This window comes from Pseudomonas sp. PAMC 25886, from assembly GCF_000242655.1.
In the GTDB taxonomy this organism is placed as follows: Bacteria; Pseudomonadota; Gammaproteobacteria; order Pseudomonadales; family Pseudomonadaceae; genus Aquipseudomonas.
In genome coordinates this window covers 337,021-450,103 of sequence record NZ_AHHC01000050.1, presented here as the reverse complement: position 1 = coordinate 450,103, position 113,083 = coordinate 337,021, and the positions used below count along the sequence as shown (strand labels likewise).

Below are 113,083 nucleotides of genomic sequence, written 5' to 3'. Positions count from 1 at the left end.
TTGGTGCGGTCGTTGAGCACCGTGGCGCAGGCGGCGATGCCGATGGCGCCGCCGAGGTTGCGCATCAGGTTGAACAGGCCCGAGGCGAGTTTCAGCCGATCGGGGGCCAGTGCGCCGAGGGTCAGGGTGACCACGGGCGGCACTGCCATTTGTTGGGCAAAGCCGCGTATGGCCTGGGGCAGCAGCAGCTCCTTGGCACCCCAGTCGTGGGTGATGGGGGAGAAGTCCCACATCGACAGGGCGAACAGCGATAACCCAAACATCAGGATCCAGCGCAGGTCGAAGCGATTGGCCAGTAGCGCGTACACCGGGATCGCCAGCAACTGGAACACCCCCGTGGAAAACACCGCCAGGCCGATATCCAGCGAGCCGTACCCGCGCACCCGGCCGAGAAACAGCGGCGTGAGGTAGATGGTGGCGAAAATGCCGATGCCGGTGATGAATGAAAACAGGCAGCCCAGGGCGAAGTTTCTGTCCCGCAAGGCGCGTAAATCGACAATCGGCTCCTTGATTTCCAGGCAGCGCCAGATAAACAGCCCGCCGCTGACGGCGGCGATCCAGGCGGTGGTGGAGATGGTGCTGTCACTGAACCAGTTCCAGCGCGGGCCTTCTTCGAGGGTGTACTCCAGGCAGCCGAGAAACACCGCCATCAACGCCATGCCGATATAGTCGGCGCCCTTGAGCAATGACGGGTTGGGGCGGTCGACCTTGACCAGCATCGGCACTGCAAAGGTCACAAACAGGCCGGGCACCAGGTTGATGTAGAACAGCCAGTGCCAGGAGGAAATATCGGTAATCCAGCCGCCCACGGCGGGGCCCAGCGTGGGGGCCAGGGACGCGATGGCGCCGATGGTGGACGCGGCGATCACCCGCTGCTTGCCGTTGAAATACATGAACGCGGTGGTGAACACCAGCGGGATCATCGAGCCCCCCAGAAACCCCTGCAAGGCGCGAAACGCGATCATGCTCTGGATGTTCCAGGCCATCGCGCACAGCAGGCTGGTCAAGGTAAACCCGGCCGCCGAGGCGGCGAACAGCCAGCGCGTGCTCATCACCCGCGAGAGCCAGCCCGACATGGGGATCACGATGATTTCCGCGATCAGGTAGGCGGTCTGTACCCACGCCGTGTCGTCCGCGCCGGCTGACAGCCCGCCGCCGATGTCCTTGAGCGAGGCGGACACGATCTGGATATCGATCAACGCGATGAACATGCCCACGCACATGGTGGCGAAGGCTGCGACCTTTTGCGCCGTACTGAGGGCGGGCAACGGGCTGTTCATAGCTGGGCCTTGAGTGCGCCGGCCTGGTCGTCGAACGCTTCCTGGGTGTTGACCTTGGCCATGACCGACAAGCCCGGGCGCAGGGCGCCAAAGTCGGCGTCATTGCTGTCCAGGCGCACGCGTACCGGCACGCGCTGCACGATCTTGGTGAAGTTGCCGGTGGCGTTTTCCGGTGGCAACACACTGAACTGCGCGCCGGTGGCAGGGGCCAGGCTCTCGATGTGCCCGTGGAATTCGCGGCCGGGGAGGATATCGGCGCGGATGCTCACGCTTTGCCCAACCTGCAGGCGGCCCAACTGGTCTTCCTTGAAGTTGGCGTCCACCCACAGCCCCTTCGCCGGCACCACCGAGATCAGTTGGCTGCCGGCCGCGGCGTAGGCACCGACCCTGGCGCGGCGGTTGCCCACATAGCCGTCCACCGGGGCCCGCAGGTCGGTGTAGCTGAGGTTCAACTGCGCCTGGTCGCGTTCGGCCTGCGCCTGTTGCAGTGCGGCGCGTGCCTGGCCGCGCTGGGTTTCAATCACGTCGATTTGCCGGCGTGCCGCCATCAACCCGGCTTGCGCCCGGGAGTGATCGGCGCGGGCGGTCTTCCACACGGCGTTGACCCGTTGCGCGCTTTCGACCGACACGGCCTGGCTGCGCACCAGGTTCTGGTAACGCGTCTGATCGTCGCCGGCCCGTTGCGCCTCGGCGTCGGTGGCGTCGATCTGCGCCCTGGCCTGGTTGATCACCGCCAGTTGCAGCTGTTCGGTGGCGTCCAGGTTGGCGAGCGCGGCCTGTTGCGCAGCCACGGCGCCGTCAGCTTTGGCCAGGGCGGTGCGGTAGTCGCGCACATCGATGCGCGCCAGCACGTCGCCGGCGTGCACGAACTGGTTGTCCTGCACGGCCACTTCGCTGATATAGCCGGGCACTTTGGCGCTGATGACGGTCACATCCGCCCCCACGTAGGCGTCGTCGGTGTCTTCAACAAACCGGCTGACCAGCCACCAGTGGCTGGCGTACCAGACGCCGCCCGCCACGCCCAGGGTCAGCAGCCCCAGGCGCAGCACCTGTTTGCGCCGGGATGTTTTGGTGGGTTCGGGCACAGCGCTGACTTGAGCGTCCATGGCGAAATGACCTCATTGAGTATTAGTGGGGGAAGGGGCTGACCAGTTGGTCTTTTTCGGCGTAGGCCCGGCCGGTTCGCGCGCGCCACAGGGTCAAGGGTTCGGCGTCGGCGGCGACATGCACCCGGTGGCCCTCGCGGGTGATGGGCTTGCCGGTGTTGGCGTCCATCAACGCGAGTTTCACGGGGCGCCCGGTGGCTTCATCGGCCAGAAACACCTTGGTCGAGCCTTCGGTATGCCGTGCGCCCCAGGCCATCAGCGTGAGAATGACCTGGCGCAGCTCCCGACCGGCTTCGGTGAGGTGGTACTCGTGGCGCGGCGGGTTGTCCTGGTAGGGGCGCCGCTCCAGCAAACCGTGGGTCACCAGGGCGTTCAGGCGGCGGGTCAGGGTGTTCGAGGCGATCCCGAGGCTCTGGAGGAACTCATCGAAACGGCGCAGCCCGTAGAACGCATCCCGCAGGATCAACAGGCTCCAGCCATCACCAATGTGCTCCAGGGCACGGGCGACCGGGCAGGGCATGGGTTGGAAACTGGCTTTTTTCACGATGATCTCCGGGATCTGTTGCTAAATATTACGAGAGTAATATTGCACAGTGGATTTCATAATGAAAGTCACCAGGAGAAAAATTATTGCACGCACAAAAAAGCCCTGGCGGGCAGGGCTTTTCAAAGAAGATGCCAGCGGATTTTCAGTTTCAAGACACCGTTAATGCTTCCCCAGCGGTGGCCTTGGTCCGCGTTGCGCGCAGCGCCATCACCAGGGCCAACACCGGTGCCAGGGTAAACAGGGCGAACAGCCAACGCGCCGCATTGGCGACGCCGGCAGTGCTTGCCACGTCATTGATGCCCGCCATGTTCGAGATCACTCCCGCCAAGGCCGCGCCCATGGCCATGGCGAACAGTTGCAGGGTGGTGATCGACGACGCCGCCGTGTCCTTATCCTGCTCCGACGCCACTTGCAGAATGCGCGTCAGCAGGTGCGGCCAGCCCAGGCCGATGCCGAAACCCACCAGGAACAGCGCCAGGCAAATAGGTGCCAGCAGCATCCAGTCCCCGTGACCGGCGATGGGTGTGGTGATCGCCAGAATCACCAGGCCCGCCACGATAAACAGCGGCCCGGCGAGGATGGCGCGGTGTGGACCACGGCCGGTCCAGCCGGAGCTGAGGATTTCCGCGACGGTCCAGCCGGCCGCCATCAGCGCCGCCATGTAGCCGGCAATCAACGGTGACTGGCCATGCAGGTGCTGCAGAAAGTACGGCATGAAAATCTCGCTGCTCATGCCGATCACCAGCAAGCAGGTGGTCGCATACAGCGCGCAGAGCGGGGTGCTGAACTTCAATGCATCCCTGGGCAACAGGCGGACCGTGGCGTTGGACTCCTTGCGGATCAGCAGCCACACTAGCACGGCACAGATCGCGATGCCCAGCAGGTTCCAGCTCGGCAGCGACGAGACGCTGCCCGCACACACCGCCAACACCGCGCCGGCCAACAGCACCAGTTGCGGTACCGGCAAACGGGCGGTAGCCGTCGCTGCAGTATCGCGTGGGGGCAGGGCGCGACTGGTGAGCACCATGTACGCCAGGCTCACCGGCACCATCGCGCCGAAGGCCAGGCGCCAGGCGTCCATCTCGGCAAACACGCCGCCCACCGCCGGCCCGACCAGCGTCGCCACGCCCCACATGCCCGACACCAGCGCCATTGCCCGCGGCCACAAACGCTCTTCGAATACCAACTGGATCATCGAATAACACAAGGCCAACAAGACCCCGCCGCCCAAGCCCTGGATGAAACGCCCCGCGAGCATCACCGGCATGCTCGGCGCCAGCGCGCAGATCAACACGCCCACCATGAACACCAGCGTCGCCACGGCATACGCCAGCCTCGGGCCGGTGCGTTGCAGCAATTTGGAGGTGAGTGCGGAACCGAGGATCGAGGCCACCACGTACAGCGTGGTACTCCAGGCGTACAGCTCCAGGCCGCCGATTTCGGCGACCACTGACGGCAGGATGGTGGTGGCGATGTAGGTGTTGGTGGCATAGAGCGCTATGCCACCTGAGAGGGCGATGGAACGGGTGGCGTTCTTGCCGCGGAGCAACTCGCCCCAACTGCTGTCTTGGGTGTGCATCAACGATTCCTTGTAATGCATTCGCGGCGCAAGCCGGCGAAGGGCATAAGCATCAGGCTTGGCTTAATTAACCAAGTTTGTGCTTGGAATATTGAAGCGAGGCTGATTATTTTGCAAGCGATGACTTGGCGTTTCGTGGAAACCCATCCTTCACGCCTGCGCCACCTCCCGACCCGTACGTGAACCCGCACGTCGCGAGCGCCAGCCGAGAACCAGCACCATCAGCAAGCCCAGGCCCGCCATGATTGCGCCAGCCAGGGAAATCGCCGGGTAGCCCAATCCCGCGCTGAGCACCGCCCCACCCAGCGCCGCGCCGATGGCATTGCCGAAGTTGAACGCGCCGATGTTCATGGCGGATGCCAGGTTCGGTGCATCCTTGGCCGCTTCCATCACGCGCATCTGCAACGGTGGCACCAGCGCAAAGCTGGCTGCGCCCCACAACAGGATCGACAAGGCGGCAGGCAGCGGCCATTGCATGAGTACCGAGAACGCCAGCAGCACGGCAATCAGCACCACGAGGGATGTGATCAAGGTGCGGTCCACCGAACGGTCCGCCGATTTGCCGCCCCAGACGTTGCCAAGGGTCAGGCCGATGCCGAACAGCACAAGCATCCCGGTGACGAAGTTGGTCGAGGCATGGGTGACATCCCGCAGAATCGGCGCGATGTAGGTGAACACCGTGAACATCGCACTGGAGCCCACAACGGTCAGAGCCAGCGCGGCAAGCACCGGCCCACGGCCCAGCACGCGGATCTCGGCCATCAGGCTGCCGCCTTTGGGAGCCGGCGCATTCGGCAGCGCCCACCACAGGGCGGCCATGACCATCGCGCCGAGCCCGCTGATGCCCCAGAACGCGGTACGCCAGCCGAAGTTCTCACCGAACCAGGTGGCCAGGGGCACGCCGCCAATGGTTGCCAGGGTCAGCCCCAGGAACATCGCCGCGACGGCCCCCGCGCGTTTGTCTGGCGCCACCACGCTCGCGGCCACGATCGAGCCGATGCCGAAGAATGCACCGTGGTTCAACGAGGTCACTAGCCGCGCCATCATCAGGGTCTGATAGTCGGGCGCCAACGCCGACAGCAGGTTACCCAGGGTGAAGATCGCCATCAGGCCGATCAGCAGGTAACGGCGTGGAACCCTGGCGGTCGCGAGGGTCATGATCGGTGCGCCGATCAGCACGCCCATGGCGTAGGCGCTCACCAGCAACCCGGCGGCGGGAATGGACACATCAAGATCGCTGGCGATCCCGGGCAACATGCCCATGGGGGCAAACTCCGTGACACCGATGCCGAAGGCGCCGATGGACAGTGCTAAAAGCGGTGGGTTGATACGCATGGGTGACTCCTCATCTGTGTGCCAAATGCTACAATCCTGCCTTTTCCAGCAGTAGCCCCAAGTGGGCCACGACAGCTTTGCGTGGAGCGCACAAATGGACATAGGCGGGCGGTCAGGGGAGATGGCGGTATTTGCCATGGTGGCGGAGCAGGGCAGCCTGTCGGGCGCGGCGCGTGCCTTGAGCCTCACGCCGTCGTCGGTCAGCCGGATCATCGCGCGCATCGAGCGGCGAATCGGTACCCGGCTGCTGCTGCGCACCACCCGGGCGATCACGCTCACCGCCGAGGGCGAGGCCTACCTGCGCGGTGCTCGGCGCATCCTGGCAGACATGGCGGAAATCGAAGATGCAATCACCGACCAGGGCGTGCCCCGGGGGCGCTTGAGAGTCAGCGCGGCGCTGGCCCACGGGCGGCTGTCGATCGTGCCGCTGATTGCCGCATTCAGCGCGCGCTACCCGGCCATCGTGGTGGATCTGCTGCTGGGGGATGAAGTCGTGGATATCCTGGGTGGGCAAGCGGACGTGGCGATTCGCTTTGGCCTGTTGGCCGACAGCCCGTTGACCGCGCGCCTGATCGGGTCCACCGGGCAGCTCATCGTGGCCTCGCCGGACTATCTGCTGCGCAACGGCACACCGCTGGTGCCCCAAGACTTACTCGACCACAACTGCCTGCGTTTCAACTTTCGCCGGGCAGCACCCGATTGGCCATTTCGCCAGGACGGGCGCGATTTTTCGCTGAAAGTCGCCGGCACGATCGAGGGCAACAGTGGGGAAGCATTGTCCCAGTTGGCGAGGCTGGGCGCAGGCATCGCGCGCATTGGCGCATTCAGCGTGGCCGACGATGTGAGAAGCGGCCACCTGGTGCCGCTGCTTGAAGCCTATAACCCGGGAGACCGCGAGCCGATTCACGCGGTGTTCGTCGGCGGCGCGGCGATGCCGGCGCGGGTGAGGGCGTTTGTCGATTTTTTGGTGGAGCATCATCAGACGTGACCGGGCACTTCACACCGTCAGTTTCCGACTGAACTTGGTCTCCATCACGATGTGGGAAGCCGTGTGCGCCACCCCCTTGATCATGTTGATCCGGGTGAGCTCGGCGTTGAGTTCACTCAGGGTCGTAGTGGCCAGGTGAATGATGAAGTCGGACTCACCCGAGACCGCATACACGGCCTGCACCGCTTCCATCTTGCGCAGCGAGGTCATGACGTCGGTGTAGCTCTTGTTGGTGCAGGAGGTCATGGTGAAGCAATTGATCGTCTGCTGAAGCCGGTCCTGGTCGATGCGCACGCTGTAGCCGGTGATCACCCCGGCCTTTTCCAGGCGGGTGATCCGCTCCTGCACTGAAGAGCGCGACACCCCAAGCTTGCGGGCCAATGACGCGGTAGGTTCGCGTGCGTTGGCCTGCAGCAGGCCAAGCAACTGCCGGTCCTTGTCGGTGAGGTTAAACAGTGGACCGGGATTCTGCGTTTCCATGGACACGTCCTTGACCTCGCTCGGGTTCAGTTCTTGTGAGTTGCCCTGTGTTGCGAACGCCTTTCCTGAAACATGTCCATCATCTTCAGGCCCGCGTACACCGTTTGTGCGGCCGCCGGGCCGAGGGGGCCGCCGTTCCATTCCAGGCCGTAGGCATCAAACAGACGGTAGCGATCGGTTTCGCCGCAAATCGCCTCGGCGATGACGCGTGCGCCGATCGGCGCGGTGTTCATACCATGGCCACCAAATGATGTACATGTCCACAAGCCTTTCCCGAGCGGGCCAATGTGCGGCATTTTATGCCGCGCATAGCCCATCAACCCGGACCAGGCTTTTTCGATCTGGAGGCCGCGCAACTGTGGGTAAACGTCGAGGATGTCTTGCGTCAGCAACTGCCCCAGGCGTTTTTCATCTTGCAGGTTGCGGGTGGTGATGCGGCCGCCCCACAGCAGGCGGTCACCCTCGACGATTCGGTAATAGTCCGAGGCCCGACGGTTATCGCCCACTGCATCGCTGGTACAGACGGCCTCCGCCAGGCGATCGCCCAGATGCTCGGTCAGCACCGCATAGGTAGCGATGGGCAGGAAGGCGCGGCGCAGTTTGCCGAACTCCGGCCCGCCGTAGCCGCCGCAGCAGTACACCACCTGGGCACAATCGACGCTGCCCTGATCGGTGACGACCCGGTGTCGTCCGTTGCGGCTTTCGACGCGGGTCATGGGCGAGCGTTCATGGATTTTTCCGCCGCTGGCTTCGATAAGCCGGGCCAGGCCGAGGCAGTAATTCAAGGGGTGGAAGTGAAAGCCATGGTTGTCTCGCAGTGCCTGGAAATACCGCTCGGTCTTGAGCTTTTCGCGCACCGCCTGGCGGTCCAGGTAGTCGAGGTGAAAGTCGAAATCCGCGGCCATTTTGTCGCGCATGCGCTGCAGATTCTCGCCATCCTCGTAGCGAACCACGCTCAGTTTTCCAGGGGTGGGTGTACAGCCCGGAAATTGATGAGCGGCGAGCATGCCCCGAACAATATCGACCCCTTCAAGCGACAGTTTGAACAGCGCGGCGGCTGTCGGTTTGCCGCAGCGCCGTTCGATGGACGACAACCCTTCAGACCAGCCTTGAAGCACAAAACCGCCATTGCGCCCCGACGCTCCCCAGGCCACACGGCCCGCGTCGAGCAGCACCACGGACTGCCCGCGCGAAACCAGCTCCCACGCGGTACTCAACCCCGCCAGCCCGGCGCCGATGACGCACACATCGGCCTGGACATTGCCTGACAGCGCCGCACGCTCAGTCGTCTCGTGCATCGTGGCGGTGTAGTAATTGTTGTTGTAGGTGTACATGAAGTCCGTCGTCCTTTTTTCGCGGCGCAGGCATACAGCGCGCCGCGTCGAGGACGGGCGCCTGTATGGCCTGTGGGATTTTTATTGCACTTGGGTGAGGTCGGCGCCGTACCATTTTTCAGACAGCTGCTTGAGCGTGCCGTCGGCTTTCATGTCGGCGACGATCTTGGTCAGCGCGCTGTTGAAGGCTTCGTCACCCTTGTCCACGGCTATGGCCAGGGGCTCGTAGTAGGCCGGCTTGCCTTCGACCCTGACGATTGGATAGCCATTCTTGATGGCCGCGACGATGGTTGGAAGCGCGGACAGGGTAGCGTCCAAGCGGACCCCGTTACCCATGCGCAGGTCATCCAGCGGGCCCATGCTGTCGCCGTACGTGCGAACCTCGCCGGGTGTGACGTCATAGGTAAACGGCGGCACATCGGCGGCGTCGATCTTGAGGCGACGATTGATGTAGTCCTCCGAAGTCGTACCGGCCTCGACGCCGATAATCTTGCCGTTCAGGTCCGCCAATTTGGCTGCGGCAGCGTCCTTGTGCACCGCAAATACATACGGCGTGTAGTAGTAGATCGCGGGAAAGTCGAGCACCCGGGTGCGCTCGGTGGTGGGGGTCATGGAGCCCACCGACAAGTCCCAGCGGTTCGACCAGCGGCCAGCGGTGATGATCCCGTACTCGGGCGTCACGAAGTCGACTTTACTGCCCAGGCGTTTGCCGATTTCGCTGGCGACGTCGATATCAAACCCTTGCAGTTTATTGTCCGGCCCCAGGAACGATTGCGGTGGCCAGTTGGCGGAGGTGGCCACTTTGATCACCTTGGTTTCATGGATACGGTCAAGGGTCGAGCCCGCCCAGGCGGTGCCGGTGAGGCCGGCGAGGGCGGAGGCGACAGTGGCTGCGGCGACGAAGCGGGTGAGCGAGATCATGGGTAAGCCTCCAGATATCGTGAGTACGGATTTTTGTTGTTTTGGTCGATGTCCGACGATGCTTCTCAGTGGCTGAGAATCTGCGACAGGAATTCCCGGGCACGCTCGTGCTGCGGGTTGTCAAAAAACTCGGTGGGCTTGGCCTGCTCGATGATGCAGCCCTGGTCCATGAAGATGATTCGGTCGGCAACCCTTCGCGCGAACCCCATCTCGTGGGTGACGCAGACCATGGTGATGCCGTCCTGGGCCAGTTCGCCCATCACGTCCAGCACTTCCTTGACCATCTCGGGGTCAAGGGCGGAAGTGGGTTCATCGAACAGCATGATGCGCGGGCGCATGCACAGGGCGCGGGCAATGGCCACGCGCTGCTGCTGGCCGCCCGAGAGCTGGCCGGGGTATTTGTCGGCCTGGTTCCCGATGCGCACCCGGTCAAGGTATTCATAGGCCAGTTCCCGCGCCTGCTGCTCGCTGAGTTTGCTCACCAGGCGCGGCCCTACCATGAGGTTTTCCAGCACCGTCATGTGCGGGAACAGGTTGAATTGCTGGAACACCATGCCCACCTGGCGCCGTATGCCCGCCACGCAGGCGGCATCACGGGTCAACTCGGTGCCTTCGATAAATACGTGGCCTTTCTGGAAGTCTTCCAGCAGGTTCAGGCAGCGAATCAAGGTGGACTTGCCGGAACCCGACGGCCCGCACACCACCACGATTTCACCGCTGGCAATGTGCAGGTCGATGCCCTTGAGCACATAAAAATCGCCATACCATTTGTGCATGTCTTGAATCGAGATGGCGGGATACGGAGCAGGGGCTACTGAAGGCTGATTCATCGTCATGCTCCTGGTTCAGCGATGGGCGCGGTTGAAGTGTTTTTCCAGGCGGGCCTGAACTGTTTCCAGCACGATCGACAGCAGCCAATACAGCACGGCGGCAGTGATGAGCATCTCCAGGTGGCGGAACTCGGCGCGTCCCTGGGTTCGCGCGAGGAACATCAGCTCCCAGACCCCGATCACCGACACCAGCGAACTGTCCTTGAGCATCGAGATGAACTGGTTGCCTGTTGGCGGAATGATCAGCCGCATGGACTGCGGAAGAATCACCCGGGTCATGGTCTGGAAAGGATTCAGGCCAATCGCCCGCGACGCCTCCCACTGGCCCCGCGAGATACTGCTGATACCGGCACGGAAGATCTCCGTCATGTAGGCGCCATAACACAGCGAGAGCGCCAGGATGCCTGCCGGCACCGCCCCGACGACATAACCAAGTTGAGGAATGCCCAGGTAAATCAGATAGATCTGGATGAGCAGCGGAACGCCGCGGAAAAACGAGGTGTAGAAGCTGGCAATCGCAATTGCGAAGCCGTTGGAAGACAAGCGTGCGGTGGCGCCCAGCAACGCCAGGACGAACGCAATCGCAATCGAAATCGCCGACACATAGACGGTGGTGAACACCCCTTGGGTGATCATGAAACCGATTTTGGTCGCGATAAAACTATAGGAAAGGTTGAAGGTGTCGAAGAACAACAGGAACAGTACCAACAACTCGCACCACACCGTGATGATCTGCGCGCGCAAGGGAAAGCGGCCGAGGATGAACAGGTTCAGCACCACCGTCAGGGTGAACGTGCCGCCCACCGCAATGTCACGCGCCAGCGGTGCCTTGAGGTCGAGAACGATGGGCCCCATCAAGTGGGCAAGGCGGCCTTCGCCCACGCCGCACGCCAGCGTGATGATGAAAATCACCACGGCGACTGCGCCCATGAATACGGCGCTGTCCGTCATGCGGGTCTTGACGATATGGTCTTTGTACATGGCTTACGCGCCCCGGGGTGAGCCCCTTTATTGTTGTCGGTCCATTATGGGTTGGCGAAATGCCGGGCGGCACCCTGCGGATTGTTGGGATTGGCGGTTTTTTTTTGCGTATGTGGGGAGGGGAGCCATACATCTGATGGCTGGAGTCATCAGGTTTTGCCAGCATTCATTTCGCGCCAGACTCATGCGCATTCATCGCGGGGAGAAAATAGGGGTGCAGACCACCTTCAGGTGATGGTGGTCTGCCCCCCATTCTCACTTGATGAGGTCAGGCCGAGTGGACTTGAGCATCGCTGCGCTGACCGTGCCTTGAACCGAGCAGGTGACCATACCTTTGCTGGTCTTGGTCACGTCTTGCGGCGCAGGTTCTACCATCAATATCCGTTCTGCCGTATCGGTGACCAGCTTGCCTGCATTGTCATCGCCGTTTTCCGGTACCCAGGCTGACTGCTTGTGCGACCAGATTTGCGCGCGGGCGTAAATCCCGTTGGCGCTCTCCAGGTTGCTGCCGGGTACTTTATTCAACTGGGCGTAAAGCTCATCGGGTGCCTGCTGGGTGTAGAAGCCCCAGCCAATGATGCGTGAGCCCATCAGGTCCTGATCTTCCACAAAAAAGCCGGTCAGCGCGACACCACTCAGGGTGACCGGCGTGTCGAATACCCACCGCTGCCCCATGTCTGTTTTGGTTCCGCCACTGAACGTCATCTTGCCGTTGGCCAGCGCACTGGGAATGCGTTCCTTGAGACCCGGCTGATTGACCACGGCCAGAGAGTTTTCGTCACAGGCGAGAAACGTTTGCAGTGGAGGCGTGGCGGCGAAGCTGCTGGCGCAAGTCACCAGCGCGGCGAAAGGGAAGAGCAGTTGATGCCATTTCATTGAGTGACTCCTGGGGTAGAAATGAAGACTTTCTATGCGACACCTCAGGAACACGCGAGTCCTGGTGAGTGGGTGGGACTGCGTGTAGCCGAGGATGGCGGGAGTGTTTGTTCTCTGTTAAACGGCCAGCAATTGCAGGCATCGGCCGTTGAGAGTTCCCGTCATCGCCAGTGTGTCGGCAAGGGAGGTGAAGACATGAGTCAGGGTTGTTCAAACCGACTGCCCCAGTAGATTCGTAAAATTGGGTCGCGAGGCGACCCCGGAAAATGGGACTGCTGCGCAGTCCAGCGCGAGCAAGCTCGCTCACCACAACAAGCTCGCTCACCACAATAAGCGCGCTACCCACAGGGATCGCATTCCGCCGAAGAATAGCTCCTATGCTTTCAGGCTCTCTACTACCGCACCCTGCAAACAGCAATGCTGGTCTGGCGATCAAATCCGGGCGGTCAACCGCCCCAATGCCAGGAACCGAACATGACTCTTCAAGCAAAACTCGATGCCTTCAACGCGGACTTCGTCGCCGGCAAACCACCCTACAATGCGCCGCCCCAGGTGCACGTGGTGATGAAGCGCGCCACCGACGAACTGATCGCCACCGGCCACGCCGAACGCGCGCTGAAGGTCGGCGACAAAGCCCCGGCCTTCAAGCTCAACGACCCCGACGGCAATCCTGTTTCCTCGGTGGAGTTGTTGGCCAAGGGCCCGCTGGTGATTACCTTCTACCGTGGTGTGTGGTGCCCGTACTGCAACATGGAGCTGCAAGCGCTGGAGGAGGCCTTGCCGGTGTTCCGTGAGCTGGGTGCAAGCCTGGTGGCGATTTCCCCGCAGAACAACGTAAACAGCCGCAAGTCGGTGCGCGAGAACAAGCTGAGCTTCCCGATTCTGTCCGACACCCTGAGCGACGTGGCCGATGCCTTTGGCCTGCGTTTCAAATTGCCCGACTATCTGGTGGACTTGTACAAGTCTTTCGGCAACGACCTGCCGGCCTTCAACAACAACCCGGATTGGGTGTTGCCCATGCCGGCGCGTTTCGTGATCGGCCAGGACGGCGTGATCACTTACGCTGAAGTTAACCCGGACTACACCCGTCGCCCGGACCCTTCCGAGTTGCTGCCCGCGTTGCAGGGTTAACGGTTTTCCATCAAGTGTTCGACAAAGTCGACAAACGCGCGGGCCTTGGCGCTTGCCATGCGCCCGGTGGGGAAGATCGCCCACAGGTCCAGCTCCGGCAGCGCCCAGTCTCCAAGCACCGCCACCACCTCGCCACTCGCCAGCTCAGGGGTGAACATCCATTCTGACGAGATGGTGAGGCTGTAGCCCGACAACACCGCCGTGCGCACACCCTCGGCCGCGCTCACCCGTATACGGCCGGCGAGGGTGGCGGGTTGCTCGGTGCCGTCTTTCTTGAAGACCCATGAGGTGCCACCACCGCCCAGCGTATAGATCACGGCCTCGTGATCGGCCAGGTCGGCGGGGGATTGGGGCACGCCGCAGCGTTGGAAATACGCCGGCGTCGCCATCACCAACCGCCGGCACTGGGCGATTTTTCTCGCCGTCAGATTCGAATCGCTGAGGTTGCCCATGCGCAACGCCACGTCGATCCCTTCTTCAATCAGGTTCATCGAGCGGTCGTCCAGGCGCACGTCGACATCCAGCTGCGGGTGCTGCTCCAGGAACGCGCCAAGGTGGGGAAGAATGTGCAACCGGGCGAAGGTGGTCGCCGCTGAAATCCGCAAGGTGCCGGTCAACCCGGCCGCCGACCCACGTGCGGCGAGTTCGGCTTCATCTGCGCCTTCGATGACCTTTTTGGCGTGCTCGAAAAACAGCGTGCCGGCCTCGGTCGGCGTCAACCCGCGCGTCGAGCGGATCAGCAGGCGCACGCCCAGGTGGTCTTCAAGCTGTGCGATGGTTTTTGAAATGGCGGGTTGCCCGACGTCCAGGCGCCTGGCCGCCGCAGAAAACGAACCGGTCTCTACCACGTAGACATAGGTTTCCATCGCCGCCAGCCGATCCATCCTGTTGTTCCCCGCCATGCTTCGTTGCGGGCAGTCTGACGGGATTGCCTGGGCCGCGCCAGTGCCTCACGGCTTGCGATAGGCCTTGTAGTCGTTCTGCAAGACGATATGGTCCGCCACGTACTTCGCATCGTGCCAAACCCCGTAGATGAACGAAGACGCGCGGTTCACCAGGTTCGGTAAACCCAGGAAGTAAATCCCGCTCTCCGCCGAGATCCCGCGCTTATGGAAAGGCTCGCCTTTCTCGTCAAACGCATTCACCTTCAGCCAGCTGAAATCGAAACTGAAACCGGTGGCCCACAGGATCGTGGTCACGCCGGCCTCGGCCAGGTCCAGGCTGAGGATCGGGTTCACCAGGCATGGCGGGTCAGCCAGCAGTTCCCACGCTTCAGGCTCCGGCGCAAACTCCAGGCCGTTCTGCTCGATATAGGCGTCGGCATCGCGCAGCACATCAAAGTAGGCACGATCACCTTCGGCCACGTTGGCCGCCAGGCCCGGCTCAAACTCCATCACGCCTTCATTCCACGCCCGGGTTACGCCCACCAGCGTAATGCCCATGTGCGCCAGGCGGCGGAAGTCGACCGTCTTGCCGCCTTCGTAGCCACTGACGGCGAAGGCCACATGTTTTTTCTTCGGCTGGATTTTGACCTCGTCCCACAAGCCCAGCGCGCCCAGCCACCAGCAGTAATCGCGGCCACGGTAAGCGCGAGGAGGGCGGTAGTGTTCGCCCACCGAGAGGTACACCGTCTTGCCGGCCTTTTGCAGTTCTTCGGCAATCTGCGAGCCCGATGCTCCAGCGCCCACCACCAACACGGCACCTTCAGACAGTTGGCCGGGATTCTTGTAGGCAGAGGAATGAAGCTGCTGCACCCTGGCGTGTTCCGGCACCAGTTTCGGGATGGACGGCCGTTGGAAAGGCCCCGTCGCGGCAACCACGTTGGTGGCCTCGATCACACCGGCCGAGGTGGTCACCTTGAACCCGGGCCGCCCCACATGACGCTCCACTTGCTGCACTTCAACCCCGGTGCGCACCGGCGCCTTCAGCATCTGCACGTACTCTTCAAAGTACGCCGCCATGCGCTCTTTCGGCGGGAAGCTCTCCGGGGAAATACCCTCGAATTTCAGGCCGGGAAACCGGTCGTGCCAGGCCGGGCCGTTGGCGACCAGCGAGTCCCAGCGCTCGGACCGCCAGCGCTCGGCGATGCGGTTTCGCTCCAGCACAATGTGCGGCACGCCCATCAGTGAGAGGTGCTCACTCATGGCGACCCCCGCCTGGCCCGCGCCCACCACCAGGGTGTTGATTGTTTCAACTGACATGTGAGCTTCCTAAAGTGAGCAACCATCGACGGCTGCCAGTGTGATCAAGCGCCAGCCAGCCGCAAATGATGCTTTTCGAACGTAGAGGTTAGGCAAAACCAAAGCGCTTCAATCGGTCTCCAGAAGCTCGGCCACCGCTGTCAGGGCCAGGCGATAGCCGAGCGCGCCGAGGCCTGCGATCACGCCGGTGGCGGCTTTGGACACGTAAGAGTGATGACGGAAAGCCTCGCGCTTCCAGATGTTGCTCATGTGGGCTTCGATGATCGGGCCGTCAAACGCCAGCAGCGCATCCAGGATCGGCACCGAGCTGTAGGTCAGGCCGGCGGCGTTGATGATGATCGCGCGGGCGTTGAGGCGAGCCTCCTGAATCCAGTCCACCAGCACGCCCTCATGGTTGCTCTGGCGAAACGCCAGGGTCAGGCCCAGCTCCGTGGCGTGGCGCTGGCAGCGTGCTTCGATGGTGGCGAAGCTTTCGCTGCCGTAGGTGCCGTTTTTGTCCAGCCCGTACAGGTTAGCGTTGGGGCCGTTGAGGAAATACACAGTGCGGGACATGGGACACTCCAGGTCGTCAGGTTGGCTGGCCCGGGTTCCAGTCATCCGGCACCACGGCGATCACGTCGATTTCCATCAACCATTCCGGCTGGCCCAACCCTGAAATCACCAGGCCGGTGGAGATCGGGAACACGCCCTTGAGCCATTTGCCGACCTCCCGGTACACCGGCTCGCGGTAGCGTGGGTCGATCAGGTAGGTGGTGGTCTTCACGATGTGCGACAGGTCGGAGCCGGCTTCTTCCAGCAGTTGCTTGACGTTTTTCATCGCCTGTTCAGCTTGCGCCCGCGGGTCGCCGAGGCCGACCAGGTTGCCCTCGAAATCGGTGCCGATCTGACCGCGCACATAAATGGTGTTGCCGGCGCGCACGGCCTGGCACAGGTCGTTGTCCAGCGCTTGGTTGGGGTAGGTCTGCTGGGTGTTGAACATGCGAATACGGGTATGGGTGGGCATTGCTGGCAACTCGTTGGGTACGGAATAAATCCAGCTTCACATTGGCCCCGCTCCCGCGAAACCAGCATTTGCGCGAGGTAGTGCTTAGGCAAAACCGAAGCGCTGTACCCAGGCCTGAGCGTTAGGTCGAAACACCACCCGGCATGAACCATGCAACGGTATGGTTGAGGCAGTCGACGCCAGCTTGGCGTCAGCGTATTGATGATGTGGAGGCGTGATGCTCAGTCGTATTACCCAGCGCCAACTGGAATATTTCGTGGCTTCCGGTGAGGCAGGCAGCATCAGTGCCGCGTCTGAACGCATTCACGTGTCGTCGCCGTCGATCTCCGCGGCGATCACCCATATGGAGGCCGAGCTGGGCATCCAGCTGTTTGTTCGGCACCACGCCCAGGGCATTTCCCTCACGGCTGTGGGGCGCCAGGTGATGCAAGAGGCCAAGCTGATCCTGGAGCAGATGACCAACCTCTACACCATCGCTTCCGAGTCGCTGAACACGGTGCGCGGCCCGCTGCGGGTGGGGTGCCTGGAATGGCTGGCGCCGATGATCACCCCTGAGCTGGTGTTCGGTTTTGGCCGGGCGTTTCCGGGCGTGCGCCTCACCCAGGTCGAGGGCAACCACGAGGAAATGCTGGAAAAACTGCGCAGCGCCGAGATCGATATCGCCCTGACCTACGACCTGGTGACCAGTGAGGACATCGACTTCCAGCCGCTGGCGCAACTGCCGCCGTATGTGATGGTGGGTGAGTACCACCCGCTGGCCAGCCTGTCGGCGGTGAGCATGCTCGACCTTGAGGATTACCCCGTGGTGCTGCTGGACACGCCCTGGAGCCGGGAATATTTCCTCAGCTTCTTTATGCAGGCGGGCACCACCCCGAACATCATCATGCGCTCCAGCAACCTTGAAACCGTGCGTTCCATGGTCGCCAATGGCATCGGCTATTCCTTCGCGAACGCCCGGCCCAAAGCCAACCTTTCCCAGGACGGCAAGCGCTTGATTCGCCTGCGGTTGTCCGGCCCGCACCGGCCGATGCAACTGGGGTACGCCACGGCGAGCAATACCCAATTGTCCCGGGTGGTGTCGGCGTTTGCCGAGCGTTGCCGCATGTTCGTTTCAGACCAGTACATCCCGGGCATGGCAGCCCCCAGTTTTTTCGATGCCCATGCGGTGCGCAGCCTTAACACGGTGAGCTGAACGGCCTGCTTTCTTGCTTTTCTGTGGGAGCTGGCTTGCCTGCGATGCGGGCACCTCGGTCTTGCAGGTACACCGCGGCGATGCCATCGCAGGCAAGCCAGCTCCCACAAGGAATTGTGTTTGCAGCGCACCAAAAGGTGGCGCCGGCATGCAGCGCAGGCGCGGTCCCGCACCAATACGAGACAGGCTGTTTCAGCAGCCCCGTCGTCACCCAGGGAACGGTGACGCTGCGTAGGTTCTCCCTACCCAATAGGCCGGCTTTTACGAATTGACCCAAAGTGCCTCCTCCCACGACTCTCAATCCATCGGTGCAGATCAGGGTTCGACCTTCACGTTGAGCATTCGGTGGGCATTTTCATTTTTTGTCGAGCGCAGTGACGATGACTTTCAACTGGAATTACATGTTTGGTTTGCTGGCCGATGCCGAGTTCTGGCGGGCGACATGGACGGTCATCCAACTCAGTTCATTGACCTGGGTGTTGAGCATCGCGCTGGGCTTCCTGCTGGCTTTGGCCAAGCAATCCAGACATGCACTGATCAGCCTGCCGGCACGAGGCTATATCTGGTTGTTCCGCAGCCTGCCGCTGCTGGTGCTGCTGATTTTCATCTACAACCTGCCGCAAGCGATTCCTGCTACTTCGGCGATCCTGGCGGACCCGTTCTGGGCCGGCCTGCTGGCCCTGGTGATCTGCGAAACCGCCTATGTGGCGGAGATTCACCGGGGCGGCCTGCTGTCGATTCCCAAAGGGCAGGGCGAGGCTGCGCGGGCACTGGGGCTGAAGTTTTTCGGGATCCAGTGGCGGGTGGTGATTCCGCAGGCATTGCGGGTGGCGCTGCCGTCGCTGGCCAACGAATACATCTCCATCGTCAAGCTCACGTCATTGGTGTCGGTGATCTCGCTGACCGAAATTCTGATGGTCGGCCAGCGCCTGTATTCGCAGAACTTCCTGGTGATCGAGACGATGGCGGCGGTGGCGTTTTTCTACGTATTCATCGTCACGGTGTTCGACTTCCTGCTCAAGCGCCTGGAGCGTTTTCTCGACGTCAACCAGCGCAACGTTTCCCGGGTGCCCGATGCAGAAGTGCTGGCACTGGCGACCCAACAGCGTGTCGCCCTGCAGCGCCCGGTCAGTACCGAAGGCCCGGCACTCCAGGCTTCCCGGCTGCACAAAGCCTACAACGATGTGGAGGTGTTGGGCTCGGTCAACCTGCAGATTCAGCCCGGTGAAGTGGTGTCGGTGATCGGGCCTTCGGGCTCCGGCAAAACCACCCTGATTCGCCTGCTCAATGGCCTTGAGCAACTGGATAACGGCGAGATCAGAATCAACGGCCAGCCGTTCATTCACCTGGACAAGGTCGGCGCCCAAAAGCCGCAGTACGTGGAGCACGCCGAGCATCGCCTGAACATCGGCATGGTGTTCCAGAGCTTCAACCTGTTCCCGCATTTGAGCGTGCTCGACAACCTGCTGATGGCGCCGAAGTACCACCGCCTAGGGCGCGTCGAAGAGCTGAAGCAGCAGGCCTACGCGCTGCTGCACAAGGTCGGCATGCTCGACCACGCCTGGAAATATCCGCACCAGTTGTCCGGTGGCCAACAGCAGCGCGTGGCCATTGCCCGCGCCCTGATGATGCGCCCGCAAATCATGCTGTTTGACGAGCCCACCTCGGCCCTGGACCCGGAAAAAGTCAACGAAGTCCTGCAAGTCATCGAAGCCCTGGCCCAGGAGGGCATCACCATGGTGATCGTCACCCATGAGATGAATTTCGCGTTCAAGGTCTCCGACCGGATCGTGTTCATGGAGAAGGGCCGGGTGGTCTGCGATGACACGCCGCACGCGTTGCGCAGCGGCGAAAATCCACGTGTGGAGGCGTTCCTCAAGGACGTCTCGCTGGCGTGACCCCCTTAACGTTCGAGCGACAAGAGAGCAGCACCATGATCGAGCAAGCGCAAATTGAACAGTTCCACCGGGACGGCTTTCTGGTGGTGCAAGACGTGTTGTCGGCTGAAGAAGTCGCTGCATTGCAACACGACTTCGACCAGTGGGTAGAAGACAGCCGCAGCCACGACCGGGGCTGGGGGGAAACGGTGGATGGCCGTGCGCGGTTCGACCTCGAGGGCGACCATCGCCCGGACCATCCCTCGCTGCGGCGGGTGAGTTCGCCCACCGAGATTTCGCCGGCGTACCAGCGCGTGGCATTGCAATCGCGGATGGCAGCGATTTCCGCGCAATTGATCGGGGGCGGCGGCACGCGTTTTCATCACAGCAAGATCAACTCGAAACTGCCCCACACCGCCACCCAGGTTAAGTGGCACCAGGACTTCCTGTTCACGCCTCACAGCAACGACGACATCGTCACGGCCTTGCTGATGGTCAGCGAAGTCACGCCGCAAAATGGCCCGTTGAATGTGATCCCCGGCAGCCACAAAGGCCCGCTGTGGTCCCACTGGCACGACCAGCGTTTCACCGGTTCGGTGGACGACACCGTAGTCGACGACCTGTGCCAGAGCCCGGTGGCCTGTTACGGCCCGGCCGGTTCCGTGTGCTTCATGCACACCCGTCTTTTGCATGCTTCAAGCCCTAACGAGACCGAACTGCCGCGCACCCTGTTCATCAGCGTCTACGCCGCTGAAGACGCGCTGCCATTCGGCGAAAACCCGCTGCCCAGCGCGCACGCCGGCCTGATGGTGGCCGGTGAAGAAAGTGGCCTGGTGCGTTCCACGGAAAACCACCTGCGCTTGCCGCAGAAGCCCCGTGGCGCCTCTTTCTTTGTGCAACAGGCCGGCCAGGATTCAGTCACTGCCTAACCTCCTTCTCACCTTGCAGGGTATTACCATGACAGCGTTTCAGATGATTGCTCGCCCAATTGCCGTGTGCCTGCTGGGCGCTGCGGTTGCAATGACGTCGTTGGCAGCGTCGGCTTTCCAGAAAGACGGGAAAATTGTCGCCGGTTCCGACGTGACCTTCTTTCCCTATGAATATATGGACAACAACAAGCCCGCAGGCTTTGACATTGAGTTCATGGACGGCCTGGCCAAGACCATGGGCCGCACCGTCGAGACCCTCGACACGCGCTTCCCCAACCTGATTACGGGCTTGCAGGCAGGGCGGTTCGACGTGACCAACTCGTCCATGTACATCACCGCCGAGCGGGTGAAAGTCATCGACATGATTCCCTACCTCAAGAGCGGTGAATCGATCCTGACCCTCAAGGGCAGCGACTTCCAGCCCAAGACCCCGGAAGAATTCTGCGGCCACAAGATCGGCTCCATGGGCGCCACGTCCTGGCTGGCGCAGATGCACAAACTGTCGGATGAGTACTGTGTGAAGAAAGGCCTGAAGCCGATCGCGATCAGTGAGTACAGCACCGACCCGCAGACTACCCAGGCGCTGCTGGCCCATGCTGTTGAGGCACAGATTACCGACGCCGCCGTGGCCCGTGGCGCGGTGGAAAAACTCGGTGGCCGCGTGGTGATTTCTTCCGACACCTTGATCTACCCGGTGCTGAACGGCTTCGGCGTGAAGAAGGGCAATGACGAGGTCAAGAACGCGTTGATCGAAGGCCTCAAGAAGTTCAGCGCCACCCCTGAATACGCAGCCTTGCTCAAGAAATACAACTTCCAGGCACCTACCGATGCCGACATCGCCGAGCTGATGCCGAAGTCCTGATCACAAGCGTGCTCACTTAACGGTACGCACCGAACCTGTGGCGACCGAGCTTGTTGTGGCGAGGGAGCTTGCTCCCGCTGGGCCGCGAAGCGGCCCCCTCGTTTTATCCAAGCGAATGGGACTGCTGCGCAGTCCAGCGCGAGCAAGCTCGCTCGCCACAATAAACCCCTCGCCATCCAATTGCCCTGCGGAGAAAGCTACATGGCGTTATCACACGAAGAGCAAATCCGCATCGACCTGGCGGCAACCTTTCGCATCGTTGCGCACCTGGGCATGCATGAAGCGGTAGCCAACCATTTCAGCGCGGCGGTATCCGCCGACGGCAAGCAGTTTTTGCTCAACCCGAAGTGGAAGCATTTCTCGCGTATCCGCGCCAGTGACTTGTTGCTGCTGAACGCCGACGACGCCTCGGGCGCCGACCATCCCGACGTGGACGCCACCGCCTGGTCGATCCACGGGCAGATTCACCGGTTGTTGCCACACACCCGCGCCGTGCTTCACTTGCACCCGGTGTACACCACGGCGGTTGCCTGCCTGGCCGAGCCGCATATCCCTGCGATTGACCAGAACACCGCACGCTATTTCAATCGCGTGGCGGTGGACGAGCTGTACGGCGGCATGGCCGACACCGAGGCCGAAGGCGAGCGCCTCGCCGGGTTGTTGGGCGGCAAGAGTCGCTTGTTGATGGGCAACCATGGGGTGATGGTCACGGCCACATCCATCGGTGAGGCGTTCGACGATATCTGGACCCTGGAGCGCGCTTGCCAGATCCTCGTCACGGCATGGTCCACTGGCCAACCACTGCGGGTACTGTCTGACGAAGTGGCCGAAAAAACCGCGCGCGGCTGGGAAGGCATCACGGATTTCTCGCAACGGCATTTTGAAGAAATGAAGCGGCTGATGATCGACGCCGACCCGTCGCTGCTCGACTGATTTGATCCTTTAGAGACAGGAATTGCCATGACCTTTTCGGTTGTCGCCCGCTGTGCCGAAACCGGCCAGCTGGGTATCGCTATCAGCTCGTCGAGTATTGCCGTGGGTGCCCGTTGCCCGTGGCTACGCCCGGGTGTGGGCGCGGTGGCGTCGCAGAACATCACGTTGCCGGCACTCGGCCCGCACACCCTGGACCTGTTGGCCGAGGGCATGGCACCGAGTGACGCGCTGGCGGCCGTGCTCACCCCGCAAAGCCACAGCGAATATCGCCAGGTGACGGCCATTGATAGCACGGGCAGAACCGCGCACTTCAGCGGCGCGCAGACCCTGGGCATTCACCACGCGGTCAGCGGTGAACAATGCGTGGCGGCCGGGAACATGCTGGCCAATACCGGGGTGATCGAAGCCATGGTGCGCGCCTTCGAAGACACTCCAGGGCACCTCGCCGACCGACTGCTCGCCGCGATGCAGGCGGGTGTGACGGGAGGAGGGGAGGCGGGGCCGGTGCACTCTGCCGCGATGGTGGTGGTCGGTGATCACCTGTGGCCCATCGTCAACCTACGGGTGGACTGGGCCGACGCAGACCCCATCGGCGAACTCGAGCAACTCTGGCAGGCTTATCGCGGGCAAATGCAGGACTACATCGACCGCGCCATCAACCCGCAGTTTGCCCCGGGTTACGCGGTGCCGGGAGATGACCGATGAACCAGAGCCGCGACCTGCTGGCGCAACTGGTCAGCTTCGACACCACCAGCCGTGAATCGAACCTGGCGCTGATCGACTTCGTACGCAATTACCTGCAGCACCATGGCGTGAGCTGCGAGCTGTTGTTCAACGAGCACAAGAGCAAGGCCAACCTGCTGGCGACCATCGGCCCGGCGGACGTACCGGGCATCGTGCTGTCCGGCCACACCGACGTGGTACCCGTGGATGGCCAGCGCTGGGGCGTTGCGCCGTTCGAGCTGACCGAAAAGGACGGCAAGTTGTACGGTCGTGGCACTGCCGACATGAAAGGCTATATCGCCTGTGTACTGGCCAGCGTCCCGGCGTTGGTACAGGCACCGCTGCGCATGCCGGTGCATATCGCGCTGTCTTACGATGAAGAGGTGGGCTGCCTGGGTGTGCGCTCGCTGATCGAAGCGTTCCACGCCAAGCCGGTCAAGCCGTTGCTGTGCGTGATCGGCGAACCCACTGAACTCAAGCCGGTGCTGGGCCACAAGGGCAAGCTGGCGATGCGTTGCGAAGTGCATGGCGCGGCGTGCCATTCGGCGTATGCCCCGTCGGGGGTGAACGCCATCGAATATGCCGCGCGGTTGATCATCGAGCTGGGCCGGCTGGGTGAAGAACTCAAGGCGCCGCATCACCATAACGTGAGTTTTGATCCACCTTTCTCCACCGTGCAAACCGGCATGATCGCCGGCGGCAAGGCACTCAATATTGTCCCGCAAAACTGCAGCTTCGACTTTGAAGTGCGCTCGCTGCCGGCGCAGGATCCCTGGCACGTCGCGGACCAATTGCGCGGCTACGCCGAGCACAGGTTATTGCCGGCGATGCAGGCAGTCAGTGAGCAGTGCGCGATCCACTTCAGCGAGCTGTCGAGCTACCCGGGGTTGTCGACGTCGGTGGAGAGTCAGGCGGCTGAATGGGTTGCCGGCTTCTGCGGCTCGAAGGCCTTCGGCACCGTGGCGTTCGGCAGCGAAGGCGGGCTGTTTGACCAGGCGGGCATTCCCACCGTGGTGTGCGGGCCCGGCAGCATGGACCAGGGGCACAAGCCCGATGAATTCATCAGCGTCGCGCAACTTGAGGCCTGTGACCGGATGCTGGAGCGGGTGTTGGCGTTTGTCAGCCAGTAATCTGACTCCCCCACCTATTCAGCAACACTAACCCTCTGTGGCGAGGGAGCTTGCTCCCTCGCCACAGAGGGTTACCGTTCTGCCACCGGTGCTGAGTGCTTTTGCCCCATTTTCGCGCACGCCCCGCAGATTGTTCAACGACGCCCCGCCTAATCTGCGGCCTTCCTGCGGCGGTCCGTTTCTTGCTTGAGCCAGCTTAATCAATGACATGGCATTTTGCCGTCAGTCATTTCAAAGCTTGATTCGCTGCTGAGGCGAGTGGTTCTAGGAGTAGTCGGACATGCAAAGTGTTTTGTCGCCAGGTATCCGCCTGCTCGGACGTTTCGGATTCGCGCGCAAGTTCCAGATCCTGTTTTTCCTGTTCATGCTGCCCCTGGCCGGCAGCTTGTGGATGATCGCCCAGGAGTACCGCACCCAACTGACGGTGATTTCCAATGAGCAATCCGGCGTGCGCGAACTGCTGGCCCTGGATACCCTGGACGCCCAGCTGACCGCCCAGCGCAACCTGGCGGCGCGCTGGAAAGCCGCCGACATCCTCCACGACCAGACACCCGCCGCCAAAGCCGCAATGACCGCGGTCGACACCAACTTCCCGCTGATCCAGCAGAGCGTGCAGGCCCTGGGCGAGGCCCTGAAAGCCCAGAGCGCCAGCGCCGACACCCTCGCGCGCTTCGACGCGTTGCAGGCCTCGGTCACGGGCATGGACTCCCAGGCCCTGCGTACCGTCGGCTGGTGGCCGGATGGCTACGACCGCTTCACGTCGGCGCTGAGCGCCATGCAAGCCTTGCGCGAGCAGATCACCATGGACGCGGGCCTGATCCTCGATCCGTGGCTTGAAACCTACTTGCTGATGCAGATTTCCACCCAGCAGACGCCCGACCTGATCGAGCGCATCGGGCGCATGGCCAGCGTCGGCCAGTCGTCCATCGCCTCGGGGCAGTTCACCCTGCAAAGCCGTTTGCAGATGCGCGACCTGCGCGGGCGCATCGGTGATGCCCGGGACCAGTTGGTCAAGGCCGCCGCTTCCCTCAAGGCCAAGCAATACCCGGGGCTGCAACCCTGGATCGCGCAATACGACGACAGCTTGCAACAGCTGGACAACGAGCTCAAATCCCTGGACGAAGGCGTGTTTGGCGGCACCATCAAGCTCGACACCACCGCCTTCGAACGCAGTGTGGATGGCATGCTCGGCACCCTGGGCGCGCTGCGCAAGCAGTCGTTGACCTCGCTGGATGCGCGCCTGGGTTACTACCGCGACCGCTCCCTCAAACAGTTCATCCCGGTGGCGGTGACGTTCAGCGTGCTGGCGTTGGCGGCGTTGTACCTGTTCGTGTGCTTGCAGGCCTCGATCCGCCGCAGCGCCAGTGGCATCACCACCCTGGCCGAGTCCCTGCGCGACGGCAATCTGTGCGTCGAGGTAGCGGTGGAAGGCCGCGACGAACTGGCCGCGATCAGTACCGCGCTCAACGTGGCGGTGGTGCAGTTGCGCACCAGCTTGCTGGGGGTGAACCACGAGACGCAGCAGCTCGGCTCGGCGGTGCTGACCCTCAACTCGCAATCGGGCAGCACGCTGACCGAAGTGGAAGACCAGCAACAGCAAATCAGCCAGATCGCAGCGGCCGCCACGCAGTTGGCGGCCACCTCCATGGGCGTCGCCAAAAGCTGCGAGCAGGCGTCCGGCAGCGCGCAGAGAACCCGGCAGATCGCCGAGGACAGCAGCCGCGACAGCCAGCGCACCACCGCAAGCATTCAACAGCTCAACCAGCGGTTGACCGACACCTCCGATGCACTGGAGCGCGTCAGCCAGCAGGGGCAGCAGATTCAGTCGGTGGTCGACACCATTCGCGGCATCGCCGAGCAGACCAACCTGCTGGCGCTGAACGCTGCCATTGAAGCGGCGCGGGCCGGCGAACAGGGTCGGGGTTTTGCAGTGGTGGCGGATGAAGTGCGCAGCCTGTCACAGCGCACCCAGGCGTCCACGGCGCAGATCGCCGGGACAGTAGACAGCTTGCGCTCGACGGTGAGCCAGGCGGTCACGCTGATGGGCGCGGCCTGTGAGCAGGCGGTGACCGATGCCGAGTCGGTCACCGGCCTTGGCCATCGGCTGGGCGAGATTGCCAGCGCCGTGCAGAGCGTCACCGATACCCTGGCGCAGATCGCCACGGCGGTGGAGGAGCAGGCAGCGACGGCGGACGAAGTCAGCGGCAATATCCAGCAGGTAGACCAGGCCGCAGGGCGCTTGCTCGACGGCGCGCGAGCGGTGAATCAGGCGGCGGACATGTTGAGCAAGGGCAGCCGGGCATTGAGCGACAACACGGCGCGGTTCCAGCTGCGTTGAGGGTGTGTTGCCAGGGTAACTGTGGTATTCAGCACGCTCCCATTCGTCGAGCCAGGGACTTTATCGATGATTTCCGACCCGTTCCGTATTCCAACCGATGCTGAAATCGAGAAGGCCGCGAGCAACCTGAACTTCCCGTTTCCGGCCGCCTACATCGAGTTTCTCAAGGGCGGCAGCAATGTTGCCAATGCGACGTTTGAACCGGCGGTGATCCTGCCGGGCACGAGCCATCTCGACTTGTTCGAAATCGCCCAGACCGCCTGGAACCAAATGGGCGTTCCAAAGGACTGGCTGCCGTTCATTGAAGACAATGGCGACTACTTCTGCGTGTCACACCTGGGGCAGGTTCGGTACTGGTCGCACAATGGCCCGACGAATGAGCGCTGGCCGAATTTTTCGGCGTGGTTTCAACAGGTGTGCGTGGCGTGTGAATAAGCGGGCCGCTTTCGAGGCGCGGCCGGAATGCCTTATCATGAGTTTCCATTCATAAAGGGCGGGTGACTGCCCCCGAGAAGCGCTGCCATGAGAGACCTGCCACCCACCTCGACATTGCGCGCCTTTGAGGTTGCGACACGGCACGCCACCTTCACCTCGGCCTCGGAAGAGCTGCATGTCACCCAAAGTGCCGTCAGCCATCAACTCAAGCACCTCGAAGAACTCTGGGGGTTGCAGCTGTTTCAGCGGGGCAAGTCACTCAGCCTGACACCTGCCGGGGCGGCCCTTGCGCCGATCGTGCGTGAGTTTTTCATGAACCTCGAGGCCACACTGGCGGACCTGCGCGAGCAAAAGGGCCGGGTGCGGCTCAAGGTCAGCACCACTTATTCCTTCGCGCTGAAATGGCTGCTGCCACGGTTGCCGAGCCTGGCCCAGCGGCATCCGGAAATCCTGGTCACGCTGGACTCCAGTGACAAAGCCATCAACTTCTCAAGTACAGAGGCAGACGTTGCGATCCGCTTCGGCAACGGCAACTACCCGGCGCTGTACTCGGAGTTCCTGTTCCGGGAGCAGATTTTTCCGGTGGCGAGCCCTGACCTGTTGAGCCGTTTTGGCAGGCCGCGCACGCCTGCCGAATTGCTGCGCTATCCCTTGCTGACGCGAGACGGCGCCGACCTGGTGCCCAAATGGGAAGTCTGGTTCCAGCACGTCGGGCTGGGCATTTCGCCGCTCAAGGAGAGCGTCCGGTTTGCTGATACCAACATGACGATCGAGGCGGCATTGCTCGGCCAGGGCATTGCGTTGGCGCGCAGCGGGCATGTGGAATCCGAGCTGAGCGATGGGCGCCTGGTCAAGCTGTTCGATGTGCCGTTCCCGTCCCCGGTTGCCTATTATTTTGTGTGCCCCAAAGGCCTTGAATCCCGGCCGCACATCGTCAGTTTCCGTGAATGGCTGATGCAGGAGGCCACGAGCGCCGGGCTGGCTTACGAATGAAGCATGAGGATTTGCTCATTCTTCAATGAAGAAACTTCGTTTCAGTTAACGCGCCCGGTTGCTTAGGATGGGCGCATGCCTTATCACATCATTCTCCTGGTTCTCTTCGCCGCCTTACTGCATGCCAGTTGGAACGCGCTGCTGCGTGGCGGCGCCGACCGGCTCTGGTCGATGACGGTCATGTGCCTGGCGGTGGCCATCGCCAGTGTCGCCGTCGCGGTGTTCCTGCAGCCACCGGCACCCGCCAGCTGGTTTTATGTGGTGCTGTCAGCGGTGCTGCACGTTGGCTACAACCTGTTCCTGGTGCGCAGCTACAAGGTGGGCGACCTGGGGCAGACCTACCCGATTTCCCGCGGCTCCTCGCCGGTGCTGATCACCCTTGGCGCGGCGGTGTTTGCCGGGGAGAGCGTGTCGGCCGGTGCGCTGCTGGGCATTGCGCTGGTGTCGGGCGGGATCATTTCCCTTGCATTCAGGGGCCGCCGACTGGCTGTCCCGAGCCTGCCATACGCCCTGGGCACCGGCTGTTTCATTGCCGCCTACAGCGTGACCGACGGCATCGGTGCGCGCCTGTCCGGCGCCCCGATGGCCTATACGGTGTGGATGTGCGCCTTGTGGGGCGTGCTGATGCCGGCGGTGTATATCGGCCTGCGCGGGCCGAAGAGTCTGTTCAGCCTGCGGCCTGGATTCTTCACCGCGTTTGCCGGCGGGCTGGTGTCGCTCCTGGCCTACGGGATCATCATCTACGCCATGGCCGGTGCACCCATGGGCGCAGTGTCGGCACTGCGCGAGACCAGCGTGTTGTTCGCGGCGCTGATCGGCTACTTCTTCCTGGGCGAGACATTGACGGTTCGAAAGGTCCTGGCGTGCGTGGTGATTGCCACCGGCACCCTCCTGATCGGCTGACACCCGGTAAAGCATTTCCCACCACCACATGAGGTTCGCTCAATGGATATCGTCCCGCAGGCACCGCTGATTCTGATCACGGGTGGAAGTCGTGGCGTTGGCGCCGCCACCGCGCGGCTGGCTGCCGCACAAGGTTATGACGTGGCGATCAGCTTCGTTTCCGACGAGCCCGCCGCCCTCGCGGTGGTGGCGGATGTCGAAGCGGTCGGGCGCCGGGGGTTGGCGGTGCGCGCCGACAGCGCCGACCCGGAGCAGGTCATTCAACTGTTTGCCGCGATCGACCGGGAATTTGGCCGCATCGATGTGCTGGTCAACAACGCCGGGATCAACGCCTTGCAGTCCCGGGTAGAGGACCTGGCGTTCGAACGGATGCAGCGGATTTTTGCGGTCAACGCGATCGGTCCGATGCTGTGTGCCCAGCAAGCGGTGAAGCGCATGTCGTTTCGTCACAACGGCCGGGGCGGGTCGGTGATCAATCTCTCATCGGCCTCGGCCAGGCTCGGCAGCCCCAATGAATACGTCGACTACGCGGCGTCGAAGGGTGCGCTTGAGACCTTTACCATCGGGTTTGCCAAGGAAGTCGCCCGGGAGGGAATACGCGTCAACTGTATTCGTCCCGGGCATATCTACACCGATATTCACGCCAGCGGCGGGGAGCCGGGGCGGGTTGACCGCGTGAAGGATTCGATCCCCATGGGTCGGGGCGGTCAGCCCGAAGAAGTGGCGCGGGCGATCCTGTGGCTGGCCGGCGCCGAGGCGTCCTTCATCACGGGAACGTTCCTGGATGTGACTGGCGGCAAGTGATCAGCGCACCACCTCCAGGGCGGTGATTTCGTACACGTCATGATCGGCGCCGGACCCTGACTCCAGCGTGACGGCGAGGCCCAGGTCTTCGATAAAGGCCTGGGATGTGCGGTTTTCGCCCTGCACACACGCAAGCTTGATGGCGTCACCCGGCAGCGAGGCGAACACGTTGCGTGCGGGTATGCGCTCGCCCACTGTGCATTCCAGTTGGGTCCGGGAGGGCTCGTCGTCGGCCTTGGCCGGCACGTGTTTCATGAGCAGGCGTGCACTGAGCGTCTGGCCCGGGTTCCAGCTTTGTGGCGCCTTGAATTCAAGTTCGCTGGTTTGCAACACGCTGTCATCGCCGAGACCGACCATTTTTGCTTTCAGCTGGATAAGGTCGGCCTTGGTCAACCGTTCCACCTCGAAGCTGCCGTATTTTTCGGTTTTGTTCAGAAGGCCACCCTCGGCCTTGTACGTAACCGTGACCGGGTTACGCTTGCGGGCTCCGACCGGTTGGGTCGTGTAGGTGTAGGTCAACGATTTGAACTTCGGCGCAAGCAGGGGCGAGTCGAGTTTCTTCACCAGTTCCTGGGGCACGGGGACATCGCCAATGGCTGTCTCCAGGCGCGTTTGCGGGTACTCGGCCGGCGGGATGTCCGGGCGCAATTGCACCAGCAGCGCGGCGTCGACAGCACCTTGCACCGAGCAGCTCAGGCGGGTTTGTGCGCCTTCTGGTTCCAGCAGCAGTACGCGCTCCACACGCGACTTGCCGGGAGCGACGCCGGGCATCGGCTCGATGCTCAGCCAGTTGTCGCGAAACCGCAGTTCGCTGCGCACGTAAGCGGTGTCGATTTTCTTCAGGAGGGCGGGTTTTTCCAGCAGCGGGCTAAGGCGCTTGGCAACGTCATCCGGGCTGCCATCCACCATGAAGCCCCAGTAGAAGTAGTAGCCGGCGTTGCCCAGGTTGGTGCTCTCGTCGAAATAGGACAGCAACTTCATTCCGGCGACGGGGGGCAGGTCGCGCAGGGCTACCGTGTTGCCGGAACGGCTGCTGCGGTTGGCCACCGGAATCCACGCGGCATCCTTATCCTGCTTCAGCGGTGCGTAGGCTTTCCAGGCATCGCTGTGGGCCTTGAGGCTGGAAAAGAAGCTGGCGTCACACCGGCTGAAGGCCTTGAGGGTGTCGTCCAGTGCGGCATCGCCTGCATGGGCAATGGACGGAAGCAGCAAGGCAGAGGCGAGAAGGGGCAGCAATTTCATCGAGCAAGATTTCCGTATCGTTGGCTGGGCGTGTGATCACGCGGGGGCCATTATCCAGAACTTGCACGCTTCCCTCTACTTATCCTTCATCGCCTCGTGCCTGTGCCTAGCCAGTGGCGTTGAGCTTGACTTGCTCTTTCGCCAGTTTCACCACGTTCTCCAGGGTAAAGCCGAATTTGGCCTGCAACTTGGACAGCGGAGCCGAGGCGCCAAAGCTGTTCATCACCACTTTCGCCCCGGTCTGCCCCACGTAGCGATCCCAGCCCAGTGGGCCTGCCTGTTCCACCACCAACCGGGCTTTCACCGTGGGCGGCAGTACGCTGTCGCGGTAGGCCTGGTCCTGTTCTTCGAACAACTCCCAGCTCGGCATCGACACCACCTGCGCCGCCACGCCCTCGGATTTCAGCTGCTCATAGGCGTCTACGGCCAGGCTGACCTCACTGCCGGTAGCGATCAGGATCACCTGGGGCTTCTCGGCGCCGGCCAGCACATAGGCACCACGGGACGTGCCCGAGGCGGCGGCGTATTGCGTGCGGTCCAGGGTCGGCAGGTTTTGCCGTGACAGCACCACGCACGTCGGCCGATGGGTCTGGGCCAGGGCGATCTTCCAGGCTTCCAGGGTTTCATTTGCGTCACCCGGGCGCAGGGTCAGCAGGCCCGGTGTGGCGCGCAGCTGGGTCAGGTGTTCGATGGGCTGGTGCGTAGGGCCGTCTTCGCCGACGCCAATCGAGTCATGGGTAAACACGAATACCACGGGCAGTTCCATGATCGCTGCGAGGCGAATCGGCGGCTTCATGTAGTCGCTGAACACCAGGAACGTCGAGGTGTAGGGCCGCAGGTACGACAGCGCCATGCCGTTGGCAATCGCGCCCATGGCATGTTCGCGAATACCGAAGTGCAGGTTGCGCCCACCATAGTTCTCGGCGCTGAAACGCCCGGCGCTATCGAAGGTCAGGTTGGTCTTGGTGGAGGGCGACAGGTCTGCCGAGCCCCCCAGCAGCCACGGGATCTGCTGGGCAAACGCATTCAACACCTCACCACCGGCGGCGCGGCTGGCAACGCCCTTGGCATCTGCGGCAAAGCTCGGCAGTTGGTCCTGCCAATGCTCGGGCATTTCGCCGGCGCGCATGCGCCGCAGCTCATCAGCCAGTTCCGGCTCGTACTGTTCCAGGTGGGACAGGGTGTGTGTCCACTGCTCATACCGCGGCTTGCTGCGCGCAAGCAACGCATCCCGCAGGACCGTGCGCGCTTCGTCCGGCACCAGGAAGCTTGAGTCTTCGGGCCAGCCGTAGTCGGCTTTGGTCAGGCGGATTTCTTCTTCGCCCAAGGGTTCGCCGTGGGCCGAGGCGGTGTTGTGTTTGTGGGGCGAGCCGTAGCCGATCACGCTGTCGACCACGATCAGGGTCGGGGCGCCGGTGTTTTTCTGGAAGGTACTCAGGGCCTCGCTCAGGGCCGTCAGGTCATTGGCGTCGGTAACGTGCAACGTGTGCCAGCCATAGGCCTGGAAGCGCTTGATCACGTCCTCGCTGAAGGCCAGTTCGGTGTGGCCTTCGATGCTGATGGTGTTGTTGTCGTAGATCCAGCACAGGTTATCCAGCTTCAAGTGCCCGGCCATGGACGCGGCCTCGCTGCTGATGCCTTCCATCATGTCGCCGTCACCGCACAGGGTGTACACGTTGTAGTCGAACAGCACCTGGTCGTCACGGTTGAAACGCTTGGCCAGCCAACGCTCGGCCATGGCCATGCCGACGCTGTTGGCGCAGCCCTGGCCGAGTGGCCCGGTGGTGGTTTCCACGCCGGTGGTCATGCGGTACTCGGGGTGGCCCGGGGTTTTCGAACTCATCTGCCGGAACTGCTTGATGTCATCCAGGCTGATCGCCGGCTCGCCGGAGCGCTTGCCGTGGGCGTCAATCTCCACCACGCCCGCCAGGTGCAACAGCGAATACAGCAGCATCGAGGCATGGCCCACCGACAACACGAAACGGTCGCGGTTGGGCCAGTCGGGGTGCTCGGGGTGATACCGCAGGAAGCGGCTCCACAGGGTGTAGCCGACGGGCGCCAGGCCCATGGGCGTGCCGGGGTGGCCGGAGTTGGCCTTCTGCACGGCGTCCATGGCGAGGGTACGGATAGTGTTGATGCACTGGGTGTCGACAGCGTTGGCAGCGTGATTCATGGAACCTGTTCTCCATCGGGTGACGATCTACAGTGGAGGGCAGGGTGGGCCAAAGGTTTTATGAAATCGTCTGCCCAGCGACGAACGGGGATTCAAACGCGACAGGTTGATCTCAAACATGACAAGAGCCCGTCGGATGGGCTAGCTTCAAAGGGCATTCAGTCAATGATCAACTTGCGGAGGTACTCCATGCCAGTGAAACACGACCTGTATCAGGACCTGACTTTCACCAAGGAAGACATTCAAAAGCGCAGGGCGGGCGACAACTACCTGGATTCGCTGCTGCACCAATACGACAGCGCCGACAAGGAGGTGCTGGAGCTTGAGTCTTCAAGCGGCGGCGATGAGGAGTTGGAGAAACTGAAGAAGAAACGCCTGTTGATCAAAGACAAGATCGTCGAGCAACTGGAGAAAGCGGCCGCCAAGTAGAAGATTTGTTCAGAATTGCCTGAAAGACAGCGACGCCGTCGCTGCCTATCATGCCAATCGTTCGCCCGGCACTGGGGCTCTTAGACGGCGCATGGAATGCGCTGTGGCCGGGCGAACTCTCTTTTTCAAGCCAGCAGCGCGCGGGTGCATTCGTCAATCGAGCGCTGCTGGGTTTCCCCGTACAACGTCAACTCGTCGATGGTCTGGCGGCCCAGGGCTTTTTCAAACTCGGCCTGGTTCGCGTTGGCCGCGTAGTGACTTTGCGCCGCATCCCCCAGGTTCGACTGGAAAATCCCCGCCGCACTCACCGGCAGAAAATCTTCATACACCAAGGGCTCTACGTCGACGTGGCCGGCGGCGATCAATGCGTCCAGGGTGGCGGCCTTGTGCTGTGCGGCCAAGCCTTTTTCGGTCACGAAATAGCGGAAGTACGCCAGTTCCTGTTCGCGCATCTGCCGGTGATCGTCGGGAAACGCCTGGAAGTGTTGTTCCATCAATTCGGTGTAGCGCCCGGCGTTGGCCTCATTCGGAAACGCCCCCAGTTCATCCCGCGCCGCATTCAGCAGTTGGTCGTACAGCGCCCGGCCCTTGGGGGTGAGCGCCACGCCGCGCTGCTCGATTTCGCCGAAGCGTGCGCTGTGGCTGCCCTTGGCGTCGGTAAAGGCAATCGCCTCGTCGAGGGCCTTGAAGCTGGTCTGGCGCAGCAGGATCGGGCACTGGCGGCGGGGCGGCCCTTCGATCACGGCCTTGGGGGTAATGCCTTTGCCAGGCATCGCGGCCTGCACCTGGTCGATGTCCAGGGTGCGCGGCGTCAAGTGGTTGATGTGCGGGCCCTTGAACGCCACCACGTCCGCGATCAGCCGGTGCTGGTCGCTCAGTTGCTGGTATTGCGCGGCGGTGACGGTGGCGGTGTGGTGCCAGCGGAAGGTTTCCAGGGCTTGCTGGATAAACTCTTCGGCGTGAGCGGCGTCGAGGCCGCCATCGGTTTCCGCTTGTTGAATCAGCTCCAGGGCGCGCGGGGTGAAGATCGAGCGCTTGGCCAGGGCGGATTGGGCGAAGGCGCGCAGTTCAGGGTTTTCGATCAGCTCCAGGCGCAGCAGGGAGGTGAACACCCGAAACGGACTGGTTTGCAGGGCGCTTTCGTGCACGGCGCGAAAGGCCGTGGAGTGTACGGGGACGCCGGCGGGCGTGAGGTCGTAATAGCCCACCGGCTGCATGCCCATCACCGCAAACAGGCGGCTGATGGTCGCCAGTTCTTCAGCGGTGCCCAGGCGGATGGCGCCGTGGCGCTCCATGTCCAGACGCTGGATTTCCCCGGTGCGCTGCAGTTGGTGAGCCAGCCCGGTATCGGTGTTGAGCACCCGGGCATTGGTCTCGGCCACCAGTTCCATCAGCGCGCCATACAGCGGCACTTCATCGCGGTACATGTCGGACATGGCCTTGGAGAAGCCTTTGCGAATGTCGTCAGGGCTGACAGGGCGGGCGGTGGGCATAGAAAAATTCCTGGCGGCTATAGAGATAAAATGCACGGTGGGTTGATTTTGTTGGGCCTGCCACGGCCTTGCAAACGAAGAATCCTCTGGACTTCATTCTGCAAATGAATGAGCTGGATGTTATTAGCTTCACGTGCATCTCACCGCCGATGGGCTCTACACTGGCCGTCACCTCGGAACGCGACGGTAGACTCGATGACGGCACAGCCTGCGACGAACATTCTGGAAACGATTGAAGGCCAGCGCCTGGCCAGGGACGACGCCGAGCGCTGGCGTGACTGGGGCCCCTACCTGAGTGAGCGGCAATGGGGCACGGTGCGCGAAGACTACAGCGCCGACGGCGACGCCTGGCGCTACTTCCCCCACGAACATGCCCGCAGCCGCGCCTACCGCTGGGGCGAAGACGGCCTCGCGGGTTTCAGCGACAAGGCCCAGCGCTGGTGCCTGGGCCTGGCGCTGTGGAACGAGCACGACGCAATCATCAAGGAGCGCCTGTTCGGCCTGAACAACGCCGAGGGCAACCACGGCGAAGACGTCAAGGAACTGTACTTTTTCGTCGATGGCGTGCCGAGCCATGCCTACATGCGCATGCTCTACAAATACCCCCACGCGGCCTTTCCCTACGACGACCTGATCACCGAGAACGCCCGCCGTGGCCTGGGGGATGCCGAATACGAAATCCTCGACACCGGGGTTTTCGAAGACAACCGCTACTGCGATGTCACCGTCGAATACGCCAAGCACCAGCCTGACGATGTATTCATGCGCATCACCGTGCACAACCGTTCCGACCAGCCCACGCGCTTGCAGGTGTTGCCGCACCTGTGGGCGCGCAACGACTGGAGCTGGAGTGCGGATGCGCCCAAGCCCGAGTTGCGCCTGGAGGGCGAGCAGGTGGTGGCGCGCCACCATGAGTTGGTTGATCGCCACCTGAGTGCCTGGGGCCAGGACGGTGTGGAATGGCTGTTCTGCGAAAACGAAACCAACTTTCCCAAGCTGGATGGGCAACCCGCGCCGGGGCCGTTCAAGGACGGGATCAACGACTACGTGACCACGGGGGCGCAAACCGCGATTCGCCGGGACTCGGGCACCAAGGTCGCCGCACGTTTCATTCTGGAACTGGCGGGCCTGGAAAGCAAAACCCTGTACCTGCGCTTCGCCCCGGCGGAAGCGCCCTGGATCAATGCACGCAAGCTGTTCGAACAGCGCCGCCAGGAGACCGACGAGTTCTACGCGGCCCTGCAACAGGGCATCGCCGATGAAGACGCGCGCAACGTGCAGCGCCAGGCCCTGGCCGGGTTGCTGTGGTCCAAGCAGTTGTATTACTTCGACGTGAACCAGTGGCTCGACGGCGACCCGGCCCAGCCCGCACCGCCGCCCGAGCGCCTGCATATCCGCAATACCCATTGGCGGCACCTGTCGAATTTCGACATCCTCTCGATGCCCGACACCTGGGAATACCCATGGTACGCCTCGTGGGACCAGGGTTTCCAGGCGGTGGCCTTTGCCCTGATCGATCCGGGTTACGCCAAGCAGCAGCTGTTGCTGTTGGTGAAGGACCGCTTCATGCACCCCAACGGCCAGTTGCCGGCCTACGAGTGGCGTTTCGACGATGCCAACCCGCCGGTGCACGCCTGGGCCAGCTGGCGGGTGTATCAGCAGGACAAGGCGCTGAAGGGCGTGGGCGACATGGATTTCCTTGAGCGGATTTTCCACAAGCTGCTGCTGAATTTTTCCTGGTGGGTCAACCGCAAGGACGCCGAGGGCCGCAACCTGTTCCAGGGTGGTTTCCTCGGGCTGGACAATATTGCGCTGTTCGACCGCTCGGCTGATTTGCCGCCGGGTTATCAGCTGGACCAGGCGGACGGCACGGCGTGGGTGGCCGCGTATGCGTTGGACCTGATGCGCATCGGCCTGGAGTTGGCCAAGCGCAACGTCGTGTACGTGGACATCGCGGTGAAGTTTTTCGAGCACTTCCTGTACATCGCCGGCGCGATCAACCGTGTGGACAACGGTGACGAAGGCCTGTGGGATGAACAGGACCAGTTTTTCTACGACGTGCTGCACCGTCCCGGCGGTGAAAGCGAACCGGTGCGACTGCGTTCCATCGTCGGGCTGATGCCGCTGTTTGCGGTGCTGGTGCTGGAGCAGCGCGAGCATGAAGGCCTGGAAGGGCTGCGTGAGCGTCTGCTGGGCTTTATGAAGCACCGGCCCGACCTGGCCAAGTTGGTGTCGCGCTGGAACGAGCCGGGGCAGGGTAATCGCCTGTTGCTGGCGCTGTTGCGGGGCGAGCGCACCAAGGACTTGCTGCGGCGCATGCTGGATGAGTCCGAGTTTCTCTCCACGTTTGGGGTGCGCTCGCTATCCAAAGCCTTTGCCGAGGAACCGCTGGCGCTGAAGATGAATGGCAACACCCTGTGCGCCCGCTATGAACCGGCGGAGTCTGACTCACGGCTGTACGGCGGCAACTCCAATTGGCGTGGGCCGTTGTGGATGCCGGTCAATTACATGCTGATTGAGTCGCTGCGGGAATTTCATCGCTACTACGCCGACAATTTCTCGGTGGAGTACCCGGCGGGGAGTGGGTACCTGGCGTCGCTGGAGGAGGTGGCAGACGGTCTGAGTCAACGGCTGACGCGCTTGTTTCTGCGAGATGAAAACGGTTCAAGGCCGTCGATGGTGGGGTATGCGCAGTTGGAGGCGGACCCGGCGAGCCGCGACCTGGTGTTGTTCCATGAGTATTTTCATGGCGAGACCGGGCGGGGGTTGGGGGCTTCGCATCAGACGGGGTGGAGTGCGTTGGTGGCGTTGTTGTTGCAGCCAAAAACCTGAAAACAACACGATCAAAATGTGGGGCTTATGTGGGAGCTGGCTTGCCTGCGATGCAGACGCCTAGGTGAATCAGTTGCACCGAGGTGAGGCTATCGCGGGCAAGCCCGGCTCCCACACAAACTCACTTGGTCTGGCCAGGTTTACCCTGATCAGGCCGGGAACAGCTCGCTCAATTTCATGGCCAGCATCATGTCGCCTTCAGTGCGCAGTTTGCCGCCCATGAACGCTTGCATGCCGTCGGTTTCGCCGCTGACGATGCCTTTCATGGTTTCGGCGTCCATCACCAGGGTGACCTGGGCGTCCGGGTTTTCACCTTCCAGCAGTTCGCAGGTTTTGTTTTTCACAACCAGCGAGAAGTTCTGGGTGTCGTCGATACGGAAACCGAACACCAGGTCCAGGCCGTCGGCAGCGGCTGGGTTGAATTTGGCTTTCATTGCTTCTACGGCTTTAGCTACGTCAGTCATGGTTTCGATCCTTTTATGGTGAGTCCAGTGACCTTGGGGTCACGGTTGGCCGCAATTCATCGGAAGGTGATGAGCTGCGGCGCCTTCAACAGTTGCAAGTGGGTATGACTGTTGAAGGAAGCCAGTGCCACCTCGCGACCACGGAATTTCAGGTGGTTGAGCGAGGTGTTAACAATTTGCCAGTTCAGTTCGAAGGCCTGTGCGGCCGGCATTCGGGTAATCAGGTGGAGCAGGGCAGTGATGGTGCCGCCGGAGGTGAACACGGCGATCTTGTCACTGCTGTCGGCGGCTTCGAGCAGGCGTTGCAGGCCACCCTGAACCCGTTCGACAAACCCCAGCCAGCTTTCCAGGCCCGGCGGGTCGTAGGTGCCGGCCAGCCAGCGTTCGACAATCAGGGAAAAGATGCGCTGGAACTCGCTGCGGTTTTGCGCGGCGTTACGCAGGATGTGCAGGGCTTCGGGTTCGCTGTGCAGCAAGTCCGGGAGCAGGGCGCGAATGATTGCCTCGGCATCGAATTCGTTGAACGCGCTGTCGATTTCCAGCGGCGGTACCGGCAGGCCAAGGGCGCTGTACTGTTCGAAGGCGGCGGTGGCCGTGTGCTGCTGGCGACGCAGGTCACCGGACACGCAACGGTCAAAGCTCAGGCCCAGTTCCGCCAGGTGGCTGCCGAGCACTTGCGCCTGTTGCACACCGATGGGCGACAGCACGTCGTAGTCGTCTGCACCGAAGGAGGCCTGGCCATGTCGAATCAGGTAGATGCTGCCCACGTCCGTTTTCCCGGTACGTTGAAAGTCTGGCGAGGTTATGAGGATGCCGGGAAGCTGTCAATGAAAAAACATACGCTTGTTTTAAAAGCTCGTTAGAGGGCAGCCCCGGTACGGGGGCTGCACCGCTTGCGTGCCGCTGTCAGCGGCCTTTTTGATCAACCCCGCTGGTCAGTAATTGGCGTTGGTCGTGCCCGCCGGTACGCAGCAGGCCGGTATCGAATTGCTCGTCGGCCAGGCTTTGCGGGTCACGTTCTTTGGTGAACGCCTTGTTCAGCGCCAGGCCCAGCAGCAAGGGGGAGGCTGAGGCGTTGATGCCCAGGTCGGTGCGCTGGTCGCGGCCACTCAAATCCTTGCCGGTGACTGACGCGCCACCCAAGTCCACGGTGCCACCGCTGGAGCCTATCCGCGCGCCCAGCAGGTCGACGCCGCCCGCCACCTGCAAATCCACACCGTCACGACCCCGGATCCCGGAAGCCTCGGCCACGGTGTCGTTGCGCGTGCGGCTGAAGTCCGCCAGCAAGGTCGGGGTGACATCGCGGTTTTTCGGGTTCTGGAACAGCAGGTCCTTGAATCGGTCCCGGGAGGCGCCCGGGCTGCCAGTACTTCTGGCCAGCAACTTGTCCTTGAGCGCCTGGGTCTTGTCGGCGGCTTTTTCGTAGAGTTTTTTGCCGATGTTTTTCACGGTGCCACCGAACGGGCCGGCGGCAACGCTTGCCTTATCAATCCCGCCGGACGGGTTTTTCTCGGTGGTCAGTTGCGCATCCAGGTTCAGTGTCAATGCCTGTACCTGATCTTGCCGGCTCTCGACCACCAGGTCACCGCCGATCCGGCCGCTGACCTCGCCGGCCGTGACGGTGGCGCCCAGCAGTCGGGTATCGCCCCGGCTGTCGAGCTGCACCCGGTCAGCCACCAGGCGCGTGTTGTCGTGGGTCTGGCTGTCGAGCTGGTCGATGCCGCCTTTCGCCCGGGCGAACAGGCCCGAGCCGTTGTTCGACGAGTCAGCGCTGCGGGTGAGGCTGGCGCCCAGCCCGGCGGTCAGGGATTTGTTGTCGCGTTGCTCATCGGAGACGGCGGATTCCAGGATCAGCTCGCCGCCGATGGCAGCCAGTTCGAACGCCTCAGCCTTGCCTTGCCCCCCTTGCAGGCGCACGTTCCGGCCTTCGATTTGCACCGTGCCGCGACTGTCGAAGCTGCCACCCCGTTGCAGGGTGCCGCGTTCATCAATGCTGCCTACGCCGCCCTGGAGGCCGAACCCGCCGCTCGTCCCGCTGGCGGTGTCGCTTTGGGTGGCCTTGACGCTCGCCCGCGCACCGCCGCCGAGGTTGCCACCGGCGGCCGAATAGGTGTCGACACCTGCCAGCAACTCCACGTCACCGCCGGCCTTGAGCCGCACATCGCCGTTGTTGCGTTCAGCGCTGCCGATTTGCGCGCCATGCAACGTAAGGTCCTGCCCCGCGACAATCTCGGTCAGGCCTTCGGCGAACAGGCTGGCGCCACGGCCCTGGGTGTCTTCCACGACCAGCCATGCTTTGTCGAGCTGGCCGCCTGCGTTGGCTTTTTTCAGGGTGTTGGGGCTGGTGCCGGCCTCCACCCAGCCAAACCCGCCCAGGGTTGTTTCATCGCTGGTTTGCCAGTCGCGGGCCTCGGTGAAGCTCAGGGATCCCGGCGTGCGGATTTTCAGGTCACCCTGGCCTGCATCAAACCGGGTGCCCTCATACCGACCATCCGTACCCAGTTGCACCTGGATCCCGTATTTGCCCTCCAGGCTGCCGGGTACCGCGGTGCCGGTGGCCTGGCGCAAGTCGAAGCTGCCGCCCGAGCCGAGGACCCGCGCGTTGATGTCGCTGCCGGTGGTGGTATAGACCCGCAAGGCGGTGTCGACATCGGTGCCTTTGTCTCGGCTGAACGTGGTGTTTTCAGCGGCTGCAAACGCATGGCTTCCGGCGGTGATCGACAGCGTGCCGTCGGTGGCCACATAGCGCGTGCCGGTGTCGGTCAGCGCACCGTCGACCTGAACGTTGACCGAGGCGCCTTCGAACTCACTGACCACCGCCGTGGTGGAACCCGACTCGGCGCGGCTGTCCAGCACGTTGACGGCCAGGTCGATACCGGCGTTGGGCGGGTCCAGCGCATCCAGCACCGAAGGTTGGTAGACCTTGGTCTGGTCGATCCCGTCGACGACTTTTTTGATCGGCCGGGTCACGTCCTTGTATTCGATGTTGGCGCCGACGCTGACACTCCAGTGGTCGACCTCCCGGGTCTCGGCAACGCTGTCGTACACCGCACGATTTTCCAGGGTGCCCGCGCTGACATTCAACTCGCCGCCCGCCTTGACCTTGGCGGCCTCGGTGATGAGTTGGCCCTGGCCCTCACCGGCGATTACATTGATATTTCCCGCAGCGCTCAACTGGCTTGATTGAACCGTGGAGGTGTCCGTGGTCGTCACGTCCTTGTCCTTGTCGACCTGCCAGCCGCCGCCGGCGCGGTCCATGCCGCCGGTATAGAACTGGCCAAGGCTGAGGCTGTTTTCCTCGACGACCAGTAGGCTTTTATCCGCCTCGCTGAGCAGTTCTATTGAGGGGGCCGCCAGGTTCAAATCGCCGTCGGTGGCCGTTATGTCGGAGCCCTTGACCAGCAGATTATTGCCGGCGTTGATGTCCACGCTGGCGCCGGTGAGTTGACTGCCCTCGTGGGTGAGGCTGTCCTCGGTGGTGATGGTTTGTTTCTGGTTGTAGTTGATCCCGGCCTGGTATTGCTCCGACCCCTTGATCCCGGGCCCGGCTTCTTTGGTTTCACCGGCGGAGGCGGAAAACCCGTGCTGGTCGGTCTCAGTGAGGGTTTGGGCGGTGTTTTTGCCTGCCAGCAGGTTGATGTCGGCCTCGGCTTGCAGTTCGAGCCGGCCTTGTGCCGACACGTCGGAGCCCACCACGTTCAAGTCGCTGGCGCTTTGCAGGCGCAGATTGCTGCGCGACTGCACCTGGCTGCGGACCTGAGTGGCGGTGTTCTTGCGCTCGCGGGTCTGGTCCTTGAGCAGGCCAAACAGTTTGCTGTCGGTGACGGACTTGTCCGACGTCACGCGGTTTTGCGCGCCGTCGATGCTCAGGGCGCCGCTTGTGCTGACCAGCAACGCATCTTTCTCTCCCACGACCTGGCTGCCACTGATGGCAACGTTTTCCGAGCGCAGCCGCAAGGTGCCGTTGGCCTCCACCAGGCTGCCGACCACCAGGTCTTCGTTGCGTTCGTCCTTCAGGTTCTCGCCGAAAAAACTGCCGGAGAGCAAGTCGCCTTCGTAGTCTTTTTGCCAGCTCTCCTGGACGACCCGGGTGGTGCCGATGTCCACCTTGCCCCCGGCGTCGATGGTCAGGTCGCCCTGGCTCACTACCTCGCTGCCGAGTACTTGCAGGTCCTGCTGGCTGCTCAACTGCATCGCGCCGCCGCTGGTGAGGCTGCTGCTGCGGGCGGTTTCGATTTTTTCGGTTTTATCGTAGTCGCCGCGCCAGAGGTTTTTGCGGTGGTTGAGGGTTTCGCGGGTTTCCTTCGAGTCGTTCAGTGCACTCAGGCGCAGGTCCTTGCCGGCCTCGGCCTGAAGGGTTCCGCCGGCGCTGGCGGTGGAGGCCTTGAGCTCGATATTTTTGCCGGCCTTGAGGCTCAGGTCGGCAGTGGCCGTGAGGGTGCTGCCGTGCTGCCGGGTGCGGGTGTCGGTGGTTTTTTTGTCGTAGGTCTCGGTGGTAATGAACAGGAATTTTTTGTTCCAGTTTTCCCGCTGCTCGGTTTTACGCGAACTGGTCAGGGCGTCGAGCCGCAGGTCACCCCCGGCGCTGGCGTCGATGGTGCGTGCGCTGACGTCGGTGGCGGTGAGCACCAGGTCGTCCTTGGCTTGCAACTGCACATCGCCGGTGTCGCTGTTCAACAGGGTACGGTTGGCGTTGAGCGAGTCTGGCCGGATGCTGCCGGTTATTTCCAGGTTGCCGGCCGAGGCCACCGTCAGGTCTGCCATGGCCAGCAGCGGCGCGGCAACCTTGACCCCGGCGCCGTCGGCGGTGCTGATGATATTGATCCGCCCGGCCTGCATCGCGCCGAACAGTTGCGCGTCGACGGGCGGCCTGGCCGGCTGGCGTACCTGTTCGATCCTGCGATCCTCATACGCCACCTGGTTGAAACCCATGATGACATTCAGGTCGCTCCGTGCATCGATGCTGCCGTTGACGTCGATACGCGGTGCAATCAGGTCTATGGCGCCCGCCATGTTGCTCAGCCCGCGGTCACCCACAATCAGCTCGTTGCGCGCGTCAAAGGTTGTGAGGCGTGCAAGGCGTCCGTCCTCGAACTCTGGGCTGCCCACCACGAAGGCGGCTCGCGGCGTATTGATAAAGGTGGCGCCGTTGACGTTGATGCCGTTCGGGTTGGCCAGCACATAGTCGGCCGCCCGGCCGAAGATCTCCTGGGGGCCGTTGATGCGGGAGGCGTTGCGACTGATCACTTCGTTGAGAATCAGGCTGGCGTCACGGCCATTGAACTGCGGGTTGGCACCCAGTTGCCCGGCCAATTGCGACTGGCCTGCCGCCGTTGAATTGTTCAGCACCAGCCCCTGGCGCTCGACGTCGTAGTTCAGGAACTGGTTGTGGGAAAGCCCCGTCGCGTTGGGGGCAACAATGTTGACCACCGGCACCCCTTGTTGGGTGGAGACTGTGGCGCCGCCGGGAGCCGGGATCGGGGCCTGCGGGGTGGACGCGGCCATGGTCACCGTCACTGCTGCCCCGCTGGCGGCCATGGCGGGTTGTATGTAGTGGACAAATACCAGGCCGCAGACCATCCAGCGCAAGGTCTGGCAGGGTTTGAGAGCGGCCGGTGGCGCGTGCGCAATTGTTTTCATGGCGAAACCTTTTTTGATTGTTGTTATGGGGTGCGTGCACCGTCCTGATGCTCCTTGCGAGCACGGGTGAAGCCTCCTCGGGTATTCCTCCAGAACACCCGCCTTGCGAACTCAGATTTGCAGGCTCAACTCCAGCCGCCAGAAGCCCGGCTCGTGGCTCGAAGGGGGCGGGCCGTAGAGCCTGCGCTGGTAGTCCAGGTCCAGTTGCCAGTCGCGGGTGCTCAAGCCGACGCCGATATTGGCCCCGGCCAGCCGCTGGCCTTCGGCACCCGCCACTTGCTTGCTCCAACCCACGTCCAGCCCCACACGCGGGCTGAGGGTCCATTGCGTGCCGAGGCGGCGGGGCAGGCTGAGGGTGTTGCGCCACACCGCGCCATTGGCGGCCTGTACCAGGTCCTGACGAAAGCCGCGTACCGCGTAGTCATCAGTCAGCAGCATCTGTTCCAGGCTGGGCAGTGGGTCGGGGCTGTATTGCAGCGCCAGTTGGCTGTTCCAGCTCCATTGGCCATCGCGGCCCTGGCGCCAGTAGCTCACGTCGGCGCGGTACTTGCGAAACTGCGCACGGGGCAGGGCGGGTGACAGCCGTTCCTCGTCGCGGTCGGCTCCCAGCCAGTCCAGGCCCTGGGCGTAGCTGAACGTGCTATTCCAAAGGCCGTCACTGATTTTCAGCAGGCTGAGGCTGGCCTCGGCGACTGTCAGGCTCGGGCTTTGGATGGCCAGGTATTGATCGGCAAAGTAGCTCTGCGAACGCTTTGAACTCAGGCGCAGCATGCCGTTGAGCAGCGTGCCCTGGTCGCGCCAGAGCAGGCGGTTGAGGCTGAGGCTGTATTGGCGGGTCTGGCCGTTCGCGCGGACGGTCTGGCTCGGCAGCTCGACCGGGTAGCGGTATTGGGAGTGGCCGGCGCTCAGGGCCAGGGTCCAGAAGCCGTAGGGGATGTTGTAGTACAGGCTTTGGCTGCGGCTGTAGGCGGACGTCTGGTCCAGGGTGGTGCTGGTGCTCAGGGCGACAAAATCGTTCAACCCCAAGGGGCTGTCGTAGGTCAGGGTGAGCGCGCCGTTGTTGCGTCCGATGTATTCGGTGCCACGGTTGTTGTAGCTCACCACGGCGCCGATCGGCGCGGCGCTGGTGCGTGGGCGAATCAGCAGCCGTGAGCCGCCGGGCAAGCTGCCGGGGGCCACGTCGGCGGTGAGGTCCAGGGAGCGCAGGCGGTTGAGTTGGTCAAGGCCCTGTTCCAGTTCCCGCAGTTGCAGCGGTTTGCCGAGCATCCCGGGGAACGCGCCACGCAGCGAGATGGGCAGGTCGGGGGCCGCAAGCTCGATGCTTTCGACAAAACCTTCCTCGATGATGACGTCCAGACTCTGGCCGTCCTGTGGCCGTTGTGCCAGGTAAGGCCGGCTGGCGATGAAGCCGGCGTCGGCATACAGCGCGGTCAGGGCCGCCAGCAATTGGTTGATGCGGGTGACGCTCATGCAGTCGCTCATCAGCGGCTGAAGGCGTGCATTGATCTGCGCCAGGCTGATCAAGGTGTTGCCTTGCAGCCTGAACCCCCGGATCTGCCAGCAGGGCTCGACGGGGAGCGGTGGCGGCGGCCCCGGCGCAGCCTGGGGTGACAAGGGGCCGGAGCGCTCCAGCAGGCGCAAGCGTTGCTCCAGTTCCAGCTGTTCCCGGGTTCGCCGCTCAAGCTCCTGGGCACGAGGGTCGGCAGCCAGGGTGGGCGCGGGGGCAATCAGTACGATCGCCAGGGCCGTGAGCATCCACGACGTACGGATCTGGCACGGAATGTTGCAATGCCTGCTATACATGAGCGTTGCTTCTACAGGGTCTGATAAACGCGGAGTTTAAGGCGGTTTCCCCCTGTAAATGCTGGGCGTGGCGTCTGAAAATGTTGTGGGAATCGAACTACGCAAGTAGGAAAAATTGGTTATTTTTGTAGGAATTTGTTGCGGTCGACAGTGTTAGACATCACGACGACAATCCCCGTAGACTGCGCCTTTCAAGCCTCACAGGTGTCTTATGGAGTTTCTTGCCGAGTACGCAAGTTTTCTAGCTAAAACCGTCACCCTGGTGGTCGCCATTCTGGTGGTCCTCGCCAGTTTTGCTGCCCTGCGCAGCAAGGGGCGTCGCAAATCCGCCGGCCAGTTGCAGGTCAGCAAACTCAATGACTTCTACAAGGGCCTGCGTGAGCGCCTGGAGCAGACCTTGCTCGACAAGGACCAGCTCAAGGCCCTGCGCAAGTCTGAAAGCAAGGCTGAAAAGAAGAACAGCAAGAAGAAACCCGAGGCCAGGCCACGGGTGTTCGTGCTGGATTTCGACGGCGATATCAAAGCCTCGGCCACCGAAAGCCTGCGCCACGAAATCACCGCACTGTTGAGCCTGGCCACGCCCAAGGACGAAGTGGTGCTGCGCCTCGAAAGCGGCGGCGGCATGGTCCACAGCTACGGCCTGGCGTCGTCGCAACTGGCACGTATCCGCGAGGCGGGCGTACCGTTGACCGTGTGCATCGACAAGGTCGCGGCCAGCGGCGGATACATGATGGCGTGCATCGGCGAGAAGATCATCAGCGCGCCGTTTGCCATCCTGGGCTCGATCGGCGTGGTGGCGCAGTTGCCCAACGTCAACCGCCTGCTGAAGAAGCACGACATCGACTTCGAAGTGCTGACCGCCGGTGAATACAAACGCACCCTGACCGTGTTTGGCGAAAACACCGAGAAGGGCCGGGAGAAGTTCCAGGAAGACCTGGACATCACCCATCAACTGTTCAAGAACTTCGTGTCGCGCTACCGCCCGCAGCTGGCCATTGATGAAGTGGCTACGGGCGAAGTCTGGCTGGGCGTGGCGGCGCTGGACAAGCAACTGGTAGATCTGCTGCAGACCAGCGACGAATACCTGGCCTCCAAGGCCAAGATCGCCGAAGTGTTCCACCTGCACTATGCCGAGCGTAAAAGCCTGCAGGAGCGGGTTGGCCTGGCCGCCAGCGGTTCGGTAGACCGCGTGCTGCTGACCTGGTGGAGTCGCCTGACCCAGCAGCGGTTCTGGTAGCAGGTCAACTGCCTGGCGAAGATCAAAATGTGGGAGCGGGCTTGTTGTGGTGAGGGGGCTTGTCCCCCGTCGGGTTCACCACAGATTGATGGGGCTGCTTCGCAGCCCAGCGCGGGGCAAGCCCGCTCACCACAACAAGCCCGCTCCCACATGGGTTTGTGGTGGTCAACTCACCGAGTTGGCAGTGAAGCCTGCGGCACCGCCGGTATGGGATGGCGCATCAACGATCCCACCACCAGCGCCCCCAGCAATCCCAACAGTCCCGCCACCCACAACACCACGCTGAACCCGCCGACAAAGGCCTGCCGCGCCAGTGGCTGCACCATCACCCGCGCCGATTCAGGCAGCAGCGCCATCGCCGCCGGCATATCGCCCGCCACCACCCGTGAAGCGATCCCCGACACCTGTTCCTGCCACTGTGCGCCCAGGCGGGTGTGCAGCAGCTGTTCACTGTGGCTGCTCAACAAGGCCCCGTACACCCCGATCGCCAACATGATCGCGCTGAAGCGCATGGTCGTACTCATGCCCGATGCCATCCCGGCGCGGTCTCGTGGCACGCAGGCCATGATGTTTTTCTGGGTGTCGCCATTGAGCAATCCGGCGCCGGCCCCCGTCACCGCTATGGCCAGGGCGAACGGCAGGTAGCCGCCAACATTCACGGCCCAGGCACTGAGCAGGTTGCCGCAACCCACCAGCGTGAGCCCTGTCGCCATCATCGTTGCCGGGGCAAAGCGCCCGGCCAGGCGTGCGCCAATCCTGGGGCAAACCAGCATGGTCAAGGCAAACGGCAGCATGCCCAGCCCAGACGCAATCGCGGAGAACCCCAGGCCGTTTTGCAGGTAGAACGGCAGCAGCGTCATCATCACCTGGGCGCAGCCGGCGTAGGCGAACATCCCCAGCAGCGCACCGATAAAGCGTGGGTGCTTGAACAGTTGCAGGTCTACCATCGGCCGCTGTTGCAGGCGTTCGGCGAGCACAAACAAGCCCAGCAAAGCGATGCCGCCCAGCAACCGGGCGTAGGTCAGCGGGTTGTCCCAGCCGATGCGGTTGGCTTCGATCAGGCCCCAGATCAGGCACAGCAGGCTCGCGCTGAACGCCAGGCTGCCCCAAGGGTCCAGCCGCGCCGATTGGCTATCCCGCGAATGCGGGATGGCATGCACCGACAGCGCCATCAACCCCAGGCCGATGGGCAAATTGAGATAGAAAATCCAGCGCCAGCCCAGGTACTGGGTAATCAAGCCGCCCAGGGTCGGCGCGGCGGTCATCGCCACACCCATGCACGCGCCCCAGAACGCCCAGGCCTTGGCACGCTCCGCTTCGTCGTGAAAGGTGTGGCCGATGGAGGCCAGCGCAGAAGTCAGCAGCAAGGCCGCACCGACGCCTTTGATGGCTCGGGCGATGTCCAGGAACAACGCATTCGGTGCTGCGCCGCAGCCGAGGGAGGCGAGGATGAAAATGCTCAGGCCCCAGATCAGGCTTTTCTTGCGCCCGAAGCGGTCGGCAATGCTCCCGGCCGGCAGCAACAGCGCGGCGAAGGCCAGCATATAAGCGCTGACCACCCACTCGATATCGGCAAAGTTCGCCCCCAGGTCCCGGGCGATGCTTGGCAGGGTGACGGCGACGATATTGGTGTCGAGCACAATCAGCGAGCAGACCCCGGAGGCAGTCAGCAGCGTGAGGCGCGGGCTGACGTTGCTCATGGTTGCACCGCGCTCACCGCCGCCAGGGCGATCTCGTCGTCGTGGGCCGGGGTGTCGGCGCTGATGCCGATGGCGCCCACGACCTGGCCTTCAAGAATGATGGGCTGGGCGCCTTTCATCATCAGCAGGCCGGCGGTGATGGCTGCCTGGCGCCCACCGTTGATGGCGTTTTCCAGGTCTGCGGAGGGCCGCTTGAAAAGTGCTGACGTACGCGCCTTGCCTTGGGCCAATTCGATACCCGCCACCACAGGGGCCCCGTCCATGCGCAGGGTCAGGATCGGCCAGCCACCGTCATCGACGATTGCCAGGGCGCAGGGCCAGCCTTTGTCGGCGGCCAATTTTCGAGCGTGTGCAGCGACCTGCTGGGCAGTTGCCAGACTAAGTATTGCCTTGTGGGCAATGCCCGGTGACGGGCCTGCCGCGAACGCCGCTGGCAGGGTGCAAAGACCGACAGCAGCCAGAATCAATGATTTGACTAACATGGAAAAGCCTCTCTACTGTAAGCGTACCGCGAGCTTATCCCCGGTCAGTCGCGCCGTTGTTAGGCGCCATACAGCACTTCATTACCTTTGAGCTAATCCTGTGATGGAAATACGGCATTTCCGCTACTTCCTGGCCGTTGCCCGGCAACGCAATTTCACCCGTGCCGCCGAGCAACTGGGCATTGCGCCGCCGACCCTGAGCCGACAGATTCAGGACATGGAGACCACCCTGGGCACCCGCCTGTTTATCCGCAGCCAGCGCGAAGTCAGCCTGACCGAGGCGGGCGCGGCGTTGCTGATCGAGGCCGAGGCCACGGTGCGCCAGTTCGAGTTTGCCCAGCGCAATGCCCAGCGTGCCGGGCGTGGCGAGATCGGCCATATTGAATTGGGGTATGTGGCGTCGGCGGTGTATTCGGGGCTGCTGCAGCGCCAGGTGCAGTCGTTCTGCGCGGATTGCCCGGACGTGAGCCTCAATGTGCGCGAGAGCCCCATGGCGGCGTTGCCGGGACTGGTGGCCGAGGGGCGCTACGACATTGGCTATATTCGCTCGCCGATGACCTTGCCTGATGGCGTCGATGCGGTGCGGTTGAGCAGTGAGGGGTTTGTGCTGGCGTTGCCTCAGGATTCGTGGCTGCTGGGGTTGAAGGCGATCAGCTGTGAGCACCTGCAAAACGAGACCTTCATCTTGCCCGAGCAGATCAGCGGCACGCTGCACGTGGCGGCCCAGGGAGGTTATGCGCCGCGTCTGGGGCCGCAGCCGGGTGGTTTGGTGGCGGTGATTGCGCTGGTGTCGCTGGGGCAGGGGGTGGCGGTGGTGCCGGAGTCAGTGGTGGGGCATGTGGGATTGCCGAACGTGGTGTATCGCAGGATTGAAGGCAGCGAGGCGTCGTCATGGTTGTCACTGATCCACCGGCGTTTTGAAAAGGCGCCGGCGGTGGCGCGGTACATAGAGCAGGTGAAGCAGAGTGCAGCTGTTTTTGGTGATAAACGTTAAACCGCGCCGCGGCCATCGCAGGCAAGCCAGCTCCCACAGTTGACAGCGTACGCCCAGGCACACTCGATCAACTGTGGGAGCTGGCTTGCCTGCGATGAGGCCTGGCCAGGCGCTACACCAACCGCGGTTGAATCGAATCCGCCAGCCTTGTCAGTATCAAACAGCACGACACCGCGCCCGCATCCAGCACGCCCAGCGAACGCTCACCCAGCCGACTCGCCCGGCCAATCTTCGCCACCAGATCCCTGGTGGAATCCCGTCCCTGTGACGCCGCACTTTTCATCGCCTCCAGCGCTTCACTGAACGACGCGCCCGACCCGTGGGCCTGTTCAAACGCCTCCACCGCCGGAATCAGCGTGTCCATCAAACACTTGTCTCCCACGCCGGCTTCGGTGATGTCCTGCAACGACGTCAGTCCGCCCCGCAGCAAGTGCGCAAAGGTCGCCGCGTCAATCTCTTCGCTGGCCCGTACCTCATCCGCCATGCCGATAAACAGGCTGCCATACAACGGCCCCATGGAGCCGCCGATGCCTTCCATCAGGCTCAGCGTCAACTCGTCCAGCGCCTCGGCCAGGGTCAACTGGCGGCCTTCGATCGTGCGCCCGCAATGGGCAAACCCCTTGGCCATGTTGATGCCGTGGTCGCCATCGCCAATGGCGCCGTCAACTTCGCTCAGGTACTCGCGGTTGGCAACGATCACGCTCACCAGGTCGGCGACGATGGCGCTGCCGTCGTGGGTGGAGAAATGCTGGCTCATGGTTTATTCCGCCTGGGTCATGCCGATGGAACGGCAGGGTTGGTCGATCAGGGTTTTCAGCTCGGCGTCCAGGCCCAGCAAGGTCAGGGTCACGCCCATCATTTCCAGGGAGGTGAAGTAGTTGCCCACGTAGCAGCGGTGAATCTTCAAGCCCTTGGCCTTGAGCTGACGTTCAACCTCGGCGTAGAAAATGTAAAGCTCCATCACCGGCGTGGCGCCCAGGCCCGAGACCAGCACCACCACGCTGTCGTCCTGGCTGAAGTCGCGGTCGGCGAGGATCGGCGCGAGCATGCGCGCCGCCATGGCTTCGGCGGACTCGATGGGGATCACTTCGATGCCCGGCTCGCCGTGGTGGCCGATGCCCAATTCCATTTGCCCGTCGGGGATCTGGAAGTTCGGCTTGCCCACCGCGGCGATGGTGCAGGGCGTAAGGCCAATGCCGATGGAGCGGCAGTTGTCGACCGCCTTCTGGGCGACACGAATCACCCCGTCCAGGTCGTAATGCTGCGCGGCAGCTGCACCGCCGACCTTCCACATGAAGATCTCGCCCGCCACTCCGCGACGCTTGGCGATGTCGGCGTTGGGGGCCGAGGCCACGTCGTCGTTGGCGACCACCGTGCGGATGCGCATGTCCTTGCTGGCAGCCATCTTCATCGCCAGCTTCACGTTCATGTTGTCGCCGGCGTAGTTGCCGTACAGGCACGCCACGCCGGCACCGTGGTCGGCAGCCCGGAAGGCGTCGAAGAAACTTTTGGCGGTGGGCGAGGAGAAAATCTCGCCGACGGCCACGGCGTCTACCAGGCCCGGGCCGACATAGCCGAGGAACGCCGGTTCATGCCCGGAGCCGCCGCCGGTCACGATGCCCACACGGCCTTGCGGTGACGGCCTGGCCTTGCCGATCACCCGGGGATTGGTTTCGTACTGGCGCAGCTCGGGGTGCGCGACCAGAATGCCCCGCAGCATGTCCTCGACCACCTGATCCGGATCGTTTATCACTCGATTCATAACGCGGTTTCCTGTGTTCTTGTTCTGGGTGTTGGGGCGGGGGGCTTTTGTGGGAGCTGGCTTGCCTGCGATGCAAGCGCCTCGGTCTTTCAGTGACACCGGGTCGATGCTATCGCAGGCAAGCCAGCTCCCACAAAGAGCCCGGCGCCCGCAGGGTTTTGTGTTATTGGGCCAATCAGGGTTCCAGGACGACTTTAAGCGACTTGTCTCCGCGTTCCATCACCGCAAACGCTTCCTTGAAGTCTGCCAGGGCGAATTTGTGGGTCACCACGTCGCGCATGTCGATCTTGCGGTTGCCGATAAAGTCGATGGCCCGTGGGTACATGTACGGGCCCAGGTGCGAGCCCAGCACGTCCAGTTCCTTGCGGTCGCCGATGATCGACCAGTCCACCGTGGCCTCGTCGTTGAACACGCTGAACTCAACAAAACGCCCCAGCTTGCGCAGCATCGCCAGGCCCTGGTTCACCGCCTTGTGGTGCCCGGTGGCTTCGATGTAAATGTCGCAACCATAGCCATCGGTGATCTCGCGAATCTTCGCCATCACGTCGACCTCAGCCGGGTTCCACACCTCATCCGCGCCCATGCGCAGGGCGAGGGCGGCGCGTTCGGGTTTCATGTCGAGCACGATGAGTTTTTTCGGGTTGCGCATGCGCACCGCGCCGATGATCCCCAGGCCCAGGGTGCCGGCACCGGCCACCACCACGATGTCGTCGAAATCCACATTCGCCCGTTCCGCTGCATGCAGCGAGCAGGCCAGGGGTTCGATCAGGATCGCCTCATCCGGGGCAATCGAGTCCGGCACTTTGTGGATGATGCCTTCCTTGGTGAAGATCATGTACTGGGCCATGGCGCCCTGGACGTTGTTCTGGAAGCCATACAGGTCGTGCTTCTGGCACATCCAGTACTGGCCGTGGTTGCAGAAACGGCAGCCCCAGCACGGTACGATCTGTTCGGAAATCACCCGGTCGCCAACCTTTACCCCGCGCTTTTCCGCGCCCGGGCCGAGGGCAACCACGCGGCACACGAATTCATGCCCGGGAATCATTGGCGGCTTGACGTAGCGCGGCTGCTCGGCATCGCCCCAGAATGACGGTGCGCCGCGATAGGTCTTGATGTCGCCCATGCAGATGCCACACAGCTCGACCTTGGTCAGGATCTCGTCGGGGCCGGGTGTGGGCACGTCGACGGTCTCCAGGCGGTAATCTTCGGGGCCATGGCAGACCACGGCCTGCATGGTTTTCGGAATGACGGGGGCCAGTTGCTCAGGCGTGCGTTCGATGACAGTGGACATGACGATAAACCTCACGACAAAAGGTGAATTACTGAATGCTGTAGCCGCCGTCGATCACCACGTTTTCCCCGGTGATCATCTGTGCGGCGTCGCTGAGCAGGTACAACGCGAGCCCGGCGATTTCTTCCGGCTGGGCAAAGCGGCCCGCCGGGATCTGCAATTTCGCCCGCTCCCCCAGCTCGCCCGCCCAGGCCTTTTTGCCCAGGGCGGTTTCGACGATGGTCGGGGAGATGGCGTTGACGTTGATGTGGGGCGCCCATTCCATGGCGAGCACCTTGGTCATGCCGACCACGGCGGCCTTGCTGGCGCAGTACGCGACGTGACGGTCGAGGCCGATCACCGCCGCTTGAGAGGCGAGGTTGACGATGCGCCCGCTGCCCTGGACAAGCATGTGCCTGGCGCAGGCCTGGGCCACGAAGAAACTGGCCTTGAGGTTGATGTCGAGGGTGGTGTCCCAGGCGTTTTCGCTGACGTCCAGGGCCTTGTCCAGCAGGGCGACGCCGGCGCTGTTGACCAGGTAATCCAGGCGCTTGAAGTGGTCGAATACGTAGTCGACGGTGCTCTGCACCTGGTCGAGCTGGCGCAGGTCCACGGCGATGCCGATGTTCCCGGCGCCGAGGCTGGCAGCGACTTCGACCACGGCCGGGTCGCGGTCCAGCAGGGCCACCCGCGCGCCGCGTTCCACCAACAGGCTGGCACAAGCCAGACCGATCCCGGCGGCCCCGCCGGTGATCACGGCGCAGCGGCCGGTGAGGTCGAAGGCTTGATTCCAGAATCCAGACATGAACATGACTCCTCTTACTGACAATCGAGATCTAAGGGTGGAGCCCGGTCAAATGTGGGAGCTGGCTTGCCTGCGATGCAGGCGACTCGGTGTATCAGCAGCACCGAGGTGATGCCATCGCAGGCAAGCCAGCTCCCACATTGATCGTGTTGCTATTTGCTGCCGCTGACCTGCTGATACAGCGCATCCGCATTCGCATTGGTCACCGGTACCCACGGCAGGATGTAGTTCTTGGCAGTCCCGTCACCCCATTTCACGTCCTTGCCATAGCGTTCCCAGATCACCGACTGCGGTTTGTAATCCTTGCCGGCCAGTGCCCGCAGCGCCACATCCAGCGCGCCCTGGGACTGGGCCTGGGCGTCTTGCAGGAAGGTGGTCACTTCATCTTTTTTCGCGGCCTGGATTGCATCCGGCATGCCGTCGATGGAGGTCACCGGCACGTCTTTGGAGGTGAGCCCGTGGGACTTCAGTGCCTGCACTGCGCCGAGGGCCATGTCGTCGTTCTGCGCGATCACGCCGTTGATGCCTTTGGGGTGGGCGTTCAGCCAGTCTTCCGTCAGGGCCAGGGCCTGGGCGCGGTCCCAGTTGGCGGTTTTCTTCTCGATGATCTTGATGTCCGGGTGTTTGCCCAGTACTTCCATCTCGCCTTTTTCGCGGTCGATCTGGGCTGACTGGCCAATCGGGCCCTGGATGATCACCACGTTGCCTTTACCGTTGAGCTTGTCGACCATGGCCTGGGCCTGGAGGCGGCCGCCTTCCACGTCGTCGTTGCCCACATACGGCACGTTGGCGTCGGCCACCTTGGTGTTGGAGGCGATCACCACCACATCGTTGCTCATGGCGGCCTTCACGGTGCCGACGCCGGCCTTGGTGTCGATCGGCACAAACAGGATCGCGTCGTAGTGCTGGGTCACCATGTTTTCAATCTGGTTGTTCTGGGTCAGGGCGTCGTAGTTGCCGTCGAATACGGTCAACTGCACGGTGCCATCCTTGACGGCCGGGTGTTCTTTCAGCTCGCGCACCCAGTTCTGCATGAACTGGCCCTTGAGCCCGTACACCGCGGCGCCGATCTTGTAGGTCTTGCCATCGGCAGCCAGGGCAATGCTGCTGGCGAGCAGGGAGAGTGCCGCGACGGCGGCCAGGGAAATACCAACTTTCATGATGAGAACTCCGCTTATTGTTGTAGGTCGTTCAGTTCGGTTTTCGAGGAAAAGCGACTAGCGTTTTTTCTTGCGCCACACATCAATCAGTACTGCGAACACGATGATCAGGCCCTTGGCGACCTGCTGGTAATAGGAGGACACGCCGAGCAGGTTCAGGCCGTTGTTGATCACGCCGATCAGCAGCGCGCCAAACAGCGTGCCGACAATCGTGCCGGTGCCGCCGGACAGGCTGGTGCCGCCGATCACCACCGCGGCAATCGCGTCCAGCTCATACGAAGTGCCGGCCTGGGGCAGGGCGGAAGTGGTGCGTGCCGAGAGCACCACGCCGGCCAATCCGGCGAGCAACCCCGAAACCACGTACACCGAAAACATCACCTTGCGCACGCCGATCCCGGAGGTGCGTGCACTCTTCTCGTTGCCGCCCACCGCGTACACATAACGGCCGTAAGTGGTGTAGCGCAGCACCATCCAGAAGATCAGCGCGACCACGGCGAAGATCACAATCGGCACGCCAATCGGGCCGATCTTGCCGATGCCCAGCGCGAGGTAGGCGTCGGGCAAATCGGTGATCGGGCTGCCGTCGTTGAGGATGAAGGTCATGCCCCGGGCAATGCTCAACATGCCGAGGGTCGCCACAAACGGCGGGATCGACAGGTTGGCGACCATAAAGCCGTTCACCACGCCGAGCATCGCCCCGGCGAACATCCCGGCGCTGACTGCCGCCAGCACGCCATAGCCCTGGGTCGCGACCATGGCGCTGCACAGGCCGGCAAACGCCAGGATCGAGCCCACCGACAAGTCGATGCCCTTGGTCAGGATCACGTAGGTCATGCCCACGGCGAGGATCCCGTTGATCGAGGTCTGGCGCAGGATGTCCATCCAGTTGCGCCAGGTCATGAAGTATTCGCTGGCGAAGGCCATCACCAGGCACAGCAGGATAAACACCAGCGGCAGGCCGAAGCGGTCGAGGGACAAGCGCAGGCGGCTGCGCGGTGCGGTGGTGATGGGGGCGGCTGCAGGTGTAGAGAGTGATTTGGCATTCATGAGGCAAGACTCAACAAGGCTTCCTGGGAAAGGGCGGTATCGCTGCTGATGGTGACCAGCCTTCCGCCTTTGAACACGGCAATACGGTCACTCAGGTGGAGCAATTCCGGGGCTTCGGACGACACCACAATCGCGGCGCCACCGGCGCGCACGAACTGGTCCAGCAGGTGATAGATCTCCTGCTTGGCGCCTTCGTCGATGCCCCGGGTCGGCTCATCGCACAGCAGGCAGATCGGCTGGGTCGACAGGCATTTGGCGAGCACCACCTTCTGCTGATTGCCGCCGCTCATGGACTCCACCGGCAGGTCCAGGGAGGTGGTCTTGATCTGCAGGCGCTTGACCATGTCCTGAGCCAACTGGTTTTCCTTGCGCGCATTGATCAGCGACCAGCTCGACAGCTGCTTGTACGCCGACAGCGCGATGTTCGAGAGGATGCTGCCGCTGAGCACCAGGCCGCTGTCCTTGCGGTCTTCGGTGACCAGCGACATGCCGGCCTGGATCGTCGCCTTGGGCAGGCCGATGGGCATCGGCTTGCCTTGCAGGGTTACGCTGCCGGAATCCGGGGTGGTGAGGCCGTAGATGCAATTGAGGAATTCACTGCGGCCCGAGCCCATCAGCCCATAGATGCCCAGAATCTCGCCCTGGCGCAGCTGCAGGCTGATGTCCTGGAACTCGCCGGCACGGCTCAGGCTGTCGACGTCCAGGCAGCATTCGGCGGCGCATTCGCGGCCGACTTTGTGATCGATGCGGGTCAGTTCCTGGCCGACGATGCCGCGCACCAGATGGGCGCGGTCGATATCGGCCATGCGCCCGGTTTCAACAAAGGCGCCGTCGCGAAAGATGCTGTAGTCGTCGGCGATTTGCGCCAGTTCACTGAGGCGGTGCGACACATAGACGATGCCGGCGCCGCGGGCGGTGAGGCGGCGAATCGCCTTGAACAGGGTTTCGGCCTCGCGCTCGCCGATGGCCGAGGTGGGCTCGTCCATGATCATTACCTGGCAGTCGTGGCTGAACGCCTTGGCGATCTCCACCAACTGGATCTGCGCCACGCTCAGGCGATGCATGGGGCTGGTGGCATCGACGTCGAATTCCAGGCTTTCCAGCAATTGGCGAGTGCGCCGGTTCAATTCCTTGCTGTCGACGATGCACCCGGCGCGGCGCGGTTCGCGGCCCAGCCAGATGTTTTCGGCGACGGTCATGTAGGGAATGGGTTCCAGCTCCTGGGTGATCATCGCGATCCCCGCCGCCAGTGCTTCGCTGGGGCGGTTGAACTGAACGGGTGAGCCGTTGAGCAGGATGGTCCCGGCGTCACGCTGGGTGATGCCCATCAGGATGCTCAGGAAAGTCGATTTGCCTGCGCCATTGCCGCCGCACAGAGCGTGGACGCTGCCGGCCCGCAGAGAGAGGCGCCCCTCACGCAGGGCAGGAATCCCGGCGTAAGCCTTGGCGACGTGTTCAGCCTGGAGCAGTAATGGCGTGGCCATCGGCGTGTCCTCGTGCTGTGAATTCTTATTAGGTCGCACAGTCATGTTTCGCTGTGAGCATATGTGTATCAAATGAAATTCTGATCAGTCAATCTCTTTCACCGAAAAGTTGTAAATGGGTGGATTTGCGCAAAGTGTGCCGGTTTAGAGGGCTTTGACTGTGAGGTCAGCTAAATCCTGCTTGACAGGGCGCTTGGAATATCCGAGAAATGACTGAGCGAAATTTCATTGAGTGATCATATGATCATTCTCCAGCACCCAAAACGGCAGCGGAGCCAAACGCCATGAACACACCTTTCCCGGTGGCTATCGGATGCGATGAAGCGGGTTATGAGCTCAAAGAACTGTTGAAGCGCCACATCGAGGCGCTGGGTTACCCGGTGACCGACTTCGGCACCCACTCCACGGCGCCGGTGCTGTACCCGGACATTGCCCTGGCGGTGGCCACGGCGATCAACGCCGGCCAGCAACGGCTGGGCGTGCTGGTGTGCGGCACCGGTATCGGCATGGCCATCTCGGCCAACAAAGTCCTGGGGATTCGTGCGGCCCAGGCCCACGACACCTACTCGGCGGAGCGAGCGCGCAAGAGCAACGATGCGCAGATCCTGTCCATTGGTGCACGGGTGATCGGCGCGGAGCTGGCCAAAAGCATCGTCAAGTCGTTCCTGGAGTCGGAGTTCGAAGCCGCGCGTTCCGGGGCCAAGGTCGACCGCATCAACGCGATCGAGCGTGACGGGCATCAGTAGTGGACGGAACGGGGCAAGAGTCGGGAGAATGCGCCTTTGACACCGAAACGGAAGCCCGTGCCCATGAGTGACAGTACCCAGCGCATCGCCAGCGACATCGACCTGATGACCGAAGTGGCGATGCTCTATTACCTTGAGAACGTCACTCAGGAAGCCATCGCCAAGCGCTTCGACCTGTCCCGGGCAAAAGTCAGCCGCCTGCTCAAACGCGCGCGGGATGAAGGGATTGTCGAGGTGCGCGTGCTGCAGCACCCGGCGATGAACAACGAGCTGGAACAGGCGTTGGTGGAGCGCTTCCAGCTGGACCGGGCCTTGATCGCGGTCGACCACAGCGACCCCGACACCCAGCGCTCGGCGGTTGCAAGCCTGGTGGCCAACTACCTGAATAAAACCCTCAGCGACGGGATGATCGTCGCGGTCGGCATGGGGCGTAATGTGGGCGCGGTGGCGGATAACGTGTTTTTGCCGGTGACCCGCAACTGCACGTTTGTGTGCGCTATCGGTGGTTCGCTCAAGGCCGGCGAATACATGAACCCTGATCACATCTGCCGGCGCCTGGCCCTGCGGTTTGGTGGCGAGAGTGAAAGCCTGTATGCCCCGGCGCTGGTGGCTAATCCCGAGCTGCGCGGGGTGTTGATCAGCAATGACACCGTGCGTTCCACCCTTGACCGTGCCCGTCGTGCCGACATGGCGTTGATCGGTATTGGCGACATGAGTGAAAACAGCAACATGGTGCGCATGGGGTGGTTTTCGCCCCAGGAGATCGCCCAGGCGCGGTTGTCCGGCACGGTGGGGGACATGATGGGGTATGACTTTATCGACATTCACGGGCAGCCCGCGGTCAACGCCATCCAGGGACGGGTGATCGGGTTGACGGTGCAGGAGCTGTTCCGGATTCCGGATGTGGTGGCGATTGCGAGTGAAAACACCAAGGCAGCGGCGACGCTGGGGGCGTTGCGGTCGGGGGTGATCAATACCCTGGCGACCACGGTGACCAATGCTCATACCATTTTGGCGTTGGATGATGCGACGCGTAAAAGCTGACACGCATGTTAGATCAGCTTTTTGTGTTGGGCTGGGGGCATATCCATTATTTAGGTAATGGCTTCTATGGGTTCCGCTCTTACAGCGGGTCACTTTTGAAAGGAGCCCAAAAGTAACCAAAAGGCTCTTGCCCCACCACTCGGCACCTCGCTAAGGCTCGGTGTGCCCTCACTCCGGCTTTGGACCGTGGGCCGCCGCGATGGGCCATCCTTGGCCCAGCGCGGCTAACCCGGCGTCCTGCCGGGTTACCCACGCTCCAAAGCCTGCGTTCGGCCAGCGTGGTTTAACGGGGCGCCTAAGATCAAGATCAAAAGCAGATCAAGAGCACAGCGGCCTACAGGCCGGCTTGAGTGGTGTGAAGCAAAGGCAAAATCAAAATCTACAGCGGGCACGGTCCAACTGTAGGAGCTGGCTTGCCTGCGATGGCGTCAACTGGGTGTACCTGAAAAACCGAGGTGTCTGCATCGCAGGCAAGCCAGCTCCCACAGAAAAGCAGAGCTGCAGCAGTTTCAGATTTCGTTTTCGTTTTCGCTTTGGCTTTGGCTTTGGCTTTTGATCTGGCTTCTACCACTCAAGCCGGCCTGTAGGCCGCTGTGCTCTTGCTTTTGATCTTGATCTGGCTCTGACTGCCCCAATAAGCCCGAGGCCGAACGCAGGGATTGAGGAGCGGGTAAACCGGCAGGACGCCGGTTTAGCCGCGACGGGCCAGGGACGGGCCGTCGCGGCGGCCCGCGGAGCAATGCCGGAGTGAGGGAACACCGAGCCTAGGCGAGGTGCCGACAGGCGGGGCAGAGCCTTTTGCTTACTTTGGGGCTTTTCCAAAGTGAGTCGCTGTAAGAGCGAAACCCTAAGCCGCCGTTACGCAAATAACGGATATGCACCCCGCCCCGGATGCCGGGCAAACCGTCAGGGCTTCCACACCTGCACATCCTGCGCATCTACCGCCTTGGGCAACAACCCCGCCTTGAAGAACGCATCGGCAATCTTCTGCTGCTCCCCCAACTGATCCAGCGTCACCGGCTGCACTTCATAACTGCGATGAGCATTGGCCGCCTCGACAGTCTCCGCATCCAGGTTGCCCCACAACGGCCCCAGCACTTTCGCGGCATCACGCGGATGGCTCTTCACCCACTCACCCGCCTGGTGCAACTGCTCGTAAACCACTTTCAACACTTCTGGATGCGCCTTGGCATAAGGCGTACCCGTCAGGTAATAACGCTTATAACTGGCCAGCCCAGTGCCATCCGCCAGGGTACGGGTAGGCAGTTGGCGCTGCACGCTGGTGAGGAAGGGTTCCCAGGTAACCCAGGCATCAACCTTGTTGTTTTCAAACGCAGCGCGACCGTCGGCGGGCGTCAGGTACGCCGGCTCGATATCGGAGAAGGCCAGCCCTGCCTTGTTCAGGGCAGCGATCAACAAGTAGTGAGTGCCAGCAGCCTTGGTCACGGCGATTTTCTTACCCTTCAAATCCGCCAGTTGCTGGATCGGCGAGTCCTTGCGCACCACGATGGCCTGCGCCTGGGGCGAGGGCGCCTCCTGGGCGAAGTAGGTGAGTTTGGCCTGGGCAGCCTGGGCGAAGATCGGCACCGTGTCGGCCACGTCGGCGCTGATGTCGACGTTGCCGACGTTCAAGGCTTCCAGCAGCGGCAGGCCACTGGGGAACTCATGCCAGGTGACGTCGATGCCGTCGGCCTTGAGGGCTTTTTCCAGGGTGCCCTGGGTTTTCAGCAGAGTGATCAGGGTCGAGGATTTCTGGTAACCGATGCGTACGGTTTCCTGGGCTTGAGTGCTCAAGGTGGTGCAGAGGCCCAGTGTGGCCAGGCCGGCGATGAAAAGGCGGTGGAGCGAAAACTGGGGCATGGCGTGCTCGACTCTTAATGGATTAAGGTCAGCTTATGGTTCTAAAAATCTTTCGATAAATAATCTTTCGATCTTAGCTTAGGACTTTATCGGGGAGGCCGTTCGCGGCCTTTCAACGTCAGGATGAAGGAGGGCGGTATGCAGTTGTATGTTGTTCGCCACGGCGAAACGCAGGCCAATGCCGAAGGGCGTTACCAAGGCTCGCTGGACGTTGATCTCAACGAGCGGGGCGTGCTTCAGGCACGGGAGTTGCGGGTAAAGTTACCGGTGCAGATCGACACCGTCGTCGTCTCGCCGCTGCGCAGGGCTCAGCAAACGGCGGCGATTGTTTTTGTGGATGACGGGCTGGCATTGTCCACGCTGGATGCGTTTCGTGAACGCGGTGTGGGCGTGTTTGAAGGGCTGACCCAGGTGGAAGCGGCGCAGCGGTATCCCGAGCTGTGGGCGCAAAATATTACCCGGCAGTGGGACTTGGCGCCCACCGATGGGGAGTCTGTCTCGCAGTTTGTCGAGCGTATTCGGGGTGGGTTGAATGAGCTGCTGGTGAACCATGGGCAACAGGTGGTGGTACTGGTTGCCCATGGGGTGGTGGCCAAGGCGATCCGCGCATTGGTTCGCGATGACTTTTCGGACTTCTTCGATTGGCAACTGCGCAATGGAGAAGTGCTGACTCTTAAGATCGACTCGACTTCTGTGGTGAGGGGGCTTGTCCCCCGCTGGGCTGCGCAGCGGCCTCAAAACTAACAGCAGAGTTCTATCTGACAGAGCACGGGGACCTTATTGGGGCTGCTTCGCAGCCCAACGGGGGACAAGCCCCCTCGCCACATACATTTGTGTTTTGTGTTCACTCAACACCTGCGCAAACGCCTGGGGCGTCGGGCTTTGCGGCCACGTCGGAACGCCCTCCGCCAGCGTCACCCACGGCTGCTTGTACCGCACCCAGATATGCGCCACCGGCTGCACGGCCGGGCTCTCATCCAGTGTCCCGACCCGCAGCACAACCAGCCCCGGCGCAGCCGTCGTGGTGTTGTAGATTCGCGTATGGCACACCCCGCACAGGTGATGCTCCGAACGCTGCCCCTCTACGTCATAACCATATTCCGTCAACACTCCGTCGACCTTCAACGCGTCCGCCGGCAACAGCGCATGCAAGGCAAACGCGCTGCCGCTCCAGGTCTGGCAGTGACGGCAATGGCAGGCATACACCGCCAGCGGTGCGTCGGTATTGAGGGTGTAGGTCACGTTGGCGCAGCGGCATTGGCCGGTGAGTGTCATCAAAAACGATCCTGTGCAAAGTGAGGGCGAAAGCCCCATCGGTTATGCTCGCCAGGATGCCGCAGCCCCCGAACAAAGAACATCCGCCAAAACTGCCCAGCGGCTCACAGGAAATGTATGAACGCCCCTCAACTCCAATGGGAAACCCAGCGCGCCTTCCTCGCCGTGCTGCGCACCGGCAGCCTGTCGGGCGCGGCCCGTTTGCTGGGGATCGCCCAGGCCACCGCGCGGCGACGGATCGAGGCGCTGGAGCAAAGCGTCGGGGTCAGCCTGTTTATCCGCTCACCTTCTGGGCTGTTGCCCACCGACACCGCCAAGGACCTGATCAGCCACGTGGAAGCAATGGCCGTTGCCGCCAACGCCTTCAACCGCGCAGCCTCCGCCGATGCGGCGTTGGCCAGTGGCACGGTGCGGCTTACCAGCGGCAAGCTGCTGGGGGTTGAGGTGCTGCCGCCGATGCTGCGCAGCCTGCGCCGTGATCATCCGCAATTGGCCATTGAGTTGAGCGTGTCCAACCGCCTGCAAGCCCTGGCCCGGCAGGAGGCTGACGTCGCCGTGCGCATCCGCCGCCCTACGGAAGCGACGGTGGTCGCGCGCAAGGTCGGCGACCTGCAAGTGGGGTTGTACGCCGCACCGGAGTTGCTGGCGGAGCAGGGCACGCCGGACACCGTCGCGCAATTGCACGGCTACCCGCTGATCGGCCCGGACCGCAATTTGCTGGAGATCGAGCTCCTGCGTGAGCGCGGTTTTGACTGTTCGGCGGCCAATACATTTATCCGCACCGACGATCACCTCGCCCAGTTGGCGGCGCTGCGTGCCGGGCTGGGAATTGGCGTGTGCTCAAGCCAAGTGGCGCAGCGTCACGGGCTGGTGCGCGTACTGCCCGGGCAGGTGGATTTCAGCGTCGACGTGTGGATTGCCATGCATCAGGACATGCGCCGGGTGCAGCGCATCGCCTTGGTATTTGAGGCCCTGGGCGGCGCGCTGGCGGACTTCCTTCAACCGCGATAACGCAGCGCTTCCACCAGCAGCGCAAAGGCGGGTGAGGCCTGGCGACGGCTGGGGTAATACAGGTGGAAGCCGGCAAACGGCGCGCACCAGTCATCCAGCACCTGCACCAGGCGCCCGTCTGCCAGGTAGGGCGCCACCAGGTCGGTGGGGATGTAGCTCAAGCCGAAGCCGTCGAGCGCCGCCTTGAGCAAGGGGTACACGCCATTGAACGTCACCTGGCCAGACACCCGCACATTCAGGCTTTCCTCGCTTTTTTTGAACTCCCACACGTACAGGCCGCCATTGGTGGGCAGGCGCAAATTGTTGCAGGCGTGATCGGTCAGGTCGCGGGGTGTGCGGGGTATAGCGCGCTGGGCAAAGTAGGCCGGTGAACCCACCACCAGCATGCGCATATCGGGACTGATGCGCGTGGCAATCATGCCTTGAGCCACGTCTTCCCCGAGGCGTACGCCGGCGTCGAAGCCGTGGGCGGCGATGTCGACAAAGCCGTAGTCGCAACACACTTCCACGGCGATATCCGGGTACTGCGCCAGGAACGGTTTCAGCACCGGCCACAGGATGAATTCCAGCGCGTGGTCCATGGCATTGATGCGGATGGTGCCGGACGGCCTGTCCCGCAAGTGGCTCAACCCCTCAAGGCCGACCTAGATTTCATCGAAGTGCGGCCCGATCGTATCGATCAAGTGCTGCCCGGCTTCGGTGGGCGACACGCTGCGGGTGGTGCGGGTCAGCAGACGCAGCCCCAGCCGCGCCTCCAGGCCACGCAGGGTATGGCTCAGCGCCGACTGGGAAACCCCGAGCTTGGCCGCCGCCTTGGTAAAGCTGCGCTCGCGGGCTACCGCCAGAAACGCGAGCAGGTCATTGGCGTTTTCCCTGAGCATTGGTGAGTCATCCTCATAAGTATTTTCAGATTCTAGCGGATAATTATCACAATTCGTAACTGTTAGATTGGAATCAGCCCCCTTACCCGGAGAACGATCATGCTCAAACGCACACTCGGCATCAGCCCACTCGAAGTCTCCGCCCTTGGCCTTGGCTGCATGGGCATGAGCTTTGGCTACGGCCCCGCGGCCGACAAACAGCAGATGATTGCCTTGTTGCGCAACGCGGTTGAACAAGGCGTGACCTTCTTCGATACCGCCGAAGTCTATGGCCCGTTCATCAATGAAGAACTGCTGGGTGAAGCGCTGTCGCCGCTGCGTGAGCAGGTGGTGATCGCCACCAAGTTCGGCTTTGCCCTGGACCCGTCCGGCAACGGCAAATGGTCGGGTCTCAACAGCCGGCCGGAGCATATTCGCCAGGTGGCCGAAGCCTCGCTCAAGCGCCTGAAGACCGATGTGATCGACCTGTTTTATCAGCATCGGGTGGACCCGAATGTGCCGATCGAAGAGGTGGCCGGCGCGGTGAAGGATTTGATTCAGGAGGGTAAGGTCAAGCATTTCGGTTTGTCTGAAGCCGGCGCCTCGACCATCCGCCGCGCCCATGCCGTGCAACCGGTGACCGCGTTGCAAAGCGAGTACTCACTGTGGTGGCGCAAGCCCGAGGCCGAGGTGTTGCCACTGCTGGAGGAACTGGGCATCGGCCTGGTGCCCTACAGCCCGTTGGGCAAAGGCTTTCTGACGGGCAAGTTCGACAGTCACAGCACCTTTGACAGCTCGGACTTTCGCAGCACGCTACCAAGGTTTACACCCGAAGCCTTACAGGCCAACCAGGCCCTGGTGGAGTTGCTGCACCAGGTCGCCCGGCGCAAACATGCCACGCCATCGCAGATCGCACTGGCCTGGTTGCTGGCCCAGAAGCCGTGGATCGTACCGATTCCGGGCACCACCAAAACCTCGCGCCTGACGGAAAACCTGGGGGCGGTCGAGGTGCAGCTCAGCGCTGCAGAGCTCAGTGAGCTGGACGTCGCCGCTGCAAGCATCGCGGTGCACGGCGACCGCTATCCCGAAGCCCTGGAACGGATGACCGGCCTATGAACACCCGTCTCGCCGCTACCGCACTTTCATTGTCCTTGCTGGCACTCGAATCATCGGCACAGGAGACTCCCATGCTGACCATCACACCCAACGGTTCCCAACCTTCGGCCAAAGGGCCGGCGGACTATTTCACCGGCACGGTGCGCGTCGACTCGCCCTTCAAGGGCACCGATGCCGCGCGTGTCACTGGCGCCGTTGTCACCTTTGAACCGGGGGCGCGTACGGCTTGGCACACTCACCCGCTGGGGCAGACGTTGATCGTGACCGCAGGCCTGGGCCAGGTTCAGGAATGGGGCCACCCAGTGCGGGCAATTCGCCCCGGCGACACCGTGTGGATTGCCCCCGGCGTCAAGCATTGGCACGGCGCCACGGCCAACACCGCCATGACCCATATTGCGATCAACGAGATGCTCGACGGCAAGGTGGTGGACTGGATGGAACAGGTCAGCGACGAGCAGTACGCGGCGCAGTAAACGGCTTCAGCGCCGCAACTGCGGCGCGCTTTCAATGCAACTCACCAAAAACTCCATCACCACCTTCACCGAAGGCGAGCGGCGCATGTCGGGGTACACCGTCAGCCAGATATCGCGAACCGGGCCTTCGGTATTCGTTGCCAGCCGCACCAATGCCGCGTCGTGATCACCCACCAACGTGGGTAACACCACCGCGCCCACCTGGGACCGGGCGGCCATTTGCTGGGTGATCAGGTCGCTGGCGGCAAAGGCAATCGCGCGGCTGCCGCGTACCTGGTGCATCCATGCCTGTTGGGGCAGATGGTCACGGGTCGCGTCATAGGCAATGAACGACCACTGTTCGGCGGGTAACCGTTTGAACTCGGGTGTGGCATAGAGCCCGAAGCGCACCGCGCCGACCTTCCTGCGCACCAGTGCCTCTTCATCGGGCCGCACCGTGCGCAGGGCAATGTCGGCTTCACCTTTGTCCAGAGCGGCAAGCGTGGTCGAGGACATCAGCACGATATTCAGTTTGGGATACTGCGCCCGGAAGCGCGCGACGTGGGGCGCGATGCAGTGGATGGCGATCGACGGCGGGCAACTGACCCGCACGGTGCCGGCCACTTCGATCGAGGCCACGCGGGACAGGCGCATCACGTCGGTGGCCATCTCGCCCATGCCTGCCGCCAACCTGGCTAACGCCAGGCCTTCCTCCGTGAGTGGCCGGCTGCGGGGCAGGCGATCCACCAGTTTGACGCCGAGGGCCTTTTCCAGGGCATCGACGCGCCGGCCCACGGTGGCGTGTTCCACCTGCAGCTCGCGGGCGGCCGCCGACAGCGACTGGGTGCGCGCCAGTACGGTGAAGAAATACAGATCCTGCCAGTCGAACATCGGGTTATTTCCGCACGGAGGGTGGGAGGTGTTGGGGAATTCTCGTACAGAGTGGTGCCTTTTACCATGGCGCATTCCCACCGCTAACGGAGTTGTCCCGCGATGAAAGCCCTCACCCTTGAAACCTACGGCGGCCCGGAGGTCGTTCAACTGCGCCTTGGTGTGCCCAAACCCCAAGTGATGCCCGGCCACGTGCTGATCAAGGTGGCCTGCGCCGGGATCAACTTCATGGATGTGCATACCCGTCAGGGCAAGTACGCCCAGTCGGTGACGTACCCGGTGCGAGTGCCTTGCACCCTGGGCATGGAAGGCGCGGGTGTGGTGGTGGAAGCGGGCGAGGGCGTTAGCCATCTGGCGCCAGGTGATCGGGTGGCGTGGTGCATTGCCTGGGGTGCGTTTGCTGAATACGCCAGCGTGCCCGCCGCGCGGGTCGCGCAGATTCCGAATGCGATCGGCTTCGATCAGGCGGCTGCGGCGATGTTCCAGGGCTGTACAGCTCACTACCTGATTGAAGATGTCGCACGGTTGCAGGCAGGCAACAGCTGCCTGATCCATGCCGCGTCCGGCAGCATCGGCCAGTTACTGGTGCAAATGGCCCGTCGACTCGGCGCCACGGTATTCACCACCGGCAGCAGCACTGAAAAATGTGCGATTGCCCTTCAGCGGGGTGCTGATCACGCCTGGCCATACGACGGGTTTGCCGAGCGAGTCTTGCAGGCAACGCAGGGGCAGGGTGTGGACGTGGTGTTCGATTCGGTGGGCAAGGCCACCTTGCGTGAAAGCTTCAAGGCCTGTCGTACGCGGGGGCTGATCGTCAATTACGGCAACGTCTCCGGTTCGATCACTGATCTGGACCCGATGGAGTTGGGGGAAGCCGGCTCGCTGTTCCTGACCCGTCCTCGGCTCAACGACCACATGGCCGATGGGCCGACGGTGCAGAGGCGTGCCAATGCGGTGTTCGCGGCGATGCTTGAGGGTTCGCTGACGGTGGATATCGAAGGGCATTACACGCTGGAAGAGGTGCAGCAGGTGCACGCGCGGATTGAAGCCAGGCAGCAGATTGGCAAGGCGGTGGTGTGGCTGGATCGTGAGCTGTGTTAACAGCGAGTGGCGACATACGCTGGCGAGAGCGCTTGTGTGGCGAGGCTTGTGTGGCGAGGGAGCTTGCTCCCGTTGGGCTGCGAAGCGGCCCCAAAACCTGCCAACGGGTCTCCCCTGAAGAAACGCGGTGTATTCATTGGGGCTGCTGCGCAGCCCAGCGGGAGCAAGCTCCCTCGCCACAGGGTTTTGTGGCGCTGTTGGCGGTGAGTAAACAGCAGGCGAAAAAAAGCCGGCTGATCAGGCCGGCTGGGGGTGAACCGCGAGCAACCAGGGTTATGCGCGGTTTTCCATCAGGCGGTCTGCACCACCTTCAGCTACACGGTTGCCTTGAAGACGCTCAGCACCACCTTCAGCTACACGGTTGCCTTGAAGACGCTCAGCACCACCTTCAGCTACACGGTTGCCTTGAAGACGCTCAGCACCACCTTCAGCTACACGGTTGCCTTGAAGACGCTCAGCACCACCTTCAGCTACGCGGTTGCCTTGAAGACGCTCAGCGCCACCTTCGGCTACACGGTTTTCTTGAAGACGGTCAGCGCCACCTTCAGCTACACGACGTTCCAGCAACCGATCAGAACCGCCTTCCGCCACACGACGTTCCAGCAAACGGTCAGAACCACCCTCAGCCACGCGGCTGTCCATCAGGCGATCCGCGCCGCCTTCAGCGAGGGCAGGTTGAGTAAAGGCGTTTACAGCAAGTACCGAGAAAGCGAGGCTAAGCAAGAGTTGGCGTTTCATGAGGGTGTGCTCCGGGATGTCATTGGTTGGTATGGATGTGATGGTACGCGGTGGATTTTTTTAGAGAACTTCATTGCGCTGATGGTGACTATCGACGTCAGCGATGGCCCGTTTTTCCGGGCCATCGTGCCGACCTTTACGGCATTTCAGGCAGTTCACGAGGGCGCAGGTCGAACACCAGCACCTCGGCATTTTCGCCATGGCTCAGGTGAATCTCCCGCTCATCGCGCACTCGGGCACCGTCGCCTTCGTGCAAGCGCTGGCCGTTGACTTCAATGCTGCCCCGCGCCACATGGATGTAGGCGTAGCGCTCCGGGGCGAGGGCCAGGCTTGCGGTTTCAAAGCCGTTGAACAGCCCGGCATACACCCGCGCATCCTGGCGCACGCCAAGGGAGCCGTCGGTGCCTTCCGGCGAGATGATCAGCTGCAACCGGCCACGCTTTTGCGCTTCGGTGAAGTGCTCCTGCTGATAGCGCGGCTCGGCGCCGGCCACGTCCGGCACGATCCAGATTTGCAGGAAGTGCACGCCCTGGGTGTGGCTGTGGTTGAACTCGCTGTGGGCCACGCCGCTGCCGGCGCTCATCAGTTGCACATCGCCTGGGCGAATCACCGAACCGGTGCCCAGGGTGTCCTTGTGTTCCAGGGCGCCTTCGAGCACATAGGAGAAAATCTCCATGTCGCGGTGCGGGTGTTGGCCGAAGCCCTTGCCGGCGGCAACCCGGTCATCGTTGATCACCAGCAGGTCGGAAAAACCCTGTTCCCTGGGATTCCAGTAGTTGGCGAACGAGAAGGTGTGGAACGACTTCAACCAACCGTGATTGGCGGCGCCGCGTTCCGAGGCTTTGCGAAGGGTCAGCATGGGGTGTTCTCCTCAAGGGAAGCTGGCTGCGAGATGCAGGGCTTCGGTGTGAGGAGAAGGTTACTGGTTAGTAATAGGTTGATTAAGAAGCTGAAATCGGAATGACTGTCCTGTATGAGTTGACAGTTGATGGCATGCCATAATGCAAGGATTCCTCTCCCCGAACGGACAGTTGCTAATAATGAAAACCGTGGCCATGGCGCTGTTTCCCGACTTTCTGCTGCTCGACATGGCCGGGCCGCTGGAAGTGTTCTCCATTGCCAATCGCTACCTTGCTCCGTCAGCTCACTATCAGATCCTGACGATCGGTACCGAGCAGGGGTCCCTGCAAGCCTCCAATGGCGTGGTGGTGCATCCCGATCTGCACCTGGACCAGGCCCTTGAGGCGTATGACTTGCTGTTGGTCCCCGGCGGCCCCGGCGCCTACAACGAATGCCATCCCGCCTTGTTGCCCTGGCTCAAGGCGGCTGCGCCTCGTGCCCGGCGATTCGGCTCGATCTGCACCGGTGCCTTCGTGCTGGGATACGCCGGCTTGCTGGACGGCCAACGCGTGACCACTCACTGGCATTACACCGAGCGGCTGATCAAGGCCTTTCCCAAGGCCACGGTGGAGACCGACCGCATCTACCTGCAGGACGGCCGGCTCATCACCTCTGGCGGCGTGACGGCGGGCATCGACCTGGCGCTGTCCGTTGTAGCCCAGGACCACGGCAAGCAGGTGGCTGTCGACGTGGCCAAGGTGTTGCTGGTGGTCATGAAGCGTCAGGGTGGCCAAGCCCAGTTCAGCCCGATGACCGCAGCGGTGGCCCCCCAGGAAACCGCGATTACCCGGGTGCAGACCCATGTGCTGGAGCGGCTGGACCAGACCTTTACCATCGAGTCCATGGCGCAACTCGCAGGCATGAGCGCGCGGCACTTTGCGCGGGTGTTTGCCAAGGAAGTGCAGATGACCCCGATGGCTTTCCTGCAGGGCGCGCGCATTGATCGCGCGCGGCACTTGCTGGAGACCAGCGACCTGCCACTCAAGACCGTAGCCTTTCATGCGGGCTTTGGCAGCGTGCGGCATATGCGTTTTCTGTTCAGTGAAAAACTCGGCTTGAACCCGACCCAATACCGCCAGCAATTCAGCTGATGGCCGTCTGGCGCACCTGAATGTCCGTGTGGATCCCTGTGCCAGCATTGTCCTGTCACGGGTAGCTGGCAAGATAGCCGTCAGTCCCATGGAAAAGGATGCGCAGGCGCCCAAGACCGGGTGTTTCAGCGCTTTGACGAGCATGCATAGCCTTCATACGATTGAGCCTGAATGTGAAGTGCGCTTCGGCCCCTTCACCTTTTACCCCCAGCAGCGCCTGGTGTGCGAAGAGGGCCGGCCGCTGCCGCTGGGCGGGCGTGCCCTGGACATTCTCGCGGTGCTGGTGGAGCAGGCCGGGCAGTTTGTCAGCAAGGCAGACCTGATTACACGGGTGTGGCCCAGCAGCGTGGTGGAGGAGAACAACCTGCGGGTGCACATCGCGGCCTTGCGCCGTGCCTTGGCCGATGGCCAGGGCGGGCGGCGTTATATCGTCAACCTGCCGCTGCGCGGGTACTGTTTTGTCGCGACGCAACCGATGCAGGCAGCACCGGCACAGCCCTTGCCTCACCATAACCTGCCGGCACGCCTGGTACCGGTGTTCGGCCTGGACCCGCTGGCGCATGCCCTTGCACGGCGCTTGCCGGGCCAAACGCTGATGACGCTTACCGGGTGTGCCGGCATCGGCAAAACCACCCTGGCCCTGTACCTGGCTGCACAGGTGCTGCCGCGTTATCGCGACGGCGTGTGGCGGGTGGAGTTGGCCGGTGTCAGCCAGCTATCGGGCGTGGTCCGCCAGTTGTCCGAGGCGCTCGGGATTGACGTTGAGCCGGGTGGCACCTTGCAAGGCTTTTGCCGACAACTGGTGTCGCGGCATTTGTTGTTGGTCCTGGATGGGTGTGAACAGGCGGTGGCCGCGTGTCGCAACCTGGTGTTCGCGCTGCGGGAGATGGCGCCCCGGGTGACGCTGTTGTTAAGCAGCCGCGAAGCCTTGCACATTCCTGGGGAGTGGGTTCAGCGCGTGCCGGCCCTGGTCGTGCCGCCGCTGTCGGCATTGGCCGATGTCGAACAAGCGCTGGCTTATCCTGCGGTGCAGCTATTTGTCAGTCGTGCCCGGGCCAGCCAGCAAGGCTTTGGTTTGCGCAGGCAAGACCTGGCGCCCCTGCGGGATATCTGCCGGCGCCTTGACGGCATCCCGCTGGCCCTGGAACTGGCGGCGGCCCAGGTCGATGCCCTGGGCGTCAAGGGCTTGCAAACACAGGTGGCGAACGGCTTGCTGGTGCTGACTGGCGGGCGGCGAACGGCCGTAGGGCGGCACCAATCCATGAACGCGGCACTGGACTGGACCTACGATCGCTTGAGCCTGCCGGAGCGTTGGCTGTTCCTCCAATTGGGGTTGTTCAAGATGGCGGTGAGCCTGCCGACGCTGGGTGCGCTGATTGCCGGCACTGAGCTGGAGCATGCCGACTTGCCTTATCTGCTGGCACGGTTGGTGGACACCTCGCTGCTGACCGTCGAACCCGGCCCCGGACCTCAGCGTTATCGCCTGCTCAATTGCGTACGCGCCTACGCGTTGGCCCGTTTGGGTGACCCTGCCCAGGTGGGGTTGTTGCAGCAAGGCTACGGGCACTATCTGGGGGCGTTCTCAAGCCGGCAGTTTGTGGTGCAGTTCGTCGAGCAGGCGGCGCACGCTCACTAGGTCCGGCGTGGAAAACCCTTCGGTAAAGCGCCCATGAACGGCTTGCAACAGGTCGCGCGCGGCGGCGTGCCGGCCCTCGCGATGCCATAGCCGGGCCAGTGACAGGGCGCTTCGCAGTTCCCAGGCCAAGGCTCCCTGCTGATGCGCCAGCCCCAGCGCTTCCAGCAACAGGCTTTCAGCCGCCTGCACCGGGGGCGAGTCAGCCTGGTGCAGCAGGGATTCGGCCCGCACCCGCAGAATCTCCGCGGTGCACCAACCCGCATCGCCTTGCCTGGCTCGTTCGAAGCAGGCCTCATCCACGTCCCGAGTGTGCAGGGTCACGACGATGTCCTTGATCAGGCCCAGGCCTTCGACGTGCTCCTCGTGCGCCACGCCGTCCAGTGCGTGGGTGTAATGCCTGGCCCAGGTGTCGAACAGCAGCACCGAGTGCTTGCGCGCCTGCTGTGACAGCAGTTCCAGCATTGATCGGGCGGCCCCGTCGTCGCCGTTGTAGTGGGCGATGACGACACCCGCGAGGGCCAGTGTGTAGCAGATCGAGGTGCCGTGATTGATTTGCAGCGCCAGCTCCAGCGCCTGGCGGGCAGTGCGCCAGGCGCGCTCCGGGAACCCCTGGAGCCAGAGGATGCGTGCCAGTACCGTCAGCGACGCCACGTTCTGGTCGTATTGCACGCCAAATCCATGGGTAAACCGATTGAGGTGGCCGCTGTGGGCCATACGCTGCATCACCTGTTCGGCGTTGTGCCGCGCCAGGGCCTGGTTGCCGGCAAAATGTTGCGCCAGCACCCGCAGGCGCTGTGCGCTCAAGGCCAGCAGCGGTTGGGCGTTGGGGTCCAGGCGGTCGAAATGCAGGCTTTGGCGCAGGGCCTGGCGGTAGTTGCCGTTGCACAGGTTGACCGCCATATGGCCGGACACGGCCCTGAGTTGGCCGGCGACATTGTGGCTGCCTTCGGCCAGCTGCCGTGCCTGCACGAACGCGTTGATGGTCTGTGGGGTTGCGCCCTGGGTGTGATAGGAAAAGCTGCCCAGGGCCAATTGCAGTTGCAGGTGCAAGTGCGCGCAGGGAGCAGCCGATTGCTGAAGCAGGGCCAGGGCTTTGCCTACGTACAAACCATGCTCGGTGAGCAGCGACAACTCCTGCCACAGCGGCATCGCGCTGACCGTCAAACGGATGGCCAGCAGCGGCGCGCCGTTCTGGCTCAACCCCCAGTCGAGGGCGGCACGCACATCTTCGCGACAGCCTGCATAACGGTCGAGCCACTGCCGGGTGGACACTTGTTCCCAGTCGGCTTGCGCCTGATTCATCAGTGTCAGGCACCGGGCGGCGTGTCGCTCACGGCTGGCCTCCAGCTCGCAGGCAGCGCTGAGTTTCTCCAGGGCGTAGGTCCGGGTGATGTCCAGCAGCCGATAGGCCACCGCTTCATCGCCCACCTCAACGTTGAGCAAGGACTTGGCCACCAACTGCGTGATTGAACCCAGCACCTCCGTCGGCGCAATGTGCTCACCGCCTATCACCGCCGCCGCTGATTCCAGGGTGAAGCCACCCCGGAACACCGCGAGGCGCCGCAGGCATACCTGTTCGCAAGCGGTCAGCAGGTCGAAGCTCCACTCCAGGGTGGCGCGCAGGGTCTGGTGCCGCGGCAGAGCGCTGCGTCGGCCACGGGTCAACAGGCGAAAGTTATCCTCCATCTGCACCCGCAGGCCCGGCAGGCCAAAGCGTTTTATTTGCGCCGCCACCAGCTCGATCGCCAAGGGAATGCCGTCCAGGCGTCGGCAGATATCGATGGCCAGGGGCAGTTCGCTGTCACTCAGTTCAAAGCCGTCCCAGCACGACAGTGCCCGTTCTACCAGCAATTGCAGCGCGGGATACGCCATGGCTGCGGCGCGGTCGCCAGTGGCCGGTGGGCATGCCAAAGGCTCCAGGCGTTGTACGAACTCGCCTTCTGCGCGCAGGGCTTCGCGGCTGGTGGTCAAAATGTGCAGATGGGGGGCATTGCGCAGCAGGGTTTCACTGATCAGCGCAATATCGTCGAGCAGGTGCTCGCAGTTGTCGATCACCAACAGCATCTGGCGCTCGCGCAGCAGGCCGGCCAGGCTGGCCAGCGGCTCGTGACTCGGTGCTGGGAGCTCCAGCAGGGCTGCCAGGTTGGGCACGATCATTGAGGGCTGGCTCAGGGGGGCGAGGTCCAGCAGGCGAATGCCGTCGCGGTAACGCCCGATCAGCAATTCCGCTACCCGCAGGGCGACGGTGGTCTTGCCGATACCGCCTGCACCCGTGAGGGTGATGAAGCGGTGCCGAGGCAACTGGTGCACCAGGCTTTCGATCAGGGCCTGGCGTCCCAGCATCCGAGTGCGGCGCAGCGGCAGGTTGTGCCCGGGATGATCCCCCGCGCTGTCGCCTTCCAGCGCCGTGGGTTCGATACTCAGGGGCGCCACGAAACTGTAGCCGCGCTGGGCCACGGTGACGATATAGCGCTGCCCGGCCTGGCCGTCGCCCAGGGCCTTGCGCAGGGCCGCCATGTGCACCCGCAGGTTGCCGTCCTCCACCACGGTCTTGGGCCAGACCCGGGCGATCAGCTCCTGTTTGCTCACCACCTGGCCGGCGTGCTCCAGCAAAACCAGCAGGATATCGACCGCCCGACGGCCCAGGCGCAATGGCTGGCCACCTTCCAGCACCACGCGCTGGCGCGGGTGAATCCGGTAGGGGCCGAAATGCATGGCCTGGTCGTTGAGGTTGCTCATGCGCGGTCTCTGGAGCGAGGTCTGTGGTGCATATTCCAGAGGTTTGCGCCGGGGTGCAATCACCACTAGGCGGCGATCACGCGAAGCTGGTGGTTACGCCAGGTCATCGGGTTCACGCCTTCGCTGCGGCTGAATATGTGGCAGAAGTGTGCCTGGTCGCAAAATCCGCATTCCTGGCTGATTTGGGTCAGGCTCAAGCCAGAGCTGATGATCAGTTCCTTGGCCCGCTGGATACGTTGTTGCCGAATCCATTCCTGGGGAGAGAGGCCCGTGGTGCATTTAAAGGCGCGAGAGAAGTGGCTGCGGGACAGGGCGCAGGCGCGGGCCAGCTCGGTGACCTCCAGGCTTTCCCCAAGGTTCGCCAGGATCAGCTGTTTGACCATGCGTTCGCGGCGGGTACACAGGCCGCCGGTAGCGGAGGCGTGCGCGTGCCGGTCAGGTGCGATTTGCTCAAGTCGGGCCATGACAGATTCCGTGGTCGATGGGAGCGTTCCCGGTGAGTGAAAGTCCAGTGTAGACGGCCGTATTCTTGGCGCCGGGCTGTCTGGCTGGCGAGTTAATCGTTGTTAATTTCGCCAGGTGACTGCGGAATAAAGACAGCACAGGCATGCAATTGCACATGCCTTGAACGTGGTTAGCTGATGGGGTCCTCACCTCCCGGGAAACCCTATGAATCGCAACGACTTGCGCCGTGTCGACATGAACCTGCTGGTGATTTTCGAGGCCCTGATGTTTGAAAAGAACCTGACCCGGGTGGCCGAAAAACTCTTCATGGGCCAGCCGGCGGTGAGTGCGGCCCTGGGCCGGTTGCGCGACCTGTTCGATGACCCGCTGCTGCTGCGCAATGGGCGCGGCATGGAGCCCACGCCACGGGCCGTGGCGATCCTCAAGGAGTTGCAACCGGCCATGGACATCATTTCCGGCGCGGTCAGTCGCGCCAAGGACTTCGACCCTTCCACCAGTTGCGCGGTGTTTCGCATAGGGCTGTCGGATGACGCCGAGTTCGGGTTGTTTCCCCTGTTGCTCAGCCAGCTGCGCGAAGAGGCACCGGGGATCATCGTGGTCGTGCGGCGTGCGAACTACTTGCTGATGTCGGCGTTGTTGGCCAGTGGTGAGATCTCCGTGGGGGTCAGCTACACCACCGAGCTGCCGGCCAACGCCAAGCGCAAGAAGCTGCGGGATATTCCGTGCAAGGTCCTGCGGGGCGACGATCGGCCTGAGCCGTTGACCCTGGATGACTACTGTTCACGGCCCCATGCCATGGTTTCGTTTTCCGGTGACCTGAGCGGCAATATCGACCTGGACCTGGCACGGATTGGCCGGGCCCGGCGAGTGGTGTTGGCGGTGCCGCAATTCAGTGGGTTGCGGGCCCTGCTGGCCGGCAGCGAGATGATTGCGACGGTGCCCGATTATGCCGCGTGCGCATTGACGCAAGGCAGTGCATTAAGGGCCGAGGACCCGCCATTCGCCATCGATGCCGCAGAGCTGTCGATGGTGTGGAGTGGGGTGCACGACAACGATCCGGCGGAGCGCTGGTTGCGATCACGCATTGGCGAACACATGTCCCGGGCGCTTTAACAGAGCACGTACATCCAATTTTTACCCAGCGTCACACCCCACACTGCGCCCATCGCTCACGTATTCAGGGGAGGAGCACGATGGACTCAGCAACGCAGCAAGGCGGGCCGGACGAGGTGGTCACCCTGGTGGTCAAACACCGCATCAAACCCGGCCGCGAAGCCGACTATGAAGCCTGGCTACGGCGCATCGTGCGTATCGCCGGCGAGCGCCCGGGCCACCTCGGCGTCGACGTGGTGCGCAGCAAGCAGGGCGGCCTCGCGCTGTTCACCTGCGTGCTGCGTTACCGCTCCACCGATGACCTGGAGCGCTGGCTCGATTCGCCGCAGCGCCTGGCGTTGATCAACGAAGCCGCACCGATGTTGGCCGATGGCGACCAGACCGAAGTCGGCGCGGTGAACGAGTTCTGGTTCTCGCCCCAGGCCGATGCCGCTGCCAAGCCGCCGCGCTGGAAACAGGCGGTGGTCACGCTGCTGGTGATCCTGCCGCTGACCTTGCTGGTGCCGATCATCTGGGGCCCGGTCCTGCGGCTGCATCCGTTCCTGTCCAACTACATCGTTGCCACCTTTCTGGTCACCGTGACCATCGTCGTACTGGTGGTGTACCTGCTGATGCCGGCGGCCACCCGCCTGTTCGCTCCCTGGCTTGAAGCCTCTGTAAAGGAAACCCTATGAACGCTGATCTGATTCTGTTCAATGGCCAGTTCCACACCGTGGACCGTGAAAACCCCCGCGCCACCGCAGTCGCTATCCACCAGGGGCGCTTTGTCGCGGTGGGCACCGACGGCGAAGCCATGGCCCTGCGGGGCAGTGGCACCCAGGTCATCGACCTCAAGGGCCGCACCGTCATCCCCGGCCTCAACGACTCGCACCTGCACCTGATCCGTGGCGGCCTGAACTACAACCTTGAACTGCGCTGGGAAGGCGTGCCGTCCCTGGCCGATGCCCTGCGCATGCTCAAGGACCAGGCCGACCGCACGCCCACGCCGCAGTGGGTGAGGGTGGTGGGCGGCTGGAACGAATTCCAGTTCGCCGAAAAACGCATGCCCACCCTCGACGAGCTCAACCAGGCCGCCCCCGATACGCCGGTGTTCGTGTTGCACCTGTATGACCGGGCCTTGCTCAACCGCGCCGCCCTGCGCGTGGCCGGCTACACCAAGGACACACCGAACCCGCCCGGCGGCGAGATTGTGCGCGACAGCAACGGCAACCCCACCGGCATGCTGGTGGCGCGGCCCAACGCGATGATTCTCTACGCGACCCTGGCCAAGGGGCCGAAACTGCCCCTGGAATACCAGGTGAACTCCACCCGCCAGTTCATGCGTGAACTCAACCGCCTGGGGCTGACCAGCGCCATCGACGCCGGCGGCGGTTTCCAGAACTACCCCGATGACTACGCGGTGATCGAGCAGTTGGCCAAGGACGAGCAACTGACCGTGCGCATCGCCTACAACCTGTTCACCCAGAAGCCCAAGGAAGAACTCAGCGACTTCAAGAATTGGACCGGCAGCGTGACCCTGCACCAGGGCGACGACTACCTGCGCCACAACGGCGCCGGCGAGATGCTGGTGTTCTCGGCGGCCGACTTCGAAGACTTCCTTGAACCACGCCCGGACCTGCCGCTGACCATGGAGCAGGAACTGGAACCGGTGGTGCGCCACCTGGTGGAACAGCGCTGGCCGTTCCGCCTGCACGCCACCTACAACGAATCGATCTCGCGCATGCTCGACGTGTTCGAGAAGGTCAACCGCGACATCCCGTTCAACGGCCTGCCGTGGTTCTTTGATCACGCCGAAACCATCACCCCGCAGAACATCGAGCGAGTGCGGGCGCTGGGCGGCGGCATCGCGATCCAGGACCGCATGGCGTTCCAGGGTGAGTACTTTGTAGAGCGCTACGGTGCCAAGGCGGCCGAGGCCACGCCGCCGATCAAGCGCATGCTCGCCGAGGGCGTGCCGGTGGGCGCCGGCACCGACGCCACCCGGGTGTCGAGCTACAACCCCTGGACCTCGCTGTACTGGATGGTCAGCGGCCGCACCGTCGGCGGGCTGGAGCTGCACGCCGAAGGCTTGCCCCGCCTGACCGCCCTGGAACTGTTCACCCACGGCAGCGCCTGGTTCTCGTCGGAGCAGGGCAAGAAGGGCCAGATCAAGGTCGGCCAGCTGGCGGACGTGGCGGCCCTGTCGGCGGACTTCTTCAGCGTCGACGAAGAAGCCATCAAGTGGATCGAATCGGTATTGACCGTGGTCGGCGGCAAGGTGGTGTACGGCGCCGGCGACTTTGAACATTTTGCGCCACCCAGCGTGCCGGTGCTGCCGGACTGGTCGCCGGTGGTCAAGGTACCGGGCCACTGGCGCCCGACCTCAACGCTGCAGGCCCAGGTGCACCAGTGCAGCGGCCCGTGTGGCGTGCATTCCCATAGCCATGAACGGGCGCGTCTCTCGAGCGTACCGGTCAGCGACTTCCAGGGTTTCTGGGGCGCGTTTGGCTGCTCGTGTTTTGCCTTCTGAATCAACCCCCAAAGGAGTGTTCCCATGACTTACAAACGCCTGAACAAAGATGACGCCGTGGTGCTGCTGGTGGACCACCAGACCGGCCTGATTTCGCTGGTGCAGGACTTCTCGCCCAACGAGTTCAAGAACAACGTGCTGGCCCTGGCGGACCTGGCCAAGTTCTTCAAGCTGCCGACCATCCTCACCACCAGCTTCGAAAGCGGCCCCAACGGCCCGATGGTGCCGGAGCTGAAAGAGCTGTTCCCGGACGCGCCGTACATCCCGCGCCCTGGCCAGATCAACGCGTGGGACAACGAAGACTTCGTCAAGGCAGTGAAAGCCACCGGCCGCAAGCAACTGATCATCGCCGGGGTCGTGACCGACGTGTGCGTGACCTTCCCGACGTTGTCGGCCCTGGCTGAAGGGTTTGAAGTGTTTGTGGTCACCGACGCGTCGGGGACCTTCAACGAAACCGTGCAACAGGCGGCGTGGGCACGCATGACGGCGGCCGGTGCGCAGCTGGTGAACTGGTTCTCGGTGGCCTGCGAGCTGCAGGTGGACTGGCGCAACGACATGGAAGGCCTGGCCAACCTGCTGTCGCCGCGCATTCCCAACTATCGCAACCTGATGAACAGCTACTCGGCACTGGCGGCCAAGTAACCTCAGGGCCGAAGCAACCTCCTTGTGGCGAGGGAGCTTGCTGTGGCGAGGGAGCTTGCTCCCGCTGGGCTGCGTAGCGGCCCCAAAAATCCTGGGAGCGCTTCGCACTCCAGCGGGAGCAAGCTCCCTCGCCACAGGGGTATCGATATTTGATTGGTGGTGATGCGACAACCCGGTTATAAAGAGCTTCAGCGTCCACCGAGAAGCGACAATGAACCCCTTCGAAGACATGCGCCTGTTTTGCCAGGTCATGGAATCTGGCAGTTTCACCGCCGCCGCCGAACACCTTGGGCTGTCCAAGCAATTTGTCAGCCGTCGCCTGATCCAGCTGGAAGAGCGCCTGGGCGTACGCCTGCTCAACCGCTCCACCCGCCGCCTGGACGTCACGCCCCTGGGCCAGAGTTACTACGAATCCGCCTTGCGCCTGCTCAGTGAAGTCGAGCAAGTGGAGCAGGGTATCGCCGGGCAAAACACCGACCCCCGCGGCACGATTCGCCTGAGCGCGCCGTTGTCGTTCGCCATGGCACACCTGGGCAGCCTGTTGCCGCTGTTCCTGCAACGCCACCCCCACGTCACCGTGGAAGTGGACCTCAGCGACCGCCCGGTAGACCTGATCAGCGAAGGCTACGACCTGGTGCTGCGCATCGGCATCCTCGAAGACTCGACCCTGATCGCCCGGCGTATCGCCAGCGTGCAACGCGTGTACTGCGCCAGCCCGGATTACCTGGCGCACCACGGTACACCGCAACGCCCCGACGACCTGGCCGACCACGAATGCCTGCCTTACGGCCATGGCCGCCAGGTGCAATGGCACTTCAAGGTTGACGGTAAACCCCACACCCGCAATGTCAGCGGGCGTATGCGGGTCAACAACGGCGAGTTGCTGTGCGAAGCCGCGATTGCAGGATTGGGCATCACCTACCTGCCGAACTTTATCGTCGCCCAAGCCCTGCAGGACGGCCGGCTGGTGACACTGCTGGACGACTTCGCGCCCGAGTCCCTGACCCTTTCCGCCGTGTACCCCCAGCACCGCCAGAGCTCGCGCCCGGTGCAGGCGTTGATCGAGTTTCTGCGTGAACGCCTGGCCGGCGGTTGCTAAATCAGAACGCGTACTGCACCCGGCTGTAGTAATACCCGCCGGTAAACCCGAACGGCGAATAACTGCCCCAGTTGTCGCCGAAAGAAGAGTTCTTCACGCCGATGTGATCCGGGTATTTGTCGAACAGGTTCTGCGCACCCACCGCTACGGTCAGTTGCCGGGTGATGGCGTAGGCCACGTCGAGGTCGGTGATCCACTTGGCCGAATACGTGCGGTCCAGGCTCGGATCGCTGGAGCTGTTGACCTCGGTGTAGGTGCCGTAGCGGGTCAGGCGCAGGTTGACGTCGAAGTCGTGGATCGCCCAGTCGGCAGAGAAGATCATCTTGCTGCTGGGTGAGGTCTTGGTGATCAGCGCCCGCGACTGGCGGCCCATCAACTGGAAGTTGCCCAGGGCGGCGAGCTGCGCCGGAGTGTCGTTGACGCTGAGGATTTGCGTGTGGTTGTAGTTCAGCGCCGCCGTCCATTTCACCGAGCCGTAGCGGTCGAGGTTTTGCCGGTAGTTGCCCACCACGTCCACGCCGGAGGTGCGGGTGTTGGCGCCATTGGTAAAGTACTGCGCGCCCGCCGTGGCCGGTACGCCGATGCCGTCCAGCAGCGCCGCAATGCCCGGGCCCTGGAAGCGTTCGCTGAGCACCAGGCGGTCCCGCAGGTTGATCACGTAACCGTCCACCGTCAGGCTCAGGTCGTCGCTTGGAGTCACGGCGAAACCGAGGCTGAAGTTGGTCGAACGCTCCGGCTTCAGTGACTTGGCGCCGAGTGCCTGGGCGCCGGCGGAATCCACCGGCAGGATCACGTAGTTATACGACTGGTACACCCCGTTGATGGTGTCGAACCCGGTGGAGCGCGCGGTGAAGATCTCGTTGGCCAGTGACGGCGCGCGAAAGCCGTTGCTCACGGTGCCGCGCAGGGCGAACACCGGGTTGAACGCATACCGGGTGCTGAGCTTGCCACTGCGGGTGCCGCCGACGCCTTCGTTGTAATGCTCGTAGCGCCCGGCCACGCCGACGTACCACTGTTCGGTGGGGTAGAAACCCAGGTCCACATAGCTGGCGAGGCTGTTGCGGCTGATCTTCTGCGCGTCTTCCGGGCGGATACCGTTGGTGACCTGGGCCCCCGGATCAGGGCGCTGCCCGGCCCGCGGATGGCCCGCCGGGAACACGTAGCCGCCATCGATATACGAGGCCTCGGAGCCGGCGCGGGTCTCGTAGCTTTCGCGCCGGTGCTCCAGGCCGAACGCCACGTCCAACGGCTTGGCCAGGCCGATCTCGTAGTTGTTTTTCAGGTCCAGGTTGGTGGTGAGCTGATCGGCAATGTAGATGCCGGAGGTAAACGTGTTCGGCGTGCTTTCACCCAGGGACGGGTTCTGGTTGTCGTAGGTGCGCTGCTTGGCGTAGTTGCGCCCGTAGGTGCTGCTCAAGTCCCAGGCCCAGCCGCCGCCGAGGTCGTTGCCCTTGGCACCGAAGGCCGATTGAAAGTCGGTCTCGTTGACCAGCCAGTACGGGCTGTAGCCGTCGGGGTAACCATTGGGCCCGGTGGTGATGGTGTTGCGGCCATTGGGCAGGCGGAAGTTCTGGCCGTCGTTGTTCTCCCGGGTGGCCAGGGTGGAGAACGAGTACAGCGTCAGGTCATCGTTCAGCGGCAGGTCGAGGTTGTACGCCACATCGGCCAGTTGGCTGCGGGGCGAACCATAGCCTTTGTAGGTGTGGTGGCTGGAGGTGGCTTCGCGCGGGTCGGGGGAGCCATCGGCCAGCGGGTAGTAATGGCTGCTGTAGCCGTTGCTGCCGGCCTTGTTGTCGCGCTCCTGGTAGCGGGTGTCGAGGGACACGTTGAGCACCCCGGCTTCGCCCACCTGGAAGCCATAATTCAGCGCCTCCTGGCCGGTGCCGCGCTTGCCGTCGTAGTTCTGGCCCAGGGTGGTGTCGGAACTGCCGCCGGTGGTCTGCTTGAGGATGATATTGATCACCCCGGAAATTGCATCCGAACCGTACTGGGCGGCGGCGCCGTCGCGCAGCACTTCCACATGGTCGATGGCAGCCACCGGGATCAGGTCCAGGTCGCTGGGGGCGGCGCCGCTGTTGATGCCGTTGATGTTCAGGGTGGCGCTGGTGTGCCGGCGTTTGCCGTTGACCAGCACCAGCACGTGGGAGGCGGTGAGGCCGCGCAGCGTGGCCGAGCGCACCACGCCGCTGGCATCCCAGCCGGCGCGGTCCGGCAGGTTGAAGGACGGAATGAGCTTGCCCAATGCCTCCAGCAGACTTGGCTTGCCCACGGCCCGCAGCTGCTCGCCGCTGATCACATCAATCGGTGTAGGGCTGGTGGTGACCGTGCGTTGTTCGGCGCCACGGTTGCCGGTGACCACCACGGTGTCGAGGGTGGGGGAGCGGTCTTCGGCGGATTCGACGCCGAAGGACGCCAGGCCGCACGCCAGCGAGAGCGGCAGCAATAAGGGACGGCTATGCATGAGAGTGAAGCTCCTTGGTCTCAGATGTTGCTTGCCCTGTGGAAGGAGAGGGCTTGTCCTGTGGCGAGGGGGCTTGTCCCCCGTTGGGCTGCGAAGCGGCCCCAATAAGCGCACCGAGTTCTACCAGGCAAACGTGGGCGCCTGGTTTGGGGCTGCTTCGCAGCCCAACGGGGGACAAGCCCCCTCACCACAGAAAGCACCTCGCCACAGAGATACCCAAGCCGAACAGGTTATTTGCGATGCCCGGGGGATCAGCGTTTGCGCGCAGCAACCGCTTCGATTTCTACCAGCCCGCCGGGCAACGGCAACGCGACGACTTGCACGGCAGTGCGCGCCGGTTTTTTCGGTTGCTCGGCACTGCCGAAGAACGGCGTGTAGCCTTCCTGCAACCCGGCGAAGTCCAGCTTGCCGCCCTTGGCCGGATCACCTACCAGGAACACCCGCAACTGCACCACATCCCCCAGATCCAGGCCCTGGCTTTGCAGTACGCCCTTGAGCTTGTTGAGGATCGAAGTGGTCTGGATCGCCGTGTCGCCATAGGCCGCAAACGAGTCTTTCGGTGCCTTGGGGTCGTGCACATCAGCCAGCAATCCACTGACAAACAGCAGCTCGGTTTTCGGTGGCACCGACACCGCCAGCGAGATCGGGAAGTTCGAGTTGGGCAGCGGCACGCGCTTGATCTCATCGGCGTGGGCGGCGAGGGTGGTGGCGGTCATCAGCAGTCCTGCAAAAAGAGTTTTCATCAGTTCATTCCTTGAGTGAGAAGGTTCAGGCGGCAACGCCCGGTTGCTGGCGTTCGGCATGGCGGCCGATCAGTGAGACGATGCGCCGTGCGGAGTCGGCGGCGCTGTTCTGCCAGATGCCGACACCGCCGTGGGCGAGGGCGTCGCTGGCCAGGTAAGTACGGCCCTGGGGCTCGTTGAGCAGGCGATAGGCGCTCTCGCCAACCTCGTCGTTGACGATCCACGGGCCCTTGCTGTAGCTGACTTTCGACCAGTTGATCGCCACCGGTTTTTGCAGTTTGGCGCTGTGGCCGGGGTGCAACAGCTCCACCGCCTGGCGTGAAGAGGCGAACTGTTCGGCCAGGGATTTTTTGCTGAAAGCCTGGGCCGACTCGCTGGTGTTGTAGGCCGCCACCAGAATCCCCTGGGCGCTGTTGAGACGGTCGCTGGGGTACCACAACCCTTTGACTTCATGGTCGAGGTACGACAGGCCGCCGTAGATGTTGAAGTCGGTTTCCCAGAAACGCGGTGCCTGCCACGCCACCTTGTTGGCCTGGTCGCTTTGCGCGGTCTGGATCGCCTGCTTGAACGGCGCGGTGAAGTTGCTCGGCAGCTTGGCCAGCAGTGGCAACGGCACGGTGACGATGGCGTAGTCGGCGCTCAGGGTCTGGGTCTTGCCGCTGAGGCGGTCGCGGTAGCTGATGCGGCTGCCTTGCTCTGAGGTCTGGATATCACTGACTTCAGCGTTGAAGCGCACCGCATCCTTGAGGTGCTCGTAGAAGGCATACGGAATGCGGTCCATGCCACCCACCGGCTGGAACATGGTGGAGGAAAACTCCGGTATTTCGTCGAACACCAGCGCGCCCCACAGCTTGGGATTGAGCAGGGTTTGCAGCTCCAGCGGGGCGCGGGTCACGCCGGTTTGATCACCGGCACCGGGCACCCGGGTGTAGCCGGAACGCACCGAGCCCTTGTATTGCAGGTCGCCGTTGAGGTCGCCGTACACCTTGAGGAAACTCAGCAGGGCCTTGCGGTCGTCCACGCTCAGGTCCTGGTCCAGGGCCTTGCGGCTGACGGTACGGGCCAGCAGTTCCGAGAGCTGGCCACGGGTGTCGTTGACCGCCTGGCGCAACTGGAACGCCGGTTGCTGCGTGTCCGGCCGGGCCAGGGCGTTGCGGCTGCTGTTGACCAGCACTTGCAGCTCCACGCCCAGCTCGCGGCAGTAGCCGAGGAGGGTCTGGTGGTGGCTGGGAATGCGCGCGGGGCCGGCGTTGAAGAACTGCCCGTCATCAAAGTCGACGGTCTGGCTGACACCGTCGTCGAAGTCGACTTTGGTGCCACGGCGCAGCGTCCAGTTGCGCCCGCCCACCCGGTCGCGGGCCTCCAGGATCGTCACGTTGAAACCGGCCTTGCGCAGCTCGTAGGCGCTGACCAGCCCGGAGATCCCGGCGCCGACCACCACCACGTTCTTGCCCTTGCCGGTGCTGCCCAATTGCAGCGGGGTAAAGCTCGATGCCACTGCCTGAGGCGTCAGCCCCAGCGCGCCCAGTGCGCTGACAGCGGCGGAATAACCGCCCACGGCGGCAATACGGGAAATCAGTTCCCTGCGGGTAAAAGCCATGATTCGCTCCTTGAGATAGCGGTGCTTTTGGAGGGGTAGCGTCAGAGGTCGTAGCGCACGGTCAGCAACAGGGTTCGCGGGTCGTTGACCGAGTAGTAGCGGGCGCCGCTTGAGGGCACGTAGCCCACCGACTGCGGGTAGGCGCGGTCCAGCAGGTTTTTCACCGCGAGGGTGGTGGTCCAGTGACCGTCGCCGCTGATGTAGCGGGTGTTGGCGTTCCAGAAGGTCTGTTGCGGGATTTCCTGGATGTCGTCGTTCAGCGCGTTGGCATAGGACTTGGTCTGGAACTGCGCATCGGTGCCCGCCAGCCAGGTGCCGGGCAACCCGGCAGGAATGGTGTAGTTCAGGCCCAGGCTGGCGTTCCAGCGCGGCGAGAACACCAGTTGCTTGCCGTTGGCATCCACCCCGGCACCGCTGGCGTTCTGGAAGTCGTCGTACTTGCTTTGCAGGTAGCCGACGTTGGCGGTCAATTGCAGGTCGCGACTCAGGGCGGTGAGGGTTTCCAGCTCCACACCGTAGGTGTGGGCGCGGCCAACGTTGGTGCGCAGGCTCACGCCCAGCGCCGGGTCATAGGCGTTGGTTTGCAGGTCCTTGTAGTCGTTGTAGAACACCGCGACGTTGGCCCGCAGGCGCTGGTCGAAGAAGTCGCCCTTGACCCCGGTTTCCCAGGTGGTCACGTCTTCCGGGGAGAACGCCTGTTCGGCGGCGGCCTGGGTCGGTGCGCGGTTGTCGTAACCGCCGGCCTTGAAGCCCTTGGCGACGTAGGCGTACTGGTTCAGGTGCGGAGTCCAGGCGTATTCGAAGCCGATTTTCGGGCTGGTGGATTGCCAGGATTTGCTCGACTCGGCGGTGAAGTTGGTGCCGGTGATTTCCCGGTTGGTGTTGATCGCGTAGTTGGTAAAGTCGAAATTCTTGTGCTCGCGGGTAAAGCGCAGGCCGGCGATCAGCGACAGTTGTGGCGTGAGCTTGTAGGTGCCCTGGCCATACAGCGCGTAGCTTTCGGTGTTGGTGGTGCTGTATTGGCCCTGGCCGATCACCCGGTTGCGGGCGATGGAGTAGGTGAGGTTGTCGCGGTCGGCGTCGAACTTCTCGCGGTACAGGTACACGCCGGTGCTGAAGCTGAAATCGTCGTAGTCGCCGTTGAGCTGGAACTCCTGGGTCGCATAGTTCTGTTTGTACAGGATCAGGTTGTTCTGGATCAGCGCGGCTTGCCCGGAGTTGTCGTAATCCACCGGTTGGTGGAACGCCGAATAAGCGGTCACCGACTTGAAATTCAGGTTGTCATTGATCGCATAGATCGCCCGCAACACCGAGCTGCCCTGGTCCAGGCGGTTTTTCGGGTCGAGGCTGCTGTAGCTCTTGAACTTGTCGAAATGCCCGTTGGCGTCGAAGGGCGTGTAGCTGGTGGTGTCGCCACGGTCGAAGGTGCCGGCCAGGGTCAGTTGCACATCCCAGGGCGAATCCACCGGCTTGTAGCGCAGCTTGCCGCGATAGGACTGGATGTCGACGTTGTTCACGTCCTTGCCACGGGTCGGGTCGGACACGGTGCCGTCGCGGCTCAGGCGAATCGCCGAGAAACTGCCGAACAATGCGTTGTCCACCAGCGGCCCACTGATCAGCAGGCGTGCGTTCTGCGCGTCGTAGTTGCCGGCGCCCAGCTCGACAAAGCCACGGGTTTCCTGGGTGGGGTCGCGGGTGATCACACGGATCGCGCCGGCGCTGCTGTTTCGGCCATACAGCGTGCCCTGTGGGCCGCGCAACACTTCGACGCGTTCCACATCGTTGAAGTCGAGCATCGAGGAAATGGCGCGGGGGATGTACAGGTCATCGGCGTAGACGGCGACGGCGGCTTCCTGGATCGGGTCGGTTTCGCCGATGCCGCGGATGCCATAGGTCTGGGCGCTGTAGGAGATCGACTGGCGGCTGAGTGTCAGGTTGGGTACCTGGCCCGAGAGATCGCGTACGCTGTTGATCTGCTTGTCTTCGAGGGCTTTTTCATCGAACGCGGAAATCGCCAGCGGGGTTTTTTGCAGGTCTTCGCTGCGGTGCTCGGCGGTGACGTTGACCACCGGCAGGGCGGTGTCGTCGGCATGGGCAGTGAGGCCGAACAGGGCGAGGGAGATGGCCAGTGTCAGGCGATTGGGTACGGCGGTAGGACTCATGATGGACCCCTGAGGTGGTTGACGGTTTAGGCAAAGTCGGGCCTCCACCTGGTCAGGGGTCGGTATTGGATGTAACAGTATTTGTATAAATGACGGGCGTAAAAGTCCGATTAGTTATAAGTTAATTATAAAAAATAGGTATGTAGTTGTTTGATTGTGATGCGTAAGGCTGATGATGTTTTTCAGTCAACAAAAAACAAATGTGGGAGCGGGCTTGCTGTGGTGAGTGGGCTTGCTGTGGTGAGCGGGCTTGCCCCGCGCCGGGCTGCGCAGCAGCCCCACCAATCTGTAGTGAACCCGACAGGGGACAAGCCCCCTCACCACAGCAAGCCAGCTCCCACATTTTTAATCGCGCCGGGCTTAGTAACCGCGTTGGGTATCGGCCAGGTTTTCCAGCGGCAGATCACCCAGGTACCTTTCCAGATTGCCCAGAAAACTGTCCGCAATATCATGCCGGCTATGGGTCGAAATCGCCGACGTATGCGGCGACACCCTGACCCTCGGATGCCCGTACAGCGCATGCCCGTCGGGCAATGGCTCGGGCTCGGTCACATCCAGCGAAGCCAGCCCGATATGGCCGCTGTCCAGCGCTTCCAGCAGCGCCTCATGATCCACCAAACCACCCCGGGCAATGTTGATCAGGTGCAACCCCGGCCTGGCACTCGCCAGCACTTCACGATTCACGATATGCCGCGTGGCCTCGGTCAACGGCGCGGCGAGCACCAGGTGATCAGCGCGAGCGAACAGGTCGTGGATATCCCGCGCCGCTTCCACGCCGTCTACGTCAAACGGCGTCTGGCTTTGTCGCAACGCCACGACCTTGATCCCCAGCCCATGAGCCTTCTGCGCCAGGCTGTGGCCAATCGCGCCAAACCCGAGAATTCCCAACGTCGTGCCCTTGAGCGGGCGCAATGGGGTGAATTGCCATTGTGAATCCTGCACCCAGATATCCGGTAAATGCTTGGCCGCGGCGAAGATCGCCGCCAGGGCAAACTCGGCGAGGTTCTCGGCGGCGCTGCCCCGTGAGGTGCTCACCGGCGGCCCGTTGAACAGCCACTTGGGGTAGAAATCGATGCCCGACGACACCACCTGAATCCACTGCACGCCATACGGCCAGCCCGGTGGCGGGGCGTCTGGCGCGGTGTAGCCACGCACATTGATCGGCCGCGCCAGCAGGATATTGGCCTGGGGCGGCAAGTCGCTGGGCACCCCGGCGGGTACACCGATGACCTCGGCACCGGGGTGCGTGAGGGCCAGGCGCTCGCGGATCACTGCGTTGAAATCTTCGTCCAGCTGGCTGGCGATAATCACCTGGCTCATGTGCGTTCCTTCTGTCGTTGAGCGAAGACGGCTTTGCCGACACCTTGCAGCACGGCGTCGTTCTGCGGGGTGTGCACGCGGCTGCAGAGTACGTCGCGGTAATGCCGTTGCAGCGGGCTGTGGCGGGACAAGCCAGGATTGCCGGAGGCCTCGATGGCCAGCTCCACGGCGCGGATTGCGTTGCCGGTCACCAGGTATTTGATTTGCGCGGCATTGGCTGCCGGGGTGTGCCCGTCGGCGGCGGCGTCCAGCAGGCTGCGGTTGGCAAACAGCAGGGTGTCGATATGCCCGACGGTCTCCTGAAAGCGCGGCAAGGTCGACAGCGCCGCACCGAGGTTGGACGGTTTGCGCTGTTCCAGCCAGTCCACCAGCCAGTCGCGCGCGGCCTGGGCCACGGCGTCGTACACCGATGAGAGCAACACCGACATCCACAGGAACCCGTCACCGTCGAGTTCCGCCTGCGGCGCGCTCCAGGGGCTGACGCTGACCGCATGGTCCAACGGCACCAGCACGTTATCGAACACCACTTCGTGGCTGCAGGTGGCGCGCATGCCCAGGTGGTCCCAGGTCTCGACAATGCTGATGCCGGGGCTGTCCTTGTGCACCAGCCAGGCGCCTACCAGCGGGTCTTCATCGCTGCTGCGCGCCCACACGCTGAGCCACGTCAGGCCATGGCTGCCGGTGGAGTAGATCTTGCGACCGCTGATGCGCCAACCGGCGGAGGTACGCCGTGCGATCGTCGCCGGCAGCCCGCCACGGGCCGGGGTGCCGAGGTCGGGTTCGACCCGCAGGGCGTTGATCAGCGCGCCATTGCGCACCGCGTCTTCGGCCACTTGGGTGCGCAAGGCAGGCGGCCAGGTTTTGCTGTCTTGCAGGCGGGTGTGTTGCAGGTACTGCATCACCAGGATCAACGCGGTGGAGGGTTCGCCCTTGGCGATGGCGCTGATGGCCTTGCGCGCCTGGGCCAGGTTGGCGCCGCCACCGCCCAGCGCCTTGGGCACGGTCAGGGCGACCAGTCCGTGCTGGTGCAGCAGCGTGAAGTTATCGTGGGGGAACGCGCCGCTTTCATCGTAAAGGTGGGCGGTGGCGGCGAGCTGGCTGCCGAGGCGTTCCAGCAAGGCTTCGAAATTGGCCACTTCCACGGAGCGCAGTGACGGTTGAGAAGAAAGGCTCATGATGGGTGTACTCGTTCAAAAGGTGGGAGCGGGCTTGCGGTGGTGAGCGGGCCTGTTGTGGTGATCGGGCTTGTTGTGGTGAGCGGGCTTGCCCCGCGCTGGGCTGCGAAGCAGCCCCATCAATCGGGAGACAAGCCCCCTCACCACAGCAAACCCGCCCCCAAATGGGTTATTCGGCGTTTTTGAAGGCCAGTTATATCGGCAGCAACTTGAACTGCCGATCCCATAACGGGCTGACATCCAGCCGCTCGCTCAACACCCCGGCGTTGAAGAACAGATCCGCCACTTCCTGCTGCGAAGCGATGGCCTGGTCGTTCACCTCAATCACGCTATAGGGCTGGCTGCGGTTGTTGTACACGTCGAGGAACACCGCTTTATCCACCCCCAGCAACTTCGCTGATTTCTCGGCCCAGGGCTCGGGGTTGTTGTTCATCCATTCCAGGGTGCGCGCCTGGCGTTGCAGGTAATCCTGGATCGCCTGTTTGCGCAGCGGGTCTTCCAGGGCGGCGGGGCGGGCGCCGATCAGGTAGTTGCCGGAGAGGTAGCCGAGGGCGGTTTTCAACACCCGGGCACCGCTGCGGAATTTCGCCAGTTGGATAAACACCCCATAGATCACCCAGGCGTCCAGCTGGCCGCTCTGGAACGCACTGAAACCATCCTGCGGCGTCAGTGCCACGGGGGTGATGTCGTTGAATGTCAGCCCTTGTTCCTTCAAGGCTTTGATCAAGAAGTAGTGGGACGTGGTGGAGCGCACGTAGCCCACACGTTTTCCTTTGAGCTGGGCGATGGATTCAATTTTCGAATCCTTGGGAATCAGGATCACCTGGTTATTCACGTCGCCTTGGAGCACCGCGATCAGCTTCGGTTCGCGGTGGCTCTGGATCGAAAAGATCGGTGGGATCTCGCTCATGCCGCCAATGTCGAGGCTGCCCGAGGCCAGCGCTTCGACGATCAGGTTGCCGCCGGCAAACTCGGCGTAGTCGACCTTGTAGGGGGTGTCGGAGGTGCCGGCGTCGTCGGTGAAATACGAGTCCTGGCCACGGTAGGTGGCGACGGCGAGGGTCAGGTCCGAGAGCTTCGCCGGCCCCGCAAAAGCCCGTGGCACCAGCGAGGCGAGGCCCAGTGCGCCCAGGGCAATCGAACTGGCGCCCAGGAAGCCGCGACGATTGAACTGTCCCTGTTTGATCGTGTTCGTCATGGTCGTGCCCTGGTCAGATGGCGAGCTGTGTGGGTTGGGTTTCAAAGGCGGCGCTGTAGCGGTTGGCCGGTACGTCGAGGCCCAGGTTGTCGCGCAGGGTGACGCCGCTGTATTCACTGCGGAACAGGCCGCGCTGTTGCAGCACCGGCACCACCAGCTCGGTGAAGTACTGGAGGCCATCCGGCAGCAGTGAATTGATGATGAACCCGTCGGCAGCGTCGGCTTCGAACCAGGTCTGGATCGCGTCGGCGACTTGCTCCGGGGTGCCGACAAAATCCCGCTTGGGCCGGGAGAACCGCAGGGCCACTTCCCGCAGGGTCAGGCCCTCGTCGCGGGCCAGTTGCTTGATGCGGTCGGAGCCGCCTTTTTGGCTGTTGGAACCCAGGTCGCCGAGTTCCGGGAAGGGTTCGTCCAGCGGGTACTGGCTGAAGTCGTGGTCGTTGAACGGGCGGCCCAGGGCGACGATGGCATCCTCGACGGTCACCAGGTCCACCGCTTGCTGATAGCGGCTTTCCACCTCGGTCTCGTCGCGGCCCACAATCGGGCGGATGCCCGGCAGGATCGACAACTGATCGGCGTCACGGCCAAAACGGCGGGCGCGTTTTTTCAGGTCCTGGGCGTAGGCTTTTGCTTCGTCGAAGGTCTCGGCGTGGACGAAAATCGCGTCGCTGTTTTCGGCCGCAAAATTGCGCCCGTCCTCGGAGGTGCCGGCCTGGAAAATCACCGGTTGGCCCTGGCGCGAGCGGGCGATGTTCAGTGGGCCCTTGACCGAGAAAAACTCGCCTTTGTGCTTCAGCGCGTGCAGCTTGCCAGGCGTGAAGAACTCGCCGCTCTGCTTGTCGTAGGCGAAGGCATCGTCTTCCCAGGAATCCCACAGGCCCTTGACCACGTTTACGTGCTCCTTGGCGATGCGATAGCGCACGGCATGCGGCGGGTGCTCGGCCTTGCCGAAGTTGTCGGCGGTGCCGCTGAGCCACGAGGTGACCACGTTCCAGCCGGCGCGGCCGCCGCTGATGTGGTCCAGCGAGGCGAACTGGCGCGCCACCTGGAACGGTTCGGTGTAGCTGACGGTGACCGTCGCCACCAGGCCGATATTCGAGGTCAGGGCCGCCAGGGCTGAAAGAATGGTCAGTGGCTCAAAGCGGTTGAGGTAGTGCGGGCTGGATTTTTCATGGATATGCAGGCTGTCGGCGATGAACACGAAATCGAACTTCGCGCCTTCGGCCAGTTGCGTCTGGTGTTTGTAGAACCCGAAGTTGACGCTGGCATTGGGTTGCGCCTGCGGGTGGCGCCATTCGCCCCAGCCGTGACCGACGCCGTGCACCATGGCACCGAGTTTCAGTTGGCGTTTGCTCATGATCGATCTCCTGTTAGCGGGAAGCTTGGGTGAGGGGGGCACGCTTGGCGTTGAAGCTCTTGTCGAAGCCTTGGGAGACGTCGATGTGTTTGGTCAGCAGGCCTTCTTCCTGGTAGATGTCGGCGGTGGCTTGCAGGCCGCTGATCACCGTGTCGTCAATCACGACCGGCTGCATATGGGTGGCGTTGGCGACGGCCACGTGCACCTCCAGCGGCAAGCCGGTGATTTTCGCCATGGCCGCGGCGAATTCCTGCGGATGCTCGTTGCTCCAGCGGTAGGCACGGTCGACCCGGGCGACAAAGTCATCCAGTTGCACGCGCTTGTCGGCGATCGCCTTGCTGGTGGCGGCGAGGTACAGGTGATTGCTCAGCAGGTTGTTGCCGCTGGCAAGGACCCTGGCCTGGCTTTGGGAGGTGACGACGGTGGTGTAGGGATCCCAGGTGGACCAGGCATCCGCTGTCCCGTTGTCCAGTACCAGGCGTGACTCGCTGGGCAGCAGGAAGATGAACTGCACGTCGTGGGTGGACAGGCCGGCGCTGCGCAACGCCTTGATCGCCAGGAAGTGCCCGATGGAGCCACGGGTGGTCACGATGCGCTTGCCCTTGAGGTCGGCGAGGTCGTGGATCGGGGAGTTCTTGGGCACGATGAGCGCGGTGGTGTTGCGGCCTTCGGCGTGGATGATGCTGACCACCTTCAACGGTGCACCGGCACCGAGGGCGAACACATAGGGCGCATCGCCCAGGGCGCCGATGTCCACGGCACCGGCGTTGAGGGCTTCGCCCAACGGCGCGGCGGCGGGGAATTCGGACCACTGGATTTCGTAGGGCACATCCCGGGTTTCGCCGGCGACTTCCAGCAGGGCCTTGATGGTGGATTTTTGGTTGGCCACCCGCAGGGGTTGCAGGTCGGCGGCCTGGCAGGTCGCGCCCAGGGTGAGGGCGGCCAGTAAAAGGGCGAGGGTAAAGCGCATCGGGGGTGCTCCAGGCTAAGTCTTGCGTTCAGTCACCTCCGCCTGGAGAAGGGGTCGGCTGGTAATGGGAACAGGAGCGAGCAGGCTCGCTCCAGGTGGGGTTCAGATCACATAGAACCCATGGGTACCGTCGCGGGCCAATTGGTCCACCAGGCCGAACTCCCAGTCGAGGTAGGCCTGCATGGCTTCCCGCGGGTTGTCGGTGCCTTCATACGGGCGGCGGTAGCGGTCGATGCGGGGCGAGGCGAGGCGGGTTTCGCCTTCTTCCAGGGGCAGTTGTGCGGCGATCCAGCTGGCGGTGCCGTCCTGCAGCAGGAACACTTGCTTGCCGGTCAGTGCTTCCACCTCGGCTACCGCGAGGCGCGCCAGTTGGCTGCTGCCGCAGGTCAACACGTAGCGTTCGGCGGCGGGCACCTTGCGCAAGGCGTCGGGCAGTTGTGCGCGCAACGCCCACCACGCACCGGGAATGTGGCGCTTGACGTAATTGGCGCTGCTGGTGAAGTCCAGCACCGCGGTGTCGCCGTGTGCCTGCCATTCGGCCAGGGTCCGGGGGCTGATCAGTTCGGCCTGTTGCGGTGCCGGAACCGGGGCGACCCAGGCTCCCTGCTCGCTGAAGTGCGCGGGTTGCAGGTCATCCAGCACATGCACTTCCCAACCCAGTTGCGCGAGCCAGGACGCAGACATATTGGCCCGCACACCGTCGTCATCCGCCAGCACCAGCCGGGCGCCACGCACGCTGGCGACGTGATCGGTTTCCTGTACCAGTTGGCCGCCGGGTGTAGAGCGCGCGCCGGGCAGGTGGCCGGCTTCGAATTCTTCCGGGGTGCGTACGTCGAACAGGTAAGTGGTGCGTGTCGCTTCCTGCTGCCAGCGGTGCAGATCGGCGAGGGTGGCGCGGCCTACGCGGGCCTTGTCGGCGACTTGGCGGGCGTCCCTGGCGGCAATCTGGCGATGTTCTTCTGAGGTCGGCGCAAAGCGTCGGGCCTGGCCGTGTTGCAGCGTCTGCCCGGCCAGGGTCCAGCCGATGGTGCCGTTGCGCAGGGCGGACACCGGGTTGGCGATGCCGGCGTTGATCAGTGACTGCGTGCCGATGATGCTGCGGGTGCGCCCGGCGCAATTGACGATGATACGGGTGGCCGGGTCGGGCGCCAGTTCACGGGCGCGCAGCACCAGTTCAGCCCCCGGCACGCTGATGCCGGTGGGAATGCTCATGGTCTGGTATTCATCAAAGCGGCGGGCGTCGAGCACCACCACGTCGGCGTTGCTGTCGAGCAATGCCTGCACTTCTTCAGCCGCCAGGGACGGCGTGTGGCGCTGGCTTTCCACCAGTTCGCCGAAGGATTTGCTGGGTACATTAACGTCGATAAACAATTCGCCGCCGGCGTTGCGCCAACCGTCCAGGCCGCCTTCCAGCAGGCTGACCCGGGTGTAGCCGAGGGCGTGCAAACGCTGGGCGGCGATCTGCGCCAGGCCTTCACCGTTGTCGTACACGGTCACGTGGGTGTCCAGGCGCGGAATGCGCGAATACACCTCCAGTTCCAGTTTCGACAGCGGGATATTCGCGGCGAACAGCGGGTGGGATTCAGCGAAGGGCGCTTCCTCGCGCACATCCACGAGGGCAACTTCTTCATGGTCCGACAGGGCCTGGCGAATCTGGGCGAAGGTGCGGTTCGATGCAGTACTCATAGGGCAGGGCTCTCTTTGGACAAATCCCAGATGTTCGGGAGAAAGGCGTTGGAATAACCGGAGATAAACAGTTTCTCGCTGCCGTCCGGCTGATACACGGCGCGGCGCACGGCACCGATATTGGCGCCGTACACGTGAATGCTGATGGACACCTGGTCGTCGAAGGCATTGCTGACTTGATGGATGTCGCCGATCTTTGGCGACACGGCTTCCACCTGGCCGGGTTCCAGCTGGATGGGTTTTCCATCCGGGATCAACGCGCCCTCGGCGTTGCGCTCAAACCCCTGGGAATACTCGGCGCCGCGCAGCATGCCGATCAGCCCCCACACCCGATGGTCATGGATCGGCGTGGTTTGCCCCGGCCCCCACACAAAACTGACAATGCTGAAGCGCTGGCGCGAATCGGCGTGCAGCAGAAATTGTTGATAACGCTCAGGGTTGGGTTGGGCAAATTCGTCCGGCAGCCAGTCATCGTGGCTCACCAGTTGCGCCAGCAGCTTGCCGCCGCGGTGCAGCAGGTCACCTTCGCGAGGGTTGCCGTCGATCAATTCCGCCAGGGCGCCAATGAATGCTCTGAGTCTCTCCGGGTGTCGGGCCTGGGTCATGACAATTCCATCGTGGGTGTGGTTCGTGGTGATGGGTTTATCTAAGCATAATGTTTATAGTTAATATGCTATTTTTTAATGATTAGGTTATAGCGGAAAGTAATTTAGAACCGGTTTGAATAGCGTTAGACGTTATCGATCGGGTGGCGGGCTATCCAGCCACCGTTTATGGAACTATGCTTTTCACACATCTTAATGACTGTTCTCTATGTGCGGCCCAAATGAAAATTGACGATATCGATGCCTTTGTCGAAGTGATTCGTTGCCAGTCCATCAGCCACGCCGCCGAGTCGTTGCAACTGACCCAGCCGGCGATCACCCGTCGCGTGCAGAACTTCGAGCAGGCGCTGGGGGTGGAGCTGTTCGACCGCAACACCAAGCCGCTCAAGCCTACTTTGATCGGTACGCGGGTGTATGAACAGTGCCGTTCGATCCTGCGGGAAATGGACGCCCTGCGCGAACTGGTCGCGACCGACGCACCGCCCACCGGCCTGCTGCGCCTGGGCGTGCCGCAAACCATCGGCGACGTGGTGCTGCTGGATGCCCTCAAGCATCTGCGCAGCGAATACCCCGAGCTGCGGGCCCAGGTGGCCACCGGTTGGGGCAGCCAACTGGTGGGCAAGATCGAGCGCGGCGAACTGGACGCAGCAGCGGCGCTGTTCCCGGCGGGCAAGATCTTCCCGGACAACATCGTCGGCGAATCCATCGGCAAGATGGAACTGGTGGTGGTCTGCGCCAAGGCCCAACTGCCGAAAAAGCCGTGCAAGCTGGCCGATGTGTACCAGAGCGGCTGGATCCTCAACCCGGATGGCTGTGGCTTCCGCGCCGGGTTGCAACGCACCCTGTCGGACCAGGGCCTGGCCTTGCGGGTCAACCTGGAGACCTTTGGCACCGAGCTGCAATTGGGCCTGGTGGCTGACGGCCTGGGCCTTGGCCTGGTGCCACGCCCGCTGCTGGAACGCAGTGCCCATCGGGATCAACTGGCGGCCATGCCGCTGAAGGATTTCAAGCCAGTGATGGACCTGTGGCTGATCTACCCGCACTTCCTTGGCAACCTGCAAGGGCCGGTGGATGCCTTTGGCAAGTTGGTGGCGACATCGTTGCACAAGATCCGGAATGCGGCGTGATATGAAAAAAAATAATAATTAGCTTAGATTAAAATGTGCTTTTTATTATTTTTTGGCATCCCATAGGCTTGCCTGGAAGTCCTTAAGGCCATCCAGGAAGTTTTGCCATGAGCAGCGTCACCTCGATCTCCAGTGTCTCGAACAACGTTCGCCAGCGGGTTACTCCGGAAGAGTGGGAGGTGCGCGTCAAGCTGGCGGCGGCCTATCGGCTGGCGGCCTTGTACAAGTGGACCGACCACATCTACACCCACTTCTCCGCCCGCGTGCCGGGGCCTGAGGAGCATTTTCTGATCAACGCCTATGGGTTGTTGTTCGATGAGATCAGCGCTTCCAACCTGGTCAAGGTGGACATCGACGGCACCATCGTCGATGACCCCACCGGCCTGGGTATCAACTACGCGGGCTACGTGATCCACAGCGCCATCCATGCGGCTCGCCACGACCTGCAAGCGGTGCTGCATACGCATACTCGCGACGGCATTGCGGTGTCGGCGCAGAAGGACGGGTTGTTGCCGATCTCCCAGCACTCCATTGGTTTTTCCGGGCGCGTGGCGTATCACGGGTATGAAGGCGTGGCCCTTGACCTGGACGAGCGTGAGCGGCTGGTGGCGGACCTGGGGGACAAGAGTGTGATGATCCTGCGTAACCACGGGCTGCTGACAGCGGGGGTGAGTGTGGAGCATGCGTTTCAGCAACTGCAGGGGTTGGAGCGGGCGTGCAATATCCAGATCGCGGCGCAGGCGGGGGGGAATGCCGAGTTGATCTTTCCGCCGGCCGAGGTGGTGGCCAAGGTGGAGAAGCAGGCTGAGGTGTTCAAGAGCGGTGATGGGCCCGGCGTGGCGCGGCACTGGAATGCGCTGATTCGGCAGTTGGAGCGCAGCGATACCGACTACAAGAACTGATCGGTGCGGTGAGAGAGACTGCTCTCTCACCGCAGGTCGGGTCAGAAGCTGTACTTGGCGGTCACCGAGAAATTGCGCGGATCGCCATACACATCATACGGACTCCATGTGCTATTGCCGGCGATGCCCTGATAGTACTTTTTGTCGAACAGGTTGTTGACGTTCAGCCGGGTATCGAGGTGTTGATTGACCTTGTAGCCCACCATCAATCCCACCAGTGCATAGGCCTCCTGTTCGATATGGTAAGGGCCGAAACTGGAGTTGCTGCCCTTGTTGAACATGCTGCTCTGGCTATACAGGTTGGCGCCGACACGCCACTGATTCAGCTCCCCTGGCAGGGTGTACACGGTGTTCAACTTGAACATGTGGCGTGGCAGGTCGGTGTCGAACAGACGGCCTTCCTTGGTGCGGTCGGCGTCCTTGCGGTACTTGGCCTGGGCGAAGGTGTAGCCGGCGCCTACTTGCCAATCAGGGGTCAGGGCGCCGATCAGTTCCAGGTCGATACCCTGACTGCGGACCTTGCCGGCGGCTTCGTAGCAGTACACACCGTCGTTGCTGCGCGCGCACTGGGACTGGTTGTCGAGCAAGGCCGCGCGGTTTTCCTGGTCGATCTGGAAGAGCGCGGCACTGGCATTGAGCGCGCCGCCGAAGTATTCACCCTTGATACCTATTTCGTAGTTCTTGCCCTCGATCGGCTTGATTACCGAGTTGTCGTTGGCGATCTCGCTTTGCGGCATGAAGATGTCGGTGTAGCTGGCGTAGACCGAGTGGTGCTCGTCCAGTTCATAGATCACACCCGCGTAGCGCGTCAGGTTGCGGGTGACCTTGTACTGGCTGTTGGTGTAGTAACCGTCATTGATCTGGTTGTAGATCGAGGTGGTGTCATACCAGTCCAGGCGTGCGCCGAGGATGACTTTCAGCGGGTCGGTGATGCTCCAGCGGGTGGTGATGTAGAGACCTTCCTGGTCGACTTTTTCATTCAGGTCGTAGCTGTCCGGCACAGTGGGCTTGGGTACGCTGCGGGGGCTGAAGTTGATGATGTCGGCCACTGGAATGAACATGTTGCCGCCCTTGCCGCTGGTCTTGAGTTGGCGCTTGCTGGCACCCACCACCAGTTCATGCTGGCGCCCCAGCAGGCTGAACGGCCCGCTGGCGTAGGCGTCATAAGTGGACTGATCGTAGTTGCGGGTCTGGTTGAACACCCGTTGCTGATAGGCGCCGTAGTGTTCCAGTACGGCACCGGTCAGCGCGAAGTCAGACCAGTTCTTTGACGCGGCCAGGTGCAGGCGCCAGTCATTGTCGAAACGATGATCCAGCTCGGCAAATACGGTTTTGTTGTCGATGTCCTGGTGGCTCCAGCTGTATCCAAAGGTCTTGGAGCGCGAAAAATTGGCATGGCTGCCGTCGCTGTTGACCGGTAACCCACCCCAGTTGATGTTGTTGTTATCGTTCTGGTCCGACGCTCCAAGCGTCAGGGTGGTGCTGTCGCTCAGGTCGAACTCGCTGATGCCGTAGAACACCCCCCGTTCGCGGCCGGCGTAATCCTGGAAGCTGTCCTTGTCCTGATACGCCCCGACAAACCGTCCACGCACGCTGGCGCTGTCGTTGAGAGGGCCGGACACGTCCAGCTCGGAGCGGTAATTGTCCCAACTGCCGGCGCTGCCCGTGACGCTGGCCTGGAACTCCCGCGTCGGTCGCTTGCGCACCATGTTGATGGCCGCGGACGGGTTGCCTGCACCTTGCATCAGCCCGGTGGCGCCGCGCACGATTTCCACGTGGTCGTAGGGCGCCATGTCGGCAGCGGCTACCCAGTCGGCGTTGTAAGTGGTGGGCAATCCGTCGAACATCAGGTTGTTGATGGGGAAACCGCGGGAGAAATACTCACTGTTGGCCGGCCGTGCTGCGGACATGCGCAGCCCTGGGGTGGCTTGCACCACATCGTCGAGGCTGCGCATGCCTTGGTCGTCCATGCGTTGACGGGTGATGACGGTCACCGATTGCGGCGTTTCACGCAGCGACAGCGGCAGCTTGGTGGCGGTCTGCATCGAGCCGGTGGCGTAGGAACCGGTATTTTCCGTGGTAGCACCCAGCCCCGTGGCATTGATATTGGTGGCACCGAGCTCCAGGGCACCCTTGCTTTCGGCCTGGGGCACCAGTACATAGCTGCCGTTGGTTTGCAGCGCGGCGGTGTAACCGCTGCCCGCCAGAATCCGCGCAAAGCCTTGGGCTACTGTGTAGGCACCCTCGAGGCCCGGGCTGTTTTTGCCGGCGGTCAGGCTCGCGTTGGCGGAAACCGCAATGGATGCTTGCAATCCGAACTGGCCCAGCACCTGGTCCAGCGGCCCTGCGCCGACCGCGAAGTGGATCTGCCTGTCCGCCGTTTGCGCCAGGGCGACCGGTGCGAGCACGCTTTGCGCAAGTACCGCACCGCTGAACAGGACCAGGCTGAGGGTTGATGCACAGCGATGATTGCTGCTGCGTGGGCGAGGGGCGGAGCGGTCGTTCATGGCAGGTTTCCGGAGTCAGGAGGAGGGCTTTCCCGCCACTGCAATGAGCGGGATTCGCCCATAAGCCAAACGAGAATGAAAAACCTGCCGCTTTTTTCAGTTTATTTTCACGACAGGCTCATCGCGTGGTGAGGGTGACCCAATAACGGGTGCGCTGTTGTACCTTCACCGGCAGGCTTTGTTCGAGCATTGCGAAGATCTGCCCAGGGTTGTTCAGCGGGTAAGATCCGCTCAGTCGCAAGTCCGCGACTGCCGGTTCACAGCGCAAAATACCGGGCAGATAGCGGGTCAGCTCCTGCGCGAAATCCGCAAGTCGCATGCGTTCGGCCACGATGAATCCGTCGATCCATGCCGTTTCGTTCAGGCTGGCCGGTTGTGCCGGGTAGACGCGAGTGCTGCTGATCCAGGCCTGTGAGTGGGCGTCTACCACCAGCGCCTCGCCCCCTGCCTTGAGGCTCGCCGCGACCCGGCCGCTGCTGACGGCGACCCGGGTTCCGCGGCCATCGTCTTCGCGGCGCACAGTGAAGCGCGTGCCCAACGGTTGCAGGCGCGCTTCGGCCGTGTACACCAACAAGGGGCGCCGGGCGGGGTCGCTGGCGGTGAGGATGTCGACTTCGCCTTGACGCACGGTCAGGCGGCGTTCCTGGGCATCGTATTGCGCATCCAGCAGCGTTCGGGTGTTAAGCCAGATTTGTGTGCCGTCGCTCAGGGTGTGGTGGCGGCGTTCGCCGGTGGCGGTGTGGTAGTCGGCCAAGGCGCTTTGAATCCAAAAGCTGTCGCTGGCCTGCCAGGCGGTACCGCCCAACAAGCCGGCACCCAACAGGATTTTCAGCACCTGGCGACGATCACGCTCCAGGGTTCGGGTCTGTTGCAAGGTCTGGCGTGCCAGCGGAGTGCTCAGTTGCTGGCTGCGCCGTTGCAACTGCTGGGTGAGGGTAGTGAAGCGTTGCCAGGCGCGTTCGTGTTGGGGATCGGCCTGGCGCCACTGTTGCAACTGTTCCTGCTGCTGCGGGCTGATCTCACCCGATTGCGCCAGGGTGAACCAGGCGACAGCCTGGTCACGCACGGATTCGGGGATGGGGTGTTCCTGAAGATCCTGAACCGACACGGCGCTTACTCGAACTGGCTGGCGTAGCACAGCGTGAATGCCTTGCTCATGGACTTTTGCACCTTGTCGACACTCAGGCCCAACTGGCTGCCGATCTGCTTGTAGGTCAGCCCGTCGAGCTGCGACAGCAGGAAGATTTCGCGCATGCCGGCGGGCATTCCGTGCAGCAGTTCATCGACTTCCACCAGAGTTTCGATCAGCAGGTATTTGTCTTCCGGCGATATCTCCAGCGCTTGTGGTTGCTCGGCCAACACGTGTTGGTAAGCGCGCTCCACGGCCTGGCGGCGCCAGCGGTTGATCAGGAGGCTGTTGGCGATGGTGGCGAGGTAGGCCAAGGGCTGGCGCAACTCATTGACCGGACGCCGCGCACCGATGATTCGCACGAAGGTGTCCTGGGCAAGATCATCGGCATCGGCGGTTTCGTGCAGACGTTTGCGCAACCAGTTTTTCAACCACCCACTGTGTTCAAGGTAGAGGTGTTCGACGTCCTGTTCGAAACTGCTGCGGTTGTTCATGGAGTGCAGGTGCCAGCTAGTGATTGATAATTATTCTCAACTTTAGCGTGGCGAGAGGGTTGGATGCAATCAGCGATTTTCTCTGCTGGAGCTGCGTGGGCAGCTCCCGCAGGTGGTGTCAGGCGACTTTTTCAGCCGCCTGCCGCTCCCGTTCAGCCACCAACTGGCGGGTCAGCGGAATCAGCCGCTTCCCATAGTCAATCGCATCATCAAGCGGATCAAACCCACGAATCAAAAAGGTCGTGATACCCAGGTCGTAATAGTCGAGCAGAGCCTCAGCCACCTGATCAGCAGTGCCCACCAGCGACGTCGAATTCCCCTGGGCCCCCAGCAACCCGGCAATCCCGGTCCACAACCGCTTATCCAGACGCGACCCCTGGGCCGCCGCCGCCAACAACCGACGCGACCCCTCATTCGGCGGTTCACGCTTCACAAACCCATTCTTCTCAGCCAACGCCGTCGCCTGCTCCAGGATGCGATCCGCACGCTCCCACGCCAGCGCTTCCGTCTCCGCCAGGATCGGCCGCAACGACAAACTGAAGCGAACCGTACGCCCATGTTTGGCTGCCTCAGCGCGCACCTGAGAGACCACTTCCTTCACCTGCTCGTAGGTCTCACCCCACAGCGCATACACATCCGCATGCTTGCCCGCCACCGCAATGGCGGCCGCTGAAGACCCGCCAAAATACAGCGGAATATGCGGCTGCTGCGGCGACTTCACCGTCGAAAACGCACCCTCGTACTGGTAGTAAGTGCCGTGATGGTCGAAGGGTTTTTCACTGGTCCATTCCTGGCGCACCACGCTCAAGTATTCGTCGGTGCGCGCATAGCGCTCGTCCTTGTCGATATGGCTGCCGTCGGCCCGCAGTTCACGGTCATCGCCGCCGGTGATGATGTGCACGGCGGTGCGTCCACCGTTGAACACATCCAGCGTGGCGAATTGCCGGGCGGCGAGGGTGGGTTGGGCAAACCCGGGTCGATGGGCAATCAGGAACTTCAATTTGCGGGTCACGCTGGCCGCGTGGGCGGCGATCAAGGTGCTGTCCGGGCTGTTGGAGTGGAAGGCCACCAGGGCGCGGTCGAAGCCGGCCTCTTCGTGGGCGCGGGCCACGGTTTCCACGTAGTCGGGTTGCAAGGTCGGGCCGCTGCGGGGGTGGATCTCCGAGGCGTGGTGGCCGCCGATATAGCCGATAAATTCGATGCTCATGGTCAGTCCTTGTTGAGGGCAGGAATAAAGCTGGTATCGAAAATAGGGGCAGTGCCCGGGCCTGTAAAATGCCGATTGGTTCTATCCTAATTATAAAAATACAGAATCATATTTTTATATAGTTATCAGTAATGCGCATTTTAATCGCATTAGGTTATTCCCAAATAGAATTTCACTGAGGTTTTTTATGCGAATAGCATGAAACCGCAGCGGCGCTCCTGGCCGTGTTCTTGATGAGGAAGGAAGCCCGATGACTGAAAAGTCCCTTAACGCCAGTTCGTTTTCCGTCGACAAGGCCGAGGGTCACGCCGGGGTTGCATCCCGGTTGATTCCCCGCTGGCTGCGCAACTGGCGCACCCCCGACGTGTTGCTGCGCCTGGTCAGCCCGATTGTGTTGCTGCTGCTGTGGGAGCTGGCCTCCGAGCTGGGCTTTATCCCGGCGCGGGTCATCGCCGCGCCGTCGCAGATTGGCGGCACCTTGTGGGCAATGATCGTCTCCGGCGAGTTGGGCAAGCACTTGCTGGTGTCGCTGCAACGGGCGCTGCTGGGCTTGAGCATCGGTGTGAGTATCGGGGTGGTGGCGGCGCTGATCACCGGGCTGTCCAAGCGTGGCGAGGTGATCCTCGACTCACCGATGCAGATGCTTCGCACCATCCCGTCCCTGGCGCTGGTGCCGTTGTTCATCCTCTGGTTCGGCATCGGCGAGTTCACCAAGATCGCGCTGATTGTCACCGGCACCACCTTTCCCGTTTACCTCAATCTGTTCGCCGGCATCCGCAACATCGACCCCAAATTGATCGAGGCCGCCAACACCCTTGGCCTCAATCGTCGCGAGCTGATCTGGCATGTGATCCTGCCGGGCTCGCTGCCGTCGTTTTTTGTCGGCCTGCGCTATTCCCTGGGCATCTCGTGGCTGGCCCTGGTGTTCGTCGAGCAAATCAACACCACCGCCGGCATTGGCTACCTGGCCAGTGATGCGCGCGACTTCATGCGCACCGACGTGATCGTGATCTGCCTGCTGATCTACAGCGTGCTGGGCCTGCTGATCGATGGCTTGATCCGCACCCTGGAACGTTTTGCCCTGGCCTGGCGCCCATCGTTTGTGAGGAACTGACATGTCGACTCTCGAAGCTTCAGCAGCACCGGTGCAGTTGCGTAATGTGGTGCGCCAGTTCGGCCAGCAGCGGGTCATTGATGGCCTGGACCTGGATATCGCCCCCGGGGAGTTTGTCGCGCTGCTGGGCGCCAGCGGTTCCGGCAAGACTACCTTGCTGCGCAGCCTCGCGGGCCTGGACAGTATCGACAGCGGCCAACTGCGCGTGCCCAAGGCTCGGGCGGCGGTGTTCCAGGAGCCGCGGTTGATGCCGTGGAAGCGCGCCTGGAAAAACGTGATCCTCGGCCTGCGGGTGCCCGACGCCAAGGCCCGTGCGGTGCAGGCCTTGACGGAAGTCGGGCTGGCCCATCGGCTGGAGGCGTACCCCGCAACGCTGTCCGGCGGCGAGGCCCAGCGTGTGGCATTGGCCCGTGGCCTGGTGCGCGAGCCCAAGCTGCTGTTGCTGGACGAACCCTTCGCCGCCCTGGATGCGCTGACCCGCATCAAGATGCATCGCCTGATCATCGAACTCTGGCGCAAACACACGCCGGCCGTGTTGCTGGTGACCCACGACGTCGACGAAGCGATCCTGCTGGCCGACCGTGTGATCGTGCTGGCGGACGGCAAGATTGCCGAGCAACTGAGCATCGATCTGCCCCGCGCACGGGACACCGGGCAGGACGGTTTCCAGGCGATTCGTGCACGCTTGCTGAGCCTGCTGGGCGTGGAAGTAGACGCCCCGGCCGCACAGCCCGCCAGTGCCAGCGTGCGGCGGTTTGCCCATGGTTGAGTTCAGAACGGTTTTGCTGCTGGCAGCGGCGCTAGTGATGGGCGGCTGTGACAAAGCCGCCGAAGCCCCTGAGTCCGCTTCGGCGTTGTCCGGCGTGACCTTGATCCTCGGTGACCAGGCCAAGGGCTTGCGCACCGTGGTGGAGGCCTCTCACGCCCTGGACGGCATCGACTACAAGGTTCAGTGGGCCAACTTCCAGGGCGCCGCGCCGCTGTTCGAAGCGTTGCGCGCCGGCGCCGTAGACCTCGGCCCTGCGGGTGATACGCCGGTGCTGGCGGCCGCGACCGGGGGCACGCCATTGCGTATCGTCGCCGTGCGTCGCAGCCAGGCACGGAGCATTGCGATCCTGGTGCCGCCCGATTCACCGATCCACAGCGTGGCAGACCTCAAAGGCCGCAATGTGGTGGTTTCGTCCGCCCGTGGCAGCATTTCCCAGTACCTGTTGATCCGCGCCCTGGAGAATGCGGGCGTGGATGAAAAGGACGTCAACGTTGGCTTCGTCCTGCCCACCGATGCGTTGCCCGCGTTCAATGCCGGCAAGATCGAAGCCTGGGCTACCTTCGGGGTGTATCAGGCGTTCGCCGAGCAAAAGGGCGCGCGGGTGCTGATCAGCGGGGAGGGCATCAACACCGGCCTGACCTTTATCACCGCCTCCGATGAGGTGCTGGCCGACCCGCTCAAGCGCAAGGCGTTGAGTGACGTCCTGCAGCGTTTCGCCAAGGCCTTCGAGTGGGCGCAGCAGAACCCCGAGGAATACGCGCGGGTGTTTGCCAAGGTCAACGATATCCCGCTGGAGGTTTCACAGTTGCTGCGCAAATGGGGTGATGAGTCGCTGTTGCCGGTCGAGGAACGGGACATACAGGCGTTGCAGCAGGTGGATGATTTGTTTGTGGAAAAGAAGATTTTCCCGCACCGGGTAGAGGTTCAGGCATTGACCGATACCGAGGTATTTTCGCCGCAATCGTTGGCTGCCGCGCCCTGAAGTCGTTGTGTTTTGCCCGGGTCTGAGGTCTCATGGGCCCGGGAAAACTTGCGGGTAGGGAACAGCACGTGATACGGGAAGAACTTGCGCAATACGGCGGTATCACCGTCATGATTCCGGCCGCCGTGGTGATCGCCGTCTGGCTCTGGTATTCCCGGCCCCAGGCGGTCAAGTGGTGGCTGATGACGATCGCGTGCACCTATTCCATCGTGGCGTTCAGCAAATTGCTGTTCAAGGGCTGGGGCGTGTCGCTCCAACACCTTGATATTGCCGTGCTCAGTGGTCACGCCATGAATACCTCGCTGATGGTGCCTGTGGCAATGAGCCTGGTGGCGCGCCGCATCAATCCCGATTGGCGCTGGCCCGCGGCTATCGCCGGAATGTTGGTCACCGGCTGGTTCAGTGCGTATTGCGTCGCCCCCTATATTCATCCGCTCAACGAGGCGCTGGCCGGTGGCTTTTTGGGCGGGATGGCGGCGCTGGCGTTTCTATGGCGCCTTGAGGTGGTTGAGGTGCGGGTTTCCCCGTCGTTGATCGGTGGGGGAATGGTGATTCTGTTGTTAAGTGCGATGGTGCCCAAGTACAACGCCGAGAAGCTGCTCAACCATGTGGCCGTCGCCGTTTCCGGGGCCGACCAGGCCCATCAGGAACCTTCCTGGCGGGCCGCTCCCACACCGTTGAACGCCGAGTAAGTGGCCAGGTCCATGGCCATGTTGCTTTCCACCAGCAGCCCCAGCAGCATCGTCTGAGAGTTGAAGCGCCGGGCATCGCCACGGCGCTGAGCACGCTTCATCTGCTTGAACAGCGTATCGGTAATGTCCAGCGGCGAGTTGCCGCGCAAATGATCCAGCCAGCGGGACATGACCTGGGTGTTGCGCGCATAGTGCTCGGTCGGTAGGTGTTCGTTGGGCGCCAGGCCCACAAAACCTTCAAAGGCGGTGGTGAGTCCCTTCAGGGCATAGGCACGTTTCAAATCCCCATAAATGCTCATGGTCGCTCCTCGGTGCAGGAGATATTGGCCAGTAATTCGGCGGTCTTGACCTGCATGAAATGGCTGTCGCCGCGGCTTTCCACACACAGGCAAACGGACAGGGGATTACTCACTTGTAACTTGAAGCGCCAGTCGGCGAATACCATTGAAAGCCCGGCACCGGATTCATCGCTGTCCAGCGAATGGCTGGCGTATAACACCTGCATGCGTTCTACCACGGTGGTTGAACTATTAACGTTGACGTGGATGTTTCCCGAAGAAGGAAACAGGCCGATACGCTCTACCAATAGCTTTGAACTTTTCATGGCTGTTCCTCGCTGTTTATTCAGGTATTACTCTATTCTGAAGAGGCGAAAAAGTAAGGCGATGTTATTTTTAGTCTGTTAGTAAGTTGATGGTTATTTTTGGTCTGTTTAACGGGATGTCAGTAAGTTGCCTGAACTCGGCTGACGTCGGTTAAAGGCAAACTGATGCGCTGTTCTCGTTGCAGGAAGTTCATCAGCAACACCACCCGTTGTTCACCGTCCATGGCCAGGAAGACCGCCTCCAGTTCGGCAAACGGGCCTTCATGGATACGCACGCTTTCGCCCGGCTTCAGCAGGGTGGCCACCACGGCCTGATGGTCGCGCTCCTGGAGTTCGTCCACCAGCGCATCGCTGATGGGCAGCGGGTGCGCGCCGAACCCGACGACCCGCGACACGCCACGGGTCGAACGCAGTGAGCTCCAGCTGTCCTGCAGGCTCATTTGAATAAACAGGTACCCGGGAAACAGTGATTCGCGGGTGGTCCTTCGCTGGCCCTTCAACAGCCGTTCGCGTTTATAGGTAGACCGAAAGCAGGTATAGCCCTGGCGCTGCAGATGCTCCTCGGCGCGCTCATCCTGCCGGGATTTGCACTGGACCAGATACCAGGCCTTATTGGCATTTGCGCTCATGGGGCGTCCCTCTGTCTATATAAAACGATATGGCATGTTGTTTAATTTAAAGCCGATGAACGCTGCAAAGTCACGAATGTTATAAATTGTCGGGTTAGTCGTACATGAAACCGGGTGCTGTTATTTTTCGTCCAAAGATAATTTTGGGTGAGGTCAAAGTTCCGTGGTACTAAATACTGCCGTGAAGTTACTAGTTGTTTCATGGGTAATGGATGCCCCGGGGAATATCGCCTTGTTTAAAAGAGTGTTGATTGTCTGTATTGGCAATATTTGCCGTAGTCCCACCGCGGAAAGTCTTTTGCGTGGCGCACTCGCGCGCTCCGATATCAAGGTCAGTTCTGCAGGTATTGCCGCGTTGGTCGGCAAGCCGATTGAAACCACCGCGCGTGCGGTACTCGAAGCCCATGGCCATCCAGCCGACGAGCACCAGGCCACCCAACTGGCGCCACAGGCGATCAGCGACGCCGACCTGATCCTGGTGATGGAACGACAGCACATCAGTGCCGTACTCAGCATGGCTCCCGAGGCACGAGGCAAGGTCTTGCTGCTGGGGAAATGGCAAAACGAGCGAGAGATCAGCGACCCCTACCGTCAGGGGAAAGCTGCTTTTGTGCACGCGTATGCGTTGATCGAAGAAGCCGTAAACGCATGGGCGCAGCGTCTCGCACGCTGATCGCCACTACTTTTTGAATCGAAATAAGGCTAAGAATCCGACTTATGCAGCAAGCGCCAGCAGTCACCGCACGGGAAGACGAAAACGAGGAGATCGATCTCCTCGGTCTGTTTGGAACACTGATCGACCACAAGTGGTTGATCGCTGCGGTTACCGGCGCCTTTATGGTGACGGGCGCCGCGTATGCGGTGTTGGCGACCCCGGTCTACCAGGCGAACGCCCTGTTGCAGGTCGAGGCGAAAAAGAACGACTTGCTGGGCTTCTCGGACATTGGCGGCATGCTGGGCAAGGAGTCTCCCTCGGCCACCGAGATCGAGCTGATCCAGTCCCGCTACGTGATTGGCAAGACCGTCGATAACCTGAAACTCGATATCGTCGTGCAGCCGATGTACTTCCCGCTGGTCGGTGAATTCCTCGCGCGCCGCTTCCAGAAGAGCAATCCCGGTGCACTCGCCGAGCCGTTGCTGGGCCTGGACAGTTTCGCCTGGGGCGGCGAGTCGCTGAAGATCTTCAAGCTGGATTTGCCGGACGGGCAACTGGGCAAGAAGTTGACCCTGACCGTGGGTGACAACGCGCATTACACCCTGGTGGATGAAGATGACCAGGTGCTGGCAGCCGGTGAGGTCGGGCAGCCGTTCGAGCAAAATGGCGTCGCGTTTCAGATTGAAGAGCTGCGGGCCAAACCCGGCACCCGTTTCCGGGTGATCCGTAATGCGCGCCTGACCAGCATCCTCGACTACCAGGAGAACCTGGATGTGGTCGAGCGTGGCAAAGAGTCGGGCATGATCGGGCTGGCGCTGGAAAGCACCGACCCGGACCAGGCGATCAAGATCCTCAATCAGATCGCGGCCATTTATGTGCGGCAAAACGTCGAGCGCACTTCGGCTGAAGCGGCGCAGAGCCTGGCGTTTCTCAAGGAGCAACTGCCTGAGGTCAAGAAGGACCTGGAGAAAGCCGGCAAGGCCTTGAATGAATACCAGACCCGCAGCAAGTCGGTGGATATCACCCTGGAAACCAAGGCCATCCTCGACCAGATCGTGGGGCTCGATACCAGCATCTCCGAGCTGAAGCTGCAGCAGGCCGAGATGGACCGCAAGTTCACCCGCCAGCATCCTGCGTATCGCGCGTTGCTGACCCAGATCGGCGAGCTGACCAGCAAGCAGCAAAGCCTGGCGAGCCGTGTGGAAAGCCTGCCTTCCACCCAGCAGGAACTGCTGAGCCTGACCCGGGACGTCGAGGTGGGTACGGCGATTTATACCCAACTGCTCAACAAGTCCCAGGAGCTCGACGTGATGCGCGCCGGCACCGTGGGCAACGTGCGCCTGATCGACACCGCCGACGTCAATTACCTCAAGCCGATCAAGCCGAAAAAGATCCTGATCGTGCTGATCGCGACCCTGCTGGGCGGCTTCCTCGCGGTGGCGCTGGTGCTGATGCGCAAGGCGCTGAACCGGGGCCTGGAAAGCCCGGAAGCCATCGAGCAACTGGGCTTGCCGGTGTATGCGTCGATTCCCTACAGCACGTTGCAAAAGGTCGAGGAAGACAAAATCACCCGGGGGCGTGGGCGTACCGATGCGGGGTCTTCATTGCTGGCCATCAGTCACCCCACGGACCTGGCGGTGGAGGCCTTGCGCAGTTTGCGCACCAGCCTGCACTTCGCAATGCTTGAGGCGCCGAATAACCGGATCATGATCTCGGGCCCGAGCCCCGAGGTGGGTAAAACCTTCGTCTCGGTCAACCTGGCGGCGGTCATCGCTCAAACCGGTCAGCGCGTACTGTTGATTGACGTGGATATGCGCCGAGGCTACCTGCACAAGGTGCTGGGTGTGTCCGCCAAAGATGGGCTGTCCGACATCCTCTCCAATCAATGCACGCTGGAAACCGCCATTCACAACACCGGGATTGAAAACCTCGACCTCATCAGCCGCGGGCAGATACCGCCTAATCCTTCTGAGTTGCTGATGCATCGCAACCTGACCGAGCTGTTGTCCCAGGTCAGCGAAAGGTACGACCTGGTCATCCTCGATACGCCACCTCTCCTGGCGGTGACCGACGCGGCGATCGTGGGACGGCAATCGGGGACCAACCTGATCGTCACGCGCTACGGCTTGAACCCGGCCAAGGAAATCGAACACACCATGCGCCGGTTTGCCCAGAACGGCATCGTGCTGAGGGGCGCCATTTTCAACGGGGTCGAGAAGAAAGCCTCCGCCAAATATGGCTACGGCAACTACGGGTATTACCAGTACGAGTACCAGGCTGATCGAAGCTGATTCAAGTCGTTACGCACCATCGTCCCAGGACGTATCAGCAGGATAGACGTCACGTTTTCAGGAAATGAACGAAAAATCCTGGGGCGGTAGCGTGCCAAATTCAAATCAGCATAAAGAATACCCAGCCATGTTTTACCTGTTATCCCTTATCGCGCTGTCAGCGGGTTTGCTTGCCGTCAAAAGCCCAAAGCACTCAATCGTGCTGTTTGGGGTGATGCTGTCGGTGATTCCTACCGGCAACTCCTACAGCGAAATAATCTCGCTCAAGGGCATCTTCTTCTTTGACTTCTACATCGTGGGCGGGCTGGGTGCGTTGCTGATCAGGCAGGTGCTGACGCAGAAGAGCCAACTGACGGCGCCGGGCGCGCTGCTTTTTGGCTGCGGACTGTATGTGGTGTTACTCGCCTTTGGCCTGCTGGAGTCCTCGAACAAGTACCTGCTCAAGGATGTTCGGCCTTTCATCATGATCCTGTCGTTTATCGTGCTGGCGAATATCGCGACCCTCGCCGCGAAAACCCTGAGGCTGAAAACGGTGCTGATGCTGTTGATCGCGATGAGCGCATTCAATGTGCTGGACATCGCCTGGTTGCGGTTGGGGCTGTACAAGTTTCAGGACGTCTATTACGAAGAAAACGCCTATCGATACCTGGATGGGGGCACCTACGCAGCCGTTGCCTACCTGATCTATTACTTCATCGATCCACGGCTGTTTGACCAGCAGAAAAAGCTCGCACGCCTGTGCCTGGCGACCTCGCTTATCTGTTTGTTTATCGCCAACTCGCGGTTCATTTTTGTGTCGGTGTTTGCGGCGATCATCATTCACCAATACCAAAAGCCTGCGCGCATGATCGGTGTCGCCCTGGCAGGGGCCGTGGTGCTGATGGCGTTTATCGGCATCAGCAATATGATCGGTGCCGATCGAATCAATGACGGTTTGTCGTCTGAAGGCATGGCCGCGCAACTGGCCACGCGCTTCAGCCCCGCGCTGGAGTTGATCCGGGGCATGAACCCCATGCATTACTTTGTGGGGTTGGGAGCAGGGACGCCGTTCGAGATTCCCTGGTTTGAATACCGTGGCCTGGATGACAAGAACTCAAATATCGACAGTGCCTACCTGACCTACTTTGTTAAGTACGGGCTGATCGGGTTGTACCTGTTGTATGTCTTCATCACCTCGATTACCCAGCACATGAACAGCCGGGTGGCGGTCTCGATCGGCATCTTCCTGGGGGTGATGTTCATCGTGTCGGCCACGCCTTATCAGCCGTACGCCATCGGCATCGCGTATGGCGCCATTGTCCTGCGGGTGTGTGCCGAACACACCGCCAGGCAACGCAAAAAAAGCCTCAACCCTCGCCAGCCGCTGATAACCACGCCCTTGCAGGTGAATGCCGGATGAACAGCACACTGTTGAAAAAATTCGTGTCCAGTACGGCATGGAGCTTCATTTCCGCCGTCGCCACGAAAGTGTCGGTGGTGATCACCGGCATCCTGGTTGCGCGTGTATTGGGCGCGCAATCGTTTGGCGAGTACGGCCTGATCCAGAGCGCGATCGTGATGCTGGCCAACGTCGCCGCCCAGGCCACCACCACGGCGACGGCCAAGCACATTGGGCAGTTCAAGGACACCAGCCCCGAGAAGACCGGCAGGGGCATCGCGCTGACGCTGATTTTCTCGGTTTTTTTCAG

At 62.4% G+C, this 113,083-nt stretch carries 98 protein-coding genes and 1 pseudogene (2 of these 99 running past the window's edge); 42 read left to right on the top strand and 57 right to left on the bottom strand.

The features are described 5' to 3' along the window. The 5 genes from MUM_RS0117600 to MUM_RS0117580 form a co-directional block, all read right to left on the bottom strand. Positions 1-1,280 carry the 5' portion of a DHA2 family efflux MFS transporter permease subunit gene (locus tag MUM_RS0117600; protein WP_010172116.1) on the bottom strand. Its footprint begins 286 nt before the window's first position, so only the first 1,280 of its 1,566 coding nucleotides appear in the window; it begins with the start codon at positions 1,278-1,280; the stop codon falls past the left edge of the window. Then, a complete protein-coding gene (locus MUM_RS0117595; RefSeq protein ID WP_010172114.1) occupies positions 1,277-2,386 on the bottom strand; it encodes an HlyD family secretion protein in 1,110 nt (369 codons plus the stop codon). The genes MUM_RS0117600 and MUM_RS0117595 overlap by 4 nt, the downstream gene beginning before the upstream one ends. Before the next feature lie 22 nt (positions 2,387-2,408). Then, the gene (locus MUM_RS0117590) at positions 2,409-2,930 is read right to left on the bottom strand and encodes a winged helix-turn-helix transcriptional regulator (RefSeq protein ID WP_010172112.1); all 522 of its coding nucleotides are present in this window, start codon (positions 2,928-2,930) and stop codon (positions 2,409-2,411) included. 151 nt (positions 2,931-3,081) lie between these two features. Continuing rightward, positions 3,082-4,512, bottom strand: coding sequence for an MFS transporter (locus tag MUM_RS0117585; protein ID WP_010172110.1), 1,431 nt, complete (start codon positions 4,510-4,512; stop codon positions 3,082-3,084). 150 nt (positions 4,513-4,662) lie between these two features. Then, positions 4,663-5,847 (bottom strand): MFS transporter, encoded by a 1,185-nt coding sequence (locus MUM_RS0117580; RefSeq protein WP_010172108.1) that lies wholly within the window; start codon positions 5,845-5,847, stop codon positions 4,663-4,665. A gap of 94 nt (positions 5,848-5,941) precedes the next feature. Here MUM_RS0117580 and MUM_RS0117575 point away from each other — a divergent pair, with 94 nt between their 5' ends. Continuing rightward, positions 5,942-6,835, top strand: a complete 894-nt coding sequence (locus MUM_RS0117575; protein ID WP_029615969.1) for a LysR substrate-binding domain-containing protein — start codon at positions 5,942-5,944, stop codon at positions 6,833-6,835. A 9-nt stretch (positions 6,836-6,844) separates the two neighbouring features. Here the strand turns inward: MUM_RS0117575 and MUM_RS0117570 are convergent, their stop codons facing one another. From MUM_RS0117570 to MUM_RS0117545, 6 genes are all read right to left on the bottom strand, one after another. Then, a complete protein-coding gene (locus tag MUM_RS0117570) occupies positions 6,845-7,315 on the bottom strand; it encodes an Lrp/AsnC family transcriptional regulator (protein ID WP_010172103.1) in 471 nt (156 codons plus the stop codon). A gap of 26 nt (positions 7,316-7,341) precedes the next feature. Continuing rightward, positions 7,342-8,649, bottom strand: a complete 1,308-nt coding sequence (locus tag MUM_RS0117565) for an NAD(P)/FAD-dependent oxidoreductase (protein WP_010172101.1) — start codon at positions 8,647-8,649, stop codon at positions 7,342-7,344. 81 nt (positions 8,650-8,730) lie between these two features. Beyond that, positions 8,731-9,570 (bottom strand): transporter substrate-binding domain-containing protein, encoded by an 840-nt coding sequence (locus tag MUM_RS0117560; RefSeq protein ID WP_010172099.1) that lies wholly within the window; start codon positions 9,568-9,570, stop codon positions 8,731-8,733. A 65-nt stretch (positions 9,571-9,635) separates the two neighbouring features. Beyond that, positions 9,636-10,400, bottom strand: a complete 765-nt coding sequence (locus MUM_RS0117555; protein WP_010172096.1) for an amino acid ABC transporter ATP-binding protein — start codon at positions 10,398-10,400, stop codon at positions 9,636-9,638. Positions 10,401-10,415: 15 nt separating this feature from the next. Next, positions 10,416-11,381, bottom strand: coding sequence for an amino acid ABC transporter permease (locus MUM_RS0117550; RefSeq protein WP_010172094.1), 966 nt, complete (start codon positions 11,379-11,381; stop codon positions 10,416-10,418). Positions 11,382-11,636: 255 nt separating this feature from the next. Beyond that, the gene (locus MUM_RS0117545) at positions 11,637-12,257 is read right to left on the bottom strand and encodes a hypothetical protein (protein ID WP_010172092.1); all 621 of its coding nucleotides are present in this window, start codon (positions 12,255-12,257) and stop codon (positions 11,637-11,639) included. Positions 12,258-12,731: 474 nt separating this feature from the next. Here MUM_RS0117545 and MUM_RS0117540 point away from each other — a divergent pair, with 474 nt between their 5' ends. Beyond that, complete coding sequence (locus MUM_RS0117540; protein ID WP_010172090.1) at positions 12,732-13,388, top strand: peroxiredoxin-like family protein; 657 nt, start codon at positions 12,732-12,734, stop codon at positions 13,386-13,388. Here the strand turns inward: MUM_RS0117540 and MUM_RS0117535 are convergent. The 4 genes from MUM_RS0117535 to MUM_RS0117520 all read right to left on the bottom strand — a co-directional run bounded on the left by MUM_RS0117535 (position 13,385) and on the right by MUM_RS0117520 (position 16,592). Next, positions 13,385-14,272: a LysR family transcriptional regulator gene (locus tag MUM_RS0117535; RefSeq protein ID WP_010172088.1), complete on the bottom strand. Its 888-nt coding sequence runs from the start codon at positions 14,270-14,272 to the stop codon at positions 13,385-13,387. The genes MUM_RS0117540 and MUM_RS0117535 overlap by 4 nt on opposite strands. Positions 14,273-14,338: 66 nt before the next feature. Continuing rightward, on the bottom strand, positions 14,339-15,589 hold the full coding sequence (locus MUM_RS0117530; protein ID WP_010172086.1) for a flavin-containing monooxygenase: 1,251 nt from the start codon (positions 15,587-15,589) through the stop codon (positions 14,339-14,341). 108 nt (positions 15,590-15,697) lie between these two features. Beyond that, positions 15,698-16,141 (bottom strand): type II 3-dehydroquinate dehydratase, encoded by a 444-nt coding sequence (locus MUM_RS0117525; RefSeq protein WP_010172084.1) that lies wholly within the window; start codon positions 16,139-16,141, stop codon positions 15,698-15,700. A gap of 16 nt (positions 16,142-16,157) precedes the next feature. Continuing rightward, a complete protein-coding gene (locus MUM_RS0117520; RefSeq protein WP_010172082.1) occupies positions 16,158-16,592 on the bottom strand; it encodes a RidA family protein in 435 nt (144 codons plus the stop codon). Positions 16,593-16,809: 217 nt separating this feature from the next. Here MUM_RS0117520 and MUM_RS0117515 point away from each other — a divergent pair, with 217 nt between their 5' ends. The 12 genes from MUM_RS0117515 (at position 16,810) to MUM_RS0117460 (ending at position 29,711) form a co-directional block, all read left to right on the top strand. Then, positions 16,810-17,784 (top strand): LysR family transcriptional regulator, encoded by a 975-nt coding sequence (locus tag MUM_RS0117515; protein ID WP_010172080.1) that lies wholly within the window; start codon positions 16,810-16,812, stop codon positions 17,782-17,784. Positions 17,785-18,164: 380 nt separating this feature from the next. After that, complete coding sequence (locus MUM_RS0117510; RefSeq protein ID WP_010172078.1) at positions 18,165-19,682, top strand: amino acid ABC transporter permease/ATP-binding protein; 1,518 nt, start codon at positions 18,165-18,167, stop codon at positions 19,680-19,682. 35 nt (positions 19,683-19,717) lie between these two features. Further along, complete coding sequence (locus MUM_RS0117505) at positions 19,718-20,590, top strand: phytanoyl-CoA dioxygenase family protein (RefSeq protein WP_010172076.1); 873 nt, start codon at positions 19,718-19,720, stop codon at positions 20,588-20,590. Between the two features lie 28 nt (positions 20,591-20,618). Continuing rightward, positions 20,619-21,452 carry an ABC transporter substrate-binding protein gene (locus MUM_RS0117500; RefSeq protein ID WP_010172074.1) on the top strand — a complete coding sequence of 278 codons (834 nt, stop codon included), beginning with the start codon at positions 20,619-20,621 and terminating at the stop codon, positions 21,450-21,452. A 201-nt stretch (positions 21,453-21,653) separates the two neighbouring features. Beyond that, positions 21,654-22,385: a class II aldolase and adducin N-terminal domain-containing protein gene (locus MUM_RS0117495; RefSeq protein ID WP_010172072.1), complete on the top strand. Its 732-nt coding sequence runs from the start codon at positions 21,654-21,656 to the stop codon at positions 22,383-22,385. A gap of 27 nt (positions 22,386-22,412) precedes the next feature. After that, entirely contained in the window at positions 22,413-23,090 is a 678-nt protein-coding gene (locus MUM_RS0117490; RefSeq protein WP_010172070.1) for a DUF1028 domain-containing protein, read from the top strand. Beyond that, positions 23,087-24,238: an acetylornithine deacetylase gene (gene argE / locus MUM_RS0117485; RefSeq protein ID WP_010172068.1), complete on the top strand. Its 1,152-nt coding sequence runs from the start codon at positions 23,087-23,089 to the stop codon at positions 24,236-24,238. Before MUM_RS0117490 ends, argE begins: the two co-directional genes overlap by 4 nt. 280 nt (positions 24,239-24,518) lie before the next feature. Then, the gene (locus tag MUM_RS0117480) at positions 24,519-26,576 is read left to right on the top strand and encodes a methyl-accepting chemotaxis protein (protein WP_010172066.1); all 2,058 of its coding nucleotides are present in this window, start codon (positions 24,519-24,521) and stop codon (positions 26,574-26,576) included. Positions 26,577-26,642: 66 nt separating this feature from the next. Next, a complete protein-coding gene (locus MUM_RS0117475; RefSeq protein WP_010172065.1) occupies positions 26,643-27,011 on the top strand; it encodes an SMI1/KNR4 family protein in 369 nt (122 codons plus the stop codon). Positions 27,012-27,098: 87 nt separating this feature from the next. Beyond that, positions 27,099-28,004: a transcriptional regulator GcvA gene (gcvA, locus tag MUM_RS0117470; RefSeq protein ID WP_010172063.1), complete on the top strand. Its 906-nt coding sequence runs from the start codon at positions 27,099-27,101 to the stop codon at positions 28,002-28,004. Positions 28,005-28,079: 75 nt separating this feature from the next. Further along, a complete protein-coding gene (locus MUM_RS0117465; RefSeq protein ID WP_010172061.1) occupies positions 28,080-28,907 on the top strand; it encodes a DMT family transporter in 828 nt (275 codons plus the stop codon). Between the two features lie 42 nt (positions 28,908-28,949). Then, on the top strand, positions 28,950-29,711 hold the full coding sequence (locus MUM_RS0117460) for an SDR family oxidoreductase (protein WP_010172059.1): 762 nt from the start codon (positions 28,950-28,952) through the stop codon (positions 29,709-29,711). Here the strand turns inward: MUM_RS0117460 and MUM_RS0117455 are convergent, their stop codons facing one another. After that, on the bottom strand, positions 29,712-30,953 hold the full coding sequence (locus tag MUM_RS0117455; RefSeq protein ID WP_010172057.1) for a hypothetical protein: 1,242 nt from the start codon (positions 30,951-30,953) through the stop codon (positions 29,712-29,714). It lies immediately after the preceding gene. A 106-nt stretch (positions 30,954-31,059) separates the two neighbouring features. Continuing rightward, positions 31,060-33,126 (bottom strand): transketolase, encoded by a 2,067-nt coding sequence (tkt, locus tag MUM_RS0117450; RefSeq protein WP_010172055.1) that lies wholly within the window; start codon positions 33,124-33,126, stop codon positions 31,060-31,062. Positions 33,127-33,315: 189 nt separating this feature from the next. Between tkt and MUM_RS0117445 the strand changes: the two genes are divergently transcribed. Beyond that, a complete protein-coding gene (locus MUM_RS0117445; RefSeq protein WP_010172053.1) occupies positions 33,316-33,555 on the top strand; it encodes a DUF465 domain-containing protein in 240 nt (79 codons plus the stop codon). Between the two features lie 125 nt (positions 33,556-33,680). Here the strand turns inward: MUM_RS0117445 and hglS are convergent, their stop codons facing one another. Beyond that, on the bottom strand, positions 33,681-35,048 hold the full coding sequence (hglS, locus tag MUM_RS0117440) for a 2-oxoadipate dioxygenase/decarboxylase HglS (RefSeq protein ID WP_010172051.1): 1,368 nt from the start codon (positions 35,046-35,048) through the stop codon (positions 33,681-33,683). Between the two features lie 195 nt (positions 35,049-35,243). Here hglS and MUM_RS0117435 point away from each other — a divergent pair, with 195 nt between their 5' ends. Beyond that, positions 35,244-37,880 carry an MGH1-like glycoside hydrolase domain-containing protein gene (locus tag MUM_RS0117435; protein WP_010172049.1) on the top strand — a complete coding sequence of 879 codons (2,637 nt, stop codon included), beginning with the start codon at positions 35,244-35,246 and terminating at the stop codon, positions 37,878-37,880. Between the two features lie 149 nt (positions 37,881-38,029). Here the strand turns inward: MUM_RS0117435 and MUM_RS0117430 are convergent, their stop codons facing one another. From MUM_RS0117430 to MUM_RS0117415, 4 genes are all read right to left on the bottom strand, one after another. Beyond that, entirely contained in the window at positions 38,030-38,344 is a 315-nt protein-coding gene (locus MUM_RS0117430; protein WP_010172047.1) for an SCP2 sterol-binding domain-containing protein, read from the bottom strand. 56 nt (positions 38,345-38,400) lie between these two features. Continuing rightward, entirely contained in the window at positions 38,401-39,111 is a 711-nt protein-coding gene (locus MUM_RS0117425) for a histidine phosphatase family protein (protein WP_010172046.1), read from the bottom strand. A 139-nt stretch (positions 39,112-39,250) separates the two neighbouring features. Then, positions 39,251-43,984, bottom strand: a complete 4,734-nt coding sequence (locus MUM_RS0117420) for a hemagglutinin repeat-containing protein (protein ID WP_010172044.1) — start codon at positions 43,982-43,984, stop codon at positions 39,251-39,253. A gap of 111 nt (positions 43,985-44,095) precedes the next feature. Next, on the bottom strand, positions 44,096-45,787 hold the full coding sequence (locus tag MUM_RS0117415) for a ShlB/FhaC/HecB family hemolysin secretion/activation protein (protein ID WP_029615968.1): 1,692 nt from the start codon (positions 45,785-45,787) through the stop codon (positions 44,096-44,098). 211 nt (positions 45,788-45,998) lie between these two features. Here MUM_RS0117415 and sohB point away from each other — a divergent pair, with 211 nt between their 5' ends. Next, the gene (sohB, locus tag MUM_RS0117410) at positions 45,999-47,024 is read left to right on the top strand and encodes a protease SohB (RefSeq protein WP_010172040.1); all 1,026 of its coding nucleotides are present in this window, start codon (positions 45,999-46,001) and stop codon (positions 47,022-47,024) included. Between the two features lie 170 nt (positions 47,025-47,194). On the opposite strand, the gene MUM_RS0117405 is transcribed toward sohB, so the two are convergent. Both MUM_RS0117405 and MUM_RS0117400 read right to left on the bottom strand, forming a co-directional pair. Then, on the bottom strand, positions 47,195-48,724 hold the full coding sequence (locus MUM_RS0117405) for an MFS transporter (protein WP_010172038.1): 1,530 nt from the start codon (positions 48,722-48,724) through the stop codon (positions 47,195-47,197). Beyond that, on the bottom strand, positions 48,721-49,206 hold the full coding sequence (locus MUM_RS0117400) for a GlcG/HbpS family heme-binding protein (RefSeq protein ID WP_029615967.1): 486 nt from the start codon (positions 49,204-49,206) through the stop codon (positions 48,721-48,723). The genes MUM_RS0117405 and MUM_RS0117400 overlap by 4 nt, the downstream gene beginning before the upstream one ends. Positions 49,207-49,309: 103 nt before the next feature. Here MUM_RS0117400 and MUM_RS0117395 point away from each other — a divergent pair, with 103 nt between their 5' ends. After that, complete coding sequence (locus MUM_RS0117395; protein WP_010172034.1) at positions 49,310-50,200, top strand: LysR family transcriptional regulator; 891 nt, start codon at positions 49,310-49,312, stop codon at positions 50,198-50,200. Between the two features lie 112 nt (positions 50,201-50,312). Here the strand turns inward: MUM_RS0117395 and dhaL are convergent, their stop codons facing one another. The 7 genes from dhaL to MUM_RS0117360 all read right to left on the bottom strand — a co-directional run bounded on the left by dhaL (position 50,313) and on the right by MUM_RS0117360 (position 57,728). Beyond that, entirely contained in the window at positions 50,313-50,957 is a 645-nt protein-coding gene (gene dhaL / locus MUM_RS0117390) for a dihydroxyacetone kinase subunit DhaL (RefSeq protein ID WP_010172032.1), read from the bottom strand. A gap of 3 nt (positions 50,958-50,960) precedes the next feature. Then, positions 50,961-51,962, bottom strand: coding sequence for a dihydroxyacetone kinase subunit DhaK (locus tag MUM_RS0117385; protein WP_010172030.1), 1,002 nt, complete (start codon positions 51,960-51,962; stop codon positions 50,961-50,963). 175 nt (positions 51,963-52,137) lie between these two features. Then, positions 52,138-53,253, bottom strand: coding sequence for an erythritol/L-threitol dehydrogenase (locus MUM_RS0117380; protein ID WP_010172027.1), 1,116 nt, complete (start codon positions 53,251-53,253; stop codon positions 52,138-52,140). Positions 53,254-53,281: 28 nt separating this feature from the next. Then, positions 53,282-54,037, bottom strand: coding sequence for an SDR family oxidoreductase (locus tag MUM_RS0117375; RefSeq protein ID WP_010172026.1), 756 nt, complete (start codon positions 54,035-54,037; stop codon positions 53,282-53,284). A gap of 152 nt (positions 54,038-54,189) precedes the next feature. Beyond that, positions 54,190-55,197 (bottom strand): substrate-binding domain-containing protein, encoded by a 1,008-nt coding sequence (locus MUM_RS0117370; RefSeq protein WP_010172023.1) that lies wholly within the window; start codon positions 55,195-55,197, stop codon positions 54,190-54,192. A 57-nt stretch (positions 55,198-55,254) separates the two neighbouring features. Beyond that, the gene (locus tag MUM_RS0117365) at positions 55,255-56,244 is read right to left on the bottom strand and encodes an ABC transporter permease (RefSeq protein WP_010172022.1); all 990 of its coding nucleotides are present in this window, start codon (positions 56,242-56,244) and stop codon (positions 55,255-55,257) included. Then, the gene (locus MUM_RS0117360) at positions 56,241-57,728 is read right to left on the bottom strand and encodes a sugar ABC transporter ATP-binding protein (protein ID WP_010172020.1); all 1,488 of its coding nucleotides are present in this window, start codon (positions 57,726-57,728) and stop codon (positions 56,241-56,243) included. Before MUM_RS0117360 ends, MUM_RS0117365 begins: the two co-directional genes overlap by 4 nt. A gap of 284 nt (positions 57,729-58,012) precedes the next feature. Between MUM_RS0117360 and rpiB the strand changes: the two genes are divergently transcribed. Together rpiB and MUM_RS0117350 are read left to right on the top strand one after the other, a co-directional pair. After that, positions 58,013-58,474: a ribose 5-phosphate isomerase B gene (gene rpiB, locus MUM_RS0117355; RefSeq protein ID WP_010172018.1), complete on the top strand. Its 462-nt coding sequence runs from the start codon at positions 58,013-58,015 to the stop codon at positions 58,472-58,474. A gap of 63 nt (positions 58,475-58,537) precedes the next feature. After that, the gene (locus MUM_RS0117350; protein WP_003215718.1) at positions 58,538-59,518 is read left to right on the top strand and encodes a sugar-binding transcriptional regulator; all 981 of its coding nucleotides are present in this window, start codon (positions 58,538-58,540) and stop codon (positions 59,516-59,518) included. Positions 59,519-60,424: 906 nt separating this feature from the next. Here the strand turns inward: MUM_RS0117350 and MUM_RS0117345 are convergent. Then, positions 60,425-61,378 carry an aliphatic sulfonate ABC transporter substrate-binding protein gene (locus MUM_RS0117345; RefSeq protein ID WP_010172014.1) on the bottom strand — a complete coding sequence of 318 codons (954 nt, stop codon included), beginning with the start codon at positions 61,376-61,378 and terminating at the stop codon, positions 60,425-60,427. Positions 61,379-61,516: 138 nt separating this feature from the next. Between MUM_RS0117345 and MUM_RS0117340 the strand changes: the two genes are divergently transcribed. Further along, a complete protein-coding gene (locus MUM_RS0117340) occupies positions 61,517-62,122 on the top strand; it encodes a histidine phosphatase family protein (protein WP_010172012.1) in 606 nt (201 codons plus the stop codon). Between the two features lie 33 nt (positions 62,123-62,155). Here the strand turns inward: MUM_RS0117340 and MUM_RS0117335 are convergent, their stop codons facing one another. Further along, complete coding sequence (locus MUM_RS0117335; protein ID WP_010172010.1) at positions 62,156-62,653, bottom strand: GFA family protein; 498 nt, start codon at positions 62,651-62,653, stop codon at positions 62,156-62,158. Between the two features lie 117 nt (positions 62,654-62,770). Here MUM_RS0117335 and MUM_RS0117330 point away from each other — a divergent pair, with 117 nt between their 5' ends. Then, a complete protein-coding gene (locus tag MUM_RS0117330; protein WP_010172008.1) occupies positions 62,771-63,664 on the top strand; it encodes a LysR family transcriptional regulator in 894 nt (297 codons plus the stop codon). Here MUM_RS0117330 and MUM_RS01000000132600 read toward each other — a convergent pair. Next, positions 63,652-64,545 (bottom strand): annotated as a pseudogene (locus tag MUM_RS01000000132600) (LysR family transcriptional regulator). The gene MUM_RS0117330 and the pseudogene MUM_RS01000000132600 overlap by 13 nt on opposite strands. Positions 64,546-64,644: 99 nt before the next feature. On the opposite strand from MUM_RS01000000132600, the gene MUM_RS0117320 reads away from it, so the two are divergent. Further along, entirely contained in the window at positions 64,645-65,640 is a 996-nt protein-coding gene (locus MUM_RS0117320) for an aldo/keto reductase (RefSeq protein ID WP_010172002.1), read from the top strand. A 71-nt stretch (positions 65,641-65,711) separates the two neighbouring features. Next, positions 65,712-66,113, top strand: coding sequence for a (R)-mandelonitrile lyase (locus tag MUM_RS0117315; RefSeq protein WP_010172000.1), 402 nt, complete (start codon positions 65,712-65,714; stop codon positions 66,111-66,113). Positions 66,114-66,119: 6 nt separating this feature from the next. Here the strand turns inward: MUM_RS0117315 and MUM_RS0117310 are convergent, their stop codons facing one another. Next, positions 66,120-66,983, bottom strand: coding sequence for a LysR family transcriptional regulator (locus tag MUM_RS0117310; RefSeq protein WP_010171998.1), 864 nt, complete (start codon positions 66,981-66,983; stop codon positions 66,120-66,122). 102 nt (positions 66,984-67,085) lie between these two features. Between MUM_RS0117310 and MUM_RS0117305 the strand changes: the two genes are divergently transcribed. Continuing rightward, positions 67,086-68,084: a quinone oxidoreductase family protein gene (locus MUM_RS0117305; protein WP_010171996.1), complete on the top strand. Its 999-nt coding sequence runs from the start codon at positions 67,086-67,088 to the stop codon at positions 68,082-68,084. A 273-nt stretch (positions 68,085-68,357) separates the two neighbouring features. Here MUM_RS0117305 and MUM_RS0117300 read toward each other — a convergent pair whose 3' ends face one another. Continuing rightward, entirely contained in the window at positions 68,358-68,822 is a 465-nt protein-coding gene (locus tag MUM_RS0117300) for a hypothetical protein (RefSeq protein ID WP_010171994.1), read from the bottom strand. Between the two features lie 136 nt (positions 68,823-68,958). After that, positions 68,959-69,681: a pirin family protein gene (locus MUM_RS0117295; protein ID WP_010171992.1), complete on the bottom strand. Its 723-nt coding sequence runs from the start codon at positions 69,679-69,681 to the stop codon at positions 68,959-68,961. 181 nt (positions 69,682-69,862) lie between these two features. Here MUM_RS0117295 and MUM_RS0117290 point away from each other — a divergent pair, with 181 nt between their 5' ends. Next, the gene (locus tag MUM_RS0117290) at positions 69,863-70,813 is read left to right on the top strand and encodes a GlxA family transcriptional regulator (protein ID WP_010171991.1); all 951 of its coding nucleotides are present in this window, start codon (positions 69,863-69,865) and stop codon (positions 70,811-70,813) included. Positions 70,814-70,901: 88 nt separating this feature from the next. After that, positions 70,902-72,449: an ATP-binding protein gene (locus MUM_RS0117285; RefSeq protein ID WP_010171989.1), complete on the top strand. Its 1,548-nt coding sequence runs from the start codon at positions 70,902-70,904 to the stop codon at positions 72,447-72,449. Here the strand turns inward: MUM_RS0117285 and MUM_RS0117280 are convergent. Together MUM_RS0117280 and MUM_RS0117275 are read right to left on the bottom strand one after the other, a co-directional pair. Further along, on the bottom strand, positions 72,396-75,188 hold the full coding sequence (locus MUM_RS0117280; protein WP_010171987.1) for an ATP-binding protein: 2,793 nt from the start codon (positions 75,186-75,188) through the stop codon (positions 72,396-72,398). The two genes, MUM_RS0117285 and MUM_RS0117280, sit on opposite strands and share 54 nt — an antisense overlap. Positions 75,189-75,253: 65 nt before the next feature. Continuing rightward, a complete protein-coding gene (locus MUM_RS0117275) occupies positions 75,254-75,652 on the bottom strand; it encodes a helix-turn-helix domain-containing protein (protein WP_010171985.1) in 399 nt (132 codons plus the stop codon). Positions 75,653-75,857: 205 nt separating this feature from the next. Between MUM_RS0117275 and MUM_RS0117270 the strand changes: the two genes are divergently transcribed. The 5 genes from MUM_RS0117270 to MUM_RS0117250 all read left to right on the top strand — a co-directional run bounded on the left by MUM_RS0117270 (position 75,858) and on the right by MUM_RS0117250 (position 81,016). Continuing rightward, positions 75,858-76,766, top strand: coding sequence for a LysR family transcriptional regulator (locus tag MUM_RS0117270; RefSeq protein ID WP_010171983.1), 909 nt, complete (start codon positions 75,858-75,860; stop codon positions 76,764-76,766). Positions 76,767-76,846: 80 nt separating this feature from the next. Continuing rightward, a complete protein-coding gene (locus MUM_RS0117265; RefSeq protein ID WP_010171982.1) occupies positions 76,847-77,440 on the top strand; it encodes an antibiotic biosynthesis monooxygenase in 594 nt (197 codons plus the stop codon). Next, positions 77,437-79,275, top strand: coding sequence for an amidohydrolase (locus tag MUM_RS0117260; RefSeq protein WP_010171980.1), 1,839 nt, complete (start codon positions 77,437-77,439; stop codon positions 79,273-79,275). Before MUM_RS0117265 ends, MUM_RS0117260 begins: the two co-directional genes overlap by 4 nt. 24 nt (positions 79,276-79,299) lie before the next feature. Further along, positions 79,300-79,917, top strand: a complete 618-nt coding sequence (gene ycaC, locus MUM_RS0117255) for an isochorismate family cysteine hydrolase YcaC (RefSeq protein WP_010171978.1) — start codon at positions 79,300-79,302, stop codon at positions 79,915-79,917. Between the two features lie 211 nt (positions 79,918-80,128). Continuing rightward, the gene (locus MUM_RS0117250; RefSeq protein WP_010171976.1) at positions 80,129-81,016 is read left to right on the top strand and encodes a LysR family transcriptional regulator; all 888 of its coding nucleotides are present in this window, start codon (positions 80,129-80,131) and stop codon (positions 81,014-81,016) included. Between the two features lies 1 nt (position 81,017). Here MUM_RS0117250 and MUM_RS0117245 read toward each other — a convergent pair whose 3' ends face one another. The 11 genes from MUM_RS0117245 to MUM_RS0117195 all read right to left on the bottom strand — a co-directional run bounded on the left by MUM_RS0117245 (position 81,018) and on the right by MUM_RS0117195 (position 96,293). Then, a complete protein-coding gene (locus tag MUM_RS0117245) occupies positions 81,018-83,477 on the bottom strand; it encodes a TonB-dependent receptor plug domain-containing protein (protein WP_010171974.1) in 2,460 nt (819 codons plus the stop codon). Between the two features lie 251 nt (positions 83,478-83,728). After that, positions 83,729-84,220, bottom strand: coding sequence for a RidA family protein (locus MUM_RS0117240; RefSeq protein WP_010171972.1), 492 nt, complete (start codon positions 84,218-84,220; stop codon positions 83,729-83,731). A gap of 25 nt (positions 84,221-84,245) precedes the next feature. Next, positions 84,246-85,820 carry a flavin monoamine oxidase family protein gene (locus MUM_RS0117235; RefSeq protein ID WP_010171970.1) on the bottom strand — a complete coding sequence of 525 codons (1,575 nt, stop codon included), beginning with the start codon at positions 85,818-85,820 and terminating at the stop codon, positions 84,246-84,248. A gap of 41 nt (positions 85,821-85,861) precedes the next feature. Beyond that, complete coding sequence (locus MUM_RS0117230; protein WP_010171969.1) at positions 85,862-87,982, bottom strand: TonB-dependent receptor; 2,121 nt, start codon at positions 87,980-87,982, stop codon at positions 85,862-85,864. A gap of 360 nt (positions 87,983-88,342) precedes the next feature. Further along, positions 88,343-89,302: a D-isomer specific 2-hydroxyacid dehydrogenase family protein gene (locus MUM_RS0117225; protein WP_010171967.1), complete on the bottom strand. Its 960-nt coding sequence runs from the start codon at positions 89,300-89,302 to the stop codon at positions 88,343-88,345. Then, complete coding sequence (locus MUM_RS0117220) at positions 89,299-90,477, bottom strand: acyl-CoA dehydrogenase family protein (RefSeq protein ID WP_010171965.1); 1,179 nt, start codon at positions 90,475-90,477, stop codon at positions 89,299-89,301. Before MUM_RS0117220 ends, MUM_RS0117225 begins: the two co-directional genes overlap by 4 nt. A 193-nt stretch (positions 90,478-90,670) precedes the next feature. Beyond that, positions 90,671-91,675, bottom strand: coding sequence for an ABC transporter substrate-binding protein (locus tag MUM_RS0117215; protein WP_010171963.1), 1,005 nt, complete (start codon positions 91,673-91,675; stop codon positions 90,671-90,673). 13 nt (positions 91,676-91,688) lie between these two features. Further along, positions 91,689-93,032: an LLM class flavin-dependent oxidoreductase gene (locus MUM_RS0117210; protein WP_010171961.1), complete on the bottom strand. Its 1,344-nt coding sequence runs from the start codon at positions 93,030-93,032 to the stop codon at positions 91,689-91,691. A gap of 13 nt (positions 93,033-93,045) precedes the next feature. Beyond that, the gene (locus MUM_RS0117205; protein ID WP_010171959.1) at positions 93,046-94,002 is read right to left on the bottom strand and encodes an ABC transporter substrate-binding protein; all 957 of its coding nucleotides are present in this window, start codon (positions 94,000-94,002) and stop codon (positions 93,046-93,048) included. Positions 94,003-94,104: 102 nt separating this feature from the next. Next, a complete protein-coding gene (locus MUM_RS0117200) occupies positions 94,105-95,688 on the bottom strand; it encodes a rhodanese homology domain-containing protein (RefSeq protein ID WP_010171957.1) in 1,584 nt (527 codons plus the stop codon). Further along, a complete protein-coding gene (locus tag MUM_RS0117195) occupies positions 95,685-96,293 on the bottom strand; it encodes a cysteine dioxygenase (protein WP_010171955.1) in 609 nt (202 codons plus the stop codon). The genes MUM_RS0117200 and MUM_RS0117195 overlap by 4 nt, the downstream gene beginning before the upstream one ends. A 221-nt stretch (positions 96,294-96,514) precedes the next feature. Between MUM_RS0117195 and MUM_RS0117190 the strand changes: the two genes are divergently transcribed. Further along, positions 96,515-97,420: a LysR family transcriptional regulator gene (locus tag MUM_RS0117190; RefSeq protein WP_010171952.1), complete on the top strand. Its 906-nt coding sequence runs from the start codon at positions 96,515-96,517 to the stop codon at positions 97,418-97,420. Positions 97,421-97,527: 107 nt separating this feature from the next. Beyond that, positions 97,528-98,322, top strand: a complete 795-nt coding sequence (locus MUM_RS0117185) for a class II aldolase/adducin family protein (protein WP_010171950.1) — start codon at positions 97,528-97,530, stop codon at positions 98,320-98,322. A gap of 41 nt (positions 98,323-98,363) precedes the next feature. Here the strand turns inward: MUM_RS0117185 and MUM_RS0117180 are convergent, their stop codons facing one another. The 4 genes from MUM_RS0117180 to MUM_RS0117165 form a co-directional block, all read right to left on the bottom strand. Then, on the bottom strand, positions 98,364-100,829 hold the full coding sequence (locus MUM_RS0117180) for a TonB-dependent siderophore receptor (protein ID WP_010171947.1): 2,466 nt from the start codon (positions 100,827-100,829) through the stop codon (positions 98,364-98,366). A 118-nt stretch (positions 100,830-100,947) separates the two neighbouring features. After that, complete coding sequence (locus tag MUM_RS0117175; protein ID WP_029615965.1) at positions 100,948-101,937, bottom strand: FecR domain-containing protein; 990 nt, start codon at positions 101,935-101,937, stop codon at positions 100,948-100,950. A gap of 5 nt (positions 101,938-101,942) precedes the next feature. Then, positions 101,943-102,452, bottom strand: coding sequence for a sigma-70 family RNA polymerase sigma factor (locus MUM_RS0117170; protein ID WP_010171944.1), 510 nt, complete (start codon positions 102,450-102,452; stop codon positions 101,943-101,945). A gap of 118 nt (positions 102,453-102,570) precedes the next feature. Beyond that, positions 102,571-103,659 carry an LLM class flavin-dependent oxidoreductase gene (locus MUM_RS0117165; protein WP_010171942.1) on the bottom strand — a complete coding sequence of 363 codons (1,089 nt, stop codon included), beginning with the start codon at positions 103,657-103,659 and terminating at the stop codon, positions 102,571-102,573. Between the two features lie 250 nt (positions 103,660-103,909). Here MUM_RS0117165 and MUM_RS0117160 point away from each other — a divergent pair, with 250 nt between their 5' ends. From MUM_RS0117160 to MUM_RS0117145, 4 genes are all read left to right on the top strand, one after another. Next, on the top strand, positions 103,910-104,773 hold the full coding sequence (locus MUM_RS0117160; RefSeq protein WP_010171940.1) for an ABC transporter permease: 864 nt from the start codon (positions 103,910-103,912) through the stop codon (positions 104,771-104,773). 1 nt (position 104,774) lies between these two features. Beyond that, the gene (locus MUM_RS0117155) at positions 104,775-105,542 is read left to right on the top strand and encodes an ABC transporter ATP-binding protein (protein WP_010171938.1); all 768 of its coding nucleotides are present in this window, start codon (positions 104,775-104,777) and stop codon (positions 105,540-105,542) included. Further along, on the top strand, positions 105,535-106,524 hold the full coding sequence (locus MUM_RS0117150; RefSeq protein ID WP_010171936.1) for an ABC transporter substrate-binding protein: 990 nt from the start codon (positions 105,535-105,537) through the stop codon (positions 106,522-106,524). The genes MUM_RS0117155 and MUM_RS0117150 overlap by 8 nt, the downstream gene beginning before the upstream one ends. A 68-nt stretch (positions 106,525-106,592) precedes the next feature. Beyond that, positions 106,593-107,216 (top strand): hypothetical protein, encoded by a 624-nt coding sequence (locus MUM_RS0117145; RefSeq protein WP_010171934.1) that lies wholly within the window; start codon positions 106,593-106,595, stop codon positions 107,214-107,216. Here the strand turns inward: MUM_RS0117145 and MUM_RS0117140 are convergent. The 3 genes from MUM_RS0117140 to rfaH all read right to left on the bottom strand — a co-directional run bounded on the left by MUM_RS0117140 (position 107,168) and on the right by rfaH (position 108,449). Further along, positions 107,168-107,515 carry a hypothetical protein gene (locus MUM_RS0117140; protein ID WP_010171933.1) on the bottom strand — a complete coding sequence of 116 codons (348 nt, stop codon included), beginning with the start codon at positions 107,513-107,515 and terminating at the stop codon, positions 107,168-107,170. The two genes, MUM_RS0117145 and MUM_RS0117140, sit on opposite strands and share 49 nt — an antisense overlap. Then, positions 107,512-107,820, bottom strand: coding sequence for a phosphomannomutase (locus tag MUM_RS0117135; RefSeq protein ID WP_237151027.1), 309 nt, complete (start codon positions 107,818-107,820; stop codon positions 107,512-107,514). The genes MUM_RS0117140 and MUM_RS0117135 overlap by 4 nt, the downstream gene beginning before the upstream one ends. Positions 107,821-107,939: 119 nt before the next feature. Continuing rightward, positions 107,940-108,449, bottom strand: coding sequence for a transcription/translation regulatory transformer protein RfaH (rfaH, locus tag MUM_RS0117130; RefSeq protein ID WP_010171931.1), 510 nt, complete (start codon positions 108,447-108,449; stop codon positions 107,940-107,942). A gap of 232 nt (positions 108,450-108,681) precedes the next feature. On the opposite strand from rfaH, the gene MUM_RS0117125 reads away from it, so the two are divergent. The 4 genes from MUM_RS0117125 to MUM_RS0117110 all read left to right on the top strand — a co-directional run. Continuing rightward, positions 108,682-109,122 carry a low molecular weight protein-tyrosine-phosphatase gene (locus MUM_RS0117125; RefSeq protein ID WP_169389399.1) on the top strand — a complete coding sequence of 147 codons (441 nt, stop codon included), beginning with the start codon at positions 108,682-108,684 and terminating at the stop codon, positions 109,120-109,122. Between the two features lie 44 nt (positions 109,123-109,166). Further along, the gene (locus MUM_RS0117120; protein WP_010171929.1) at positions 109,167-111,395 is read left to right on the top strand and encodes a polysaccharide biosynthesis tyrosine autokinase; all 2,229 of its coding nucleotides are present in this window, start codon (positions 109,167-109,169) and stop codon (positions 111,393-111,395) included. A 127-nt stretch (positions 111,396-111,522) separates the two neighbouring features. Next, a complete protein-coding gene (locus tag MUM_RS0117115) occupies positions 111,523-112,794 on the top strand; it encodes a DUF6369 family protein (protein WP_010171928.1) in 1,272 nt (423 codons plus the stop codon). After that, positions 112,791-113,083 carry the 5' end (the start) of an oligosaccharide flippase family protein gene (locus MUM_RS0117110; RefSeq protein WP_010171927.1) on the top strand. Its footprint extends 1,168 nt past the window's final position, so the window shows 293 of its 1,461 coding nt (coding positions 1-293); its start codon is at positions 112,791-112,793; the stop codon falls past the right edge of the window. The genes MUM_RS0117115 and MUM_RS0117110 overlap by 4 nt, the downstream gene beginning before the upstream one ends.

Bases quoted from the DNA above. Each gene is read 5' to 3' on its own strand.
- MUM_RS0117595 (WP_010172114.1), bottom strand. From the start codon at position 2,386: ATGGACGCTCAAGTCAGCGCTGTGCCCGAACCCACCAAAACATCCCGG.
- MUM_RS0117585 (WP_010172110.1), bottom strand. From the start codon at position 4,512: ATGCACACCCAAGACAGCAGTTGGGGCGAGTTGCTCCGCGGCAAGAAC.
- MUM_RS0117580 (WP_010172108.1), bottom strand. From the start codon at position 5,847: ATGCGTATCAACCCACCGCTTTTAGCACTGTCCATCGGCGCCTTCGGC.
- MUM_RS0117575 (WP_029615969.1), top strand. From the start codon at position 5,942: ATGGACATAGGCGGGCGGTCAGGGGAGATGGCGGTATTTGCCATGGTG.
- MUM_RS0117570 (WP_010172103.1), bottom strand. From the start codon at position 7,315: ATGGAAACGCAGAATCCCGGTCCACTGTTTAACCTCACCGACAAGGAC.
- MUM_RS0117565 (WP_010172101.1), bottom strand. From the start codon at position 8,649: ATGTACACCTACAACAACAATTACTACACCGCCACGATGCACGAGACG.
- MUM_RS0117560 (WP_010172099.1), bottom strand. From the start codon at position 9,570: ATGATCTCGCTCACCCGCTTCGTCGCCGCAGCCACTGTCGCCTCCGCC.
- MUM_RS0117555 (WP_010172096.1), bottom strand. From the start codon at position 10,400: ATGAATCAGCCTTCAGTAGCCCCTGCTCCGTATCCCGCCATCTCGATT.
- MUM_RS0117550 (WP_010172094.1), bottom strand. From the start codon at position 11,381: ATGTACAAAGACCATATCGTCAAGACCCGCATGACGGACAGCGCCGTA.
- MUM_RS0117545 (WP_010172092.1), bottom strand. From the start codon at position 12,257: ATGAAATGGCATCAACTGCTCTTCCCTTTCGCCGCGCTGGTGACTTGC.
- MUM_RS0117540 (WP_010172090.1), top strand. From the start codon at position 12,732: ATGACTCTTCAAGCAAAACTCGATGCCTTCAACGCGGACTTCGTCGCC.
- MUM_RS0117535 (WP_010172088.1), bottom strand. From the start codon at position 14,272: ATGGATCGGCTGGCGGCGATGGAAACCTATGTCTACGTGGTAGAGACC.
- MUM_RS0117530 (WP_010172086.1), bottom strand. From the start codon at position 15,589: ATGTCAGTTGAAACAATCAACACCCTGGTGGTGGGCGCGGGCCAGGCG.
- MUM_RS0117525 (WP_010172084.1), bottom strand. From the start codon at position 16,141: ATGTCCCGCACTGTGTATTTCCTCAACGGCCCCAACGCTAACCTGTAC.
- MUM_RS0117520 (WP_010172082.1), bottom strand. From the start codon at position 16,592: ATGCCCACCCATACCCGTATTCGCATGTTCAACACCCAGCAGACCTAC.
- MUM_RS0117515 (WP_010172080.1), top strand. From the start codon at position 16,810: ATGCTCAGTCGTATTACCCAGCGCCAACTGGAATATTTCGTGGCTTCC.
- MUM_RS0117510 (WP_010172078.1), top strand. From the start codon at position 18,165: ATGACTTTCAACTGGAATTACATGTTTGGTTTGCTGGCCGATGCCGAG.
- MUM_RS0117505 (WP_010172076.1), top strand. From the start codon at position 19,718: ATGATCGAGCAAGCGCAAATTGAACAGTTCCACCGGGACGGCTTTCTG.
- MUM_RS0117500 (WP_010172074.1), top strand. From the start codon at position 20,619: ATGACAGCGTTTCAGATGATTGCTCGCCCAATTGCCGTGTGCCTGCTG.
- MUM_RS0117495 (WP_010172072.1), top strand. From the start codon at position 21,654: ATGGCGTTATCACACGAAGAGCAAATCCGCATCGACCTGGCGGCAACC.
- MUM_RS0117490 (WP_010172070.1), top strand. From the start codon at position 22,413: ATGACCTTTTCGGTTGTCGCCCGCTGTGCCGAAACCGGCCAGCTGGGT.
- argE (WP_010172068.1), top strand. From the start codon at position 23,087: ATGAACCAGAGCCGCGACCTGCTGGCGCAACTGGTCAGCTTCGACACC.
- MUM_RS0117480 (WP_010172066.1), top strand. From the start codon at position 24,519: ATGCAAAGTGTTTTGTCGCCAGGTATCCGCCTGCTCGGACGTTTCGGA.
- MUM_RS0117475 (WP_010172065.1), top strand. From the start codon at position 26,643: ATGATTTCCGACCCGTTCCGTATTCCAACCGATGCTGAAATCGAGAAG.
- gcvA (WP_010172063.1), top strand. From the start codon at position 27,099: ATGAGAGACCTGCCACCCACCTCGACATTGCGCGCCTTTGAGGTTGCG.
- MUM_RS0117465 (WP_010172061.1), top strand. From the start codon at position 28,080: ATGCCTTATCACATCATTCTCCTGGTTCTCTTCGCCGCCTTACTGCAT.
- MUM_RS0117460 (WP_010172059.1), top strand. From the start codon at position 28,950: ATGGATATCGTCCCGCAGGCACCGCTGATTCTGATCACGGGTGGAAGT.
- MUM_RS0117455 (WP_010172057.1), bottom strand. From the start codon at position 30,953: ATGAAATTGCTGCCCCTTCTCGCCTCTGCCTTGCTGCTTCCGTCCATT.
- tkt (WP_010172055.1), bottom strand. From the start codon at position 33,126: ATGAATCACGCTGCCAACGCTGTCGACACCCAGTGCATCAACACTATC.
- MUM_RS0117445 (WP_010172053.1), top strand. From the start codon at position 33,316: ATGCCAGTGAAACACGACCTGTATCAGGACCTGACTTTCACCAAGGAA.
- hglS (WP_010172051.1), bottom strand. From the start codon at position 35,048: ATGCCCACCGCCCGCCCTGTCAGCCCTGACGACATTCGCAAAGGCTTC.
- MUM_RS0117435 (WP_010172049.1), top strand. From the start codon at position 35,244: ATGACGGCACAGCCTGCGACGAACATTCTGGAAACGATTGAAGGCCAG.
- MUM_RS0117430 (WP_010172047.1), bottom strand. From the start codon at position 38,344: ATGACTGACGTAGCTAAAGCCGTAGAAGCAATGAAAGCCAAATTCAAC.
- MUM_RS0117420 (WP_010172044.1), bottom strand. From the start codon at position 43,984: ATGAAAACAATTGCGCACGCGCCACCGGCCGCTCTCAAACCCTGCCAG.
- MUM_RS0117415 (WP_029615968.1), bottom strand. From the start codon at position 45,787: ATGTATAGCAGGCATTGCAACATTCCGTGCCAGATCCGTACGTCGTGG.
- sohB (WP_010172040.1), top strand. From the start codon at position 45,999: ATGGAGTTTCTTGCCGAGTACGCAAGTTTTCTAGCTAAAACCGTCACC.
- MUM_RS0117405 (WP_010172038.1), bottom strand. From the start codon at position 48,724: ATGAGCAACGTCAGCCCGCGCCTCACGCTGCTGACTGCCTCCGGGGTC.
- MUM_RS0117400 (WP_029615967.1), bottom strand. From the start codon at position 49,206: ATGTTAGTCAAATCATTGATTCTGGCTGCTGTCGGTCTTTGCACCCTG.
- MUM_RS0117395 (WP_010172034.1), top strand. From the start codon at position 49,310: ATGGAAATACGGCATTTCCGCTACTTCCTGGCCGTTGCCCGGCAACGC.
- dhaL (WP_010172032.1), bottom strand. From the start codon at position 50,957: ATGAGCCAGCATTTCTCCACCCACGACGGCAGCGCCATCGTCGCCGAC.
- MUM_RS0117385 (WP_010172030.1), bottom strand. From the start codon at position 51,962: ATGAATCGAGTGATAAACGATCCGGATCAGGTGGTCGAGGACATGCTG.
- MUM_RS0117380 (WP_010172027.1), bottom strand. From the start codon at position 53,253: ATGTCCACTGTCATCGAACGCACGCCTGAGCAACTGGCCCCCGTCATT.
- MUM_RS0117375 (WP_010172026.1), bottom strand. From the start codon at position 54,037: ATGTCTGGATTCTGGAATCAAGCCTTCGACCTCACCGGCCGCTGCGCC.
- MUM_RS0117370 (WP_010172023.1), bottom strand. From the start codon at position 55,197: ATGAAAGTTGGTATTTCCCTGGCCGCCGTCGCGGCACTCTCCCTGCTC.
- MUM_RS0117365 (WP_010172022.1), bottom strand. From the start codon at position 56,244: ATGAATGCCAAATCACTCTCTACACCTGCAGCCGCCCCCATCACCACC.
- MUM_RS0117360 (WP_010172020.1), bottom strand. From the start codon at position 57,728: ATGGCCACGCCATTACTGCTCCAGGCTGAACACGTCGCCAAGGCTTAC.
- rpiB (WP_010172018.1), top strand. From the start codon at position 58,013: ATGAACACACCTTTCCCGGTGGCTATCGGATGCGATGAAGCGGGTTAT.
- MUM_RS0117350 (WP_003215718.1), top strand. From the start codon at position 58,538: ATGAGTGACAGTACCCAGCGCATCGCCAGCGACATCGACCTGATGACC.
- MUM_RS0117345 (WP_010172014.1), bottom strand. From the start codon at position 61,378: ATGCCCCAGTTTTCGCTCCACCGCCTTTTCATCGCCGGCCTGGCCACA.
- MUM_RS0117340 (WP_010172012.1), top strand. From the start codon at position 61,517: ATGCAGTTGTATGTTGTTCGCCACGGCGAAACGCAGGCCAATGCCGAA.
- MUM_RS0117335 (WP_010172010.1), bottom strand. From the start codon at position 62,653: ATGACACTCACCGGCCAATGCCGCTGCGCCAACGTGACCTACACCCTC.
- MUM_RS0117330 (WP_010172008.1), top strand. From the start codon at position 62,771: ATGAACGCCCCTCAACTCCAATGGGAAACCCAGCGCGCCTTCCTCGCC.
- MUM_RS0117320 (WP_010172002.1), top strand. From the start codon at position 64,645: ATGCTCAAACGCACACTCGGCATCAGCCCACTCGAAGTCTCCGCCCTT.
- MUM_RS0117315 (WP_010172000.1), top strand. From the start codon at position 65,712: ATGCTGACCATCACACCCAACGGTTCCCAACCTTCGGCCAAAGGGCCG.
- MUM_RS0117310 (WP_010171998.1), bottom strand. From the start codon at position 66,983: ATGTTCGACTGGCAGGATCTGTATTTCTTCACCGTACTGGCGCGCACC.
- MUM_RS0117305 (WP_010171996.1), top strand. From the start codon at position 67,086: ATGAAAGCCCTCACCCTTGAAACCTACGGCGGCCCGGAGGTCGTTCAA.
- MUM_RS0117300 (WP_010171994.1), bottom strand. From the start codon at position 68,822: ATGAAACGCCAACTCTTGCTTAGCCTCGCTTTCTCGGTACTTGCTGTA.
- MUM_RS0117295 (WP_010171992.1), bottom strand. From the start codon at position 69,681: ATGCTGACCCTTCGCAAAGCCTCGGAACGCGGCGCCGCCAATCACGGT.
- MUM_RS0117290 (WP_010171991.1), top strand. From the start codon at position 69,863: ATGAAAACCGTGGCCATGGCGCTGTTTCCCGACTTTCTGCTGCTCGAC.
- MUM_RS0117285 (WP_010171989.1), top strand. From the start codon at position 70,902: ATGGAAAAGGATGCGCAGGCGCCCAAGACCGGGTGTTTCAGCGCTTTG.
- MUM_RS0117280 (WP_010171987.1), bottom strand. From the start codon at position 75,188: ATGAGCAACCTCAACGACCAGGCCATGCATTTCGGCCCCTACCGGATT.
- MUM_RS0117275 (WP_010171985.1), bottom strand. From the start codon at position 75,652: ATGGCCCGACTTGAGCAAATCGCACCTGACCGGCACGCGCACGCCTCC.
- MUM_RS0117270 (WP_010171983.1), top strand. From the start codon at position 75,858: ATGAATCGCAACGACTTGCGCCGTGTCGACATGAACCTGCTGGTGATT.
- MUM_RS0117265 (WP_010171982.1), top strand. From the start codon at position 76,847: ATGGACTCAGCAACGCAGCAAGGCGGGCCGGACGAGGTGGTCACCCTG.
- MUM_RS0117260 (WP_010171980.1), top strand. From the start codon at position 77,437: ATGAACGCTGATCTGATTCTGTTCAATGGCCAGTTCCACACCGTGGAC.
- ycaC (WP_010171978.1), top strand. From the start codon at position 79,300: ATGACTTACAAACGCCTGAACAAAGATGACGCCGTGGTGCTGCTGGTG.
- MUM_RS0117250 (WP_010171976.1), top strand. From the start codon at position 80,129: ATGAACCCCTTCGAAGACATGCGCCTGTTTTGCCAGGTCATGGAATCT.
- MUM_RS0117245 (WP_010171974.1), bottom strand. From the start codon at position 83,477: ATGCATAGCCGTCCCTTATTGCTGCCGCTCTCGCTGGCGTGCGGCCTG.
- MUM_RS0117240 (WP_010171972.1), bottom strand. From the start codon at position 84,220: ATGAAAACTCTTTTTGCAGGACTGCTGATGACCGCCACCACCCTCGCC.
- MUM_RS0117235 (WP_010171970.1), bottom strand. From the start codon at position 85,820: ATGGCTTTTACCCGCAGGGAACTGATTTCCCGTATTGCCGCCGTGGGC.
- MUM_RS0117230 (WP_010171969.1), bottom strand. From the start codon at position 87,982: ATGAGTCCTACCGCCGTACCCAATCGCCTGACACTGGCCATCTCCCTC.
- MUM_RS0117225 (WP_010171967.1), bottom strand. From the start codon at position 89,302: ATGAGCCAGGTGATTATCGCCAGCCAGCTGGACGAAGATTTCAACGCA.
- MUM_RS0117220 (WP_010171965.1), bottom strand. From the start codon at position 90,477: ATGAGCCTTTCTTCTCAACCGTCACTGCGCTCCGTGGAAGTGGCCAAT.
- MUM_RS0117215 (WP_010171963.1), bottom strand. From the start codon at position 91,675: ATGACGAACACGATCAAACAGGGACAGTTCAATCGTCGCGGCTTCCTG.
- MUM_RS0117210 (WP_010171961.1), bottom strand. From the start codon at position 93,032: ATGAGCAAACGCCAACTGAAACTCGGTGCCATGGTGCACGGCGTCGGT.
- MUM_RS0117205 (WP_010171959.1), bottom strand. From the start codon at position 94,002: ATGCGCTTTACCCTCGCCCTTTTACTGGCCGCCCTCACCCTGGGCGCG.
- MUM_RS0117200 (WP_010171957.1), bottom strand. From the start codon at position 95,688: ATGAGTACTGCATCGAACCGCACCTTCGCCCAGATTCGCCAGGCCCTG.
- MUM_RS0117195 (WP_010171955.1), bottom strand. From the start codon at position 96,293: ATGACCCAGGCCCGACACCCGGAGAGACTCAGAGCATTCATTGGCGCC.
- MUM_RS0117190 (WP_010171952.1), top strand. From the start codon at position 96,515: ATGAAAATTGACGATATCGATGCCTTTGTCGAAGTGATTCGTTGCCAG.
- MUM_RS0117185 (WP_010171950.1), top strand. From the start codon at position 97,528: ATGAGCAGCGTCACCTCGATCTCCAGTGTCTCGAACAACGTTCGCCAG.
- MUM_RS0117180 (WP_010171947.1), bottom strand. From the start codon at position 100,829: ATGAACGACCGCTCCGCCCCTCGCCCACGCAGCAGCAATCATCGCTGT.
- MUM_RS0117170 (WP_010171944.1), bottom strand. From the start codon at position 102,452: ATGAACAACCGCAGCAGTTTCGAACAGGACGTCGAACACCTCTACCTT.
- MUM_RS0117165 (WP_010171942.1), bottom strand. From the start codon at position 103,659: ATGAGCATCGAATTTATCGGCTATATCGGCGGCCACCACGCCTCGGAG.
- MUM_RS0117160 (WP_010171940.1), top strand. From the start codon at position 103,910: ATGACTGAAAAGTCCCTTAACGCCAGTTCGTTTTCCGTCGACAAGGCC.
- MUM_RS0117155 (WP_010171938.1), top strand. From the start codon at position 104,775: ATGTCGACTCTCGAAGCTTCAGCAGCACCGGTGCAGTTGCGTAATGTG.
- MUM_RS0117150 (WP_010171936.1), top strand. From the start codon at position 105,535: ATGGTTGAGTTCAGAACGGTTTTGCTGCTGGCAGCGGCGCTAGTGATG.
- MUM_RS0117140 (WP_010171933.1), bottom strand. From the start codon at position 107,515: ATGAGCATTTATGGGGATTTGAAACGTGCCTATGCCCTGAAGGGACTC.
- MUM_RS0117135 (WP_237151027.1), bottom strand. From the start codon at position 107,820: ATGAAAAGTTCAAAGCTATTGGTAGAGCGTATCGGCCTGTTTCCTTCT.
- rfaH (WP_010171931.1), bottom strand. From the start codon at position 108,449: ATGAGCGCAAATGCCAATAAGGCCTGGTATCTGGTCCAGTGCAAATCC.
- MUM_RS0117120 (WP_010171929.1), top strand. From the start codon at position 109,167: ATGCAGCAAGCGCCAGCAGTCACCGCACGGGAAGACGAAAACGAGGAG.
- MUM_RS0117115 (WP_010171928.1), top strand. From the start codon at position 111,523: ATGTTTTACCTGTTATCCCTTATCGCGCTGTCAGCGGGTTTGCTTGCC.